This window comes from Roseovarius atlanticus (assembly GCF_001441615.1).
GTDB classification, from domain to species: domain Bacteria; phylum Pseudomonadota; class Alphaproteobacteria; order Rhodobacterales; family Rhodobacteraceae; genus Roseovarius; species Roseovarius atlanticus.
On the sequence record NZ_LAXJ01000020.1, the window covers coordinates 1 to 113,701 of the forward strand.

Consider the following 113,701-nt stretch of genomic DNA (forward strand, 5'->3'; position numbering starts at 1 on the left):
TCACGTTGATCGCGGGGAAGGGCAGCTGCCCGTCACGCACCAGCTGGTACAGGCGGTTGACGCCGGTGGTGGTTTCTTCACTGACGCCCTTGATCTGGTCGCGGACCTTGGTGAACCAGCCGGGGCTCGCCTCCATCCGCTTCTTGATCTGCGCCTTGATGACTTCTTCCTCTTCCGAGGTCGGGGTCGGGATGACGTCTTCGCCGGCTTCGGCCCGCGCGCCCAGCAGCACGTACAGCGTCGCGTCACCGCCATCGTCGAGGATCATGTTCGGCCCATCCTCGAACATGAAGGACTTGTCGAGGTAATCCCAATGCTCTTCCAGCGTCTGGCCCTTGATCGCGAAGACCGGCGTGCCGCCTTCGGCAATCGCCGCCGCGGCGTGGTCCTGCGTGGAAAAGATGTTGCACGACGCCCAGCGCACATCGGCGCCCAGATCCACCAGCGTCTCGATCAGAACGGCGGTCTGGATGGTCATGTGCAGGCTGCCGACGATGCGCGCGCCCTTCAGCGGTTTGTCTGCTCCGTACTCCTCGCGCAGGGCCATGAGCCCCGGCATCTCGGTTTCGGCGATATCCAGTTCCTTGCGCCCGAAAGCGGCAAGGCTGATATCCTTGACCACGTAGTCCTTTGCCATCTGCTGTATTCCTTGCAATCCAATGTTGCAGGCCAGATAGCACCCGCCGCGCAGACGGGCAATGCAGACTTGCCGCGGCGTTGCGTCCGGTAAGTAATATTCAAATCACTGCCGGTTTAACTGGCGGACCCGAGGATAGGCGCATCCGGTGCGGCCTGATGCCAGTCGGTGCCGGTGGCCACGATACAGGTCATGCCGTCGGGCCGCGTCATCATCACCGTAAAGGTTCCGGTTTCGCGCGACGACCACACCTCGACTAGCGCCGGTTCGTCATCCGTGCTTTGCAGACCGCCGGCAGTGGGCTGTTCGTCGTAATGGCTGGCCAGCCGGGCCACGACCGTCTCGCGATCTGCACAATTTGCGGCGATGGCGGGCGTGCTCATGACACATGCGCCCAATACTGCCCCGACCGCTGTCAGTTGCCTGATCATCTCAAGCTCCTTTCACAGGTTTATCAGGGGCACGCCGCAGCAGAACCGGCCGCCCCGTTTATGGTCGCGGTCACGTCGATGCGGGGCGGTGCTCGATTGTTTTTTGCCTCTTGAGCCCGGCATCGTTGGCAGCAGTGATGCGATGCAGCCAGTGTGCGGCGGAAATGTGGCAGGAATGTGGCGCACCGGCCCGTGCCAGCGAAGCTTTGCAATTCGGCCATCCCGGGCATAAACCAAAGGCGAACGCCCTTTTGACGGAGCCCGCCATGCCCCCTCCCCGTGCCTGGCAAAAGATGCTGTCCGGTCGCCGTCTCGACCTGCTCGATCCGACGCCCGTCGATATCGAAATCGAGGATATCGCGCATGGGCTTAGCTTCGTCGCGCGCTGGAACGGGCAGACCGACGGCGATTTCGCCTATTCGGTGGCCGAACATTCCTTGCTGGTGGAAAGGCTCTATTCCCGCCTGATTCCGCGTCCCGAGCCGAAATGGCAGCTGGCCGCGCTGCTGCACGACGCGCCGGAATACGTGATCGGCGACATGATCTCGCCGGTGAAGAACGCGGTGGGGCCGGCCTATGACGAGCTCGACAAGCGTCTGGCGGCGGCGGTGCACCTGCGCTTTGGCCTGCCCGCTACGATCCCGGCGCAGGTCAAGAAGTCGATCAAGAAGGCCGACAAGATCAGCGCCTGGATGGAGGCCACGACCATCGCCGGCTTTTCCGAGGCCGAGGCGACGCGTTTCTTCGGCACGCCCCCAACTGATATCATCGACGGCCTGCGCATCGTGCTGCGCCCGCCGATGGAGGCGCGCGCCGATTACACCGCCCGCCATGCCGAGCTGATGCGCCTGACCGGATGATCCACGTCCGGCAGGCCAATCCGCTCGATGCCCGCCAGATGGCAGAGCTTCTGAACGAGATCATTGCCAAGGGCGGTACCACGGCGCGGACCGCACCCATCACGCCCGAAGAGATGCAGGTCGAAATGCGGCTCTATCCCGGCCAAAACACGTGGATCCTGGCCGAGAACGACGCCGCGCAGGTTCTCGGCTTTCAGCATATCGGCCCGCATCCCGACCTGCCGCCCGAGGCCGCGGATATCGCCACCTTCGTGCGGCTGGGGCAGACTGGTCTGGGTATCGGCTCGAAACTCTTCGAAGCCACCAAAGCCCGCGCCAAGCGGATCGGGTATAAATGGATCAACGCCACGATCCGCGCCGACAACGACAGCGGCCTGATCTATTACCAAAGCAAGGGGTTCGAGGATTACAGGCGCATCCCCGACACGGTGCTGGCTGACGGCACCACTGTCGACCGCATCTGCAAACGGTACGACTTATCGCGGTGACCGTTTCGCCAGGATGCGCTGCAACGTCCGCCGGTGCATGTTCAGCCGCCGCGCCGTCTCGCTGACATTGCGGTCGCACAGCTCATAGACCCGCTGGATGTGTTCCCACCGCACGCGGTCGGCGCTCATCGGGTTGTCGGGGGGCGGCGGCATCTCGTCATCCTTGGCCAGCAGGGCGTTGGTGATGTCGGTCGCATCGGCGGGCTTCGACAGGTAATCAGTCGCGCCGATCTTCACCGCCGCCACGGCGGTGGCAATCGCGCCATAGCCCGTCAGCACCACGACCCGGCTGTCGGGCCGCTTTTCGCGGATGGTTTCCACCACATCCAGGCCATTGCCATCCTCCAGCCGCAAATCGCACACGGCATAGGCCGGCGGCCGCGCCGTGGCGATGGCTTGCCCCGCGGCCACCGAGCCGGCCATTTCCACCTCGAACCCCCGCTTTTCCATCGCCTTGGCAAGGCGCCGCAGAAAGGGCTCGTCGTCATCGACAAGCAGCAATGTCCTGTCGGTTCCGATTTCGGTGTGCTCGGCTGTCATGCAAGTCTCCTCCCGCTCGCAACTTCAGATGTAGCGCCGCCCCCATGATGCGTCAAACTATCGCAGGGTCAACTGGCATCTAAGTAGCACTGGACGCGGTCGGCCATTTGCTCAGCGGTGTCATCCCGCCGGAAAAACTCGACAAATCCGTGTTCGGGCAAGGTGAGATAGGTGAAAGTCGAGTGATCGACGAGGTAGTAATCGGGATCGTCGCTGTCCTGCTTTGACGAAAACGCGCGATAGGCCGTGGTCGCCGCCTTCACCTGTTCTTCGCTGCCCGTCAGGCCCAGAAGGTCGGGGTGAAAGGCATCGGTGAACTCGCGCATCACTTCGACCGTGTCACGCTCGGGGTCGACGGTGATGAAAACCGGCTTCACATCCTCGCCACGCTCTTCCAGCATCTCCACCGCGGCCACGTTGCGGGCGTTGTCGATGGGGCAGACATCGGGGCAGAAGGTATAACCGAAATAGATCAGCGACGGCTTGTCGATGACATCCTCCTCGGTGACCGTCTCGCCCGTCTCGCTGACCAGCGTGAATGGCCCGCCGATGGCACCTTCCCCGCCGGCCACCGCACCGCCGCGACATTGGGCGAACTGGTCGCCATCCGCACCGCCGCGCTGAGCCAGGAAATACGTCACGCCCAAAAGCGCGATCACCGCCACACCCGCAAGAATTGCATAAACTCGTGTCATGGCGCCTGTCACCTCGCTAGGATTATCCGCGTGCCTGTGGCACATCTAAGGCGATGCTTCGGCGATTGAAAGAGAGACAAGATCACGCATGACACAGGCGCCGCCCGCCCCACAGGAATTCGGCACCGGCCGGCAATCGGTGCCGCTGCGCACGCTGGTCGTTCTGCGCTGGTGGGCCGTGGCCGGCCAGATGGCCGCGCTGCTGGTGGCGCAATACGTGCTGGGCCTGACGCTGGCCTACGGGCTGTGTTACTTCGTGGTTGGCTTGTCGATCATCTCGAACGTCACGGCCTATTTCGTATTCCCCGAGACCAAGCGCCTCAGCCAGCGCGAAACGCTGCTGGTAGTTCTGTTCGACATGCTTCAGCTTGGCGTGCTGCTGTACCTGACGGGGGGTCTGAACAACCCGTTCTCGATCCTGATCGTGGGCCCGGTCACTGTGTCGGCCTCGGCGCTGACCGCGGGCTCGACGATCTTTCTTGGTGGGATGGCGATCCTGATCACGTCGGCGCTGACGCGGTTCTACATGCCGCTGACAACGCAGACTGGCGAACTTCTGTTCATCCCCGACCTGTTCCTCTTTGGCAACTGGATCGCGATCCTGATTGCGGTGGTGTTCCTTGGTGTCTATTCCCGCCGGATCGTCTCGGAAATGTATGCCATGTCCGAGGCGCTGCAGGCCACGCAGATGGCGCTGGCCCGCGAGCAAAAGCTGACCGATCTGGGCGGCGTGGTGGCCGCAGCCGCGCACGAGCTGGGCACGCCGCTCGCCACCATCAAGCTGACCAGCGCCGAACTGGCCGAAGAGCTGGACGATCATCCCGAATTGCGCGCCGACGCGCTCTTGATCCGCGAACAGGCCGACCGCTGCCGCGATATCCTGCGATCCATGGGACGGGCGGGCAAGGACGACCTGCACCTGCGTCGCGCGCCCCTGTCGGCCCTGCTCGAAGAAGCCGCCGAGCCGCATCTCAACCGCGGCAAGGATATCCGGTTCGAGATCGTCGCCGACATCGCCCGTGCCGGACCGCAACCCACCGTTCTACGCCGGCCCGAGGTCATCCACGGACTGCGCAACCTTATCCAGAATGCAGTCGATTTCAGCCGGAACAGTGTCTGGATCGACAGCGAATGGACAGATACGGACATCACCGTGCGGATCATGGATGACGGAAATGGCTATCCGCAGCAATTTCTGGGCCGCATCGGCGAGCCCTTCATCGGGCGCCGCTCTGCACGCGCCGAGCCGCAGCGCCCGGGCTATGAGGGCATGGGGCTGGGCCTGTTTATCGCCAAGACGCTGCTGGAACGCTCCGGCGCGGACCTGACCTTTGCCAATGGCAGCGACTCGTTTCGCAAACGCGAAGGCTATTCCGAGCGCACCGGCGCCTTTGTCGAGGTGTCCTGGCCCCGGTCCCGGCTGGAGGGCGACGCCCAGCAGGGGCGGCAGTCACTGGGCGAAAACCAATTGATCCAGACCTGAGGGCAATCTCCGTCGCGCCCGTTTTCGTTAACGGCGCATTAACCTTGTCGCGCCATGTTGGGCCCCGTCACGGGATCAGGACGCTTTGCATGACTGGCCTCTCGCCAATTTCACTCGCACTGGCGCTCGCGGTATCGGCGGTGATCTCCGTGCTGGTGCTGTGGGCGCTGGGGCGATCCTGGCGCGCGCCTGCACCGGGCTCTGCCGACCCTGTGACACCCGATGCACAATCAGCCGGCTTCCTGTTTCACGACGACGCCCTGACCCACCAGGACACGCGGCCGGGTACTCTGTCCGGTCTGACCTCGGACGATATCAACGACTGGTCCGACCTGCGCCGCTGGCTGGGCACGCGTTTTGGGCCACTGCCCCGTTCCCTGAACGAACTGGACGATGGGGAAATCCGCGATCTGCCCGCAACCGACAGCGACGATCACGCCCTGCTGACCCTGTCGCGCCGGCATGATACCGAACGGGTCGAGGTGACAGAGCCCTTGGCCCCCGGCCCTTTGGACCGGCACGGCGCCCGGCGGCTTGAAAACGCGGTCGCCCGCTATCAGGCGGTGTTCAATCATGCCCCCTGCGCCGTGCGCATCCTGGACGCGTCCGGTCACACGATCTGGCAGAACGCCGCTTTTCACGACTATCCCGATGCGCTGGCACGACAGCTTGTCGATACCGCCGCCGCGACCGACGGCGAAAGCCGCGTGCGCATCCCGTCTCAGGATACCGCGCAGGATCGCATATTCGAGGTCGAGCACGTTCAGGCCGCCGATGTCCGCGCTGTCTTCGCCACGGATGTCACCCGGGTGGCCAACGCCGAAACGGTCCGGCAAGAGTTCATCCAGACCCTGACCAAGATCTTCGCCAACCTGACCACCGGCCTTGCGATTTTCGATCGCAACCGCCGACTGGCCCTGTTCAACCCCGCGCTGCTGGATCTGACTGGGCTGCCCGCGCCGCTCTTGTCGGCGCAGCCGCCGCTGATGCAGTTCTTCGACAGCCTGCGCGACAACCGCGTCCTGCCAGAGCCCAAGAATTATGGCACCTGGCGCAAACAGATCGAGGACATGATCAGCACCGCCGCCGGGGGACTCTACCTTGAGGACTGGCATCTGCCCAACGGCATGACCTATCGCGTCACCGGGCGGCCGCACCCTGATGGGGCCATCGCCTTTCTTTTCGAGGACATCACCGACAACATTTCGCTGGCGCGCCACTATCACAGCCAGGTCAGCCTGCGCGAGGCGGTGCTGGACGCCAGTGACCACGCAATTGTCGTGTTCGGCCCGGACAATATCGTGACCCTCTGCAACCTGACGTGCCGTCAAATGCTCGGGATCGATCCCGACGCCTCGTTCGCCGATATGACGTTGCACGATTTCCTGTTGGTCGGCCGCAAGGCGCTGCCGGGCATGGGCTGGACCCGCGTTGAACAGGCGATCCTCGCACGCGACACGCTCGACGTCACGATGACCGGGCCAGACGGCACGGCTCTGTCCTGCCAGGTCCGGCACCTGCCGGGCAACTCGTCGATGGTGACGCTGGGGGCCTTGCACGATGTGCCCCATCCGACTGCGAAAGTCCCCGTCTGACCCGCGCTTTGACTTGCAGGCCACTGCCGGCGGTGTAGTGTCGGGCCATGCCCACCCGCCGCCTGCACCTTACCCTGTCCGGTCCCGACGCCACCGCCGGACTGGCCCGGCGTATCGGTGCCGTTTTGCGCCCCGGCGACGTGCTCTTGCTCGACGGGCCGGTGGGCGCCGGAAAGACCCATTTCGCCCGCAGCCTGATCCAATCCCTGCTGCCTGCGCCCGAAGACGTGCCCTCGCCGACCTTCACGCTGGTCCAGACCTACGAGGCGCCGGCGTTCGATATCTGGCACACCGATCTTTATCGCTTGTCTGCGCCCGAAGAGGTGATCGAGCTTGGCCTGCTGGAGGCCTTCGAGCACAGCGTCACGCTGGTCGAATGGCCCGACCGCCTCGGCGCGATTGCCCCCGCTGGCGCGCTGTCGCTGACATTTACGCCGCAGGACGACCCCGATCAGCGCGGTCTTGACATCACCTGGCACGATCCGCGATGGGACGGTCGGGCAGGGGAGTTTTCCGAATGAGTGCGCTTGAACAGAAGAGTCGCGAGGACGAAATCCGTGACTTCATCGAGCGTTCAGGATGGGCGGACGCAGTCGTCTCGCACCTTGCCGGCGACGCATCCAACCGCCGTTACCTGCGCCTGATCCGCCCCTCCACCGCCCAGCGCGCGGTGTTGATGGACGCGCCGCCCCACAAGGGCGAGGATGTGCGTCCATTCATCCACATCGCGGAACACCTGATCGGCATCGGCCTCAGCGCCCCGCGCGTGCTGGCCCGTGACGAAGACACCGGCCTGCTGCTGCTGGAAGATCTTGGCGATGCGCTGTTCGCCAGCATCGTGCCGCGCAATCCAGATCTTGAAGAGCGGCTCTATTCCACCGCAACCGACGTCCTGATCCACCTGCACGGCCAGACCCCGCCCGCAGGGCTGGCCAGCTATGATCCGCCCACGGCGACCGCGCTGTCTGCTCTGGTATTCGACTGGTACATCCCCGGCGCCACCGACACGCACGGCACCGCCGCACGGCCGGATTTTGAGACCTGCCTGCACGATCTTCTGGCCGAACATGCCGCGGACTGCGATGTGCTGATCCAGCGCGATTACCACGCGCAGAACCTGCTGTGGCTGCCCGACCGCAAGGGGATTGCCCGCGTCGGCCTGCTCGATTTTCAGGATGCGATGCTGGGCCACCGCGCCTATGACCTTGTCTCGCTGCTTCAGGATGCCCGCCGCGACGTGCCGCCCGCGCTCGAGGCGCGGATGCGCGACCGCTACGCGCTTCAGACCGGCCAGCACCCCGAGGCGTTCGCCGCCGCCTATGCCGTGCTCGGCGCCCAGCGCAACCTGCGCATCCTTGGCGTTTTCGCCCGGCTCTGCATCCGCGATGGCAAGGCGCATTACGTCGACCTGATCCCCCGCGTCTGGGATCTGTTGCAGCGTGACCTGGCGCATCCGGCCCTCGCCCCGTTGCGGTCGATCCTTGCTGAAACGCTGCCCGCGCCCGACGCGGCCCTTCTGGAAAAGCTGAAATCGAAATGCGCGACGCCCCCGACGCAGTGATGCTCTTTGCCGCCGGTTTCGGCACGCGGATGGGGGCGCTGACCGCATCCCGGCCCAAGCCGCTGATCAAGGTGGCGGGCAAGCCGCTGCTCGACCACGCGCTGGATCTGGTGGCCGCCTATGGGCCCTCGCGCACGGTGGTCAACGCGCATTACCTGTCGGACCAGATCGCGACGCATGTTGCCGGGCGCGCCATCCACATCTCGGACGAACAGCCCGATATCCTGGAAACCGGCGGCGGGCTGCGCAACGCGTTGCCGCTGCTGGGCGATGGTCCGGTGTTTACCATGAACACCGACGCCGTCTGGGCCGGCCCCAACCCGCTGGCACAGCTTGCCGCGGCGTGGGACCCTGCTCAGATGGACGCGCTGCTGCTCTGCATCCCGACGGACAACGCCATCGGCCACGCGGGCCCCGGCGATTTCGTCACCGATACCGCAGGCCGCGCCAGCCGTGGGCCGGGCGCCATCTATTCCGGTCTCCAGATCCTCAAGACTGACGGGCTTGCGTCCATCCCCCAGCCTGCGTTTTCGCTCAACATCCTGTGGAACCGGATGCTGACAGCGGGCCGTCTGCACGCCGTCACCTATCCCGGACGCTGGTGCGACGTCGGCACGCCCGAGGGCATTGCGCTGGCCGAATCCATGCTGCGAGATGCCGATGTTTGAGCCGCTCGACACCCCGCGCATCTTCGGGATGCCGCTGGGCGCCGACTTCCCCCGCGAACTGGTGCGCGGCCTGCTGGACGCCTACGCGGATCAGCCGCCCGAGGCACTCGCCCGCGTGCATCTCGTCGTCAACACCCGCCGCATGGCCCGCCGCATCCGCTCGCTCTTCGATGCAGGCCCGGCGCTGCTTCTTCCCCGGATCAGCCTTGTCACCGACTTCGGCGAGGTCTTCGGCCTGGCCGATATCCCCGACCCCGTGCCGCTGCTGCGCCGGCGGCTGGAGCTGATCACCGTCGTCTCCGCCCTGCTGGACCAGGAACCGGATCTTGCGCCGCGCGCCGCGCTTTACGACCTATCCGACAGTCTGGCGCAGTTGATGGACGAAATGCACGGCGAGGGTGTCACACCCGACAAAATCGCCCAGATCGACACCAACGACCAGTCCGGTCACTGGGCGCGCATAAAGACGTTTCTGGGCATACTCAGTCCCTATTTCGACGCCAGCAGCGACGCGCCGGATGCCGAAACCCGCCAGCGCCTGGTGATCGAGACCTATGCGCAACTCTGGAAGGACCAGCCACCCGATCATCCGATCATCCTGGCCGGGTCCACCGGCTCGCGCGGGGCGACGCGGCTGTTGATGAAAACCGTGGCGCAACTGCCTTTGGGGGCCGTTGTGCTGCCGGGCTTCGACGCCGATCAGCCCGACCATGTCTGGGCCAAGCTCGACGATCCGCGCACCAGCGAGGAACACCCGCAATACCGTTTCGCACAGCTTCTGTCCGATCTGGGCGCCGGCCCCTCCATCATCCGCCCCTGGCCCGGAACAGAGCCTGTTTCGCCCGAACGCAACCGGCTTGTCTCACTCGCCCTGCGCCCCGCGCCCGTGACGGACGAATGGTTGTCGCACGGCCCCGCCCTGGCCCCCGATATCGCGCCTGCGACCGCGGGCATAACCCTGCTCGAGGCACCCTCCGCCCGGATTGAGGCGCTCTGCATCGCCATGCGCCTGCGCGAGGCCGTCGAGCACGGGCAGACCGCCGCGCTGATCACGCCCGACCGGACCCTGACCCGACGGGTCGCCTCGGCGCTGGACCGGTGGGGGATTAACCCCGATGACAGCGCCGGCGTGCCGCTGCACCATTCCGCGCCCGGCCGGTTTCTGCGCCACGTGGCCGAAATGCTGAACGCGCCGCTGGATGCCGCGCAATTGCTGACCCTGCTGAAACATCCCCTGACGAACATGGCCGGCGAACGCGGCCCGCATCTGAGACTGACGCGCGAACTGGAACTCTACCTTCGCCGAAACGGCCCCCCCGAGCCCGATCTGTCAACGCTCGAAACCTGGGCCGCAACGGTCGAAGATGCCTATCTGGACCCATGGCTTGACTGGCTGCGGTCGTGCTTTTTCAACCAGTCAAGGCTCGAGGCGCGACCCTTGAGCCAGATCGTCGACGCGCATATCGCGTTGGCCGAGGCCATCTCGCGTGGTCCCGATGCCAATGCCCCGCTTCGGCTGTGGGACGAAGGCGCGGGGCGCGAGGCGCAAAAATGCGTCTCTAACCTTGCCGAGAATGCCGAGTACGGTCAGGCCATGCGGGCGCTGGATTACATCAACCTCTTCCACGCCATCCTGTCGCGCGAAACCGTGCGCAGCCAGACCGACACGGACCCCCGCGTCCTGATCTGGGGCACGCTCGAAGCGCGGGTGCAGGGCGCCGACCTGCTCATCCTGTCTGGCCTGAACGAGGGCACATGGCCCGAAACACCGCCGCGCGACCCCTGGCTTAACCGCGAGATGCGGCACCAGGCCGGGCTTTTGCTGCCCGAACGCAAGATCGGCCTTTCCGCGCATGACTTCCAACAGGCGGTCACGGCCACGCAAACCGTCTGGATCACCCGTGCTATCCGATCGGACGACGCACAAACGGTGCCGTCGCGCTGGCTGAACCGGCTGACAAACCTGCTTCAGGGTTTGACGGAAGAGGGTGGCGCTGCGGCGCTCGACGCCATGCGGCAACGCGGCCGTGACGCGCTCGCGCTGGCCGAGGCGTTCGAGGCGGTCGCACCGACACCCAGCGCCCGGCGCCCGGCGCCGATCCCGCCTGTCGCGGCGCGGCCCAAGGAGCTCTCCGTGACACGGATCGAAAAGCTGATCCGCGATCCCTACGCGATCTATGCCGACAAGATCCTGCGCCTGCGCCCGCTGGACCCATTGATGAAACTGCCCGATGCCCGGCTGCGCGGCGAGGTGCTGCACGATGTTCTGGAACACGCGATCAAGGACACGCTGGAGGATCCCGACGCTCTAACACCGGACTTTCTAACCCAGAAAACAGTCTCTGTTCTGGCCGAAACCGTGTCGTGGGGCGAGGCGCGGGCGCTGTGGTTCGCGCGGATGGCCCGTATCGCCGCGTGGTTCGTCGAGACCGAAGCAATACGCCGCGCGCTGGCCCGGCCCAGCGCGTTCGAGGAGATGGCCAGCGCCCGCGTCGAGCCGCATGATTTCACCCTCACCGCCAAGGCCGACCGCATCGACATCGATGCGGGCGGAGCCTTGCATATCTACGATTACAAGACCGGCGCACCGCCCTCGGCCAAGTCGCAGAAAGCGTTCGAAAAGCAGCTTTTGCTGGAGGCCGCGCTGGCCGAACGCGCCGGGTTCGGCGATCTTGCGCCCGGCCCGGTCGCGCGCGCCACCTTCATCGGGCTGACCGGCGACCCCCGCGAGGTGCCGGCACCGCTGGACGAGGTGCCGACCGGCCAGACCTGGGCGGAACTGAGCGATCTTATCGCACGCTACCTGGACCCGAACCAAGGCTACCTGTCGCGCCGCGCGATGAAGACCAAGGACATGGCGGGCGATTACGATCAACTGGCCCGTTTCGGCGAATGGGACATCACCGACGAGGCCGATCCGGAACGGGTGGGCACATGGTAGACGACGCCACCCAACGCCAGATCGACGCCGCGCGGCCCAACCGCTCGACATGGCTGTCGGCGAATGCCGGATCGGGCAAGACAAAGGTCTTGACCGACCGGGTTGCACGGCTGCTTTTGGCTGGAACAGACCCGCAAAACATCCTGTGCCTGACCTATACCAAGGCCGCCGCATCCGAGATGCAGAACCGCCTGTTCGACCGTCTGGGCGCGTGGGCGATGCTGTCGGATACGAAGCTCGAACAGCAATTGACCGACCTAGGCATCGACGGGTCCATTACTCCAGACCGTCTGCGCGAGGCGCGACGTCTCTTCGCGCTGGCCATCGAGACGCCCGGCGGGCTGAAGATCCAGACGATCCATTCCTTCTGTTCCGCCCTTCTGCGCCGCTTCCCGCTCGAAGCCGGTGTCAGCCCTCAATTCACCGAGATGGAAGACCGCGCCGCCGCTCTGCTGCGGTCCGAGGTCGTCGAGAAGATCGCCAGCGGTCCAGACGCGCAGGGCCTCTACGATCTGGCCGAGCAGTATACCGGCGAGGATCTGGACAGCCTGACACAGGAAATTGTCGGCAAGCGCGACCTACTGTCCCGCCCGGTCAGCGATGCGGACCTGTCAAAGGTCTTTGGCCTGAAACCGGACGACACCGAACAGGCGCTTGTCGCCTCGGTGTTTCTGGGCGGCGAGGCTGATCTGATCGCCGGTCTGCTGCCGCTGCTGACAGCCAGCAGCACCAATGACGCCAAGGCCGCGGTCAAGCTGACAATGGCCGACATTCCGTCGCTTCAGGCTTTGCCGATCCTCGAAGATGTCTTTCTGACCGGCAGCGGGGCAAAATCGCCGTTTTCGGCCAAGATAGGCTCTTTCCCGACCAAGGCCGTGCGCGAGGACAATCCCGATCTGACCGAAAAGCTCAACGCGCTCATGGCCCGCGTCGAGGTGGCTCGCGACACCCGCCTTGCGCTCAACGCCCGGGCCATGGCGCGGATTCTGCATCGCTTCGCGTCTGTCTTCCTGCCCGCCTATGCCGCCGCCAAGGAGGCACGTGGGATGCTGGATTTCGACGACCTCATCCTGCGCAGCCGGAACCTGTTGAACGATCCCAAGGTCGCCGACTGGGTCCTGTTCAAGCTGGACGGCGGTATCGACCATATCCTGGTCGACGAGGCGCAGGACACCAGCCCGGTCCAGTGGAAGCTGATCGAACGCCTGTCGCAGGAATTCACCAGCGGCACCGGCGCCCGCGCCGACCGGCAGCGGACGATCTTCGTCGTGGGCGACAAGAAACAGTCGATCTATTCCTTCCAGGGCGCCGATCCCGAGGGATTCGACCGCATGAAGGAGGATTTTCGCGCCAAGCTGGAGGTCACCGACGCGCCATTGCAGGACATGGAGATGGAATTTTCCTTCCGTTCGGCGCAGACCATCCTGTCGCTGGTCGACGAGACATTCCACGGGCGGGAGTCGAGCGGTTTCACCCAGCGCGAAAGGCACAAGGCGTTCCACGCGGCCATGCCGGGCCGGGTGGATCTCTGGCCGCCCGTGGAAAAGGAAGAGGCCGAGGAGCCGCCCGAGTGGTATGACCCGGTCGATATCAAGACACCGGGCGACCCCGCGACCCGGCTGGCCGCCCAGATCGCGCGCACCATCAAGGCGATGCTCGGCACGCCCTTGCCATCCAAGGACGGCACAAAGGCGACAGCGATCACCGAGGGCGATATCCTGATCCTCGTTCAGCGCCGCTCGGCCCTCTTTCACGAACTCATCCGCGCCTGCAAATCCGAAGGGCTGAGCGTGGCCGGGGCCGACCGCCTGCGCGTGGGCGCGGAACTGGCCGTGCGGGATATCGCGGCGCTTCTGTCATTCCTTGCCACGCCCGAGGACAACCTGTCGCTGGCCTGCGCGCTGCGCTCGCCGCTTTTCGGCTGGTCCGAGTCACAGTTGTTCGACCTCGCACACAACCGGCCCACCCGGTACCTCTGGCAAGCCCTGCGCGACCGTGCGGCGGAGTTTCCCGAAACGCTCGCCATCCTGAACGACCTGCGCGGCGCCGCCGATTTCCTGCGCCCCTATGACATGATCGAGCGCATTCTCACCCGTCACGACGGGCGCGCCCGCCTGCTGTCGCGGCTGGGGCCCGAGGCCGAAGACGGGATCGACGCGCTCTTGTCCCAGGCCATGGCGTACGAGCGCAACGCGATCGACAGCTTGACTGGCTTTCTGGTCTGGATGGAAACCGACGACCTGGAGATCAAGCGCCAGCTGGACACTGCCGGCAACCGCATCCGCGTAATGACCGCCCACGCCGCGAAGGGGCTGGAATCGCCCGTGGTCATCCTGCCCGATTGCGCCAAGCGCGATCTGCGGGTCGATTCCAAGCTGGTTACAGCGGGCGACACCGCCGTGTGGCGACCCCGCAAGGAGGATCTGCCCGCCGCGTTGCAATCCATCGACGAAGCCGGGCGCGAGGCGCAATGGGCCGAGCGCGACCGCCTGCTCTACGTCGCCATGACCCGGGCCGAGAAATGGTTGATCGTCGCCGCGGCAGGCGAGCTCGATAAAGAGGGGCGCGACTGGTACAGCAAGGTGCGCGCCGGGATGCTACGCTCGGACGCCGCCGAACACATGTTCGAGGGCGGGCAGGGGCTGCGGCTGGAAAGTGGCAGTTGGGCTGGTTTAGAGCGTGTTTCCGAAGACGCACCCAAGGCTGCCACACCAGTCGTACCGGCCTTGTACGCCGGTCCCGCCACGCCCGCGCCGCCCCGGCCCGAGACACTCGCGCCGTCGACCGACCTTGGCGGCGACAAGGCGCTGCCGGGCGAGGCCGGGCTGGACGAGGACGCCGCCAAGCGCCGGGGCCGGCAGATCCACCGGCTGTTGGAACATCTGCCGCAACGCGCCCCGACCGACCGTGCCAGTGCCGCCGCCGCGCTTCTTGCGCACGGTCCAGACGCCGCCACGGATCAAGAACTGGCGCAACTGCTGGCCGAGGCCGAGCAGGTGCTGTCGAGGGAAGACCTGCGCCCCCTCTTTGCGCCTGCCGCACTGGCCGAGGTACCGGTTTCCGCGCATATCGACGCGCTGAACAGCCGCCGGATTCACGGCACGATCGACCGCCTGATCGTCACCCCCGAAAAAATTCTGGCCGTCGATTTCAAGACCAATTCCGTAGTTCCCGATACGCCCGCTGACGTGCCCTCGGGCCTCTTGCGGCAGATGGGCGCCTATGCCCATGCTCTGCAACAGATTTATCCCGACCGCACCATCGAGACCGCTCTGCTCTGGACCCGCACCGCCACGCTCATGCCCCTGCCACACGATCTTGTGACGCAGGCGCTGGCCGACACCCATATAGCTTGACGCTCCCTATGGCTCTACATAGGTTCGCTATTGAACCCGAGCTCAAGGAGAGACCAAGATGGCCACCGTTGCCGTAACCGACGACACGTTCGATAGCGAAGTGAAGAACTCCGACATTCCCGTCGTGGTGGATTTCTGGGCCGAGTGGTGCGGCCCCTGCAAGCAGATCGGCCCGGCCCTGGAAGAGCTGTCGTCCGAGATGGACGGCAAAGTCAAGATCGCCAAGGTGAACGTGGACGAGAACCCCAATTCGCCCTCGCAACTGGGCGTTCGTGGTATTCCGGCGCTCTTCATCTTCAAGAACGGCGAGGTCGTGTCGACCAAGACCGGCGCCGCGCCCAAGGCCGCGCTGCAAGGCTGGATCGAGGAGTCGATCTGAAGCCAATCTAAGTAGAATAGCGAAGGGTCGTCTGCCGGGCGGCCCTTCTTCGTTCAAGCACCACGCGCGGAATCAAGGCGCAGCTAGCTGCGCCGCCGCGCATCGCCGGGCCGCCCCCACGGCACGGCGATTGGGCTGAACTTGGTGCTCCGCTCAAATGTTTCGCGGATTTGGCGACCATAAAGTGTTGAGGAACTCCCGTGGCTCGCCGCACCGCGGCCCGACGCTGCGCGGCTCCATTTGCCCACCCGGGTTGCCACCACGCCCCACGCCTTCCATATAGGTCCAAAGATCAAAGGAGCACCGACCATGAGCGATTTCCCCGGCTGGCACGGCACAACCATCATCGGCGTCCGCAAGGGCGGGCAGGTCGTCGTCGCGGGGGACGGGCAGGTCAGCCTGGGTGACACCGTCATCAAGGGCACCGCCCGCAAGGTCCGCCGCATTAGCCCCGGCGGCTATGACGTGGTTGCCGGGTTCGCCGGGTCCACCGCTGATGCCTTCACCCTGCTGGAACGGCTGGAATCCAAGCTGGAAGCGACCCCCGGCCAGCTGCAACGCGCCAGCGTCGAGCTGGCCAAGGACTGGCGCACCGACAAGTACCTGCAAAAGCTCGAGGCGATGCTGATCGTGACCGACGGGTCACAGCTTTACGTCATCACCGGCGCGGGCGACGTGCTGGAGCCCGAACATGACGTCGCCGCCATCGGCTCTGGCGGGAACTACGCGCTGGCCGCCGCACGCGGCATGATCGACAGCGACAGGTCCGCCGAACAGATCGCGCGGGATGCCATGGCCATCGCCTCGGATATCTGTGTCTACACCAATGGCAACCTCACGGTCGAAAGCATCAGCGCCTGAGACGCCGATCGGAACATAGACGGACCCCAGCACGTTTCCACGGGTGGTAACGTAAAGAGGTTTTCATGAGTCTGCATATCGAAGACACCGGCGGCAACGGCCAGCCGGTCATCCTAATTCACGGCTGGCCACTGTCGTCCGCCGCTTGGGAATACCAAACGCCCGCGCTCAATCAGGCAGGTCATCGCGTCATCGCCTATGACCGCCGCGGCTTTGGCCGTTCGACGGCGCCCGATGACACCTACGACTACGATACGCTGGCCGCCGACCTCGAACAGATCATCAAGGACAAGGACCTGAACGACGTCTCGCTTGTGGGTTTCTCCATGGGCGGCGGCGAGGTCGCGCGTTTCATCGGCAACCACGGCGAAGCGAGGTTGAAGAACGTGGTTTTCGCGTCGGCGGTCCCGCCTTACCTGATGCAATCCGACGACAACCCCGAGGGCCCTTTGACCCAAGAGGCCGCAGATGAGTTCGAGCAGAACCTGCGCGCTGACCGTGACGCGTTCTTCGAAAGCTTCACCAAGGATTTCTTCACCGCCGACGGCGACCTGAAAGTGACCGAGGAACAACGGCAACACGCGCTCGACCTCTGCAAACAATCGAGCCCCGAGGCCGCGCTTGGCTGCATGGAAGCCTGGGCGACAACCGATTTCCGCGAGGATCTGAAAAAGATCACCGTGCCCACGCTGGTCCTGCACGGCACCGCTGACGGCATCGTGCCCGTCGAGGGCTCGGGCCACCGGACGCACAAGATCGTCGCCCACAGTCACCTGTGCGAGATCGACGGCGCGCCGCATGGCTGCAACACCAGCCACGTGCAGGACTTCAACGCGGACTTGCTGGATTTTCTCGGCAAACACTGACAGGTCTGGGCGGGCCTGCGTTTGGCCCGCCCAGTCCACCGGTACAGCCGTTTCGTGTCAGAATGCGGCCTTTCTTTCGTCCAAACGGTTCTTTAGGGCTGTCGCAAAGACGACCAAAGGACCGCTTATGACCCTGACCCAGGACGACCTGCGCGCCGCCACCGCCGCCGGCATCATCGACGAGGCACAGGCCGCGCGCCTCAGCGCCCTGTCGCACGAACGCGCCGGTCGCATCGCCCGGCGTGCCAACGAGGATGAGCCGTTCGAGCTGTTCTCGGGTTTTGCCGAGATCTTCATTTCGCTCGGCCTGATCCTGCTGACCTCCGGCGCGGTGACCTTCGCCTTCGCCGCGGGCGGGGTGTTGTTCGTCATGGCGGCGCTCATGGCCGTCGGTTGGTTCGCCGCGCATTACTTTACGCTGAAACGCCGGATGAGCCTGCCCTCCATCGTACTGGTCTGTACCTATGCCACCGGCGCGGGCGGGCTGATCGGCTATGTCCTCGACATGATCGGCCTCACCTCCGGCGCGCTCGCGGCCATCCTGCTGGGCCTCGGCGGCATGGCGTCGATCCTGTTGCATTACCGCCGTTTCCGCGTGCCGTTCTCGATGCTGCTTGTCGGCCTTTACGGCTTCATGACCATCTATGCGATCACCACCGAAACCAGCCCCGTCGACACGCTGATCACCGGCAGTTTCTGGAGCCTCTTCGACCTCCGCCAGGGTGGGTCGCTGGCCCTCGGCACGCTGATCTTCGGCATCCTCGCCTTCATTGCCGGTCTCTGGTTCGACATGCAGGACCCGCACCGCATCGGCCGCCGCGCCCGCTCGGCCTTCTGGCTGCACCTGCTAGCCGCGCCCGCGCTGGTGAACACCGTGATGATGACCGTCTACAATCTCGACGGCGCGCTCGGCACGATCCTCACGATCATCGGCTTCCTGCTGGTAACCTGCCTCGCGCTTGTGATCGACCGCCGTTCCTTTCTGACCGCCGGAATGGGCTACCTCGCCGCCGTGATCTATTGGCTCTTCAGCATGGACGGCGGCGGCACGCAGCTTCCGCTCCTCATGCTCGTCATCGGCGCCTTCATCACCGGCTTGGGCACCTTCTGGACCCACCTGCGCGTCGCCCTCATGCGCGCCCTGCCGAACTTCCCCGGCAAATCCCGCCTGCCGCCCTGGGACGACGTCACGGCAACCTCCGAATAACCGCACCTTGCGTTTCGGCCCCCCATGCTTACGTTCCCCCGTAACGCAATCACAGGACGCCCCATGACCGACCTCACCCCGCGCGAAATCGTCTCGGAACTCGACCGCTACATCATCGGCCAGAAGGACGCCAAGCGCGCCACCGCCGTCGCCCTGCGCAACCGCTGGCGCCGCAAGCAGCTCTCCGACGACCTGCGCGAAGAGGTCTATCCAAAGAACATCCTGATGATCGGCCCCACCGGCGTGGGCAAAACCGAAATCTCCCGCCGCCTGGCAAAACTCGCCCGCGCCCCCTTCATCAAGGTCGAGGCGACCAAGTTCACCGAGGTCGGCTATGTCGGCCGCGATGTCGAACAGATCATCCGCGACCTCGTCGACAGCGCCATCGCCCAGACCCGCGACTTCATGCGCGAAGACGTCAAATCCCGCGCCCACCAACAGGCCGAGGATCGCGTCATCACCGCCATCGCCGGCGAGGATGCCCGCGAGTCCACGCGCGAGATGTTTCGCAAGAAGCTCAAGGATGGCCTGCTCGACGACACCGAGATCGAGCTTGACGTCGCCGACACCTCCAACCCCCTCGGCATGATGGACATCCCCGGCCAGCCCGGCGGCGGCCAGATGGGCATGATGAACCTGGGCGACATCTTCGGCAAGGCTTTCGGCGGCCGCACCACCCGCAAGAAGATGACCGTCCGCGAAAGCTACGACATCCTGATTTCCGAGGAAGCCGACAAACTGCTGGACGACGAAACCGTCAACCGCACCGCCCTGGAAGCGGTCGAGCAGAACGGCATCGTCTTCCTCGATGAGATTGACAAGGTCTGTGCCCGGCAAGAGGCCCGTGGCGGCGACGTCTCGCGCGAGGGGGTGCAGCGCGACCTCCTGCCCCTGATCGAGGGCACGACCGTCTCGACCAAGCATGGCTCGGTCAAGACCGACCACATCCTCTTCATAGCAAGCGGCGCCTTCCACATCGCCAAGCCGTCAGACCTGCTACCCGAACTTCAGGGCCGCCTGCCCATCCGGGTCGAACTGCGCGCCCTGACCGAAGAAGATTTCGTGCGCATCCTGACCGAGACGGACAACGCCCTGACCCGCCAGTACTCCGCCCTCATGGGGACCGAGGAGGTGACCGTCGAATTCACCGAGGACGGCATCAAGGCCCTCGCCCGCATCGCGGCGGAGGTCAACCAGACCATCGAGAATATCGGCGCGCGCAGGCTCTATACCGTGATGGAACGCGTGTTCGAGGAACTCAGCTTCACCGCCCCCGACCGCGCGGGCGAGAAGGTGGTCGTGGACGAAGCCTTCGTGGACGCCAACCTGGGCGAGCTGATGAAGTCGACGGATTTGAGCAGGTATGTTTTGTAGGGGAAGTTTTATAGCGAACGGTCAAGTATCTGATCGCCCGTAACGTTAAAGCTGAGTGGTGTAATTTGACTCCGAAAGGTTAGTAATGGCGGAGTTGTCATGCAGCAATATCTTCCAACACCTTTTGCGCGATCTCTTGTGCTTTATCAAATTCGATGGACCATTCGTCACTATCAGTGATTGAAGCCCCTACGACTTCTTCTGGCCTAAACCGTTTTGATTGGCCATTTCGTGTCACGGCCTCTATGTGATCTTCATTGGCGTCATTTGCTTTCATTAACTCCAATATCTTGGCTTGCCATTCTTCATCATCATCGCGAACTGGCCATGAAGCCTCATCGAGCGGTTCGAAGCCAAGCGTTCGAAGCAAAGCTAGCACAAAGGTTGCACACGTTAGTCCCTTGCCGGCCGGAGCTTCCAGAAGTTCGCCGCTTGAGCGGTCAAACACCATCCCATTAGCATCGAAACCATATGGCACATTTGGTTCCGCATTTGCGACTGCATTGGCAAACGCAGCTACCACAAGCTGGTTTTCAAGCTCGAAACCAACAGGCGCGCAGCAGTAGTCCGGCCTCCATTCATCATCTCGTAAGTCGAAATGAAATGCCAAATGCAGCATACGAACTTCTCCATCATCGAGACGATAGAGTAGTCCGCAATGGTTCTGATCCCCACCTGCATTCTTGATCGCAACACCAAGATAGTGTGATTCCTCAAGCGATGAACCCGGGCCGTTGAGCACGGGCATTCTTCAAACGAGCCCCTTCAACAGTCGAGCGCTGTTTTTTTCACGCCTATCAAGTTCGGATTGCACCTCGGCAACAAATGTTTTCCAGTTGGCAATTTGCTCACGCACTGGAAAAGACGATCTTGCAAAAGCTAGCATAGTCTCATTGGACATTTGAGAAAGCTTCGCGCTGCCAAGGATTTTGGCTAGCAAGTCAAACTTACCTTTTTGGATAAGCTCGTTAATTCCTTGTACCGTATTGGTCAGGTTCTTTACGCTCGGCTTTTCAGATTCAACGGAGTTATATGCTGCAAACAACCAGCTCAGATCGGTAGCGTCCTCATTAGATTGAACATATCCTTCCGATGCGGAATTGGAAGTCACGACATGTCTAAGCATGCTCCTATCTGGCATGCCGGGAGTTCTATCAACTAAATGGAAACTGACGGCCTGCAACGCAGCTAAACAATGTTCAATTTGTTGCTTTAGGGCTTCATGGATCAGTTGGTTCGAGATGGTTGTGTAACCGGTCCGTGATGAACCATCGGAATACATTTCCCGCGGCACGGTTGTAGGATCCGAGTATTCTAATTGCATCTTCTGCTCCCTCCACTTGCTCTTCGAAAAAGAAATCTGAGTCCACTATGAACTGCGGCTTTTCTTCATTATTCACAAAGCTCAAGCCTGTACGAACAGCGACTTTTCCTTCATTTAGTTTAATAACTGTAGTTGTAGCTTGTTCAGTGACGTCGTTGATTGGGATGTCTTGGTCGGCCAGTAGACCTAGCGCTCGAGTACGCAATAGATTGGACCAAGTCTCATCCTTCAACCCCAACTCATCTCTGTCGATGATGTTAACGTATCTCAGCCCAATCCGTTTGAAGTGTACAACCTCGTAGTTAGAAAGTAGCGCTTTCATTGCTAAATTTAATACTGATTGGAATCGTTCCCACCGTACGTACTTGTAGGTCTTTATAGCCAAGAAGTCGCTGCAGAGTGAGACAGTGAATTCATCATCGGTTGTTGAAAAATCATAGATCAAACGGCGGGTTGTTGGCGTCGGATTCTGAGAGCCTTCAGAGAAAGACAACCTGAATTCTTCACGTGAATCCACGACCGGGAATTCCCTCCCAAGGGCAGACTGAAACTCCGCTGGAACTTGTCGGTCAAGCAAAAACAATCGCGGAAAGCGCAACTGGCATACGACTTCAGATAACGGATTCCGGTTGTATACAGCTCTAGGCTGTTCAGGGAATTCCATTGTTTTTCCTGCCTACCGACCAGTTTAAAATCAGGCGTTCGCCAATTTCATTACGATTCTCGCACATTGGTGAGTCCGCGTAAAGAAATCATCTACGTAAAGGTTTCAGGCAGCCAACCTTGAGACATTGTCTTACGCGTCCAGTCCCTTGATAGTCCGAATCTGCCAGCGGCATACAAGTCGGTTGTTTTGTTTGTTCCACCCAAACACTCTGCCCTCCCTCTTAATCCACCAGCCCAGAAAATCGCACCGTCGGCATACCACCCAAATACCGACGTGATACCGACGTCCTTTTGGGCCGATCCGGAAAATTAACGAATCAAATCGGCACCCCTTTGAATCCGCTTTTCTTCACCCGGGTTTCGGGCCACGAAGGGGGTCATGCGGCTCCTCGATTTTCTCCGTGACAACCTTCCCTTCCTGTCGGCGGGTATGCTGCTGACCTTCCTAAGTTCTTTTGGACAAACGTTTTTTATCTCGCTCTTCGCGGGCGAGATTCGGGCCGCATTCGATCTCAGCCACGGGCAATGGGGCGGGATCTATACGCTCGGCACCACCGCCTCCGCCCTCGTCATGGTCTGGGCCGGCGGCCTCACGGATTTTTTTCGCGTCCGCACCCTCGCCCCTATCATACTGATTTTACTGGCTTTTGCCTGCCTCTCCATGGCCTTCAATCCGGTCTGGTGGGGGTTGATCGCGGTTATTTTTGCCCTGCGTTTCACCGGCCAGGGCATGACCAGCCACCTCGCCGTCGTCGCCATGTCCCGCTGGTTCATCGCCACAAGGGGCAAAGCCCTGTCCATCGCCACCCTCGGCTTCGCCCTTGGCGAGGCGCTCTTACCCCTTGTTTTCGTTGCACTTCTGGCGGTCTACGACTGGCACATGCTCTGGGTCGCCGCTGCCCTCATCGCCCTTGTCGGCGTCCCCGTCATCCACCGCCTCCTCCGCCTCGAACGCACCCCCCAGATGCTGGCCGAAACCGACCAGTCCCTGGGCATGGAATCCCGCCACTGGACCCGCAATCAGGCCTTATTTCATTGGCTTTTCTGGTTCATGGTCCCGGCCCTTCTGGGCCCCGCAGCTTTCAACACAGCCTTCTTTTTCCACCAGGTCCACTTCGCCGAATTGAAGGGCATCCCCCACGTCCAACTGGTCGCCCTCTACCCGTTCTACACCTCCGTCGGCATCGTCGCGATGGTCCTGTCCGGCTGGGCCCTGGACCGCTTCGGCACCGCCAGGTTGATCCCGTTCTTCCAGCTTCCCATGGTCGCCGCCTTTGGGATTTTCGCCATATCCGACAATACCTTGACCCTGCTCGCAGGCCTGTTTTTCCTCGGCCTGACAACCGGCGCGAACACCACCTTGCCCAACGCCTTCTGGGCCGAATTCTACGGCACCGCCCGCCTTGGTTCGATCAAGGCGATGGCCGCCGCCGTCATGGTCTTCGGCTCCGCCATCGGCCCCGGCCTGACCGGAATGGGCATCGACTTGGGGCTGGGCCTTGAAAGCCAGTACCTGATCGTCGCGGGCTATTTCGTCGTCACCACGATCATGATGACCATCGGCATCACCCGCGCCAAACCCCTGCTACCGGTTGCGGCGTAGATACACGTAATACGCCCCGCCCCCCCCATGCCGCACATGCGCCTGGGTGATCTGCAAGACCAAACCCGACAGCGGCGCCATGCCCAGCCATTGCGGTACCGCGTGGCGAAGAACACCATTTCTGGTGGGTATCGGTCCGCCGGTATCGGTGTTCTTTCCCTTGCCGGTGATTACTAGAACCAGCCGCTTGCCCTGCGCCTGTGCTCGCAGGATGAACCCGGTCAGGGCGGGCTGTGCCTGTGCCAGTGTCATGCCGTGCAGGTCGATGCGGGCCTCGGGTTCGACCTTGCCGCGTTTCAGGCGCGTGTTGGTGCGCTTGTCCATTTGCAAGGGCTGCCGGGACAGGCGTTCGTGCAGGCCGGGCAAGGTATCATGCCTGTGGTCGGATGCCCGGGAGGTTTGGCCGATCTCAAACGGCGAAATCTCGGTTTTGGGCGTTTCGGGTTTTGATTTCGGCTTGGCTTGCAAGAGTTTGGGCGTGGTGGTGTCCCGCTTGGGATCGAGCCTTTCCGCCGTCTTTGCCACCTGCTGCCAGAGCTTCAGCTCTTCGGGCGTGATCCGCCTGCGGCTCAAAGGTTAGGCTCCGTCGCGGTGGCATAGGCGCGCTGGATCGGTAGAAGGACCACCATGCGACCCGGGTCGCGCAGGCGACCGGCCTTGCGACCCGCCTCATCTCCGGTGCCGATGAATATATCGGCCCGTTGCGCCCCCTTGATGGCAGAGCCTGTGTCCTGCGCGATCATCAGGCGGCGGATCGGACCCGCGCCCTCTTTCTCGATCCAGACCGGAGCGCCGAGCGGAACATACGCAGGATCTACAGCGATGGTGCGGCCCGCGGTAACGGAACGGTTCATCGCCCCGAGTGGACCCATGTGGGCGGGCACGGAGTCGATGCGCCGGAAGAAGACATAGGACGGGTTGTGCCAAAGCAGTTCTTGTCCGGCGGCGGGGTTGCGGCGCACCCAGTTCTTGATGACTTGCGCCGAAACCTGGTGCGCCTGGTAAATACCACGACGAACGAGTTCGGCTCCGACAGAGCGGTACTCGTGCCCGTTTGCGCCTCCATAGCCCACGCGGATCTTGCGGCCATCGGGCAGTGTCACGCGACCAGATCCCTGGATTTGAAGAAAGAACTTTTCAACCAGATCGTCGACCCAGACAATCTCGAGGCCGCGGCCCTGCATGGCGACACCCGCCTCGATCTCTCGGCGCGACAACCATGGGACGGCGCCTTGGGCCTCGGGCGGTTTTCGGTAGAGGGGGTAGCGATATCGGCCGCCCGGCGACAGGGAGCCGTTGAGCTCCGGCTCGAAATAGCCGGTAAAGAGAGCTTTTTTCCCGTCTTCGATCAGGACTGGACGAAAGAACAGCTGAAAGAAATCCTTGGCATCGGGTTTTTGCTGGGCCAGCGCGCAGAGGGCGCGCCAATCCGGATCATCAAGATCCGGACAGGTCAGGAGAAACGTGTCGAGCGCCTTCTCGTGATCATCTTCTTCCCAGCCTTTCAGGTCCTGAAAGTCGAGAACGGTATGTGTCACTTCCTCGGCGTGGACGGCGGTTGCGGCCGTCAGCACAAAGAGGAATGCCGCTGCCGCCCGTCCGATCATTCGTCCGTGGCAACAAGCCGCCAGTTGGGATCGTCGGACCCCATGACGCGTTCGAAGGTCCACACATCCTTCTGCTTCTTGGGTTTGCCGGGCTCGCCCTCGACAATCTCGCCGTTCTGGTCGCGCACGACCGAGATCAGTTCACCGATGAAGCGCACGGTGATCTCGGCTCTGTTGGTCGCGTTGTCGAACCGGGCGGCAGTCAAAGTCGTCTCGCGTACCCCGACGAATTCGGCCTCGATTGAAAGGCCTTGCTGGGCGCGAGACTCGACCACACCGGTGAACGCCTCAAATACATCGTCGCCAAGGAAGGGGCGCATCTCGTCCACCTGGCCACGCTCGAACGACATCAGGATCCATTCGTAGGCCTGTTTCGCACCTTGCAGAAATTCGCCCACGGCAAAGCTGCTTTCGGCACGTTTCATGTCGGCCAGCGCCTGAGCGTCGTCAGAGCCCTCGGGCACGTGGTCGGTGATGTCGTAATCCGGGCCACCGTCGATCACCTCGAAGTCCTGCCGACGCGACGGCGTCGGGGTCGACGGCGTAGGCTGCTTCGAAGGCTCGAACCCGTCGCGGGTGCCCAGGACGCTTTTCAGGCGTAGGATGAGAAAAATCGCTATGCCAGCGAGGACAAGCAATTGGAGTAGGGGCGAATTCATTCATACCTCTCAACGTGCCCAGGATGGAAACCTCCCGGTGTGGGTCTTATGTAGGGTGTTGATCCGGGCGAGTCCACCGTACCCGCCTTTAGAAACCAAGGAGGATCATGCTCATGTGGCTATTTCTAGCCTTTCTCGCAGTGCCGCTTATCGAGATCGCGCTGTTTATCCAGGTTGGCGGGCTTATCGGGCTGTGGCCGACACTGGGCATCGTGGTTCTGACGGCGATCCTCGGCACGTGGCTGGTGCGCACGCAAGGGGCCATGGCGATCGGCCGGCTGAGGTCGTCGTTCCAGAAGCTTGACGACCCGACCGAACCGCTGGCGCACGGGGCCATGATCCTGATTGCCGGTGCGCTGCTGCTGACACCGGGGTTCTTCACCGACGCGGTTGGCTTTTCGCTGCTCGCGCCGCCTATTCGAAAGTCTCTGTTCCAGTTCCTGCGCAAGCGGATCAAGGTACAGCGTTTCGAGATGGGCCCCGATGGGCCGCGCGACATGCGCAACGGCCCGGGGCCGCGTCAGCGCGACGACGTGATCGAAGGCCAGTACGAGGAAGTCGACCCGCCGAAGACGCCCACGCATGACAGCTCGGGCTGGACCCGGCACTGAGATGCGAGGCATTGAGGCGCGTTCGGCATCCTGCTAAGGCTTCGCGCGATGAATTTTTCCGCCAGGAGACTTTAGATGGCCGAACAGGATAACGGTGCCGCCAAGACGGACGCCCAAGCGACACAAACCGGACCGAAAATGAACGTGTTGACGCAGTTCATTCGGGACATGTCATTCGAGAACGCGCTGGCCCAACGAGGGTCTGGCGGCGAGGTTAACCCGGATGTGCAGGTCGCCGTAAACCTGGACGCCAAGAAACGTTCCGCCGAGCATCAGTTCGAGGTGATGGTCAAGCTGGTTATCACATCCAAGAACAAGGGCACCGAGGACACGCTTTTCCTGTTGGAGCTGGAATATGTCGGCGTCTTTCAGATCGAGAACGTGCCGGATGACCAGATGCATCCCTTCCTTCTGATTGAATGCCCGCGGATGATCTTTCCTTTCGTGCGCCGGATTGTCAGCGACGTCACGCGTGACGGAGGCTTCCCGCCGCTGAACCTTGAGACGATCGATTTCGTGCAGCTTTACCGCAACGAGATCATGCGCCGCCAAGCGGCTTCGGCAGACCAAAAGCCGACTCCGGACGCCTAAGTCAGCTGCTTCCAGAGCGCGCCGTCGCCCATGTGGTTCACGAATGCCTGATGCGCGGCGCGTTCTTCTTCGCTCAGACGAGGCGGCAAAGGTTCCGAGCGCGGGCCGGGATGCCAGTCGGTTTCGGCGCTGTCTTCCGTTGTTTCCGGGGAGTAGGCCCCGGCCAATCCGAAATCGGGCTGTCGGCCGCCGATCAGTTCCAGGTACACCTCGGCCAGGATCTCGGAGTCGAGCAGGGCCCCGTGCAGCGTACGGGAAGAATTGTCGATTCCGAAACGCCGGCACAACGCATCGAGCGAGGCGGGCGAACCCGGAAACTTGCGCCTTGCAATGTCGAGCGTGTCGATGGCTTGTTCCCACGGGATTTTCGCCATGTTGAGCCAACCAAGTTCGGCGTTCAGGAATTTCATGTCGAAGGCGGCATTGTGGATCACCAGCTTGGCGTCACCGATGAAATCGACGAAGCTTTGCGCGATCTTCTCGAAGACTGGCTTATCGCGCAGGAAGTCGTCGCCTAGGCCGTGCACCTCGAACGCTTCTTGCGGCATCGAGCGGCGTGGATTGATGTATTCGTGAAAGGTGCGGCCCGTCGGCATGTGGTTGTAAAGCTCAACGGCCCCGATCTCGACGATCCGGTCGCCCTGTTCGGGGTCAAAGCCGGTTGTTTCGGTGTCGAGCACGATTTCACGCATTGGTCCGCCTGCCTTGGATGTCTTTCAGCACATCCTGAACCTGTGCGCGGGCATGTTCAAGCGTATCGGTCACGATAACATAGTCGGCGCGGGCGCGTTTTTCTGCGTCCGGTAGCTGCTTGGAAAGGATTGCCTGAAATTGTTCTTCGGTCATGGTGCCGCGCTCCATCACGCGCGCCTTCTGTGTCTCGGGCGGAACGGTGACGCAAACGGTCGCGTCCATCAGCGCGTCCGCGCCGGTTTCGAACAGCAGAGGGATATCCAGAACCGTAATATCCGCTTCGGTTTCCGACAGATAAATCGCGCGATCTTCGGCAACGAGCGGATGCACGATGCTTTCGATCTTATTGAGCGCATCCGGATAATCGGCAATGAGCGATTTCAGGCGGTCGCGCGACACGGCATCGTCCACGATCGCCGACGGGAATGCATGGCCGATAGGTGCAACCGCGGCGCCACCTTGCGAATAAAGACGGTGCACCGCCGCGTCGGCGTCCCAAACTGCACAGCCGTTTTCAGCAAAGATCTTCGCGGTGGTGGACTTGCCCATCCCGATCGAGCCGGTCAGGCCCAGCTTGTACGTCATCGGAGCGCCGCTGCGCGCGTGGCACTGTCTACCTGAGGGCGTACCCCGAACCAGCGCTCAAACGCGGGCACCGCTTGGTGCAACAACATGCCTAGGCCATCGACTGTCTGACAGCCCATTTCCTCGGCTTCGGCCAGAAGGCGGGTCTTGAGCGGAGCATAGACAAGGTCGGTGACCAATGTGCCCTTGTGCAAACCGTCAAGTGGCACGCGCAGCGGCGGTTTGCCCATCATGCCCAGCGAGGTTGTGTTCACCACTGTCGCGGCGTCTTCCATCATGTTGCCGGCCTGAACCCAATCGACCACCACGATGCGCTTGCCGAATTCGGTTTTCAGCGCATCGGCGCGGACCCGGGTGCGGTTGGCAATCATTATTTCGGGCACCCCAACCTCGAGCAGGGCCGAGATGACCGCACGCGCCGCGCCGCCCGCACCCAACAGGGCGGCCGGACCAGCCTTGGGGTTCCAGTTGGGGGCGTTCTGCCGGAGATTCTGGATGAAACCCACCCCATCGGTATTGTCCGCATGGATCTTGCCATCCTTGCGGAAGATGAGAGTGTTGGCCGCACCGATCAGCGTGGCGCGATCGGTGATCAGGTCGGCGATCTCCAGCACTTTTTCCTTGTGCGGAACGGTGATGTTGACGCCGACGAAACCCATTTTCGGCAGTGTGCGTAGCACGTGTTCGAGATCGTCGGGTGCGACATCCATCGGAATGTAATAGCCGGGGATGCCGTGGGTCTTGAGCCAGTGGCTATGAATCTGCGGCGATTTCGAATGCGCGACCGGCGATCCGATCACGGCTGCCAGCGGTATCCTGTTCTCGCTCATGTCTCGATATCTCCGCGCAGGGCCAGGTATGACAGTAGTTCAAGAAGTGGCAGCCCCAGGACGTTAAAGTAATCTCCGTGTACCTGGCTGAACAGCCGAACGCCTTCTTCCTCCAGCTTGTATGCCCCGACCGCGTGCCGGATGCTATCCCAGTTGCGGGTGACGTAGCTTTGAAGGTAGGCGTCGGACACATCGCGCATCATCATGCGTACCACGCCCACGTGACGCCAGATAGCCTTGCCGTCTTCGCAGATCACCGCAGCAGACAGAAGTTCATGCCGTTTGCCGCGCATCTCGCGCAACTGCTCCAGCGCCTGTTGCGGTGTTTCGGGCTTCGACAGTATTCGGCGCTCGAAGCTGAGAACCTGATCGCAGCCTACGACCAGCGCGCCCAGGTTGCGGGCGCTTTGCTTGCTGGCCTTCAGCTCGGCCAGTGCATCAGCGATGTCGCGCGGCGAGGCGTCTTCGGCAATCATCGACTCGCGGACCGCATCTTCGTCGACACGTGCCGGAGAGACCTCGACGTCCAGCCCGGCATTTCGGAGCAGCGTGTTCCTTATGTCCGACCCCGAAGCCAGAATGATCCTGCGTGGCATGTGGATATCCCGTTGCATATCTCTAACGGGTTTTAGGGATAGATCGGCGAAGATTCCAACACTTCCGGATCTGGCGGGAAAAGCGCTCCATCCCATTCATTCTCACGCGTCTTTTGCACTTGGGGATATGGAAAACCCGCCATCGGGGAAAACGTCTTGCGGTCCAAATGAATGGTCGGTTCATCCACCGCTCGTTTTTCAGGAGGTCGCAAGGAATATGTCATAAATTCAAGTAATTATGCAAATCCGGAGTAAGCGATATCCAAACATTCAACATGGTTATCCACATTTGACCATTGCTTTGGATAAATCACGTATAATCCCGTAATCCCCAGCTTGGTCTTCCCCCTACAAAATCATCATCCTTTTTCTTTCTATATTTATTTATTAGGAGAAAGGCAGGGAGATACGGGGATAACATGACTGACCTTCTGGCCTCGCTTTATCCATGGACGAAATCGCTCCATATCATGGCTGTGATTGCCTGGATGGCGGGTCTTTTCTATCTCCCCCGTCTGTTCGTCTATCACGCCGAGCAATCCGAGCCTGGCGACAGTCGCGACGAAGTGTTTCAGATAATGGAGCGCAAGCTTTTGCGGGTGATCATGAACCCGTCCATGATCGTGACCTGGGGCGCCGGCCTGTTGCTGGTCGCCACGCCGGGGATTGTCGACTGGGGCGCCGTGTGGCCGTATTTCAAGCTCGCGGGCGTGCTGGGCATGACGTGGTTCCATCACTGGCTGGGACGGCAGCGCAAAGCGTTTGTGGACGGCACGGCGGCCTTGTCCGGCCGCCAGTACCGGATGATGAACGAGGTGCCGACGATCCTGATGGTGGTTATCGTCGTTTCCGTGGTCGTGAAGTTCTGAGATTGACTCGCGGCGTCACTGATCCTAGGTAGCGTAAAACGGCGCCCGTCCGGGTTTACCGTCTTCCACAAGAACATATCTGAACGACCGCGTCGCGCACGCGTCGATTTCGCAAGGACCTATCCATGTCTGACGAACGTCTGAACCTGTCCGATCTCAAGAAGCAATCCGCGAAGGATCTGCTTGCGATGGCTGAAGAGCTGGAGATCGAGAACGCCTCGACCATGCGAAAGGGGGAGATGATGTTCCAGATCCTCCGCGAACGCGCTGATGAAGGGTGGGTCGTCTATGGCGACGGCACGCTGGAGGTTCTGCAAGACGGATTCGGGTTTCTGCGGTCTTCGGAAGCGAACTATCTTCCGGGGCCGGACGATATCTATGTCTCGCCCGATACGATCCGAAAGCATTCGCTGCGGACCGGCGATACGATCGAAGGCGAGATCAAGGCGCCCGAGGAAAACGAGCGGTATTTCGTGCTGACGTCGGTGACGCAGATCAATTTTGCCGACCCGGAGAATGCCAAGCACAAAATCGCGTTCGACAACCTGACTCCGCTTTACCCCGATGAGCGGCTTCAGATGGAGATTGACGATCCGACCATCAAGGATAAATCCGCACGGGTGATCGACCTGGTGGCACCGATCGGCAAGGGGCAGCGGTCCCTGATCGTGGCGCCGCCGCGGACGGGCAAGACCGTGATCCTTCAGAACATCGCCAGCAGCATCGAGCGGAATCATCCCGAATGCTACCTGATCGTGCTGCTGATTGACGAGCGGCCCGAAGAGGTCACGGACATGCAGCGCTCGGTGAAGGGCGAGGTCATCAGCTCGACCTTTGACGAGCCGGCGGCACGGCACGTCGCCGTGGCGGAAATGGTGATCGAGAAAGCCAAGCGTTTGGTCGAACACAAACGAGATGTTGTTATCCTTCTCGACTCAATCACAAGACTTGGTAGGGCGTACAACACTGTCGTTCCGTCTTCAGGCAAGGTTCTGACCGGTGGTGTGGACGCCAACGCCCTGCAGCGCCCCAAACGGTTTTTCGGTGCGGCGCGAAACATCGAGGAAGGCGGTTCGCTGACGATCATCTCCACGGCGCTGATCGATACCGGCAGCCGGATGGACGAAGTGATCTTTGAAGAGTTCAAGGGCACAGGCAACTCTGAGCTGGTTCTGGATCGCAAGATTGCCGACAAGCGCGTGTTCCCGGCCATAGACATCCTCAAGTCCGGCACACGGAAAGAGGATCTGCTGATCGACAAGGTCGATTTGCAGAAGACCTATGTGCTGCGCAGGATCCTCAATCCGATGGGAACCACGGATGCTATCGAGTTCCTGCTTGGCAAGTTGAAACAAACCAAAACGAACTCGGATTTCTTCGATTCCATGAACACGTAATGTGATCGTCTGTCGGAAACACCATGGACACCATCTTTGCCCTGTCGACGGCGCCTGGGAAAGCAGGCGTCGCCATCATCCGCGTTTCCGGCGCCGATGCATTCGCAGGTGTGGAAGAGCTGGTGGGCGACCTTCCATCGCCCCGACGGGCCGCCTTGCGCACGGTTCGCGCAACAAGCGGGGAGGCGATCGACACAAGCTTGATGCTGGTTTTCGACGAAGGCCAAAGCTTCACGGGTGAGCCGACAGTCGAGTTTCAATGTCATGGATCGACTGCTGTCGTGTCTGCGATCCTCGAAGCGCTTGGGCGACAGCAAGGGTTTCGACCTGCCGAGCCAGGTGAGTTTACGCGGCGCGCGCTTGAGAATGAGAGGCTGGATCTTGCCCAGGTCGAAGGCCTTGCAGACCTGATCGACGCTGAAACCGAAGCGCAGCGGCGCCAAGCACAACGCGTCTTGTCTGGTGAACTGGGAGAGCGCGCGGAACGTTGGCGTAGCAAACTGATCCGGGCCGCCGCGCTGCTTGAGGCGACGATTGATTTCGCGGACGAAGAGGTTCCCGAGGATGTTTCGCCGGAAGTCTCGGACCTTTTGTCAGATGTTCGCAATGAACTGACAGTCGAGATTGCGGGGGTTCAGACAGCAGAGCGTCTTCGTCATGGGTTCGAAGTAGCAATTGTCGGTGCGCCGAATATCGGAAAGTCCACATTGTTGAACGCCTTGGCCGGGCGTGACGCCGCGATCACTTCCGAGGTTGCTGGCACCACGCGGGACGTAATCGAGGTGCGCATGGACTTGCATGGTCTTCCGGTCACGCTATTGGATACCGCGGGACTAAGAGAAACCAAGGATGTCGTGGAATCGATTGGCGTAGCGAGGGCCAGGGCCCGTGCGGAGGAGGCGGATCTTCGGGTGTTTCTTGTTGCACCGGGAGAGACGCCGGATCTCTTGCCGCAGGAAGACGATTTGGTCCTTGTGGGAAAAGCGGACCTTCATGGATTCCCGGACAAGGGCATATCCGGCGCGACCGGCCATGGCGTCGCTGATTTGATTCAGCGCATCACGAGCACATTTTCTGAAAGAACTGCTCATGCTGGCGTGGCTACACGGCTGCGCCATAAGCAATCCATGGAGGCTGGTGCCATCTACCTCGATAACGCCATGACCATACTCGCCGGGTCGGAAGGCGCGCCGGATCTGAGCGCGGAAGAGCTGCGAAGTGCTGTGCGTGCTCTTGATTCTCTGGTAGGCCGGGTAGATATCGAGAATATCTTGGATGAGATTTTCGCCAGCTTCTGTCTTGGTAAATAGCGGAGTGTTTCACGTGAAACATTTTGACGTCATCGTAATCGGCGGCGGACATGCCGGCACAGACGCAGCACATGCCGCAGCCCGGATGGGCGCACGGACGGCATTGGTTACCTTGACGAAGGCGTCGATAGGCGTCATGTCATGCAATCCAGCGATTGGTGGTCTTGGGAAAGGTCACCTTGTTCGCGAGATTGATGCGCTGGACGGGGTGATGGGACGTGTCGCGGATAAGGCAGGTATCCAGTTTCGTTTGCTGAACCGAAAAAAAGGTCCCGCTGTGCAGGGGCCCAGAACGCAAGCAGACCGAAAGATTTATCGCGAGGTGATGCAGGCCGAAATCGCGGCTCAGCCGAACCTGTCCGTTATTGAAGGCGAAGCTGCTGATTTTCTGCTTCAAGGCGATGCTGTGAGTGGGGTCTTGCTGGCGGACGGAAGCGAAATTCACGCGCGTGCAGTCGTACTGACGACGGGAACCTTCCTGCGCGGCGTTATCCATATTGGCGACATTTCGCGTCCTGGCGGGCGCATGGGCGATAAGCCGTCTGTACGGCTCGCCGAAAGGATTGACGGATTCGGATTGCCTTTGGGCCGTCTGAAAACCGGGACCCCGCCTAGGCTAGACGGTCGAACGATCGCGTGGGACTGTCTGGAGATGCAGCCGGCGGATGCCGATCCAGTACTGTTCTCGTTTCTGTCGGCGGGACCCTCTGCGCGTCAGGTGTCGTGTGGAATCACCCATACCAACGAAAAAACCCACAGTATTATCCGAGATAATCTCGAGCGTTCGGCCATGTACGGGGGTTATATAGACGGAATCGGACCCCGCTATTGCCCCTCGATTGAGGACAAGATCGTGCGGTTTGCCGATAAGACCTCGCACCAGATCTTTTTGGAGCCTGAAAGTCTTTCCGACAGCGTAATATACCCAAACGGCATTTCCACGTCCTTGCCCGAAGACATCCAGCGTGATTACGTGACTTCGATAAAGGGGCTTGAGAATGCCGCGATCATTCAGCCTGGTTACGCAATTGAATATGACTACGTGGATCCGCGCGCGCTGGACATGACGCTGGCCGTTCGCTCGGTCCCCGGATTGTTTCTTGCCGGTCAGATCAATGGAACAACGGGCTATGAAGAGGCGGCGGCGCAGGGTGTCGTCGCGGGTTTGAACGCAGCACTTGCGGCGCTTGGGCGTGACCCGATCTTTTTCGGCCGTGCCGACAGTTATATCGGTGTCATGATCGATGACCTGACGACGCGCGGCGTTACAGAGCCCTACAGGATGTTCACGTCGCGCGCCGAGTTCAGGCTGTCATTGCGGGCGGACAACGCAGATCAGCGTCTGACGCCGATAGGGCTGGACATTGGGTGCGTCGGAGCGCGCCGTCGGTCTGCCTTTGAGGACAAGATGGGCCGGTTGGAGACCGGTAAGGCAAGAGTGAAAGCTGTGACCTACACGCCAAAGCAACTAAACGATGCTGGCATCAAGGTGAATGAAGATGGCACCAAGCGGGATGGGCTTGCAATGCTTGCGTATCCTGACTTTGACTTTGACGATTTGCTTTCGCTAAACCCAGAATTTTCCGACATTGATACGGAAACGCGCCGCCAGCTTGAGCGAGATTCGCTTTATGCAAATTACATTGCTCGCCAGGAACGGGACGTTGCGTTGATGAAAAACGACGAGAAACACGCCATACCGAGTGATTTTGATTTTGATGCGATTGACGGGTTGTCCAACGAGTTGAAAAGTAAGTTGAGCGCTGCGCGACCAGGGAATTTGTCGCAGGCCTCTCGGATAGATGGAATGACGCCCGCGGCGTTGACAACAATCCTCGCAAGGTTGCGGCAAAAGGTGCGGTCGAAATCCGCATGACAAAGATCGGTGAATTGAGTGTTTCACGTGAAACAATTGACAAGCTTGAGCACTACGCCGATGCCCTCAGAAAGTGGAACCCAAAGATCAACTTGGTCTCAAAATCCACGATCGACGACTTGTGGGCTCGTCATTTTGTGGATTCAGCGCAAGTCTGGCAATTTGCCAACGAGCAGGGGGATGTCTGGGCGGATCTAGGCTCGGGAGGGGGGTTTCCCGGCCTCGTTGTCGCAATTATAGCCGCGGAACTGCGGGAAGACCTAAGTTTAACGCTGGTCGAATCCGATCAGCGCAAATCGGCATTCCTGCGCAGCGTGGCGCGCGAAACATCTACTGCGGTGACCATCATTTCGCGACGAATCGAAGAACTGCCGACGTTGCAGGCCGATGTCATTTCGGCCCGCGCCGTGGCGGACTTGGACACGTTGCTTTCATTGTCGCACCGTCATTTGGCGCCGCAGGGCTTGATGCTGTTTCCCAAGGGAGAAAATTGGCGGAAGGAGCTGACCGAGGCGCAATCGAAGTGGCGTTTCGATTACGAGGTTGCTAAAAGTAAAACGAACGAAAAATCCGTCATTCTACGCATCTCAGGAGTATGCCGTGCTTGATCTCGCGCGCTCTGCCGGACCCAAAATCATTGCAATCGCAAACCAGAAAGGCGGCGTCGGCAAAACGACCACGACGATCAACCTTGCTGCGGCGCTTGCGGAGGATGCATTCAAGGTGCTGATTGTCGACCTTGACCCGCAGGGGAATGCGTCTACCGGGTTGGGTATCGAGGCGAATGAGCGGGAATACACAACGTATGAGCTGCTGCTTGAGGAAATCGAGCTGGACAAGGTTATCCAGGAAACCGGACAAGCCAACCTCAGTATTGTTCCGGCTACCGTGGACCTTAGCTCGGCGGATATGGAGCTGATTTCGAATGAGAAGCGCAGCTTTTTGTTGCACGATGCCTTGCGGCAGCCTGCGATGGACGGGTTCGGATTCGATTTCATCCTGATCGACTGTCCTCCATCGCTCAACCTGCTGACCGTGAACGCAATGGTTGCTGCGCATTCCGTATTGGTGCCGCTTCAGTCGGAGTTCTTTGCGCTGGAAGGCTTGTCACAGCTCATGCTGACAGTTCGGGAAGTGCGGCAATCCGCAAACAAGGATCTTCGGATCGAGGGCGTCGTATTGACCATGTATGACGGCCGGAACAACCTGTCGTCCCAAGTGGAGCAGGATGCGCGGGACAATCTTGGGCCTTTGGTGTTCCAAACAAAGATTCCTCGGAATGTAAGGGTCAGCGAAGCGCCATCTTATGCCGTGCCGGTTCTGTCATATGATCCCGGCTCCAAGGGGGCCGAAGCCTATCGTGCCTTGGCACGAGAGCTGGTGACAAACAACAAACGGCAGGCGGCGTAAGGAGAGCGGGATGTCGGACAAAAAATCTAAGCGGGGACTTGGGCGCGGATTGTCGGCGTTGATGTCGGATGTCGCCGAGGCGCAGGACGCACCGGAGGATACCGGCAAACCGGCGGATAAATCGGTTCCGATCGAGAAGATCGAGCCGAACCCGGATCAGCCGCGGCGGGACTTTGATGAAAGTGCCTTGCAAGACCTGGCTTCGTCCATCTCCGCGAAAGGGATCATTCAACCTCTGATCGTTCGTCCGAATCCGCGAAAGAGCGGCGCATTCGAAATCGTCGCGGGCGAGCGCAGGTGGCGGGCGGCGCAGCTGGCCAAGCTGCACCAGGTGCCGGTGATTGTACGGGAGTTCGATGACACCGAGGTCTTGGAAGTTGCCATCATCGAGAATATCCAGCGTGCAGACCTGAACCCGGTTGAAGAGGCCGCCGGGTACAGTCAGCTGATGGAACGGTTCGGACATACCCAAGAAAAGCTCGCCCAGGCGCTCGGCAAGAGTCGCAGCTATATTGCCAACCTTGTTCGTCTGCTGGGACTGCCCGAGGATGTGCTGGCGTACTTGCGTGACGGCCGGTTGAGCGCAGGCCACGCGCGGGCGTTGATTACCTCAGACGACCCGTCCGCGCTTGCCAGCCAAGTTGTGAAAAAGGGTCTGTCTGTTCGAGAGACCGAGAAGCTCGTAAAGAAAGATGGTGGTAATATCTTCTCGGACGAAGGTGCGCCCAAAAAGAAATCAGGGGCGGAAAAGGATGCCGATACCAAAGCGCTGGAAGGCGACTTGGCGGCGAACCTTGGGATGAAAGTTGCCCTGAACCACAAGCCGGGCCAAGAAAACGGCAGCATGACGATCTCCTACGAAAGCCTGGATCAGCTCGACGACCTGTGTCGAAAGCTGACCGGAAGTTAATCTTCCAATAGCTCCGCAATCACGCGATTGAGGATAAGACGGCCGCCGGAGGTTGCTGACACGCGACCATTTCGGACCTGCAACAGGCCGAGTCGAGACAGATCCTCTAGTTTCGATTGGGAAAGCGGTTTGCGGGCGAGAGCCGCATGTCGGTTCAGATCAACGCCTTCAGTGAGCCGCAAGCCCATCAAGAGGTGCTCTGGTACTTGATCAGTATATTTCAATTTATCAAATATTTTCAGTGACTTATCGCTTTCAGCAAGTGACAGCCACTGTTCCGGATCCGACCACGCCTCGGTTTCATACCGGATCCCGTTCATCGTGATCCTGCCATGAGCGCCGGGTCCGAGCCCGATGTAGTCGCCATAGCGCCAGTAAACCAGGTTGTGGCGGGACTCGGCGCCGGGTCTGGCGTGATTTGAAACTTCGTAAGGATTGAAGCCAGCAGCGCCGCACAGCTCTTGCGTCAGTTCGTACATGTCCGCAGCCAGATCCTCGGATGGCAGGCCGCGCAAACCTCCCTTGGCACGCCTTTGGGAAAAGATGGTGCCCGGCTCGATCGTAAGCTGGTAGAGCGACAGGTGATCCACGGCCAGTGCCAGCGCCTCGGAAAGTTCCTGGCGCCAGTCGGCCAAGGTCTGGTCTTGGCGAGCATAGATCAAGTCGAAACTGACGCGGGTAAAGTGCGCACGTGCAATCTCGAAAGCTCTGATTGCCTCGGCCACGGTGTGGATGCGCCCGAGACGGCGCAGGTCGTCGTCCCGCAAGGATTGCACACCGAGAGACACTCTATTCACGCCGGCCTGGGCAAACCCGGCAAAACGCTCTGCTTCGACAGAGCCCGGATTGGCCTCAAGCGAGATTTCGATATCATTCGCGGGTGTCCAGATCTGGCAGGCGCGTTCGATGATCGCGCTCACAACCTCGGGTTTCATCAGGCTGGGTGTGCCGCCGCCGAAAAAGATCGAGTTTAAAACACGGCCCGGAAGACGTTCGGCGTAACGATCCAAATCGCGCAAATAGGCTCTGAGCCAGCGAGATTGATCGACTTCTGCACGGACGTGACTGTTGAAATCGCAGTACGGGCATTTCGCCTCGCAGAACGGCCAATGCACGTATAGGCCAAAGCCCCCGGCCTGCCAGTCCTCAGTCAAAGCAGCCGGTCACAAGCTTGCTGAACGCAACTGCGCGGTGGCTGATCCGGTTCTTTTCCGATCCATCCATTTCGCCAAAGGTTACGTCATATCCGTTCGGCAGAAACATGGGGTCGTAGCCGTGGCCCTGCATCCCCCGCATCGGCCATACGACCTGACCTTCGACGGTGCCTGCGAACAATTCGTCATGGCCGTCGGGCCAGGCGAGGACAAGCGTGCAGCAAAAGCGTGCTGTCCAAGGCGGTTTCACCCCGGAGTCCAAGACGCGATCGTGTGCCTTGGTCATGGCAATGATAAAATCGCGACCAGTCTCTGTTTCGGCCCAATCCGCCGTGTATACACCCGGAGCGCCATCCAGTGCATCGATCTCGATACCGCTGTCGTCGGACAAGGCGGGAAGGCCGGTTGCACGGGCGGCGGCATGAGCCTTGATCCGTGCGTTGCCGACAAAGGTCGTCTCGGTTTCCTTGGGTTCGTCCAGCTTCATTTCCGCCGCACCCACGACATTTATGTCGTAGGGCTTGAGCAATGTGGCGATCTCTTCGAGTTTGCCGGCGTTGTGGGTGGCCACCAGAAGCGTGTCGCCCGTGAATTTACGCATTCGTCGCGGCCTTTTGCAGTGCGACAAGCTCTCCCACGCCTTTTTCGGCCAGATCCATAAGGCTTTCCATCTGTGTCCGGCTGAACGTGGCGCCTTCTGCGCTCATCTGAACTTCGATCAGTTTGCTTGTGCCCGTCATGATGAAATTGCCATCGACACCGGCGTCGCTGTCCTCGGGGTAGTCGAGATCAAGCACCGGTTGGCCGGCGTAGATGCCACAGCTGACGGCGGCCACGGGATCGACGAGCGGGTCGCTGACCACGTCGCCGGTTTTCAGCAGCTTATTGACGGCAAGGCGCAGGGCAACCCAGCCGCCCGTGATGGACGCACAGCGCGTGCCGCCGTCGGCCTGGATCACGTCGCAGTCGACGGTGATCTGACGCTCGCCCAGAGCAACGCGGTCGACCCCGGCTCGCAGACTGCGACCGATGAGGCGTTGGATTTCGACCGTGCGCCCACCCTGTTTGCCGGCAGACGCCTCGCGCCGCATCCGGGAGGTGGTCGAGCGGGGCAGCATACCGTACTCCGCCGTAACCCAGCCAAGGCCAGAGCCCTTGATGAACGGTGGCACGCGATCTTCGATCGTTGCGGTACACAGGACGTGTGTGTCGCCGATGCGGATCATGCAGGATCCTTCGGCATGTTTGGTCACGCCCGTTTCGATTGAAACCGCGCGCATTTCACTTAAGTCTCTTCCCGAAGGACGCATACCAGATCTCCTTAACTGCCTGTTCGGGATACAGGCGACCGAAACCTGATAGCAACCCCGATTGACCTTTTCGGCAGGCCGTTTTTAATGGCACTCCACGAGGCGACAGAAATGCAAATGGAAAACGCGCGACAGATCCTCGAAGAGATGAACGACCGCTCGCGGGAAGTGTTTCGTCGGGTGGTCGAAGGATACCTCGCCACGGGTGATCCGGTTGGGTCGCGGACCTTGACGCGGGACATGAGTGAAAAGGTCTCGGCCGCGACGATCCGCAACGTAATGCAGGATCTGGAGTATCTCGGACTGCTTGACAGCCCCCACGTGTCTGCCGGACGTGTGCCGACGCAGCAAGGGCTGCGGATGTTCGTCGACGGGCTGCTGGAGGTCAGCGATCTTGAGCTCAACGACCGCGAGAAGATCGACGCGACGCTCGGTTCCAATTCCGACGATGTCAGCCTGGCGCTTGACCGCATCGGTTCGGCCTTGTCTGGTGTGACGCAAGGTGCATCGCTTGTGCTGGCGCCCAAGCGGGAAGCGCCGATAAAACATATCGAGTTTGTCGCGCTGGGCCACGATCGAGCGCTGGTGGTGCTGGTTTTCGGGGACGGGCATGTCGAGAACCGGATATTTCATCCGCCGCCGGGCCAGACCCCAAGCTCCATGCGGGAGGCGGCAAATTTTCTTAACTCCCTGATCGAGGGCAAGACACTGTCCGACGTGCAGACGGACATCGCCAAGGAGATCACTGCGCGCCGCCGGGAAATCGATGGGCTTGCGCATCAGCTGGTCGAGAGCGGTCTGGCCGTTTGGGAAGACGAGGCGGACAGTTATGAGCGGCTTATCGTGCGGGGCCGCGCGAATCTGATCAATTCGGAGGTCGATCAGGAGGACCTCGACAGGATCAAAACCCTGTTCGACGACCTTGAACGCAAGCGGGACATCGCTGAGTTCCTGGAATTGACCGATCAGGGCGAAGGTGTGCGCATTTTTATCGGGTCGGAGAACAAACTTTTCTCACTTTCGGGTTCCTCTTTGGTGGTGTCTCCATATATGAACGCTGATCGTAAGATCGTTGGCGCGGTCGGTGTGATTGGACCCACCCGCCTGAACTATGGACGCATTGTTCCAATCGTGGATTACACCGCGCAGCTTGTCGGAAAGCTGATCGCGGACCGAAAGTAGGGGATGAGCATGGCACAGTCGAAGGAAGACCCGTTTTTGGACGACGTGGAGCAGGCCGAAGAGGAAGAGCAGGCCGCAATGACGGAAGAGGACGCTCCGGAAAGCGTTGAGGACCAGATCGAATCGCTGCGCGCCGAGCGTGACGCTTTCCAAGACAAGTTCATGCGGGCCCTTGCCGATGCCGAGAATGCGCGCAAGCGAGCGCAGAGAGAGCGGACAGAGGCCGAGAATTACGGCGGCTCGAAGCTGGCGCGGGATGTCCTGCCGGTCTACGACAACCTGAAGCGCGCGGTCGAAACCGTGACCGACGAACAGCGAAAGGAAGCCGCAGCCTTAATCGAAGGTGTCGAGCTGACGATGCGCGAGCTGGTCAACGTGTTTTCCAAGCACGGGATTCAGGTGATCGACCCTCAGGTCGGCGACAAGTTCGATCCGAAACAGCACGAAGCGATGTTCGAGGCCCCCGTACCCGGCACCAAGGTGGGTGAGATCATCCAGGTTTCGGCACAGGGTTTCATGCTGTACGATCGCATTCTGCGCCCGGCGCAGGTGGGTGTTTCGTCGTTCACCGGCTGACGCCCTCAGGGATCACGCGACAGATCTTTCAACTCGTACAGCAGATCCAAAGCTTCTTTCGGGCTAAGGTGATCGGGGTGAATTTCCTTTAGGCGCGCTTCGACCGCCGAGTTTTTCGAGACCGGTTGGGGCGCGGGCTGTGGAGACGCGGAGAAAAGCGGAAGATCATCGATCAAGGCAGCGCGTTTGGTGCCGCCTTCGCGCTCGCCCTTTTCCAAGGCATCCAGAACCACGCGGGCGCGCTCGACCACTGCGGCAGGCAAACCGGCCAGTTTCGCCACCTGCACGCCATAGCTGCGATCCGCCGCGCCGCGCCGGACTTCGTGCATGAAGATCACGTCGCCGTCGTGTTCCTTTACCGCCACGGTCGCATTATCGACCCGGTCCAGCCTGTCGCTGAGCCGCGTCAATTCGTGGTAATGCGTGGCAAACAGGGCGCGGCAGCGATTGGTTTCATGAAGGTGCTCTAGCGTGGCCCACGCGATGCTGAGTCCGTCATAGGTGGCTGTGCCTCGCCCGATCTCATCCAGAATGACAAGAGCCTTGTCGTCGGCCTGGTTCAGGATCGCGGCGGTTTCCACCATTTCGACCATGAAAGTGGACCGGCCGCGGGCGAGATCGTCCGAGGCGCCAACGCGGCTGAACAATTGGCTGACAAGGCCGATATGCGCCCGTGTTGCCGGTACGTAACTGCCCATTTGGGCCAGAACCGCGACAAGCGCGTTCTGGCGCAAAAAGGTGGATTTACCGGCCATGTTCGGCCCGGTCAGAAGCCAGATGTCGCTGTTATCACCAAGCGAGCAGTCATTCGCGATGAAAGGTGCCCTGTTCTGGGACCGGAGGGCGGTTTCCACGACGGGGTGACGGCCTGCTTCGATGTCGAGCGCGCGGCTGTCGTCGACCTTGGGGCGGCACCAGTTTTCAGCCCGCGCAAGATCGGCAAGACCGGCGGCAAGATCGAATTCGGCCAGCGAGCGCGCGGCCTGGGACACTTCGGCTGATCTGTCCAGGATGGCGCGTTTCAGCGTGTCATAGAGCCGCTTTTCAATCTCCAGTGCGCGACCACCGGCGTTCAGGATACGGGTTTCCATCTCACTGAGGGGAACGGTGGTGAACCGAACCTGATTGGCGGTGGTCTGGCGGTGCTTGAAGGTCTCATTGAGCGGCTCGGACAGCATCTTTTCGGCATGGGTGGCAGTGACCTCGACAAAATAGCCCAGCACGTTGTTGTGCTTGACCTTGAGGCTTTGGATGCCGGTCAGTTTTGCATAATCCGCCTGCATCCCGGCGATGACGCTGCGGCCTTCGTCGCGCAATTTGCGCGCTTCGTCCAATTCGGCATCGTAGCCGTCGGCGATGAATCCTCCGTCGCGGGCAAGCAAGGGCGGCTCGGCGATCAGCGCTTCGTCGAGAAGGTCGAGCAATTCATCGTGGCCGGTCAGCGCCGACGAGACCTCTTGTAAGGGTGTCGGCAGATCCTGACCCGCAAGCATGCGCGCCACCTCGGCGCTCTGCGCGAGGCCGTTGCGGATGGCGGCGAGGTCGCGGGGCCCGCCCCGGTCAAGCCCGAGGCGCGACAGGGCCCGATCAAGGTCGGGGACCTTGCGCAGGGTTTCGCGCAAGTCCTGAGAGAAGCGTGCATTCTGAACCATGAAGTCCACGCAATCGAGACGGTCCTGCACCACGTTCAAAACGCGACTTGGGCTGGAAATGCGCCGTTCGAGCAAACGACCACCGCCAGCCGTCACGGTACGGTCGATGCAGGACAGAAGCGAGCCGGCCCGCCCGCCCGTCAGCGATTGGGTCATTTCCAGGTTCCGGCGGGTGGCGGCGTCGATCTGCATGACGCGCGCCTCGTTTTCGCGCACGGGTTTTTGCAGCAGCGGCAGTTTGCCTTTCTGGGTAATTTCCAGGTACTCGACAATCGCGCCCATCGCGGCGACCTCGGCGCGCTCGAACTGGCCGAACGACTCGAGCGTGTTGACGTCGAATAGCGAACAAAGCCGCTTTTCGGCGCCCGCGCTGTCGAATGCGGAGCGGCCAAGCGGGGTGATCGAGATACCATGTTCCTCGGCGATGTCGCGGATGGTAGCCTCGTCCCCATCGGCCACGATCAGTTCGCTGGGTGCCAGGCGTGCGAGTTCGGGCGAAAGGCGCGGGCCGGCCAGCGGCATGACGTGAAACGCGCCGGTCGAGATATCGACCCAGGCCAATGCTGAGCTTTCGCGTATCTTCGCAAATGCCGTCAGGAAATTGTGGCGGCGCGCCTCGAGCAGGCTTTCCTCGGTCAGTGTTCCGGGCGTCACCAGGCGCACCACGTCTCGTTTGACCACCGATTTCGAGCCGCGCTTCTTGGCTTCGGCGGGGTCTTCCATCTGCTCGCAGACGGCGACGCGAAACCCTTTGCGGATGAGGGTCAGAAGGTAGCCTTCGGCGGAATGCACGGGGACGCCGCACATCGCGATATCCTCGCCCAGATGCTTGCCGCGCTTGGTCAGCGCGATATCCAGCGCCTCGGCGGCGGCAACGGCGTCTTCGAAAAACAGCTCGTAGAAATCACCCATACGGTAGAACAGAAGCGCGTTCTGGTACTGCGCTTTCAGGTCCAGGTATTGCGCCATCATCGGCGTCACGGCTGTTGTCGTGGATGTCACACTGCCCCCCATAGGCTTTGGCCGAAAGCTTACAAATCGCGGGAAGGGGGTGAAAGGCAAAAGCGAAGCAAGGCTTGAAAACTGCGGCGATGCGCGGAAGCTGTGCCAAGCGATGGAGGGAAGCATGATCTTCAACCTGGGTTCCGTAAATATCGACTATGTCTACGCGGTGCCGCACCTGCCGCAGCCGGGTGAGACCCTGGCGGCGGCGTCGATGTCGGTTGGTCTGGGCGGCAAGGGTGCGAACATGTCGGTGGCGATTGCAAGGGCCGGGGGACCCGTGCGCCATATTGGTGCTGTGGGACCGGATGGCGTTTGGGCCAAAGCGCGGTTGGCCGGGTACGGGATAGACGTGGATCATGTTGCGACGGTCGATGTGGCGACGGGTCATGCGATCATCAACGTCGATGCGCAGGGGGAGAATGCCATCGTGATCTTTCCCGGTGCCAACCACGAGCAGTCGGACCGTGCGATTGCCGCAGGCTTGGCCGATGCTGGCGCGGGCGACTTTCTGATATTTCAGAATGAAACCAATGGCAGGGAGTTTGCCATGACTCAGGCCCTGGAAAGGGGATTGCAGGTGATCTACGTGCCCGCGCCCTATGATGAAGACCCGGTAAAGCCATTGCTTCCAAAGGCTGATATCCTGGTATTGAACGAAGTCGAGTTCGGCCAGATGATACAGGCCACGGGCCGCGATGTGGCGACGCTCGGGATTCCTACCATCGTCGTAACGCGCGGGGCGCAAGGGGCGGTTCTGCTGGAGGAATCCTCAGGCTGGTCTGAACGGGTTTTTTCGGCACCGAAGGTCGCCGCGATTGATACGACAGGTGCCGGCGATACGTTCGCGGGGTACTTGGCCGCTGGATTGGAAGTTGGCCTTTCGGCTGAACAGTCGGTGGAACGGGCCGTGACCGCCGCGGCGCTGAAGGTCACGCGCCGCGGGACGGCGGAGGCTATCCCGTCACTGGATGAAGTTCAGACCTTCTTGGGTCAAGAGCCGACGAAGGGCGCGTCGTCGCCCCAAAGCTGACGGATGCGTTCGTCGCGACCGCACGCCTCGCGGTATGCCTTGTAGGCCTTGGCCTGGGTTTTCGGACCGAAACGGGTGATTATCAGGCGGTCGCCCTTGTAGTAATCCTGGTGATACTCCTCGGCCTCGTAGAAATCTGACGCGGGCAGGATCGGGGTGACGATCTTTTGGCCGAGAGACGCGGCCGCCTTGGCCTTGGCCGTTTTCGCGGCCTCTTCCTCGGCCGCACCTTGGGCAAAGATTGCGGTGCGATAGCTGTCGCCGCGGTCGCAGAACTGGCCGCCGGCGTCGGTCGGATCGACCGAGCGGAAAAACAGCGACAGCAGCTGTTCACGGCTGACCTCTGCGGGGTCGTACTCGATCTGAACCGCCTCGTAGTGACCGGTTCCGCCGCGCACGACTTGTTTGTAGGTTGGGTTTTCGACGGTACCGCCGGTGTATCCTGAGATGACTTCGCTTACGCCGTCCACGGATTCGAAATCCGCCTCTACGCACCAGAAACAGCCGCCGGCCACCGTCAGCGTTTCGGTTTCGGCGGCCTTCGCAGCATTCGTCTGGACCCCGAAGCCGACGGCGATGGAAATGGCGAGCACGGTCGCCTTGATGTTTCGCAGGTGGTTCATGGCACAGCCTCCCTTTGCCTGAGGTCAAACTGCCGCGTTTGGGCAACTGTTCCAATTCACCTGCCTGTGAGGTCACGCGCGGGTGATGCGAATTTACCCCTTGGCACCGAAATGGCCTGTTCCTAGCGTGGGCTGAAACAAATCGCCGGGGCGGTTTGTAACAAATGAAAGGCGACGGGCATGACAGAGCATCAGACGACCCACCAGGCGGAAGAGGATGCGCGGAACGAGGAGATCCTGATCTGGCTGAACGGGCGGATCGTACCGAAGGCAGAAGCGCTGATCAGTGTCTATGACAGCGGTTTCATGCTGGGCGACGGGGTTTGGGAAGGTCTGCGGCTGTATGACGGGACATGGGCGTTCGTGGACGAGCATCTGGATCGGTTGTTCGAGGCGGCGAAGGCGATCGACCTGGATATCGGCCTGACGCGCGAGGAGGTGTTGCAGGCCATTCTGGACACGCAGAGCGCCAATGAGATGACAAGCGATGCCCATGCCCGCCTGATGGTGACGCGGGGCATCAAGACCCGGCCGTTTCAGCACCCCAGCCTGTCGCGGCAGGGGCCGACGATCACGATCATCATGGAGCATTCGCGCCCCAAGATCGCGCGGCCCATACGGTTGGCCACGGTGCCGCATCTCCGGGGCCTGCCGATGACGCAGGACCCGAAGCTGAATTCACACTCCAAGCTCAATTGCATCCTGGCCTGTATTGCCGCGGAAAAAGCCGGGGCGGACGAGGCGTTGATGCTGGATGTGCATGGCTTCGTGAACACGACTAATGCCTGCAATTTCTTTATCGTTCGTAAAGGGGCCGTTTGGACCTCGACCGGGGACTATTGCATGAACGGGATCACGAGGCAGAAGGTGATCGATTTGTGCCGGGAAAACGACATTCCGGTTTTCGAGCGGAACTATTCACTGGTAGATACCTACGGTGCCGACGAGGCATTTCTGACAGGCACGTTCGGCGCGCAGACGACGGTGAGCGAGATCGACGGGCGGCCCATCGGCGACGGTAAGGCCGGGCCGGTGACGCGTCGGATACAGGAGCTTTACAAGAACCTGATCGCCAAGGAATGCGCCTGATGCGGATCGCGATGTGGTCGGGGCCGCGCAACCTGTCGACGGCGATGATGTATTCGTTTGCAGCGCGGGGCGATTGCGCGGTGATCGACGAGCCGTTCTATGCGGCCTACCTGACGATGACGGGCCTGCAGCACCCGATGCGGGACGAGATCATCGCGTCGCAGCCGAGCGATCCGGAGGATGTTGTTGCCGGGCTGATCGGGCCTATCCCACGGGGAAAGCAGCACTTTTACCACAAGCACATGGCGCAGCACATTATCGACGGCGTGCCGCGCGACTGGATCCGGGACGTGGTGAACGTGTTCCTGATCCGGCATCCGGCGCGTGTGGTCGCGAGTTTTTCTGCCAAGTATGAAAAGCCGACACTGGACGATATCGGCTTTCGCCAGCAGGCGGAACTGTTCGAGCAGGTCAAGGCGCTGGGCGGCGATCCGGTGGTGATCGACAGTGCGGATATCCGGCGCGATCCGGAGGGCCAGTTGCGGGCCTTGTGCGCGCGGATCGGGCTGGACTGGACGCCGAAGATGCTGGGCTGGCCCAAGGGTGGACATGAGGATGACGGCGTGTGGGCCAGTCACTGGTACGGGGCGGTGCATGGCTCGACCGGGTTTGCGTCGGCCGAGGGAGAGGTGCCGGAATTGACCGGCTGGAAGGCCGATTTGTCCGAAGCCGCGATGCCCTATTACGAAGCGCTGCGGGCGCATTCGGTCAGGGCATCGTTGCGGGGTTAACGGCGAATCAGGGTCGAAAAGGCACGTCGGTATCGCGTCGGTATTCCGGCGGTTCACCGACGGTGCCAGTGTCGCGCGCCATGTGTGAAGGCACCGCGCGCTCGGCAGCCCTGATGGGCTGCCTCGCTTACCCTTTCAGACGACGGTTGCGGGCGGCAAGCAGTTTCAGGCGCAGGGCGTTCAGCTGGATGAAGCCGGCGGCGTCTTTCTGGTCGTAGGCGCCGGCGTCTTCCTCGAACGTGACATGCGCCTCGGAATAGAGCGAGTGATCGGACCAGCGGCCGACGCAGTTGACGGACCCCTTGTAGAGCTTCAGGCGGACGGTGCCGGTGACGTGCTCCTGCGACTTGTCGATGGCGGCTTGCAACATCTCGCGTTCGGGGCTGAACCAGAAGCCGTTGTAGATGAGTTCGGCGTAGCGTGGCATCAGGCTGTCCTTGAGGTGGCCCGCGCCGCTGTCGAGCGTGATCTGTTCGATGCCGCGATGCGCCTCGAGCAATACCGTGCCGCCCGGCGTTTCATAGATGCCGCGGGACTTCATGCCGACGAAGCGGTTTTCCACGAAATCGAGCCGGCCTATGCCGTGCTTGCCGCCCAGCTCGTTCAGCTTGGTCAGGATCGTGGCGGGCGACATCGCTTCGCCGTTGATCGAGACGGCGTCGCCCTTTTCGAACCCGACTTCGACCACTTCGGGGACGTTCGGCGCATCCTCGGGATTTGTCGTACGCTGGTAGACGTAGTCGGGTGCGGGCTCGGCGGGGTCTTCCAGCACCTTGCCCTCGGATGAGGTGTGCAGAAGGTTGGCATCGACGCTGAACGGCGCCTCGCCGCGTTTGTCCTTGGCGATGGGGATCTGGTTCTTCTCGGCGAATTCCAGAAGGCGGGTGCGCGAGGTAAGATCCCATTCGCGCCAGGGGGCGATGACCTTGATATCGGGGTTGAGCGCGTAGGCGGCCAGCTCGAACCGGACCTGGTCATTGCCCTTGCCGGTGGCGCCGTGGGCGACGGCATCGGCGCCGGTCTCGGCGGCGATCTCGACAAGGCGCTTGGAAATCAGCGGGCGCGCGATGGAGGTGCCGAGCAGGTACTGGCCCTCGTAGAGCGCGTTGGCGCGGAACATCGGGAAGACGAAATCGCGGACGAATTCCTCGCGGATATCCTCGATGTAGATATTCGCGGGGTCGATGCCCAGAAGCTCGGCCTTCTTGCGGGCCGGGTCCAGCTCTTCGCCCTGGCCGAGATCGGCGGTGAAGGTCACGACCTCGCAGCCATATTCGGTTTGCAGCCACTTGAGGATGATCGACGTATCAAGGCCGCCGGAATAGGCCAGCACGACTTTCTTGGGCGCGGACATCTTGGTACCCCTTTGCATGATGTTGCAGGGGCGATTACCGGGTTTTGTCATGCGGGGCAAGGCGGCGGAGGCTTGCCACGGGTGACGCGATGGGCGAAGGACGAGGGATGAGCGATTTCAGAACAAATGCCCGGGCCGCCGAGGCCGAAATGCGGGAAGTCTTCGAGCCGACGCCGTTGCAGCGCAATGCGCATCTGTCAGACAAATACGGCGCGGAGGTGTATCTGAAGCGCGAGGATTTGAGCCCGGTGCGGAGTTACAAACTGCGTGGGGCGTTCAACGCGATGCGCAAGGTGATGGATGGCGGCGATGCGCCGGTGTTCGTCTGTGCGAGCGCTGGCAACCATGCGCAGGGCGTGGCGTTCATGTGCCGGCATTTCGGGGTGAGGGGCGTGATCTTCATGCCGGTGACGACGCCGCAGCAGAAGATCGGGCAGACGCGCAAGTTTGGCGGCGATGCAGTGACGATCCGCATGGTTGGAGACTATTTCGACGACACGCTGGCCAAGGCGCAGGCCTATTGCGCCGAGGTGGGCGGGCATTTCCTGTCGCCGTTTGACGACGAGGACGTGATCGAGGGGCAGGCGTCGGTCGCGGTGGAAATCGAGGCGCAGTTGGGCGTGGTGCCGGACCGGATCGTGCTGCCGGTGGGCGGTGGGGGTCTGTCGTCGGGCGTGCGCAGTTATTTCGGGCCGGAAGCGAACATGGTCTTCGTGGAGCCGGTGGGCGGGGCCTGTCTTGCGGCGGCGTTGAAGGCCGGCGAGCCTGTGCGGCTAAAGTCCGTGAACACCTTTGCCGATGGGGCGGCGGTGGCGCAGATCGGGGCGCGGACGTTTAAGCGGCTGCGCGATGTCGACGCGGCCAATGTGATTGCGGTGGCCGAAGATCGGGTCTGCACCACGATGCTGGAGATGCTGAACATCGAGGGTATGGTGCTGGAACCGGCAGGCGCGTTGGCGGTGGATGCGTTGAAGGATCTTGATGTGCGTCCGGGCGAGACGATCGTGTGTGTCACCTCGGGCGGGAATTTCGACTTCGAGCGGTTGCCGGAGGTCAAGGAGCGGGCGCAGCGGTTCGCGGGTCTGAAGAAATATTTCGTTTTGCGGATGCCGCAGCGGCCCGGCGCGCTGAAGGATTTCCTGACGATCCTTGGCCCCGACGACGATATCGCGCGGTTCGAGTATCTGAAGAAATCGGCGCGCAACTTCGGCTCGGTCCTGATCGGGATCGAGACCAGTGACGCGGCCAATTTCGAGCGGATCGAAGCAGAGATGGCCGCGGGCGGGTTCGAACACCGCGACATCACCAATGACCAGATCCTGGCGGAATTCCTAATTTGACGTCAGTCGGGGCAGTTCGCCCAGGAATTCGGTCTTGGACGAGGCGTAGGTCTCGACGATATGGGCAAGGTCGATATCCGACGCGTTGCCCCGGGCGACGGTGACCTCGCCATCCTTGCAGAGTTTGGAAAAATCGTCGAAGCCCAGGTTGAGGGCGCTTCCTTTGAGGAAATGCAGCTTGGCCTCGAGCGTTTCGGGGGCGGGATTGGCGCGAAGCTCGGCGATCTCTTCCTCGACCTCTTCTAGGAAGATCTCGACGACCTCGTCGAAATCCTCGGGCCCGATTTCGTCGCGCAGTTGGGTCACTCGGTTCCAGTCGATCATGGCATCCTCCTTTGCCCCGGACGCTAGGCGGGGCGGGATTAAGGGCGCGTGAAGGCCGGGGGTGAATTAAACGGCATTTTAGGCTTCACATGGCGTTAAGGGGGACGTGGTTGCATATGGGTCAAAACATTTAGGCAAGACCCGTGTCGGTTCACCCCAGCAAGGCGCCAGACCCGCCGTCCGATCAGATGAGCATACGCCGTGTGCTGGTTGTCGATGACAGCCGGTTGCAGCGGCGTATCATCCACGCGGCCCTGTCGCGGCTGGGTCTGGAGGTTGTCGAGGCGGGCTCGGGGACCGAAGCGCTGGAGGTTTGCGAGGCGGCGGCGCCGGATCTGGTGATTAGCGACTGGATGATGCCGGGGATGAACGGGCTGGAACTGTGCCGTGCGTTCCGGGCGCTGCCAAGAGAGGAGTACGGGTATTTCATCCTGGTGACCTCGAAAAGCGAGAAGGAAGAGGTGGCGCTGGGCCTGGATGCCGGGGCGGACGATTTCCTGACCAAGCCGATCAACCCCGGCGAGTTGCGGGCGCGGATCGCGGCGGGCGACCGGATCGTGCGGATGCAGCGCGAGCTGAGCGCGACAAACAGGCTGGTCCGGGAAACGCTGGCGGAGTTGCAGGCGCTTTACGATTCGCTCGACAATGACCTGATCGAGGCGAAGAAGCTGCAACAGTCCCTGATTTCCGAACGCTACCGTGACCTTGGCCCAGCGCAGGTGTCGATGTTGTTGCGCTCGGCGGCGCATGTGGGGGGCGACCTTGTTGGGGTCTTTCCGGTAAGCGAGACGCGAATCGGGCTTTATGCGATCGACGTGTCGGGCCACGGCGTGAGCTCGGCGCTTATGACGGCGCGGCTGGCGGGATACCTGTCGGCCACCTCTCCCGAGCAAAACGTGGCGTTGGTGCTGGGGCCGGGCGGATTTCGGCCGCGCCCGCCCGACGAGGTGCTGGCGGACCTGAATCAGATGTTTTTGGGTGAAATAGAGACTGAACTATATTTCACCATGCTGTTGGCGGATGCCGATCTTGAAACAGGTCGGGTGACCATGGCGCAGGCGGGGCACCCCTGCCCGGCCATTCAGCGGGCCGATGGGCGGGTCGAGTTTTCGGGGCCCGGCGGCCTGCCCGTCGGGCTGATTGACGGCGCGACCTATGAGCGGTTCGAGGTGCAGCTTTATCCCGGGGACCGGTTGTTCCTGCATTCCGACGGGGTGGATGAGTGCGCGGATGCGGCGGGCACGCTTTTGGGAGAAGAGGGCGTGCGGCGCCTCATGCAGGAGTTGCGGCAGACCGAGGGCATGGCGTTTCTGGAATCGGTGATCTGGAAACTGGCAGAGTATGCCGGGCGCGACGATTTCGACGACGACGTGTCGGCGGTGCTGCTGGAGTTCAAGCCAGTCGGAACAGCGCCCTGACGAAGTGCCGGTCGCCGGGGTTGCCGACATGGCGGGCGGCGGTTTCGGGATCGGCGAAGAATGCGGTATGGCCCGGCTCGGACGGTGCCGAGAGGGGCCGCACCGGGCGGGCGTGGTAGATGATGCAGATCTTGTCGGCCCAGAGATCGTATTCCGGCATGTAGACGAAGCGGCGGAACGACCCCAAACGCCGGGGCGCGGCGATGCGCCAGCCGGTTTCCTCGAACACTTCGCGGTGCAGCGCCTGCAGGGGCGATTCGCCGGGGTCGATGCCGCCGCCGGGCAATTGCATCTCGGGCTTGGGCTCTTCCTGCCAGGTCAGGAGGAGTTTTCCGTTGCGCGGCAGGATGGCATAGGCGCCGGGGCGCGCGGTGTAACGGATATCTGGCCGTGGCGGCTTGCCGAAGCGTCGCATGGCGCGGCCCCCTTGGAGTATGCCTTGTTGCGCATATATAGTCGCGATATGCCAAGAACGGGCGCACAAGAAAACCCCCCAAAGGATACGCGATGACACTCGGCCAGAAGATCGCCTGGGACGATACCGTCCTGCCATTTCAATTGGACCAATCGGACGTGCGCGGCCGCGTGGTGCGGCTGGACGGTGTGCTGGATGGTGTGCTGAAGCAGCATGATTATCCCGCGCCGGTGGAGGCGCTGATTGCCGAGATGGCGCTGATGACGGCGCTGATCGGGCAGACGATCAAGCTGCGCTGGAAGCTGTCGTTGCAGGTGCAGGCGAACGGGCCGGTGCGGATGATCGCGACGGATTATTTCGCCCCGTCCGAGGATGGCGAGCCGGCGAAGATCCGCGCCTATGCCAGTTTCGACGCAGAGCAGATCACGGATGCGACGCCGTTCGACCAGATCGGCGAAGGGTATTTCGCGGTGATTCTGGACCAGGGCAAGGACACCGCGCCTTACCAGGGGATCACACCGATTGCAGGCGCACGGCTGAGCGATTGCGCCGAAGCCTATTTCGCGCAGTCCGAGCAATTGCCGACGCGGTTTGCGCTGAGCTATGGCCGTTCGACCGAGGGCGACGGGCGCGAACATTGGCGCGCGGGTGGCGTGATGATCCAGATGATGCCCAAGGCGTCGCCGTTTGCCAGCGGTGGCGGAAGCGGCGAAGACGGGTTGCTGTCGGCCTCGGACATCCTGGATGAGGACGGCGAGGAGAACTGGAACCGCGTGAACACCCTGCTGGACACGGTCGAGGACCTGGAGCTGATCGGGCCGTCGGTGTCGTCGACCGACCTGCTGGTGCGTCTGTTTCACGAAGAAACCCCGCGCGTCTTCGACGTGCAGCCGGTGCGCTTTGGCTGTACCTGTTCCGAGGAACGGTTGCGCAACAGCCTGTCGATCTATTCGGCCAAGGATATCGGGCACATGACCACCGACGAGGGCACGGTCACCGCCGATTGCCAGTTCTGCGGGGCGCATTACACGCTCGACCCGGCGACGCTGGGTTTCGAGGCCGAGGCGAAGGGCGATGACGAGTGACCTGATCGCGACCCTGCGCGATGCGTTGCAGGGCGACATGGCACCGTCGTCGGATTACGACCTGAACCCGGATGTGGTTTTGCCGGAGGGGCGCAAGCTTCGGCCTGCCGGAGTGCTGGTGCCGATCGAGGTGACGGAAGCGGGCGCGCGGCTGTGGCTGACCAAGCGGTCCTCGGCCTTGCAGCATCATCCGGGGCAGGTCGCCTTTCCGGGTGGCAAGCAGGAAGAGGGCGACGCGGATATCGTGGCCGCCGCGCTGCGCGAGGCGCATGAGGAAATCGGGCTGTCACCGGACAAGGTGGAGGTGTTGGGCACGTTGCCGCCGCACGAGACGGTGACGAGTTTTTACGTGACGCCGGTGATCGGGGTTATTTCGGGTCCTTTCGAGCCGGTGCCCGAGGCGGGCGAAGTGGAGGAAGTGTTCTCGGTTCCGCTGGAGCATGTGATGGAATTGGGCCGGTTCAGGGTCGAATCCCGGCGCTGGCGCGGGACGCGGCGGCATTACTTCGCGGTGCCGTACGGGCCTTATTATATCTGGGGCGCGACCGCGCGGATGTTGCGCGCGATGGCCGAGGCTGTACGCTTGGGCGCATGACCCTGACAGGCCCTTGGATCGACGCGGACGAGACGCAGGACGTGTGCCGGATGCTGGAGGCAGCCGGGCATCGCGCGTTGTTGGTCGGCGGGTGCGTGCGCAACGCGCTGATGGGCGTGGCGGTGAACGACATCGACATCAGCACGGATGCGCGGCCCGAGACCGTGATAGCGCTGGCCGAAGCGGCGGGAATGAAACCGGTGCCGACCGGCATCGAGCATGGCACGGTGACGGTGGTGTGTAGGGGCGTGCCGTTCGAGGTAACCACGTTTCGCAAGGATGTGGAGACGGACGGGCGGCGCGCCGTGGTCGCCTTTGCCGATGACATGGAAAGCGACGCGCGGCGGCGGGATTTCACGGTGAATGCGCTGTATGCGACGCGAAAGGGCGACGTGATCGACCCGCTGGGCGGGTTGCCGGATATCGCGGCGCGGCGCATCCGGTTCATTGACGATGCCGAGACGCGGATCCGGGAAGATTACCTGCGCATCCTGCGGTTCTTTCGATTTCACGCGGCCTATGGTGACCCGGATGGCGGTCTGGACCCGGACGGGCTGGCCGCCTGCGCGGCGCTGGCAGACGGGATCGACGGGCTGTCGAAAGAGCGGATCGGCGCGGAAATGGTCAAACTGCTGGCGGTGCGCGACCCCGCGCCTGCGGTGGCTGCGATGCGGCAGGCGGGGGTGCTGGCGCATGTGCTGCCCGGCGCCGGGGATTGGGCGCTGGCGCCGCTGGTGCATCTGGAAGAGACGCATGGAGTTGGCGTGGACGCATTGCGGCGGTTAGCGGTGCTGAGCGGAAAAAGTCCGGTCGAGGCGCTGCGCCTGAGCCGTAAGGATGCGCGGCGGCTGGAGGTTTTGCGGGACGAGGCCGCCGGCACACAGACGCCGGAGGCCTTGGGCTATTACCACGGGGCGGAGACCGCGCGCGATATCTTGCTGTTGCGCGCCGCCCTGTTGGAGATGCCGATTCCAGTTGAGGCCCTTGCCGGGATAGAGTTGGGTGCCACGGCCAGTTTCCCGGTGGGCGCCGAGGATCTGATGCCGGAATACGAGGGCGCCGCGCTGGGCAAGAGGCTGCAAAAGCTGGAGGCGGCTTGGATCGCGTCGGGCTTTACGCTCGACCGGCAGGCGCTGCTGGCACTGGCGACATGAAAGGGTCATTTGACTTCGCGGCCCTTTGGCGGCATCTTGCCCGCACCACATGGAGGTTGAGACATGTTTATCGGGGATTTTGAACGCTCATAAGCGCCGGATCGCAGAAGTGATCCCGTGCGCGGCGTCGCGCCCCTTTGCCATGTCTATTCCTTCGCGGAGTCCCCTCCATGTTCAAGTTTTTCGAAAACCTCGTTGATCCTTATGTGCCGTATGAAGAGTCGGACACGCCGCCGACGCGGCTGTGGCCGTTCATGCGGCTTTACATGGTGCCGTTTCGCCGGGTGTTCTGGATGGCCGGGATCATGTCGGTCGTGGTGGCCGCCATCGAGATCTGGCTGATCTACTATATGGGGCGGATCGTCGACATCCTGGCCGGCGACCCGATGGAGGTCTGGCGGGACTACGGCACCGAGATCATCGTGGTGGCGGTGTTCATTCTGTTGATCCGTCCCGCGATACAGGCGTTCGACGTGATGTTGCTGAACAACACGATCCTGCCGAATTTCGGCACGCTGATCCGCTGGCGGGCGCACAAGCATGTGCTGCGGCAATCTGTGGGCTGGTTCGAGAACGATTTTGCCGGCCGCATCGCGAACCGGATCATGCAGACCCCGCCGGCGGCGGGCGAAGCGGTGTTCCAGGCGTTCGACGCCATCGCGTTTTCCATCGCCTATATCATCGGGGCAGGTATATTGCTGAGTGATTCCGACCCGCGGCTGATGCTGCCGCTGATCGGGTGGCTGGCGCTGTACGGATGGCTGGTGCACTGGACGGTCAAACGGGTGCAGCCGGCCTCCAAGGCGGCGTCGGATGCGCGCAGCCTTGTGACGGGGCGCGTGGTGGATGCCTATACCAACATCCATTCGGTGAAGCTGTTCGCGCACAACACGCGCGAGGTGGAATATGCCAAGGACGCCATCGAACACGCGCGGCAGACCTTCCAGAACGAGATGCGGATCTATTCGGTGATGGACGTGGTCCTGACGCTGCTGAACGGTCTGCTGATCGTGGCGGTCGTGGGCTGGGCGTTCTGGCTGTGGATGCAGGGGCAGGCGAGTGTCGGCGTGGTGGCCGCGGCGACGGCGCTGACCCTGCGGCTGAACGCGATGACCGGGTGGATTATGTGGGCGCTGACCTCGTTCTTTCGGCAACTGGGTGTCGTGGCCGAGGGGATGGAGACGATTGCCCAGCCGATCACGCTGGTGGACGCGAAGGATGCCAAGCCGCTGGACATGCAGGAAGGCCGGATCGAGCTGCGGGAGCTATCGCATCACTTCGGGCGTGACAGTGGCGGGTTGGATCGGATTTCGCTGAATGTCCAACCGGGCGAGAAGATCGGGCTTGTGGGCCGGTCCGGGGCCGGGAAATCGACCCTGGTCAAGCTGCTTTTGCGGTTCTACGACGCGGAAAGAGGGCAGATCCTGATTGACGGGCAGGATATTTCCAAGGTGACCCAGGACACCCTACGCGACCGAATCGGAATGGTGCAGCAGGACAGCTCGTTGCTGCATCGCTCGGTGCGTGACAACATCCTTTATGGCAAACCCGAGGCGAGCGAGGCAGAGATGCTGGAGGCGGCGAAGAAGGCCGAGGCGCATGACTTTATCCTCGATCTGGAAGACCCACAGGGGCGCACCGGCTATGACGCGCATGTTGGTGAACGCGGTGTGAAGCTGTCGGGTGGGCAGCGGCAGCGGATCACGCTGGCGCGGGTGATCCTGAAGGATGCGCCGATTTTGCTGTTGGACGAGGCGACCAGTGCGCTGGACAGCGAGGTGGAGGCGGCGATTCAGGAAACGCTTTATGGCATGATGGAAGGCAAGACCGTGATCGCGATTGCCCACCGCCTGTCGACGATCGCGCATATGGACCGCATCGTTGTGCTGGATCAGGGTCGAATTGTCGAAGAAGGCGGCCACGCCGAGCTGTTGGCGCAAGGCGGCCTCTACGCCCGGTTCTGGAGCCGTCAGTCGGGCGGGTTCATCAATGCCGACGAGGACGAGGCCGCGGAGTAGAGCATGTCCGAAATCTTGGTAGAGCGGTTGGGTCATCTTGGCGACGGGATTGCCGAGGGGCCGGTTTATGCGCCCGGAGCCTTGCCCGGTGAACGTGTGAGCGGGACGCTTGAGGGCAACGTGCTGCGCGACGTGAGGATCGTCGAGCCGTCGAGCGTTCGGGTGAAGGCGCCGTGCCGGCATTACAAGTCTTGCGGCGGCTGCCAGTTGCAGCACGCGGACGATGCGTTTCTGGCGGAGTGGAAGACCGGGATCGTGCGCGAGGCGCTGGCGGCGCAGGGGATCGAGACCGAGATGCGCGAGATTGCCGTTTCCCGGGCCAACACGCGACGCAGGGCCGGATTTTCCGCAAGGCGGACCAAGAAGGGGGCGACCGCCGGCTTTCACGCCAAGGGATCGGACCTGATCGTGGAGCTGAGCGAGTGCCACGTGGTTGCGCCCGAACTGCTGGAAGGCGCGCGGGTGGCGCGGGAGCTGGCCCGGATCGGCACTAGCCGCAAAGGTGAGTTGAGCGTGGCGGTCGCTTTGTCCGAGGCGGGGCTGGACGTGCGCGTGGAGGGCGGCAAACCGCTGGATGGGCCCTTGCGGATCGCGCTGGCGCAATTGGCCGAGGCCGAGGACCTCGCGCGGCTGGCCTGGGACGATGAAACCGTGGCCACGCGGCGACCGCCGATACAGCGGTTTGACGGGATCGCCGTGACGCCGCCGCCGGGAGCGTTCTTGCAAGCAACGAAGGACTCCGAGCGTTTATTGCAGAATGAAGTTTCGGCAATTTTGGCTGGAACAGAGCCTGTTATCGACGTGTTTGCCGGGTGTGGGACATTCGCCCCGCCATTGGCGCGCGAGCGGGCGGTTCACGCAGTCGAAGGCAGCGCGGCGATGACGAAGGCTCTGGACGATGGGTGGCGCCACAGTGATCGGCTGAAGAAGATTACGGTCGAGACGCGGGACCTGTTTCGCCAACCGATCATGGCCGAGGATCTGACACGGTTTGGCGGCGCCGTGATCGACCCGCCGCGCGCCGGGGCGGAGGCGCAGTGCCGCGAGCTGGCCAAGGCGCAGGTGCCGGTGATCGCTTATGTGTCGTGCAACCCGGTGACGTTCGCCCGCGATGCGAAAATCCTGAGCGAGGCGGGCTATGCGGTGGAATGGGTGCGGCCGGTCGATCAGTTCCGCTGGTCGGTTCACGTTGAGCTTGTTGCAGCAATTCACCGCAAAATGGGGTGACCGACGCAATTTTGAAATGACGCGACTGGCCTGACATTGTAAAACGTTACCAGGGACAGGCAGCAGGGCAATCGAGCAATGAATCGTAGAAATTTCGTGCTTCTTTCGGCCGCCAGCGCGTTTTTGGCGGCCTGTGGATCCAAGTTCAAATCGTACAATGGTCCGGAGGTGACGCAGGTTCTGATCAGCAAGAGCCGGCGGCGGATGTACCTTTTTCACCACGACAAGGTGCTGAAGGCGTATGACGTGGACCTGGGCTTTACCGCCGCAGGACACAAGCAGTTCGAGGGTGACGGCAAAACGCCGGAGGGCGATTACTTTATCGACCGGCGCAATCCGAACAGCTCTTTCCACCTGTCGCTGGGGATTTCCTACCCGAACGAGGCGGACCGCGCCTTTGCCAAGGCACAGGGCAAGAAGCCGGGTGGCGATATCTTTATCCATGGAGAGCCCAACGATCTGGGCTGGATTCGCAAGCGGCGGCTGGGGCGGGACTGGACCGCCGGGTGCATTTCCGTTCGGAACAAGGAAATGGAAAAGATCTATGCGATGGTGCGGACCGGCACCCCGATCCGCATTACGCCATGACGGGTGGGCTACTTGCCCATCACCAGCGTCCACCAGATCTTGCCGTTGCGTTCCTGTTCCCAGGAAAAGCCCATTTGCCGGGCGTCGGGCGCCATGATGACCTGTTTGGTCGAAGGTTCGGCCATCCAGGCGGTCAGGGTCTCAAGCTCGGTCTCGTAGGTTTCCGAGATGTTTTCCCCCACAAGCTCGCCGGCATAGCCGACGCGGCGGACCCGGTCGATCGGCGAGGAGCCGTCGGAGCCGAAATGCCACGGGCGGTTCTGGACCGACATGTCGCGGGAATGCGTGGCGGCGGCGGCGTTCAATTGCGCGTTCAGCTGAACGGCCGGACGCCCGGCGGCCTGACGCAGGGCGTTGACGGCGTCGAGCATCCGGTACTGGATCTCGGCGGTGTCGCCCGAGCGGATGCGGTAGACCTGGGGCAGAGGCTCGCCGTTGGGGCCGACAGCGGTTTCAGGCGGCGGCGGCGCGCACGCCGACAGGAACACAAGTGCGGAAACCAGCAGGCCAAAAATACGCGTCATCAGTGTCTACCACCCAGAAGATTGTTCGACTCGCCTCTTAGCGTGGCTGACGTGGTGTTTCAAACCCACAACCGCGTCATGTGCGCGAATGTTGCCGGTTTGATTTGCGACTGAGGCATTCGAGCCATATGCTTTGGACAGTTTCAAAGCAGACAGTTGGAGCACGACATGTCTTTTGACCCCAAAGATTTGTTCAGCCGGCGTGCTTTCCTGGCGGGCACCGCGGCAGCTCTGGGTGCGCCGGCGCTGGCGCAGACCGGCACGACCGAGATGGAAAGCGCTATCAGCCGATCGGTGCAGCGCAATATTTCGAGCTTTCGCGCCGCGGACTGGCGGCCGCATTTCAGCAGCCTGAGGAACGGTGCGATCCTGGTCGATATCTCGTCCCGCGCGCTGCATTTCTGGGACGAGGACGGACAGACGAAGTTCCTGTTTCCGTCAAGCATCCCGATGTCGGAGGAATTGACGCGGCGGGGCCGAACCCGGGTGGTGCGCAAGGTGGAAGGGCCGGATTGGCGTCCCACGCCTTCGATGTTGAAGCGGAACCCCAACTGGCCGTCCTATGTGCCGCCGGGGCCGGACAACCCGCTGGGCACGCACGCGCTGTACCTCGGCTGGACCTATTACAGGATCCACGGCACGCATGACACGCGCAAGATCGGGCGGCGGTCGTCGAACGGGTGTATCGGGCTTTACAACGAGCATATCGCACAGTTGTTCGCCCGGGCCAAGGTGGGCACGCAGGTTCTGGTAATCTGACGCGGATTGCGCTGGAATAGAGACGAATGTGTGCAGCGTTCCGGCGCTGCCTTTTCTTTTTGTTTGGAGCGCCAAGCCGCTTCGCGCGGAGTCAAGGCCGAAGGCCGCCGCGCATCGACGGGCCGCCCCCTCGGCCCGGCGATTTGGCAAAGCCTGGTGCGCCGCTCGACGGTCTTTCGGATTTGGCAGGAATAAAGTGCTTCTGAATGACTGTCTGATCGCCGCGCCGCGGCCCGTCGACACGCGGCTTTAGTCAAGCCAGCCCTTGAGGTTGTCTTCGATCACCGTGCTCAGCGCCTTGATATGCGCGTCGCTGTCGTTGAGGCAGGGAATATAGAGGAACTCCTCGCCGCCGGCCTCCTCGAAGCTTTCCTTGATCTCTTCGTTGATCTCTTCCAGCGTCTCGATGCAGTCGGCGGAAAAGGCGGGGGCGATGACGGCGATGTTCTTCTTGCCGTCCTCGGCCAGCTTGGCGACATGTTCGACCGTGTAGGGGCGCAGCCATTCCTCGGGGCCGAAGACCGACTGGAACGTGGTGGTGATCTGGGTGTCATCCCAGCCCAACCGTTCCTTCAGCAGGCGCGTCGTTTTCTGGCACTGGCAGTGGTAGGGGTCGCCTTGGTTGAGGTAGCGCTGCGGCATCCCGTGGTAGGAGACGACGAGGATCTCGGGCTTCGTTTCAGTCTCTGCATAGGCCTTTTCGACCGATTGGGCCAACGCCTCAATATAAAGCGGATGTTCGAAATAGGGCTCGACCACGCGGGCGATGGGCTGCCAGGTTTCGTCCATCAGGGCGCGGAAGAACTGGTCATTCGCGGTGGCAGAGGTGGCGCCGGCGTAGTGCGGGTAAAGCGGGAAAAACAGGATCCGGGTGCAGCCGGCCTCGACCAGCTTGCGGACCTTGGACTTGGTCGAGGGGTTGCCGTAGCGCATACAGAAATCGACCATGACGTTGTCGCCATAGCGCGCCTTGAGCGCCTCGGACAGCTTGGTCGTCTGGTCGCGGGTGATGGTCATCAGGGGGCTTTCGCCCTTGTCCTCGTTCCAGATGGATTTGTAGGCCTCGCCGCTGGTGAACGGGCGTTTCGACAGGATCACCAGTTGCAGAAGCGGCTGCCAGAGCCAGGGCGAATAGTCGATGACGCGGCGGTCCGACAGGAACTCGTTCAGGTAGCGCCGCATGGACCAGTAGCCGTAATCGTCGGGCGTGCCGAGATTGGCGATGAGGACGCCCGTTTTCGGTTCCGGAATGGCCGGGTGGTCGGACGGGGCGTGGACAGGACAGGTCTTGTTCTTGGCGGCGTCAAACATGGGCGGGCGTCTTTTCTTGTCGGATGGGATCACGGACACATAAAGGATTGCGGTCGGTCGTCAATCTTTGAGCTTGGTCTCGGAGGTGCCGAGGGCATCGGCGAGACGTGTTGTCGCGCTTCCGGGGCGGAGGGGCTGGGGCTGGTCGGCGGAAGGGGCCCAGCCGGTGAGGGTGATCAGCTCGAAGGTGGCGGGGATGCGGCCGTCGGGGGTGCTGAAAGAGCTGGCGTAGAGGTCTGCGGCGCGCAGGAGCACGTCGCGGCGGGTGAAATTGCGGGGCCGTGCGTTAAGCGCGTTGGCCTCGCCCATGGCGCGCAGGTCGTGCATCAGGGCGATGAGGTTTTCGTAGCTGACATCGAGCGGCAGGGTGTCGGCGACGGGTAAGGCGAAGCCGGCGCGTTGCAGGAGCGCGCCGAGGTCGCGGATATCACCCATCGGAAGGACCCGGGGTGAAAGGCCGCCGCGCAGGTCGGATTCGGCCTGCGCGAGGACGGCGCGGAGCTGATGCAGGGTCTGGCCGCCGAAGAAGACGGCGATGAACAGGCCATCGGGGCGCAGGGCGCGGCGGCATTGGATCAGTTGGCCTACGGGGTCGTCGGCCCAGTGGAGCGACATGGCGTGCAGTATCAAGTCGCGCGATTCAGGCTCTAACGCGAGGGTTTCGGTGTCGGCTACGATCTGCGCCTCGGGGAACGCGGCCTTCCACGGGTCGGGCAGGCCAGTGACGATGCTCGCATCCGTAAAGGATTTGTTAACGAAACTTAGCCGATCCTGCACCTCGTCGATCGCGGTCTCGTGCAGGAACAGCGCGGGGTCGCGGCTGGCCCGTTGGCGGTTGCGCCGAAGCGCGCGGCGATCGGTGAGGGTTCTGGTCATGGTGGCTAAATAGAGTGGCTTTCGAGGCAATTCAAACGGCGCTTCGCGTGGTCTATCCGCCACGCTGCACCTTGTGCGGCGGATTGGTGGACAGCGAGTTCGGCCTGTGTGGGCCATGCTGGCGTGACACGCCTGTACTTGCCGGGCTGGTCTGTGACCTGTGCGGCAGTCCGTTGCCCGGCGAGGAGACGGATGGGTATGCGCGGTGCGACGACTGCCTGCGGGTGGCGCGGCCCTGGCAGAAAGGGCGCGCGGCGCTGATCTACAAGGACAATGCGCGCAAGCTGGTGCTGGCGTTGAAGCATGGCGACCGGCATGACGTGGTACCGTTGGCGGCGACTTGGATGAAACGGGCGGCCGCGCCGTTGCTGGTGCCGGAGTGCCTGTTCGTGCCGGTGCCGTTGCACTGGACCCGACTGTTGAAACGGCGGTTCAACCAGTCGGCCCTGCTGGCGCAGGCGGTGTCGAAGGAGGTGAATGCGGCGTGGTGCCCCGACGTGCTGGACCGGGTGAAGCGGACGCCATCTCTGGACGGGATGGGCATGGAGGCGCGGTTCGCGACGCTGGATGCAGCCATAGGCGTAAGGCAGGGGCGGCGCGTGAGGATCCAGGGACGCGTTGTGATACTGGTGGATGACGTGATGACATCGGGCGCGACACTGGCGGCCTGCGCCAAAGCCTTGCTGGCGGGGGGCGCGGCGGAGGTCAGGACACTGACACTGGCGCGCGTGGTCAAGGATGCTTAAGTAAGGTCCAACCACGGAAAGGATTGGACCCTGTCATGAGACCCGTCGAAATCTACACCTCGCAGCTTTGCGGATTTTGCCACGCGGCCAAGCGGCTGCTGTCGCAGAAGGGTGTGGACTATACCGAGATCGACGTGGGGCGGGAACCGGAGAAGCGGGCCGAGATGACCCAGCGCGCGAATGGCGGGCGGACGGTGCCGCAGATTTTCGTGGGCGACGTGCATGTGGGCGGCTGTGACGAGCTTTATGCGCTGGACCGGGCGGGCAAGCTGGATGCGCTGCTGAAGGCATGAAAACGGCTCTGATACAGCTGAACGCGTCGGATAGCCCGGACGCGAACCTGCCGGTCACGCAAGGTCTGATCGACGAGGCGGCGGCGGAGGGCGCGGGGTTCGTGCTGACGCCCGAAGTGACGAATTGCCTGTCGGCCAGCCGTACGCGGCAGAAGGAAGTACTGCGCCACCAGGAGGACGACCCGACGCTGGCCGGTCTGCGGCAGCAGGCGGACAGGCTGGGGATCTGGGTGCTGATCGGGTCGATTGCGGTCAAGACGGATGATGCGGATGGGCGGTTTGCCAACCGGTCTTTCCTGATCGACCCCAAGGGCGGGATCGCGGCGTGGTATGACAAAATTCATATGTTCGACGTGAAAGTGTCCGAGACGGAGCAATACCGGGAATCGGCCGGCTATCGCCCAGGTGATCGAGGTGTGACGGCGGAGACGCCGTTCGGCACGGTCGGGCTGACAGTGTGTTATGATCTGCGATTTCCCAAGCTTTACCGTCGCTTGGCGCAGGCCGGGGCGGAGATCCTGACGGTGCCGTCGGCCTTTGCGGTGCCGACGGGCGAGGCGCATTGGGAAACGTTGCTGCGGGCGCGGGCAATCGAGACGGGGTGCTATGTGCTGGCCCCGGCGCAGACCGGCCAACATTCGGCCACGCGGGGCAAGGAGCGCCGCACTTATGGGCATTCGCTGGCCGTGGGGCCGTGGGGTGACGTATTGGCAGATGCCGGAACCGAGCCGGGTGTGGTATTCGTGGACGTGAACCGGGACGAGGTGACCCAGGCACGGGCGCGGATACCGGCGGTAAACAATGAGGTCGACATCACTTGGTCGTGACAACGGATAACACGCTGCATTCGATTGCCGTTTCGCTGTTCAGCGAGGTTCTGGCGAACGAGCAGCTGATCCGGAGCCGGCTGAGCCGGGTGCTGCCGAAAGGCATGGAGATCTCGCATTTCTCGGTTCTGAACCACCTTGCGCGCGCCAATGGCGAGCGGAGTCCGGCGCAGCTGGCCAAGAGCTTTCACGTGACGCGCGGGGCGATGACCAATACATTGAGCAAGCTGGAATGGGCGGGGTATGTGCATATCCGGCCCGACTGGGACGATGCGCGGCGCAAGATGGTGTCGATCAGCCCGGCCGGCACACGCGCGCGGGATGCCGCGATTTCCGCGATCATGCCGCTGATCACCGAAGTGGTGACCGAGCTGGGCGAAGGCAACGTGCGCGCCACCCTGCCCGTTCTGCGCGAGATGCGGGCGAAGCTTTCGGACGAAAGTTAGGCTCTAACTCAGGGCTTCAGGCTGGTCGTGACGTAGTTCACGGCCAGGTCGCGGTCCGACAGGGACCACGTCCAGCTGATGGGGTTGAAGACGAACCCCTTGCGGTCGACCGGGTCGAGGCCGGCGTCGCGCAGAAGCTCGTACAGCTCTTCCGGGGTAATGAACTTGTTCCAGTCATGGGTGCCTTTGGGCAGCCAGCGCATGATGAACTCCGCGCCGACGATGGCGGCGGCAAAGCTTTTGGCGGTGCGGTTCAGGGTGGAGCAGATCTGCAGGCCGCCCGGTTTCAGCAGGCGCTGGCAGGCGGTGAGATAGGTGGCGGGGTCGGCCACATGCTCGACCACTTCCATGTTCAGGACGACGTCGAACTGTTCGCCCGCGGCGGCGAGCGCCTCGGCGGTGGTGTTGCGGTAGTCGATATTCAGGCCGGATTGCGCGGCGTGGACCTGTGCCACGGGGATGTTGCCCGCCGCGGCGTCGGCGCCGACCACCGTCGCGCCGAGGCGGGCCATCGGTTCGGCCAGCAGACCGCCGCCGCAGCCGATATCCAGAAGCCGCAGGCCGGTAAAGGGTTTCGCGGTTTTCAGGTCACGGTCGAATTCCGCGGCGATCTGCGAGGTGATATAGTCCAGACGGCAGGGATTGAGCATGTGCAGCGGCTTGAACTTGCCGTTCGGATCCCACCATTCGACGGCCATCGCCTCGAACTTGGCGACTTCTTCGGTGTCGATCGTGGTCGAGTTGGGTTGCATTCCGCGTTCCATGTGCTCAATGTCTCAGACGGTCTATATAGGACATTCATGGACAAGTTTTCGAGCCAAAAGAGCGCAGCGCAATTCCTGTATCCGTCGATCGAGCCGTTCGACCGGCGGATGATGGACGTGGGCGACGGGCATACGATTTATGTGGAGCAATCGGGCAACCCCGAGGGCACGCCGGTTGTGGTGCTGCACGGTGGCCCCGGTGGCGGGTGCAGCCCGGCGATGCGGCGGTATTTCGATCCGAACCATTACCGGATCGTGCTGTTCGATCAGCGCGGTTGTGGCCGGTCGAAGCCCCATGCGAGCGTCGAGGACAACACGACCTGGCATCTGGTGGCGGATATCGAACGGATCCGGGATGCGCTGGGCATCGACACCTGGATCGTTTTCGGCGGAAGCTGGGGCGCGACGCTGGCGCTGATCTATGCGCAGAACCACCCCGAAGCGGTGGCGCATCTGGTGTTGCGGGGTGTGTTCACCATGACGCAGCGGGAGCTGGACTGGTTCTATGGCGGCGGCGCCGGGAGATTCTGGCCCGAGACATGGGCAAAGTTCCGGTCGCTCATCCCCGAGGATGAACAGGGCGACATGATCGGGGCTTACAACAAGCGCCTGTTTTCCGGCGACCGGGCCGAGGAAGTGCGGTTCGCCAAGGCGTGGAGCGCATGGGAGAATGCGTTGGCTACGGTCAATTCCAACGGTCAGAGCGGGGACAGCCCGGCGGATTACGCTCGTGCCTTTGCGCGGCTGGAGAACCATTATTTCCGGCATAACGGGTTCTTGGGGCAGGACGGTTACATCTACGACAACATGGACAAGCTGGCGGAGACGCCCGGTGTGATCGTGCAGGGGCGGTACGACATGATCTGCCCGCCCGAGGCGGCGCACCGGCTGGCGGGGCTGTGGCCCAAGGGCGATTTGCGGATCATCCCGGTGGCGGGCCACGCCCTGTCGGAGCCGGGGATCAGTGCCGAACTGGTGAAGATCATGGACCGGATGGTGACGGGGCGGTAGGATGGGGTCTTGGAGCGCTGTCATCCTCTGGCTTGACCAGAGGATCTCTGGCCCCGAGAGATCCCCGATCAAGTCGGGGATGACGGGTGTGGGAAAGGCTGACATCTGCGCAACCTGCTTTCCCCCTTGCAGACTCAGCCATCGAGTCGTATATCCCCTTTCAACAGCGGCGCGCTGGGGTCCAAACCCGGCGCTCCACCGGGAAAGATCGACGGGCCGCGCGCCCGTTTTTTTGTGTTCGAAGGACCCATGAGCAACGACCTGATTGCAAAATCCTCGATGGATCGGCGGCTGGCCGAGATCGTGACCCCTGTCATAGAGGACATGGGGTTCGAGCTGGTGCGCGTGCGTCTGATGGGCGGCAAGACCGCCACGTTGCAGATCATGGCCGAGCGGCCCGAGGGCGGCATCGAGGTGGATGAATGCGCCGAGATTTCCACCGCCATCAGCGCGGTGCTGGATGTGGAAGACCCGATCGTCGACGAGTACACGCTGGAAGTGTCCAGCCCCGGCATCGACCGGCCTCTGACCCGGCTGAAGGATTTCGACGAGTTCGAGGGCTACGAGGCGAAGCTGGAGACCCACGAGCTGATCGACGGGCGCAAGCGGTTCAAGGGCGTTTTGGCCGGGACCGAGGGCGGCGAAGTGCTGATCAACGTCGAGGAAGGCACGATCGGGCTGCATTTCGACTGGCTGGCCGATGCCAAGCTGGTGCTGACCGATGAGCTGATAAAGGACATGCTGAAGGCACGCAAGGAAGCGGGCGTTCTGAACGAAGACAATTTTGACGACATAGAGACTGACTCGTCCGAGGAGACCTGAGACAATGGCTATTACCTCTGCCAACCAGCTTGAGCTTTTGCAGACCGCCGAGGCGGTGGCGCGGGAGAAGATGATCGACCCGGGCCTTGTGATCGAGGCGATGGAAGAGAGCCTCTCGCGCGCGGCCAAGAGCCGGTACGGCGCCGAGATGGATATCCGCGTGAGCATCGACCGCAAGACCGGCAAGGCGACCTTCACCCGTGTGCGCACCGTGGTCGAGGATGACGAGCTGGAGAATTACCAGGCGGAATTCACAGTCGAACAGGCCAAGCAATACCTGGACGATCCCAAGGTCGGTGACCAGTTGATCGAGGAAGTGCCCCCCGTGGATATGGGGCGGATCGCCGCGCAGAGCGCCAAGCAGGTGATCCTGCAGAAGGTGCGCGAGGCCGAGCGCGACCGCCAGTACGAGGAATTCAAGGACCGTGCCGGCACGATCATAAATGGCGTGGTGAAGCGCGAGGAATACGGCAACGTCATCGTGGATGTCGGTGCGGGCGAGGCGATCCTGCGCCGGAACGAGAAGATCGGTCGCGAAAGCTATCGCCCGAACGACCGGATCCGGTGCTACATCAAGGACGTGCGCCGCGAGGCTCGTGGGCCGCAGATCTTCCTGAGCCGCACCGCGCCGGAATTCATGGCAGAACTGTTCAAGATGGAAGTGCCGGAAATCTATGACGGCATCATCGAGATCAAGGCCGTGGCCCGTGACCCGGGCTCGCGCGCCAAGATCGCCGTCATTTCCTATGACAACTCGATCGATCCCGTGGGCGCCTGCGTGGGTATGCGCGGCAGCCGCGTGCAGGCCGTGGTGAACGAGTTGCAGGGCGAGAAGATCGACATCATCCCGTGGAACGAGGACCAGCCGACCTTCCTTGTGAACGCGCTGCAGCCCGCCGAGGTGAGCAAGGTGGTTCTGGACGAGGAAGCCGAGCGGATCGAGGTTGTCGTGCCTGAGGACCAGCTGAGCCTTGCGATCGGTCGTCGTGGTCAGAACGTGCGGCTGGCCAGCCAGCTGACCAATCTTGATATCGACATCATGACCGAGGCCGAGGACAGCGAGCGCCGTCAGAAGGAATTCGAGGAGCGTACGAAGCTGTTCATGGACACGCTGGACCTGGACGAGTTCTTTGCCCAGCTGCTGGTCTCCGAAGGCTTCACCAACCTTGACGAGGTCGCCTATGTCGAGATCGACGAACTGTTGGTGATCGACGGGGTGGACGAGGACACCGCGAACGAATTGCAGGCCCGGGCGCGTGACGTGCTGGAGGCGCAGGCCAAGGAAGCGCTGGAGAAAGCGCGCGGATTGGGTGCCGAGGACAGCCTTATTGAATTCGAGGGGCTGACACCCCAGATGGTTTTGGCATTGGCAGAAGATGGCGTGAAAACGCTGGAAGACTTCGCCACCTGCGCCGACTGGGAACTGGCGGGCGGCTGGACCACCGTGGACGGCGAGCGCGTCAAGGACGATGGCGTTCTGGAACCTTTCGAAGTGTCGCTGGAAGAGGCGCAGGATCTGGTGATGACCGCGCGGGTCATGCTGGGCTGGGTCGATCCGGCGGACCTGGAAGCCGAGGCCGACGAGGACGCCGAAGACGAAGGCGACACCGCAGAGGAGGCCGAGGCCTGATGCGTCAGGCCTCGTAGGCGTTGATATGGGGCGCGGTGGGCAGCCCAAGGACCGGACGAATGGTCCCGAGCGCAAGTGCATTGCCACGGGTGAGGTGCGCCCGAAGCATGGGTTGATCCGGTTTGCCATCGGCCCCGAGGGCCAGGTGGTGCCGGATATCCTGGAGAAGCTGCCGGGCCGGGGCATTTGGGTGAGCTCGACGCGACAGGCGCTGGAAACGGCGGTGAAGAAGGGCCTGTTCTCGCGCAGTGCCAAGCAGAGTGTCACGGTGCCGGACGGCTTGGTCGAGCAGGTCGAGGCGATGCTGGCGCGGCGGGTCGTGGAATTGCTGAGCCTGGCGCGCAAAGGCGGGCAGGCGGTGGCCGGATACGAGAAGGTGAAGGACTGGCTGGCCAAGGAAGAGGCCGAGGTTCTGATCCAGGCCAGCGACGGGTCCGCGCGCGGGAAGACGAAACTGAGCACGCCCTATGGCGGCAGCTGGATCGGCTGGATCACCGCCGACGAGCTTGGCCAGGCATTCGGGCGTGAAACAAGCATCCACGCCGCACTCGCGGCTGGCGGTTTGTGCGAACGTGTTGTAGAGGAGGCGGCAAGACTCAAGGGCTTGCGCGTCACGGACGGGGACCGACCCCGCCGGAAAGGAAGTTGAGATAGATGAGCGACAACGACGGAAAGAAAACTCTGGGTGTACGTGGTGGTGGCGGTCCTCGGTCGGGGAACGTCAAGCAGAGCTTTAGCCATGGCCGCACCAAGAACGTCGTGGTGGAAACCAAGCGCAAGCGGATCGTGAAACCGAAACCCGGGGCCGCGGCGCCTGCGCCGGGTGGGGCCAAGGCGGGTGCGCCCGGAGCAGGATCGAAACGCCCGGCGGGGATCTCTGACGAGGAGATGGAACGCCGGATGAGGGCGCTTGCCGCCGCGAGGGAACGCGAGTCGGAGGAAGCCGCGCAGCGCGAGGCCGAAGAGCGTGAGCGCGAGGAAGAGAAGATGCGCCGCCGCGAGGAGGCCGAGGCCAAGGAGCGCGAACAGCGCGAGGCCGAGGAACGCGCCCAGGCGAAGGCGGACGAGGAAGAGCGCAAGAAGCGCGAGGAAGCGGACGCCGCCAAGCAGGCTGCGGCCGCTGCCGCCGCGCCGCCGGCCGAAGACCAGCAGACCCGCCCGACCAAGCAGGCGCCCCGTAGCAAGGCGCCCGAGCGCGACCAGCGAGGCGACGATGGCCGTGGCAAGGGCAAGGGCCGTGGCGACGATGGTGGCCGTCGGGCCGGCAAGCTGACGCTGAACCAGGCGCTGTCGGGTGGCGAAGGCGGCCGGCAGAAATCCATGGCCGCGATGAAGCGCAAGCAGGAGCGCGCCCGGCAAAAGGCCATGGGCGGTGCGCAAGAGCGTGAAAAGGTCGTCCGCGACGTTCAGGTGCCCGAGGCGATCGTGGTCAGCGAGCTGGCCAACCGGATGGCCGAGCGCGTGGGCGACGTGGTCAAGGCGCTGATGAACAACGGTATGATGGTCACGCAGAACCAGTCGATCGACGCCGATACCGCCGAGCTGATCGTCGAGGAATTCGGCCATCGCATCGTCCGGGTCAGCGATTCGGACGTGGAAGACGTGATCGATTCGGTCGATGACAAGGAAAGCGATCTTCAGCCGCGTCCGCCGGTGATCACGATCATGGGTCACGTGGACCACGGCAAGACGTCGCTGCTTGACGCCATTCGCGACGCCAAGGTGGTGGCGGGCGAAGCCGGGGGGATCACCCAGCACATCGGCGCCTACCAGGTGACGACCGACAGCGGTGCCGTGCTCAGCTTCCTCGATACGCCAGGTCACGCCGCGTTCACCAGTATGCGGGCCCGTGGCGCGCAGGTGACCGATATCGTGGTTCTGGTGGTGGCTGCCGACGATTCGGTGATGCCGCAGACAATCGAGGCGATCAACCACGCCAAGGCCGCCAAAGTGCCGATGATCGTGGCGATCAACAAGTGCGACAAGCCCGAGGCGAACCCCGACAAGGTGCGCACCGAGCTGTTGCAGCACGAGGTGATCGTCGAGGCGATGTCGGGCGACGTGCAGGATGTCGAGGTGTCGGCCCAGACGGGTCAGGGCCTGGATGAACTGCTGGAAGCCATCGCCCTGCAATCCGAGATCCTGGAGCTGAAAGCGAACCCGGATCGCGCCGCCGAAGGTGCGGTGATCGAGGCGCAGCTGGATGTGGGCCGCGGCCCCGTGGCGACGGTTCTTGTGCAGCGCGGCACGCTGAAACAGGGCGATATCTTTGTCGTGGGCGAGCAGTACGGCAAGGTCCGTGCGCTGATCAACGACCGGGGCGAGCGCGTTCAGGAAGCCGGGCCGTCGGTGCCTGTCGAGGTTCTTGGCCTCAATGGCACGCCCGAGGCGGGCGACGTTCTGAACGTGGTCAAATCCGAAGGTCAGGCGCGCGAGATTGCCGAGTACCGCGAGAAGGCGGCGAAGGAGAAGCGCGCGGCGGCAGGGGCCGGCACCACGCTCGAACAGCTTCTGGCGCAGGCCAAGGAGAACGAGAACGTCAAGGAGTTGCCGATTCTTGTGAAGGCCGACGTGCAGGGCTCTGCCGAGGCGATCGTGCAGGCGATGGAGAAGATCGGCAACGACGAGGTGCGCGTGCGCGTGCTGCACTCGGGCGTGGGCGCAATCACCGAGTCCGATATCGGCCTGGCCGAAGCGTCGGGTGCGCCCGTGATCGGCTTCAACGTGCGGGCCAACGCGCCGGCGCGGAACAGTGCGAACCAGAAGGGTGTCGAGATCCGCTATTACAGCGTTATCTATGACCTGGTGGATGACGTGAAGGCGGCCGCGAGCGGTCTGCTGGGTGCGGAAATCCGCGAGAACTTCATCGGGTATGCCGAGATCCGCGAAGTCTTCAAGGTCACCGGCGTCGGCAAGGTTGCGGGCTGTCTGGTGACCGAGGGTATCGCCCGCCGGTCGGCCGGTGTGCGCCTGCTGCGCGATGACGTGGTGATCCACGAAGGTACGCTGAAGACGCTGAAGCGCTTCAAGGACGAAGTGTCGGAGGTTCAGTCGGGCCAGGAATGCGGCATGGCGTTCGAGAAATACGAGGACATCCGCGAAGGCGACGTGATCGAGATTTTCGAGCGCGAGGAAGTCGAGCGGAACCTCGATTAAGCCGGAATAGAGACTGTTTTCGGGAAAGGGCGGCCTATTGGGTCGCCCTTTTTTGTTTGCTGGGCCCAAGTCTTTTCTGAAAAGACTTGGCAAAAGCTTTCTGAAAGCTTTTGCGGCGATTAGAGCCAGTCGCGGAGGATCGGGATGAGCGGCACGTCCGCGGGGGGCATGGGGTAGTCGCGCAGCGCGTTGGGGCGGACCCATTTCAGGGTCTGGTTCTCACGCGACTGCGGAGTGCCCTCCCACTTGCGGCAGGCAAAAAGCGGCATCAGCAGATGGAAGTCGTCATAGCTGTGACTGGCGAAGGTCAGCGGCGCGAGGCAGCTTTGCCAGGTGTTGATGCCAAGCTCTTCTTCCAACTCGCGGATCAGGGCGACCTCGGGCGTTTCACCGGGTTCGACCTTGCCGCCGGGAAATTCCCACAGACCCGCCATCGATTTCCCCTCGGGGCGTTGGGCCAGAAGGATGCGACCGTCGACGTCAATCAGGGCGACGGCGGATACGAGGATTGTTTTCATAGGTGAGTCGGTGTCATGACCGATAGTCGGCGTTGATCGAGATATAGCCGTGCGTCAGGTCGCAGGTCCAGACATGGGCAGTTCCGCCCCCCAGACCGAGATCGACATGGATCGTGATCTCCTGGTTCTTCATGTGGGCGGCGCCGTCTTCTTCGCGGTATGTGGGACTAACCCAGCCTTTTTCGGCCACCAGTGTGTCGCCGAACCAGATCGAAAGCGTGTCGCGGTCGGCCGGCGCGCCGGATTTTCCGATGGCCATCACGATGCGGCCCCAGTTGGGGTCTTCGCCGGCGATGGCGGTTTTGACCAGCGGCGAGTTGGCGATGGCGAGGCCGTGGGTCTTGGCGTCATTGTCACTGGAGGCGCCGGTGACGGAGATGGTGACGAATTTGGTCGCGCCTTCGCCGTCGCGCACGACCTGGTGCGCGAGGTCGAGCATGACGCCGCGCAACGCCTCCATGAAGCCGACGCTTTGGTCGGTAACGCGCACGCCCGAGGCGCCGGTGGCGGCGACCAGCAGCGTGTCGGAGGTGGAGGTGTCGCTGTCGACGGTGATGCAGTTGAAGGTCTTTTCGTTCAGCGCCGAGACCATCTGTTGCAAGTGTTCACGGTCGATGGCGGCATCGGTGAAAATGTAGACCAGCATCGTTGCCATGTCGGGCGCAATCATGCCCGACCCCTTGGCGATGCCGGCGATGCGTACCTCTTGGCCGTCGATTGAGATGGTGGCTGTGGCGCCCTTGGGGAAGGTATCGGTGGTCATGATCGCGCGGGCGGCGTCCTCGATCCCGTCGGACGACAGCTTGCCCGCCAGTTCGGACAGTTTCGCGGTGATGCGCTCGTGTTTCAGCGGCTCTCCTATAACGCCGGTGGAGGAGCTGAAAATACGCGATTCCGGCAAGGATAGGGTCTGGGCTACGGCGTTCGTGACGGCCTTGACCGACTCCACGCCGTTGCGGCCCGTGAAGGCGTTGGAATTGCCCGAATTGACGATGATCGCCGCGCCCTCGGCAGACTGGAAGCCGATCTTCTCCTGGCAATCGAGCACCGCGGCAGAGCGCGTCGCGGACCGGGTGAAGACCCCGGCCATGGCCGTGCCGGGGGCCAGACTCGCCAGCATCACGTCCTTGCGGCCGGCATAGCGCACGCCGGCCTCGACGCTGGCGAATTCCACACCGGCGATGGCGGGAAGCTCCGGGAACGCGGTGGGCGCCAGTGGCGAAACGGCGAGGGTCTTGGCCATTGGTCAGTTCTCCAGCAGGTCGAGATTGGTGATGACGTTCGGGTCGATTTCGCCAAGGTCGACCTGGTCGATCTCGGCATCGGATTTCAGGCTCTCGATGAAGGATTCCAGATTGGCTTCCTTGAGCTGGGCCTCCAGTTCCGCGCGCACGGTGTCGAGCGCGGGGCGCTCCTTGTTGCGGGTCTCGACCAGGGTGATGACGTGCCAGCCGAACTCGGTTTTCACCGGCTCGGAAATCTCACCCGGTTCGAGCGCCGCGACGGCGTCGAAAAAGGTCGCGACCATGTCACCGGCGCCGAACCAGCCGAGGTCACCGCCCGACGCGCCTGAGGGTCCGGTGGATTTCTCGCGGGCGAGTGCCGCGAAATCGGCGTCGCCTTCGAGGGCGGTCACCAGTTCCTGCGCCTCTTCCTCGGTTTCCACGAGGATGTGCGAGGCGCGATACTCGGTTTCCTGAACATCGGCCGGGTATTGCTCTTCGTAGGCGGCTTGCACGTCCTCGTCCGACGGGGCCTGCTGAACGACGCCGGCCATGACCTCGCCGGCGATGATGGCGCGTTCCTCGTTCTCGATCGAGACGCGACTGCGCAGCGACGGCTCGCCGTCCAGAGACTGTTTCAGCAGGGTATGCTGGATCAGCTGGTCGACGATGCCCTGCAACAGCAGGTTGGGCGGAAACTGGTCGTATTGTTGCGGCAAGGTGGCGCGAAGTGCGATGACATGCGCCAGCGTGATCTCGGTGCCGTTTACGGTGGCGACGACCTGTGAGGGATCGGCGGCGGGGGCGGATTCAGACTCTGTTTCAGCCGTTTCCTGCGCCCACGCGCCCTGCGCCAGCAGTGCGGCGGTACAGGTTGCGGCGAGGATCGACTTGATCGGATGTGACATGGAGAACCCTTTGCTTTCTCGCGCCAAGACGCGGCGCGTTGTGACGTTGACAGTCCATGAGCGGCCCCTTACATCGCCTTATGATCAAAGGCAGGGCCGTCCCCTTGGGCCCGTTCTAGGGCGGTGCGACGGACGGGGCAAGCGATTGCCAATCACGAGATAGCGAAAGACCGGATCGGATAGGATATGCTGGGTATTGGAACGGTCGCCAAAAAGATCTTTGGCACCCCGAACGACCGCAAGGTCAAGACGACCCGCCCGCTGGTGGAGAAGATCAACGCGCTGGAGCCCGAGTACGAGGCCCTCGATGATGCCGGACTGATCGCCAAGACCCAGGAGTTCAAGAAACGTATCGCGGAGGGTGAGAGCCTTGATGCGATCCTGCCGGAAGCCTTTGCCAATTGCCGCGAGGCGGCGCGCCGGGCGCTGGGCCTGCGGGCCTTCGACGTGCAGCTTATGGGCGGGATTTTCCTGCACCAGGGCAATATCTCGGAGATGAAGACGGGCGAGGGCAAGACCCTAGTGGCGACCTTTCCGGCCTATCTGAACGCGCTGACCGGAAAGGGTGTGCATATCGTCACGGTGAACGATTACCTTGCCAAGCGGGACGCCGAGTGGATGGGCAATGTCTTTTCCGCGCTGGGGATGACCACGGGCGTGGTCTATCCGCAGCAGCCGGATGACGAGAAGAAAGGCGCCTATGCCGCCGACATCACCTATGCCACCAACAACGAGCTTGGCTTCGATTACCTGCGCGACAACATGAAATCGAGCCTCGAGGAAATGTCGCAGCGCGGGCATCATTTTGCCATCGTCGACGAGGTGGACAGCATCCTGATCGACGAGGCGCGGACGCCGTTGATCATCTCGGGGCCGGCGCAGGACCGCAGCGAGCTTTACGTGACCGTCGACGGGTTGATCCCCAGCCTGGAAGAAGATCACTACAAGATCGACGAGAAGACCAAGAACGTCACCTTCACCGACGAAGGCAACGAGTATATCGAAGAGCTTCTGCACCAGAAGGGACTGCTGGAAGAAGGGCAGTCGCTGTACGATCCCGAAAGCACGACCATCGTGCACCACATGAACCAGGGTCTGCGGGCGCATAAGCTGTTCCTGAAGGACAGGGACTATATCGTGCGCGACAACGAAGTCGTGCTGATCGACGAGTTCACCGGACGGATGATGAGCGGGCGGCGGCTGTCGGACGGTCTGCACCAGGCCATCGAGGCCAAGGAAGGCTGTGAAATCAAGCCAGAGAACGTGACGCTGGCGCAGGTGACATTCCAGAACTATTTCCGCCTGTACGCCAAGCTGTCGGGGATGACCGGGACAGCGTCGACCGAGGCCGAGGAATTTGCACAGATTTACGGGCTGGGCGTGGTCGAAGTGCCGACGAACAAGCCGATTGCCCGGGTCGACGAGGACGATGCGGTTTATCGCACGGCGCAGGAGAAATTCGATGCCATCGTGACGACGATCAAGGAAGCGCACGCGAAGGGTCAGCCGATCCTTGTCGGCACCACCTCGATCGAGAAATCCGAGATGCTGAGCGAGTTGCTGAAAAAGGCGGGGGTGACGCACAACGTGCTGAACGCGCGCCAGCACGAGCAGGAAGCGCAGATCGTCGCGGATGCCGGCAAGCTGGGTGCGGTGACGATTGCCACCAACATGGCCGGGCGCGGCACCGACATCAAGCTGGGCGGGAACCTGGATTTCCAGATCATGGAAGCGATTGCCGCCGATCCGCAGGCCGATCCAGAAGAGGTGCGGAAGCGGTTGGAGGCGGGGCACAAGGACGACGAGCAGGCGGTGATCGATGCCGGTGGCCTGTTCGTTCTGGCCACGGAACGGCACGAAAGCCGCCGGATCGACAACCAGCTGCGCGGCCGCTCGGGCCGCCAGGGGGACCCGGGGCGGTCGGCGTTTTTCCTGAGCCTTGATGATGACCTGATGCGCATTTTCGGGTCTGAACGGCTGGAAAAGGTTCTGTCGACACTGGGCATGAAGGAAGGCGAGGCGATCATTCACCCGTGGGTGAACAAGAGCCTGGAGCGCGCGCAGGCGAAGGTCGAGGGCCGCAACTTTGACATCCGCAAGCAGTTGCTGAAATTCGATGACGTGATGAACGAGCAGCGGAAGGTGATCTTTCGCCAGCGGCTGGACATCATGGAAGCCACGGACCTGTCGGAGATCATCAAGGACATGCGCGGCGAGGTCATCGACGACCTGATCGACCAGTACATGCCACCCAAGACCTATGCCGACCAATGGGACATGGAAGGGCTTTATGCCGCCGTGATCGAGCGGTTGAACCTGGACGTGCCGGTGATGGCCTGGGGCGACGAGGAAGGTGTGGATGACGACGTGGTCGCCGACCGGCTGGAAGAGGCCGCCGAGGAAATGATGGCCGAGAAGACCGAGGCGTTCGGGCCGGACCAGATGCGGATGATCGAGAAGCAGGTCCTGCTTCAGACCATCGACAGCAAATGGCGCGAGCATCTTTTGACGCTGGAACATCTGCGCAGCGTCGTGGGCTTTCGCGGGTACGCGCAGCGCGATCCGCTGAACGAATACAAGAACGAGGCGTTCCAGCTGTTCGAGACGATGCTGGACAGCCTGCGGCAGGATGTGACGCAGCAGCTGGCCCGGATCCGCCCGATGACGGACGAGGAACAGCAGCAGATGCTGCGCGACCTACGGGCCAAGCAGGCCGCGATGGCGCCGAAACCGTCCGAGACGGAAGAGCGTGAACCCGGCGCCGAAAGCCTGAAGGATCCTACCGGCGCCGCCCTGCCCGGCTTTGACGAGAACGACCAATCGACTTGGGGCAATCCGGGCCGGAACGAGGCGTGCCCGTGCGGTTCGGGCAAGAAGTTCAAGCATTGCCACGGACGATTGGGCTGACAACGCGCGCCATAACACGGCCCCAATGACACCCTTGGGTTGCCTTCAAGCGGACACTTTCGCCAACTAGCGTTCTCTCGACCTATGACAGGTGTGGGAGATCGTGATGATCAAGTTAGGCAATCCGAAACGTATCGCAATGGCCGGTATGACCATGGGGTGTGCCCTTGGTATCGGCTATTTCATGCAGATGTCGCAGAACGACCGCACCGTGACGTCGGCGCAGACAAGCACGATTGATCCTGCGGCCGCCGATGCGTTCGCGCAGGCTTTCGTAGAGCCTGAGCCGCAAACGGAAGCGGAAAGCAGCGCGCAAGAGCCTGTCACCGTTCCTGTCGAAAACAAGATCGAAGCCATCGCGGAGACTGAGGAGCACCAAACGCCAGTTATGACCGCCGACCTTGGGAAAGCGCAGCTTTTCCAGGAGGCTGCGATGGTGACCGGGCAAAGCTTCGAGGCTGAAGGGCTTGAGATTGAAAGCGTGACGCTGACATCGGCCGAGCCGGTGCCGCCGATCCCGCCGATCCCGCCGATCCCGCCGGCCGCGGCGCCGCAGCCGCAGGCGCTGCCTGATGCGCCGCTGCAACTGGCGGCGTTGCAGGACGTGCCGATCCAATCGTTTCCACGGGAAGAAAAGGCCCCGGCCCTGCCGGCCTGCGACGCAGAGATCGAGATGTCGGCAAGCGCCGCCGCGGCGGCGATGGTTCAGCTGGAACTGACCGCGCCGTGTCAGGCGGATGCGCAGTTCACCCTGCACCACAACGGCATGATGTTCAGCGCGATCACCGACACCGACGGCACATGGTCGATGCAAGTGCCGGCGCTGACGCAGAACGCAGTGTTCATCGCGGCGTTTGACAATGGCGAGGGTGCGGTGGCGACTGCCGATGTGGATACGCTGGACTATTATGACCGTTACGTCGTGCAGTGGCAGGGCCGCAGCGGGATGCAGATTCACGCGATGGAATATGGCGCGGACTATGGTGAACAGGGTCACGTCTGGTTCGATGCCGCGCGGGATGTGTCGAGCGCGGCGACGGGTGAGGGCGGTTTCCTGCTGCGCCTTGGCGACGGGGTGATCGAGGAAACGACCCTGATGGTGGAGGTTTATACCTTTCCCACTCGGAACGCGCTGCGCGAGGGCGAGGTACAGGTGAGCCTGGAGACCGAGATCAATGCCGCCAATTGCGGCCGGGATATCGAGGCGCAGGCGCTGATCAAGCCCGGGGCCGGGGAAATCTCGGCGCGCGATCTGACGATGGCGATTCCGGACTGCGATGCCGTGGGTGATTTTCTGGTGTTGAAAAACCTGTACGAAGACTTGAAGATCGCGCGCAACTGACGCTGAGATCCGAGGGCATCCATGAAAATGCTATGTGCGGCGGCTTACGCCGCACTTTTCCTTTTTGCGGGCGCGTTTCCGGGGATCGCCCAGGATGTGACCCTGACGTCGCGCGACGGGAATGTCGAGATCACCGGCAACCTTTTGGGATTTGATGGCGAATTCTATCGGGTGGATACGGTGTATGGCGAACTGACCGTGGATGGCTCGGGCGTGGATTGCGCGGGGCCGGGGTGTCCCAACTTGGATACCTACGTGGCGCAGGTGGTGTTTTCCGGCGCACCGACGATCGGTCGGCTGCTGATGCCGGCGCTGGTCGAGGCGTTTGCCATTCGCGAAGGCTATGACATGGCACGCGAGACGCTTGAGGACGGCAGCGTGCTGTTGTCGATCCACGACCCGGGTGAGGCGCGCGTTGTGGGCGAGTTCCAGTTTCGGCTGACCAATTCCGACGAAGGCTTTGCCGACCTGATCGCGGATGTGGCGGACATCGCCATGTCGATGCGCGAGATCCGCGCCGACGAAGTGCGACTGGGCAAGGATGCGGCGCTGGGCGACATGTCGGCCAAGGGACGCGGGCGGGTGATGGCGCTGGAGGCGCTGGTGCCCGTGGTGGCGCCGTCGAACCCGGTGCAGCAGGTGACGCTGACACAGCTGGCCGAGGTGCTGTCGGGGAAGATCGACAATTGGAACATGCTAGGTGGGCCGGATGCGCCGGTCGCGGTGCATATGTTTGACGCGCGATCCGGGCTGGGACAGGCGAGCGAGGATCTGGTGCTGCGCCCGGCGGGCGTGAGCTTTGCCGAGACCGTCACGCGCCATGCCGATGGCGTGTCGCTGGCCGAGGCGGTGGCAGGGGACCCGTTCGCGCTGGGCCTGACGGCGCGGGCGGAGACGGGGAACACGCTGGCGCTGGCGCTGAGCGGAGAGTGCGGTTTTGCGCTGCGCGCCACGCGGCGCGCGGTCAAGACCGAGGACTACCCGCTGACCGCGCCGATGTTCCTGTACCTGCCGGCGCGGCGGTTGCCGAAGCTGGGTCGCGATTTCCTGGCGTATCTCAAGGACCCGTCAGCGCAGCTGGTGATCCGGCGGGCCGGGTTCGTCGACCAGGCGCCCGAAGAGATCGGGATCGACGAGCAGGGAGATCGGTTTGCCAATGCCATTGCGCAGGCTGGAGACGAGCTGGGGCTGGAGGAACTGCAGCGCATGGTCGCCGCGCTGACGCCTTTGAAACGCCTGACCACGACCTTTCGGTTCGAGGCCGGGTCGGCGCGGCTCGATGCGCAGTCGCGCTCGAACGTGGCGCAGCTGGCGCGGGCGATGGAGGTCGGCAAGTTCGACGCGCGGCGGCTGGTGTTCGTTGGGTTCAGCGACGGGGCGGGCCCGGCCGAGAACAACCGGCGGATCGCGCTGCGCCGGGCCGAGGCGGTGCGCAGTGCGGTGGTGGCGGCGGCGGAAACGGCGAACATGGACCGGATCGGCATGGACCTTGAAGCCTTTGGCGAAGCGATGCCGATGGCCTGCGACGGCACCGGATGGGGGCGGCGGATCAACCGTCGGGTCGAGGTTTGGGTGAGATAGGGTCTAAATCAGGCCTTGCGCGCGAAAGCTGGTCTCGCACGACTTTCCTATGATGATGTGATCGTGCAGCGTGATGCCGAGCGCGTTTGCCGCCGTTTCGATCTGGATGGTCATGTCGATATCGGATTGGGACGGCGTGGGATCGCCCGAGGGGTGATTGTGCACGAGGATCAGCGCGCTGGCGTTGAGATGCAGCGCGCGTTTGACCACCTCGCGCGGGTAGACCGGCACGTGATCGACGGTGCCGCGCGCCTGTTCCTCGTCGGCGATGAGCGTATTGCGTCGATCGAGGTAAAAGACGCGAAACTGCTCGATATCCCGGTGCGCCATGGCGGTATGGCAGTACTCCAGCAGGGCGTCCCAGCTGGAGACGATGGGGCGTTGCGCGACACGGGACCGCGCAAGTCGGTGGGCGGCGGCCTCGACCACCTTGAGTTCGCAGACCACCGCCTCGCCGATACCCGGAACACTGCAAAGCTGGTCGAAAGGTGCGGAGATGACGGCGTTGAAGCTGCCGAACTGTTCAAGCAGGGCATGGGCCAGAGGCTTGACGTCGCGCCGGGGGATGGCGCGGAAAAGCACCAGTTCGAGCATCTCGTAATCCGGCAGGGCGTCGGCGCCGCCGGACATGAAGCGGTCGCGCAGGCGCTTGCGGTGGTCGCGGATGTAGGAGGGTTGTTTGCCGGGCGCGTTCGCGGAAACGGGAACCTCGTCGCTGTCGAAGAGCGGCAGGGGAATTTCCTTGAAGGCGCGCGAGTCGGGCATACGCGTGAGAGTGGTGCGAGAAGGTTAGCGAACGGTTAATGGCTGGAAGGAGGCCCCGGGTCAGGCCCGGGGTGGGGCTTTGCGTTGGCGCGACGCCATCCCGGACCTGATCCGGGATCTGCAAGGTCAGGAGAACCTCGGGTCGAGCCCGAGGATCACCTCTGTACGTCAGCTTTTCATCGAGTCCCAGAAGCCCTTCACCGACTTGAAGAAGCTCTTGGTTTCGGGGTTGTTGTCCTCTGACAGCGTGTCGAATTCCTTGAGGATTTCCTTTTGCCGCGCCGTCAGGTTGACGGGTGTTTCGACCGCCAGTTCGATGAACATGTCGCCGTGACCTCCGCCGCGCAGGGCGGGCATACCCTTGCCGCGCAGGCGCATCTGGCGGCCCGATTGCGAGCCTTCGGGGATCTTGACGCGGCTGCGGCCGCCGTCGATCGTGGGCACCTCGATATCGCCGCCGAGCGCGGCCTTGGCCACGGACACTGGCACGCGGCAAAAGAGGTTGGTGTCCTCACGCTCGAAGATCTTGTGGGGCGCGACCTCGATGAAGATGTAGAGGTCGCCCGCAGGACCCCCGCGCATACCAGCCTCGCCCTCACCCGCCAAGCGGATGCGGGTGCCGATTTCGACGCCGGCGGGGATGTTCACCGAAAGCGAGCGGTCTTTCTGCACACGGCCCTGGCCGCCACACACGTTGCACGGATTCTTGATGATCTGGCCCAGGCCCGAGCAGGTGGGGCAGGTGCGTTCGACCGTGAAGAACCCTTGTTGTGCGCGCACCTTGCCCATGCCCGAACAGGTCGGACAGGTGGTCGGCTCGGCGCCGCCTTCGGCCCCGGAGCCGTCGCAGGCGTCACAGGCCACCGAGGTGGGTACGTTGATGGTTTTCTGAAGGCCGCGATAGGCTTCGTCGAGGTTGACGCGCAGGTTGTAGCGCAGGTCGGCGCCACGCGCGGCGCGCTGACGTCCGCCGGCACCGCCACGGGCGCCGCCGCCCATGAAATCGCCGAACAGGTCGTCGAACACGTCGGAGAACGCGCTGGCGAAATCACCCTGACCCGGACCGGCGCCGCCGAACCCGCCACCGGGACGTGCGCCCGCACCTGTGCCGCCCTCGAAGGCCGCGTGGCCGAAGCGGTCATAGGCCGCTTTCTTTTCGGCGTCCTTCAGGATGTCATAGGCCTCGCCCGCCTCCTTGAATTGCTTCTCGGCGTTGGGGTTGTCCTTGTTGCGGTCGGGGTGAAGCTCTTTGGCCTTAGTGCGGTAAGCTTTTTTGATCTCGTCGGCGTTGGCGCCTTTCGAGACGCCAAGAACCTCGTAATAATCGCGTTTGGCCATCGGATATCTCCTTTGTATCGGAGAGCAGGGAGCGCCGGTGCGCCCCCTGCCTGTCCGTTTGACGCTTAGGCGCGTTTATCGTTGTCGAGGTCCTCGAAATCGGCGTCGACGATGTCTTCATCGTCCTTGCCCATTTCGTCGGCCGCGGCAGGCTCGTCGTCGCCGTCTTCCTGGCTGGCCTTGTAGATCGCCTCGCCCAGTTTCATGGCGGCCTCGGTCACGTTCTGGATGCCGGCCTTGATCTTGTCGGCAGTGGCATCCTCTTTCTCGAGGTCGTCCTTGAGGGCCGAGATGGCCAGTTCGATCGCCTCAATGGTGGACGGGTCGACCTTGTCCGAATGCTCTTCCATCGACTTCTCGGTCGAGTGGATGAGGCTTTCGGCCTGGTTGCGAGCCTCGACCAGGGCGCGACGTTCCTTGTCGGCGTCGGCGTTGGCCTCGGCGTCCTTGACCATCTTCTCGATGTCTTCCTCGGACAGACCGCCCGACGCCTGGATCGTGATCTTCTGCTCTTTGTTCGTGCCTTTGTCCTTGGCCGAAACAGAGACGATGCCGTTGGCGTCGATGTCGAAGGTCACCTCGATCTGGGGCATACCGCGCGGGGCCGGCGGAATGTCCTCGAGGTTGAACTGACCCAGAAGCTTGTTGTCCGCGGCCATCTCACGCTCGCCCTGGAAGACGCGGATCGTCACGGCCGACTGGTTGTCTTCGGCGGTGGAGAAGATCTGCGACTTGTTGGTCGGGATCGTGGTGTTGCGGTCGATCAGGCGGGTGAAGACGCCACCGAGGGTTTCGATACCGAGCGAGAGCGGCGTGACGTCCAGAAGGACGACATCCTTGACGTCGCCTTGCAGAACGCCGGCCTGAATGGCGGCACCCATGGCGACAACCTCGTCGGGGTTCACGCCCTTGTGGGGCTCTTTCCCGAAGAACTTGGTCACTTCCTCGACGACCTTTGGCATACGGGTCATGCCGCCGACCAGAACGACCTCGTCGATATCGCTGGCCGAGAGGCCCGCGTCCTTGAGCGCGGCCTTGCAGGGCTTGAGCGAGTTGGTGATGAGGTCACCCACCAGGCTTTCCAACTTGGCGCGGGTCAGTTTCATGACCATGTGCAGCGGCTGGCCGTTGGAGCCCATCGAGATGAACGGCTGGTTGATCTCGGTCTGGGACGAGCTGGAAAGCTCGATCTTGGCTTTCTCGGCGGCCTCTTTCAGGCGTTGCAGCGCCATCTTGTCCTTGGTCAAGTCGACGCTGTGTTCCTTTTTGAACTCGTCGGCAAGGTAGTTGACGATACGCATGTCAAAGTCTTCACCGCCGAGGAACGTGTCGCCGTTGGTGGACTTGACCTCGAACAGGCCCTCGTCGATTTCGAGGATGGTCACGTCGAAGGTACCGCCGCCAAGGTCATAGACCGCGATGGTTTGCGTGTCTTCCTTGTCGAGGCCGTAGGCGAGCGCGGCCGCGGTCGGCTCGTTGATGATGCGCAGCACTTCGAGACCGGCAATCTTGCCGGCGTCCTTGGTGGCCTGACGCTGGGCGTCGTTGAAGTAGGCGGGCACGGTGATGACGGCTTGCGTCACTTCCTCGCCGAGATAGCTTTCGGCGGTTTCTTTCATCTTGCCGAGGATGAAGGCCGAGATCTGGCTGGGCGAATACTTGTCGCCCTTGGCGCGCACCCAGGCGTCGCCATTGCCACCGTCGATCACTTCGAACGGCATGTTCTTCTTGTCCTTGGCCAGATCGCTGTCATCCTCGCGGCGACCGATCAGGCGCTTGACGCCAAAGATGGTGTTCTCGGGGTTGGTGACCGCCTGGCGTTTGGCTGGCTGGCCGACAAGGCGCTCGTCGTCGGTAAAGGCGACGATCGAGGGGGTGGTGCGGGCGCCTTCGGAGTTTTCGATGACGCGGGCTTGGCTGCCATCCATGATGGCGACGCAGCTGTTGGTGGTTCCGAGGTCAATACCAATGACTTTGGACATGTTTTTCGATCCCTTCTGTTCTTAAGGCGATTGAGGGGCGACCGGACCCGTCAAAGGCATCTGGCCACCGTGTGAGTTGCAGATCCCGAAAGCGGTCTCTGCGCTTCGGACGGTATATAGGCAGGGGAATATGACCCTGCAAGCGGTTGAAAAGCGGTGAATCGCAGGAATCGGGTTTTAATTTGGCGGATTCGATGGAATCCAGTTCGTCATGACCGAAGAGACGCTGGAGATACGTGGCTTTCGCATTTTCAAGGGATATCTTGATACGGCGGAGCAGGCCGCGCTGGTGGAGGCGATCCGGGGCGTGGTGCGTGCCGCGCCGCTGTTTTCGCCGATGACGCCCTATGGCAAACCGATGCGGGTCAGGATGACCTCGGCGGGGCGCTATGGCTGGGTGTCGGACCGGCGGGGGTACAGGTACGAAGAGCGACACCCCGAAGGCATGGCATGGCCGCCGATTCCGGGCGAGGTTCTGGCGGTGTGGGGCGACCTGGTGAGCCACGCGCGAATGCCGGATTGCTGTCTGGTCAATTTCTATGACGCAGACGCGCGGATGGGGATGCATCAGGACCGCGACGAAGCCGATTTCAGCTGGCCCGTGCTGTCGGTGTCGCTGGGCGACGAGGGGCTTTTCCGCATCGGGAACGCGACGCGGGGCGGCAAGACGGAATCGCACTGGCTGCAATCCGGGGACGTAGTGGTGATGGGGGGTGACGCGCGGCTGACCTATCACGGGATCGACCGGATCAAGCCTGGCACCTCGATGCTGCTGGATGCGCCGGGGCGGATCAACTTGACATGCCGGGTGGTGGATTGACGCCGACGGGCGGTCAGCGCGCAAGGTTGCAGCAGCCGGTGAGGTAAGTGACGCCGGAGTCTTCGGTGACGAAAAGGTCCACGCTCATGCCGTAAAAGCGGTCGGACATGCCGTCGGTGCAGGCGTCCCGCTGGAACATGAAGGTGAAGACCTGGGTTTGGGACTGTCCGAAGATCGCGTAGCGGTCGGTACGGTTTTCCGAGGTGACGGGGTCGAGCGTTGCGACAGAGATGGCGTCGTCGTCCATGCGATCGAGCGTGGCACTGGCGCTGCTGGCGACATCGAGCGACCAGAACGGCTCGGTTCCCGTGCAAGTCAGGGGGCGGGGCAGCTGATCGTCAGGCTGATCCGGGCGCCGGTCGAGGAATCGCAAGGCGACCCAGCCCGTTGTCTCGTCCACGTTGACGCGCGCCCATTCGCGGCTTTCGTCGAAGGCCACGACCTCGACAAAGCGGGCGTCGGCGGTCAGCTTGGCAATGATGGAGTTGCCGACACCCGGCCCGGCGCGCACGTTCAGCACGTCATCGGGAGCCACGCCGGAGACGTCGTAGAACGCAGGCAGCGCCTGGGCTTGGACGAATGTCGCAGACAGCAAGAGCAGAAAGGCCGAAAGAAGCGTTTTCATCGGCGGGCGTACCAGCTGCTGGAGGCGAACTGGCGCGTGTAGAATTCGGCCAGAAGACCCAGGATCAGCAGGACGCAGCCCACGATGACGGCATACTCGACACTGGTGTTGCGCGGGAAGTAGTTGGCGAAGACAAAGCCGCGGCATTGGTCGATGGAGTGAAATAGCGGGTTCCAGTCGAACATCGCAAGCATGTAGCCGGGCAGCGTGTTGGCGACGAAGAGCTTGCCCGAGGCGATCATGTTGGCGCGGGTATAGACGATCTGGATCAGGTTGACGGCCGTGGGGAACCACGGTTTCGCCGCCATGATCAGCAGGCCGACGCCGCAGCCGGTGAACCAGGCGAGCAATAGCATTCCGAAGGCGCCGATGGGATCGGCGATTTCGATGCGTTGAAAGGCGGTGTGATAGATGAACAGGATCACCAGCGCCGACAGGACCTGGATATAAAGCGCGCCCAGCGCGGCGGACGTGATGGAAATGATCGTGTTCATCGGGGCGTGCTGCATCATCGGCGAGGACGGACCCGCAGCCCCCGCGACCGCACCCAGCGCCTTGATATGCGTCAGGTAGAGAAACACCCCGGACATCATGTAGAGCAGGAAGTCGCCGCGCAGCTTGGCCCCGCGCAGGCCGAGAACCGTGAACATCAGGTAGAAGGCAAGAACGAAGATGATCGCGGTGCTGATGCTGACGAACAGCGCCATGAACGCGTTGCCATGCGTGCTGCGCACGTCGCGGACCGTGGTGTGATAGATCAGCTCGCAAATCGTCACGATGGACGAGAGAACCGATTTCTTGCGCGTGTTCTGGAACATGACCTGTCTGGATCAACCGCCTTGTTGGGAAATTCTCGCACGGAATTCTTGCCGTCCCGTTAGTGACGTACCATAAGGGGCGCGCAGCGGTCCCGCAACAAACGCCTTTGTGCGTTGGATAAAAGATATGGAGCAGGCATTGGATTACGACAAACTTGTCACGGTCATGCGGCGCCTGGCGCTGGAAGCCGGCGATCGGATCATGGAGATCTACGACGCGGACGATTTCGACGTGAAGGTGAAATCGGATGACAGCCCGGTGACCGCGGCGGACGAGGCGGCGGACAGGATCATATCGGAGGGGCTGCGCGCCGCATTTCCGGACGTCGCGCTGATCACCGAGGAACAGGCCGAAACCCACGGTGAGCAGGCCGACACGTTCCTGATCGTCGATCCTCTGGACGGGACCAAGGAATTCATCAATCGGCGCGGCGATTTCACGGTGAACATCGCCTATGTCGAGGCCGGCGTGCCGACGCGCGGCGTGGTCTATGCGCCAGCCAAGGGCCGGATGTTCTTTACCCGTCCCGATGGCGCATCGGTCGAGGAAACCGGACCTTTTGCGCGGCACAGGTCGGGGGCGCTGACCGAGATCGGCGTGTCCGACCCGGACAACGGCGCGCTGATGGTGGTGGCCAGCAAATCGCACCGCGACCAGGCGACGGATGATTACATCGGCAAGTATGCCGTCAAGGACATGAAAAGCGCGGGATCTTCGCTGAAGTTCTGCCTGATCGCGACGGGAGAGGCGGATATCTATCCGCGCCTTGGCCGGACGATGGAATGGGATACCGCCGCCGGACATGCGGTTCTGCTGGGCGCCGGGGGTCACGTGGTGCGGTTCGATGACCAGACGCCGTTGAAATACGGCAAGGACGCGTATGCCAACCCGTTCTTTATTGCCCATGCCCCCAAGGTCGAGTTGAAGCCCGCCTGATGAGTGTACTGGTGGTCATCCCGGCGCGCTATGCCTCGAGCCGCTATCCGGGCAAGCCCTTGGCCGTGCTGCGCGGCGCGGACGGCACGGAAAAGAGCCTGATCGAGCGCAGCTGGCTGGCGGCCACGAGCGTTTCGGGCGTCGACCGTGTGGTCGTGGCCACGGATGACGCGCGAATCGAAGAGGCGGCCGGTGCGTTCGGCGCCGAGGTGGTGATGACGTCGCCCGACTGCGCCAACGGGACCGAACGCTGTGCCGAGGCGCTGGGAAAGCTGGGCGGCGATTACGAGATCGTGGTGAACTTGCAGGGCGACGCGCCGCTGACGCCGCATTGGTTCGTCGAGGACCTGATCGCCGGGATGCGCCGGGACCCCGAGACCGACGTGGCCACGCCGGTACTGCGCTGCGACGGGCGGGCATTGAACGGTTTCCTGCAAGACCGCGCCAATGGCCGGGTCGGTGGTACGACGGCGGTTTTCGGCCAATCGCGCCATGCCCTCTATTTCTCGAAAGAGGTGGTGCCCTACACTTCGCGGGTGTATGGCGACGCGGAAGAGACGCCGGTGTTTCACCATGTGGGGGTCTATGCCTACAGACCCGAGGCGCTAAGTGCTTACGGCACCTGGTCGACGGGTCCGCTGGAGACGCTGGAAGGGCTTGAGCAGCTGCGTTTCCTCGAAAATCGGCGTTCGATCCTGTGTGTCGAGGTCGAGGCGCGTGGTCGGCAGTTCTGGGAACTAAACAACCCGGAAGATATTGAAAGGATAGAAGGCATGATGCGGGATATGCACATGTCGTAGGCATGGCGAAGAAACCGGACCTGATTTCACAGGTTCGCCACATTGAGCCGGTTGTATTCCGGCGTGTGACATGGGTCTTCTTTGTACGAGTTGCCGCAAGCGGCTGAGGAGCTTTAGATGCGCAAAAAACTTACAAAAGCGATTTTCCCCGTGGCCGGGCTTGGCACGCGGTTTCTGCCGGCGACCAAATCGGTTCCGAAAGAGATCATGACGCTGGTCGACCGCCCGCTGGTGCAATACGCCATCGACGAGGCGCGTGAAGCCGGGATCAAGGAATTCATCTTTGTCACCTCGCGTGGCAAGGGCGCGCTGGAGGATTACTTCGACAACGCGCCCCAGCTCGAGCAGGAGCTGCGCAAGAAGGGCAAGGACGAGCTGCTGGAGATCCTGAAGTCCACCAACATGGACAGCGGCGAGATCGCCTATACCCGCCAGAACAAGGCGCTGGGCCTGGGCCACGCGGTGTGGTGCGCGCGGCGGCTGATCGGCAACGAGCCCTTCGCGGTGATCCTGCCCGACGACGTGATCGCGGCGGAAAAGTCGTGCCTGGCGCAGATGGCCGAAGCGTTCAAGGAAACCGATGGCGAGAACAACATGGTCGCCGCCATGGAGGTGCCTGCGGACAAGGCCTCGGCCTATGGCGTGCTGGACGTGAAGGAAGACATGGGCCGGATCGTTTCGACCAAGGGCATGGTGGAGAAACCCGCCCCCGGCGAGCAGCCATCGAACCTGGCCGTGATCGGGCGCTATATCCTGACGCCGACGGTTTTGCAGAAACTGAACAAGAAACAGACCGGCGCCGGTGGAGAGATTCAGCTGACCGATGCCATTGACGCGGCCCGGGAAGAAGGCGAAGAGGTTCTTGGTTATCGGTTCGAGGGTGAACGGTTCGACTGTGGCTCGAAGTCGGGTTTCTTGCAGGCGACGGTGGCCTTTGCGCTGAACCGGCCCGAGCTGCGCGACGATCTGCTCAGCTATATCACCGATGTGGTGCAGCCCGCCAAGGCCGCGCAGTAGCGAAGGAGCGCGGCGCCAATTGCCGAATGTACTTGTCACCGGCGGCGCGGGCTATATCGGCTCACATGCCTGCAAGGCGCTGACAGATGCCGGCTATACACCCGTTACCTATGACAACCTGAGCACCGGATGGGCGGATGCCGTGAAGTTCGGTCCATTCGAGCAGGGCGACCTGCGCGATCGGGCGCGGCTGGACGCGGTGTTTGCGGCCTATCAGCCCATCGCGGTCTTGCACTTCGGCGCGCTGAGCCAAGTGGGCGAGAGTATGCGCGAGCCGGGGCTTTACTGGGACAACAACGTCACCGGCTCGCTGGTTCTGATGGAGGCGGCGGTGGCGGCGGGCTGCGAACAGTTCGTGTTTTCCTCGACCTGTGCCACCTATGGCGATCAGGACAACGTGGTGCTGAATGAGGACAGCCCGCAAGCGCCGATCAACGCCTATGGCGCGTCGAAGCGGGCGATCGAGGACATGCTGTCCGGTTTCGAGGCGGCGCACGGTCTGCGGCACGTGATCTTTCGGTATTTCAACGTGGCGGGCGCCGATCCCGAGGCAAAGGTGGGCGAGTTCCACCAGCCCGAAACCCACCTTGTGCCGCTGATCCTGGATGCGATCGACGGCAAGCGCGATGCGCTGACGATATTCGGCACGGATTACGACACGCCCGACGGCACGTGCATTCGAGATTACGTGCATGTCTGCGATCTGGTGGATGCGCATGTTCTGGGCCTGAAATGGCTGGAGAGCGGCAAGGACAGCCGGGTGTTCAACCTTGGCACCGGCAGCGGATTTTCCGTGCGCGAGGTGATCGACCACGCGCGCCGTATCACCAACAAGGACGTGCCAGTTGTCGAAGGGCTGCGCCGGCCCGGGGACTGCACCAAGCTGGTGTCCGGCTCGGCGCGGGCGGTATCGGAGCTGGGCTGGAGCCCGGGCCGGTCGACCCTGGACGAGATGATCCGCGATGCCTGGCGGTGGCATCAAACTGGACATTACGACAAATAACGCCGACCCTGCGGTCGCAAGAAGGGTCAGGCAGGACGGATGAACGTGCTTTCGCAGGCATGGGAGGCGTACAGGCTTCGGTGGAAGCGCCGGCGCCTGCTGTACCGCGCGCTGCGCAAGCGGCGGCAGCTGCGCCCGGTGGTGGACCGCACCGGCCGGATCGCGCCGGGGGACATCCTGTGCTTTTCCACCGTGCGGAACGAGGCGGTGCGCCTGCCGTTCTTTCTGGCGCATCACCGGGCGCTGGGCGTGCGGCATTTTCTGATCGTGGACAATGACAGCGACGACGGCACGCGCGATTACCTTGAGGCGCAAGAGGACGTGTCGCTGTGGCGGACGCAGGCCAGTTACAAGCTGTCGCGGTTCGGCGTCGACTGGCTGACATGGTTGCAGATCAAGCACGGGCATGGGCATTGGTGCCTGACGCTGGATGCCGACGAGATCCTGATCTATCCGCATCACGAAACGCGCCCCCTGCCCGCGCTGGTCGACAGGCTGGAGCAATCGGGGCGCGATTCATTCGGGGTGCTGATGCTGGACATGTATCCCAAGGGCCCGCTGGCGGTGCATCCTTACGAGGCGGGTGATGATCCGTTCGAGCGGCTGTGCTGGTTCGATGGGGGCAATTACATGATCCAGAAGAAGCCGGAGCTGCACAACCTGTGGATCCAAGGCGGCGTGCGGGCGCGCAAGTTCTTTGCCGACCGGCCCGAACGGGCGCCGACGATGGGCAAGATGCCCCTGGTGAAGTGGAACCGTCGATATGCCTATGTCAGCAGCGCGCATTCGCTGTTGCCCCGTCGGCTGAACCGGGTCTACGACGAGGCGGGGGGTGAGCGGTTGTCGGGCGTGTTGCTGCACACGAAGTTCCTGAACACGGTGGTGGACCGGTCCGCCGAGGAGAAGCAGCGGCAGGAGCATTTTGCCAACAGCGATCTATACGATAGCTATTACGACGCGCTGACCGAAAACCCGGATCTTTGGTGCGAAACCTCGACCCGGCTGATCGGATGGCGGCAGCTGGAGGCGATGGGCCTGATGTCCAAAGGCAACTGGATCTGAGGAGCGGATTTGTTTGCGTTTTGGAAACAATCTCTTATACGGATTGGAGGGGAACGGAACCGGCCATTTCGGCGGTGTGTCATTTTGGAAAAGAATGTTTTAACACGGGGCGTGTATTATGGCGGCCGGTCAGTCCGGCGGCCCAGAGGATGTGAGTAGTGAGTTTGTTGCAGTCATATGCCATGCGGCTGCGCCGGAAGCGGCACAGGGTGCGCGCGTTTCGCAAGCATTTCGCGCTCAAGCCCGTGGTGGACCGCACGCGCAAGATCCGCCCCGGTGACATTCTGCTTTTCAGCACCATGCGCGACGAGTTCGTGCGCCTGCCGTTCTTTTTGCAGTATTACCGTAACCTTGGCGTGTCGCATTTCCTGATCGTCGACAATGACAGCACCGATGGCGGGCGCGAGTTCATGGCCGACCAGGAGGACGTGTCGGTCTGGACCACCAAGGCCAGCTACAAGGGGTCGAAGTTCGGTGTCGACTGGCTGAACTGGTTGCAGCGCAAATATGGCCACGGTCACTGGACGCTGGTGGTCGATCCCGATGAGCTGTTCATTTACCCGTTCTGTGACACGCGGCCAATCCGGGCACTGACCGACTGGCTGGACACCAGCCAGGTCAAATCATTCGGCGCGATGCTGCTGGACATGTATCCCAAGGGGCGGATCGATGACGTGCGATACCTGCCCGGGCAGGACCCGCTGGAGATTGCGGGATGGTTCGACCCCGGCAATTACGTGATCGAGAAGAACCGGCAATACGGCAACCTGTGGATACAAGGCGGGCCGCGCAGCCGTGTGTTCTTTGCCGACCGGCCCAAGAAGGCGCCGGCGCTGAACAAGACGCCGCTGGTGCGGTGGGACAAGCGATATACCTATATCAGTTCGACCCACACGCTTTTGCCGCGGGGCTTGAACCTGACCTATGACGAGTGGGGCGGGGAAAAGGCCAGCGGCATCCTGCTGCACGCGAAGTTTCTGAACACCTTCACCGCCAAGGCTGAGGAAGAGCTGCGACGCGGTCAACACTATGCCGGGAGTGTCGAATACAAATCATATGCCGAGAAATTTCAGGACAGTCCCGACCTTTGGTGCAAATGGTCGGAAAAATATATAAACTGGCGGCAGTTAGAAATTCTTGGGCTGATGTCCAAGGGAAACTGGGCATGAGGATGGGCAGAGGGTGAGCGTCGGCATCATAATGCTGGTCCACACGGCCTTTGACCGGGCCGAGCAGGTGGCACGGCATTGGGCCGCGTCTGGCTGTCCGTTGGTCATTCACGCCGACCGGAACGTGCCCAACGCAACCTACCGCAAGTTCATCGACGCGCTGTCGGATCTGGACAGGGTCAAGTTCGCCCGGCGCCATCGCTGCGAATGGGGCACCTGGGGGCTGGTTGCGGCGACGCAGGAAGCGTCGGAAATCATGTTGAACAGCTTTCCGGATGTGCGGCATGTCTATCTTGCCTCCGGCTCTTGCCTGCCGCTGCGCCCTGTGCAGGAGCTGATCGACTATCTGGCAGAGCGGCCGCAGACCGATTTCATTGAAAGCGCGACGACGGCGGATGTGCCGTGGACCATCGGTGGGCTCGATCACGAGCGGTTCACTCTGCGCTTTCCCTTTTCTTGGCGGCGCAATCGCAAGCTGTTTGACCGCTATGTCGCCCTACAACGCAAGATTGGCTACAAGCGGCGCATCCCCAACGGGATCGTCCCGCATATGGGCAGCCAATGGTGGTGCCTGACGCGGCAAACCTTGTCGGCAATCCTGACAGACCCCGAGCGGGCAACCTATGACAGCTATTTCAAACGCGTGTGGATCCCGGACGAAAGCTATTTCCAGACCCTTGCAAGGCTCTATTCCAGGCAGATCGAAAGCCGTTCGTTGACCCTGTCGAAGTTCGACTACCAGGGCAAGCCGCATATTTTCTATGACGATCACCTACAACTCTTGCGGCGGTCGGACTGTTTCGTGGCGCGTAAGATCTGGCCCTTTGCCAATCGGCTCTACAATGCGTTCCTGACCGACGCGGCAGGCGCGATGAAGCGGACCGAGCCCAACCCCGGCAAGATCGACCGGATCTTTGCCAAGGCGGTGGAGCGGCGCACGCGCGGGCGGCCCGGCCTGCTGATGCAAAGCCGGTTTCCGGTGGAGGGGCGCGAGAACGGGCTGACCTGTGCGCAGTACTCTGTGTTCGAGGGGTTCAGCGACCTGTTCGAGAATTTCGAACCTTGGCTGGCCAAGGTCACGGGCACGCGGGTGCATGGGCATTTGTTTGCGCCGGAGCGGGCCGAGTTTTCCGACGGGCAGACGGTTATGAACGGCGCGCTGAGCGACAGCGCCAAGCTGCGCGATTACAACCCGCAGGCGTTTCTGGCGAGCCTGATCTGGAACACGCGCGGCGAGCGGCAGTGTTTCCAGCTGGGACCGCGCGACCACATCAAGAAGATCGAGTGGTCCCTGGCCAAGGACCAGAACGCGCAGATCTCGGTCATTTCGGGCGCGTGGGCGGTGCCGCTGTTCAAGTCGAACATGAACTTCGCCGACATCCGGCAGGAGGCGGCGCTGTTGCAACAAGTCGAGAGCAAGCACTTGGACGTGCTGCGCTCGCAATGGGGCAAGGCGCGGGTGCGCATCTGGACCATGGCGGAGTTCATCGAGGCGCCGATGGAGCCGTTGCAGACGATCATCGACGAGATCGGCAAGCAAAGCGTGCACGGTTTGGCCGAAGTGCCCAAGATGGCCGACCTGACCGGGTTTGGGCAGTTCCTGCAGAACCTCAAGAACCAGGGGATGCATCCCTACCTGATGGGGGATTTCCCGGTGGAGCATCGCCTGCACGAGCCGCAGGGGCAGACACGCAAACCCTACCTGGTGCGATGAATGGCATTCAATTTCGACTATTTCGTGGTGTTCGCCGAGATGCGCACCGGCTCGAACTTTCTTGAAGCGAACCTGAACGCTTTTGAGAGCTTCGAGTGCTTCGGCGAGGCGTTCAATCCGCATTTCATCGGCTACCCCAACCGCGACGAGATCGCGGGCGTCGCGCAGCACACGCGGGATGCCGATCCGATGCAGTTGATCAAGGCGGTGCGGGACGTTCCGGACAAGCTGGGCGGGTTTCGGTATTTCCACGACCACGATCCGAGGATCCTGGACGTGATGTTGGACGATCCGCGCTGCGCCAAGATAATCCTGACGCGCAATCCACTGGATAGTTATGTTAGCTGGAAAATCGCGCAGGCGACGGGGCAGTGGAAGCTGACCAACGTCAAGCGGCGCAAGGACAGCCAGGTGCGGTTCGACAAGGCCGAGTTCGATACACATGTGACCAAACTGCAAGAGTTCCAGGTGCAGTTGCTGAACCGGCTTCAGTCCGCGGGTCAGACGGCGTTCTACATCGCCTACGAAGACCTTCAGGATCTTGACGTGCTGAATGGGCTGGCGAAGTTTCTTGGCAGTGACGAGCGGCTGGAGGCACTGGACGGGTCGCTGAAAAAGCAGAACCCCAGTGCGCTGGAAGACAAGGTATCGAACTTCAAGGACATGGAGCAGGCGTTTGCCGGGCTGGACCCGTTCAACCTGACCCGGACCCCGAATTTCGAGCCGCGCCGGGGGCCGGCGGTTCCGGGTTTCGTGACAGGGGCACATGCGGGGTTGCTTTACATGCCAATCCGGTCCGGACCCGAGGCGGAGGTGTGCGCCTGGCTGGCAGGCCTTGATGGCGTGGCGGTCGAGGATTTGCCGACGAAGCTGAACCAGAAGGAATTGCGGCAGTGGAAGCGGCGCAAGCCGGGGCACCGCAGTTTCACCGTGTTGCGGCACCCTGTGGCGCGGGCCCATGCCGCGTTCTGCGACAAGATCCTTCAGACTGGGCCGGGATGTTTCGCGGATATCCGCAAGACGCTTCGGAATTTTCACAAGCTGCCGCTGCCGGGAAAGATGCCGGACGAGGATTATGGGGTTGAGGTGCACAAGTTGGCCTTTGGCGCCTTCCTGGAATTCCTGAAAGCGAACCTGGCGGGCCAGACAAATATCCGGGTAGACGCACATTGGGCGACGCAGGCGTCGGTGATGCAGGGTATGGCGCAGTTCAGCCTGCCGGACATGGTGCTGCGCGAGGATGACCTGGTCGAGGCATTGCCGCGCCTTGCGGCGTCGGTGGGATATGACGCGGCGGAGGTCCCCGCGACACCGGCGTCGGATCAGCCATTCTCGATCAACGAGATCTATGACGACGAGATCGAGACGCTGGTCAGCGACATCTACCAGCGGGACTACATGATGTTCGGCTTTACGTCCTACGCGGCCTGAACCGACTGTGCCTCTGTGATGATGGTGTGCAGGGTCGCCGGATCGTCGTTCGCACGCAGCTTGGCGCAGATTGCCGGATCGCGGAGCGTGCGCGACACAAGGGCCAGCGCCTTGAGGTGTTCCACACCTGCATCTTCGGGCGCGAACAGGGCGAAGGCCATATCCACGGGCTGACGGTCAACCGAGTTGAAGTCGATCGGCGTTTCCAGAAGGACAAGAGCACCGACCACCGAGTCGATGCCGGACAGACGGGCATGGGGCAGGGCGACCCCGTGCCCGACACCCGTCGGACCAAGGTTTTCACGTTCGATCAGGGCATCGACGACGGCCTGGTGATTGAGGCCATAGACCGACTCGGCGATGCTGCCCAGCTCATGCAACAGGCGTTTCTTGCTGGACACGGACGAGTAGACCCGCACCGCGTCAGGCCGCAAAATCTGAGAGAACTGCATTCAGCTATGCTCCATCGACGGCCGGCGCCGCCTTGCTTGCTCGATCATTTACGGGTCGATCCATCCTATATTGCCGTCATCACGGCGATACACGACGTTCAGCCCATTCTTTCCTTCATTTCGGAACACGAGCACCGGTGCGCCGGCAAGCTCCATCTGCATGACGGCTTCTCCGACCGACAGAGAGGGAATCCGATGTTCCATCTCTGCAACGATAACCGGCTGGAGGCTTTCTGGTTCCGATTCTTCCCCATCGCTTTCGGAGGCGAGGATATAGGCGGATGCCTGAGAAAGTTCAATAGGTTCCGCCCGGTCGCGATGATGGTCCTTCAGGCGGCGCTTGTAGCGGCGCAACTGCTTTTCCAATTTTTCGCTGCAATCGTCGAAAGCAGCATAGATTTCATGCGCGTGGGCCTTGGCCTGTGCGGTCAGACCGGTGGAGAGGTGGACCGTCGCCTCGCAGACAAACTCGCTCGCGCTCTTGGAAAAGATCACGTGCGCGTCCGTGGGCCGTTCGGCATATTTTTCCACAATGGAGTTCAATTCGTTCTCGACGTGAGTCTGCAAAGCCTGGCCGACATCGATTTGTTTTCCACTGATTTGATAGCGCATTCAGAACCTCCAACATGCGGACAGAAGTAACCTGGGGGCGATGATTTGCCCTGATTCAGGTCAATTCTGTGAGGGATATAATGACGTTTTCTGTGTGCTCGGTCCCGGCCCAGAGGATGGGTCGCACGGCTCGAACAGTGCAAAAACCGAAAGCGTCATACCCTCATTTGATCCGCGATCTAGGCATCTTGTCAATGGAGATTGCGTTAACGGACGGCGCAACCTCGCTCAGGATATACGAAAGTTTTCGCCGAGATAGACGCGGCGCACGTTCTCGTTTGACACAACCTCATCGGGAGTGCCGGACATCAGGACCTGCCCGTCGTGCAGGATATAGGCGCGATCCACGATCTCGAGCGTCTCGCGGACGTTGTGATCGGTGATCAGCACGCCGATGCCGCGTTTCTTGAGGTCGGCGACAAGGTGGCGGATGTCTCCGACCGAAATGGGATCGACCCCGGCAAAGGGTTCGTCCAGCAAAAGATACTTGGGCTGGGCGGCAAGGCAGCGGGCGATCTCCACCCGGCGGCGTTCCCCGCCAGACAGCGCCAGCGCGGGGGCGCGGCGCAGGTGTTCGATGGAAAATTCGGACAACAGCTCTTCGAGTCGTTTGCGGCGCTTGTGGCGGCTATCGGTGGAGATATCGAGGATCGCCATGATGTTGTCCTCGACCGACATGCCGCGAAAGATCGACATTTCCTGCGGCAGGTAGCCCACGCCAAGCTTGGCCCGGCGATACATCGGCAGGCCGGTGACGTCGCGACCGTCGATGCGCACATGGCCGCCTTCGGGATAGATCAGGCCGGCGATGGCATAAAAGGTCGTTGTCTTTCCCGAGCCGTTGGGGCCAAGCAGCGCCACGACCTCGCCCTGGCGCAATGACAGGCTGACGTCGCGGATGACGACGCGTTTCTTGTAGCTTTTGCGCAGGTTCTCGACGGCGAGACCTGTGCTTTCGTGGGCGATATGCAGATCGGGGCGTGCCATTTACTGGGCGCCGCCCTCGGGCTGAAGGATCGTCTTGACGCGGCCGGTGACGCGGGCGGTGCCGGCGCGGGTGTCGACGAACATCTTGTCGCCGGTCAGCGCGTTGGGCCCCTGGACCAGCAGCACGTCGCCTTCCATTTCGATCAGGCCGGTGTCGACGTTGTAATCGGCCTGCGACGCCTCGGCGGCATCCTCGCCGCTGACAAGCGTGACGCCGCCCGTGGCCTGAAGCTGTTCGATCCCGCTTTGATCTGACTTGTAGACAACCAGAACGCGCGGGGCCGACAGGCGCATTTCGCCCTGGCCGATCAGCACGTTGCCGGTGAAGACCGCCGTGCCGTCCTGCTGGTTCACGTCGAGATTGTCGGCCGTGACCTCGACGGGAAGCGTGCTGTCCTGTGCAGTGTTGCCAAAGGCGATCTGCGCGCCCTGGGCCAGCACGGGCAGCGGAAGAGAAAAAAGGATGAGCGCTATGAATGTGCGAAACGAATGAGTCACTGGTCGATGTCCTCGGAAGGCTGCGGGGTGTATACCAGCTTCACGCCGTCCGTGAAAACCAAATGTGCTTGCCCGGTTTCCTCGTCCCCGGTCAGAACCATGCGGCCGGCCGTGAGATCGCCGGGGGGACCGACACCCGAAACCGGGCCGGGGGTTTCGGCGTGCAGCACGTCCAGCCTGGCATCCAGGCGTTCGGTCGTCACCTTGTAGCCCGTTGTGGTGTCGATTTTCACGTTGCCGATCAGCGAGGCGTCGAGATCGGACTGGTCCATGTTGCCGCGATCGGAGGTGACGGTCACGACCGTGCCCGAGACGAGCTGCATCGTGGCGGTGATATCCTCTGCGTTGATCAGGCGCGGATTTTCCGGGGACGGACGCGCGGTTTCGGCCGTGATCATGACCTCGTCGCCACCGCCGGTGACACCGGCGAAGGCCGCGTTGGTCGCGCCTTGATCCTGGGCGCGCTGTTCAAGGTCGATCTCGGCAATGGGAATGGATTTGGTCGGGTCGATATGGCGCGAGATCAGGAACAGTGTCGACAACAGGCCAAGCGCGGTCAACGGCAGGATGATCTTCATCCACGCCACGAGCCGAGAATAAAAATTGTCCGTCGTTGCCATGATCAATGCGCGAAGATATCCGTTTCGGGCCAGCCGGCAAGGTCCAGCCTGGCGCGGGCCGGCAGGAAATCGAAGCAGCTTTGCGCAAGCTCGGTGCGGCCTTCGCGGGCCAGGCGGGCGTCCAGTTCGGTGCGCAGCTGATGCAGATAGAGAACGTCGGACGCGGCATATTCCAGTTGCGCCTCGGTCAGGTTGGGCGCGCCCCAATCCGAGGATTGCTGTTGTTTCGAAATGTCGATGCCAAGCAGTTCCTGAAGCAGGTATTTCAGCCCGTGCCGGTCGGTATAGGTGCGGATCAGCTTGCTGGCGATCTTGGTGCAGTAGACGGGTGCGGCCAGGGCGCCGAAGGCGTTGAACATCGCGGCGATGTCGAAGCGGCCGAAGTGGAAGAGTTTCAGCACGTTTTCATCGGTCAGAAGGCGTTCGAGATTGGGCGCGCTGGTCTGGCCCTGCATGATCTGGATGATATGCGCGTCGCCGTCGCCGCCCGAAAGCTGCACCACGCACAGCCTGTCGCGATGCGGGTTCAGCCCCATGGTTTCACAGTCGATCGCGACGCTAGGGCCGAGGTCGAGGCCGTCAGGAAGATCGGAGTCGTAAAGGTGGTTGGCCATGGTCCGCCCCGTTTGCTTGGAGTGTATATAGGGCGCTGCTGCGCATTGTGAGCCTGCTTAAGCGAAAAGATGCGGACGCTCAACGAAAAGCGGGGCAGGCGGTTACCGGGCCGGTCAAAGTTGCTCGACCTCGAAGGTCCAGGCGCCGGGGGGCATTTCGTTGCGCACGAGCTTTGCGATCCGGGGGGCGATCTGATCCGGCTGAAGAAGGCCGCATTGCGCCATGGCCCGGCGCGGGTCGACATTCTGCCCGAGATAGTCGAGCACCACGCGGGACGCGGCGGGCTTGCGCCCCAGCCGCAGCGGGCCGCCGGTTTGTACGCCGAGCAGATAGTCGATGCCGGCGCTGTAGGAGGGGTAGAGGATCATCTGGGTGATCGAGGAGGACAGGGTCGACTCGTTTTCCACGACGTTGATGCGATCGCCGAGGAAGAATACCAGGCCTTCGTACTTGAACACCTCCTGGGCACCGCCGTGCAACGCCGCCTCGCGCTCGATGTTCTTCCACAGGTAATAGCCGTCCCGGCGGGTGATCCTGGCATAGGAGCGCATGATGCAGCCAGGATTGCTGAATGAATGGAAGTACCTGAAATAGCTGCCGCAATAGCGCTCCAACGGCCCAGAGAACTGGTTGAGGCGGCGCAGCGTGGGGCCGACGGGCGTGGCCTCGACCTCGCCGCCCGGCAGGCGGCGCAGGGCGATCAGGTCGGCAAAACGCGCAGGTTCCATCAGCAGCTCGCCTTCGGTCACACCGAAGAATTCGCAGATCTTTCGCATGTTGTGCCGCGAGGGGCGCACGCGGCCCGAAAGGTACTTGTTGAACTGCTGTCGGTTGATGCCGATCCGGCGGCAGATATGCGCGATGGAGGGCAGAAAGGTGCAGGCAAAGGTGAGGTTGGTGGACAGGGGGTCGGAGGTCATGAACTGACGCTACCTGACGCACTTTTTATGTCAACATGCGTCATGAAGCGAAATTGTGACGACTCCTTGCGCATGGCACGATACGCGTCGAAACCACGCAAGGATCCCCCGGATGAATTACGCTGGCACGACGCTCGATATCATCGAGGAACGCCATGTGGAAATCCCGTTGCCCGATGGCTGTATCCTGGCGGCGCGTATCTGGCGCCCGGCCGATGGCACGCCGGTTCCCGCCATTTTCGAATTTCTGCCGTACCGCAAGGGCGACGTCACCCTGCCGCGCGACTCTGTGCGCGCGCCTTATATCGCGGCGCGTGGTTATGCCTATGTGCGCGCCGACCTGCGTGGCACGGGCGAATCCGAAGGGCTGATGGAAGACGAATATACCGCGCAGGAATTGCAGGACGGCTGCGACGTGATCGCGTGGATCGCCGCGCAGGACTGGTGCGACGGTGCGGTCGGGATGGTGGGCATTTCTTGGGGTGGGTTCAACGGCTTGCAAGTGGCCGCGCTGCAACCGCCCGCGCTGAAGGCGGTGGTGTCTATCGCGTCGACCGATGACCGCTATGCCGATGACGTGCATTACATGGGCGGCACGATGGTGGTCGACCAGATATCCTGGGCGTCGCACATGTTCGCCATCAACACGCTTCCGCCCGACCCCGACCTGGTGGGCGACAAGTGGCGTGAGATGTGGATGCAGCGGCTGACCGGCTCTGGCCTGTGGCTGAAGACCTGGGCCGAGCACCAGCGCCGCGACGATTTCTGGAAGCATGGATCGGTGTGCGAGGATATCAGCCGCATCCAGGTGCCGGTCTATGCCGTGTCGGGCTGGGCCGACGGGTATTGCCGGACGGTGTTCCGGCTGATGGAACACCTGCAATGCCCCAAGAAGGGCCTGGTCGGTCCGTGGTCGCATAAATATCCGCATATCGGCGTTCCGGGGCCGGCCATCGACTGGTTGGGAGAGGAGCTGCGCTGGTGGGACCAGTGGCTGAAGGGTGTCGAGACCGGCATCATGGACGAGCCGCAGTTGCGGCTTTTCATGCAGGACCACGCAGAGCCTGCCAGCTATTACGCGGAGCGCGAGGGCCGCTGGGTCGAGGAGCCGTCGTGGCCTTCGCCCAACGTCACGCGGACGCCGTTCGCGCTAGGCCGCGACGGGACGCTGGGGCAGGACGACGCGCCCAAGGGGACGCTGAATATCCGCTCGCCGCTCGGCACCGGGATTGCCGGGGGCAAGTGGTGTTCCTATGCCAATCCGGGCGATCAGCCGGTGGACCAGCGACGGGACGACGCCGGGAGCCTGGTGTTCGAGACCAAGCCTTTGGAGACGCCGCTGGAGATTGCCGGCGACGCGCAGCTTGAACTGACCTTTTCGGTCGATCAGCCGGTGGCGCAGGTGGCCGCGCGCCTTTTGGACGTGGCCCCCGATGGTGCGGCGACGCGCGTCAGTTACGGGTTGCTGAACCTGACCCATCGCGACAGCCACGAGACGCCCGAGGCGCTGGTGCCGGGTGAGACCTACACCGCGACGGTGCCGTTCAAGCATGTCGCGCAGACGTTCCGCGCCGGGCACCGGCTGCGCCTGTCGGTTTCGACCAGCTATTTCCCCGTGGCCTGGCCCGCGCCGGAGCCGGTGACGCTGCAGCTCGATACCGGCGCCAGCCGCCTTGTGCTGCCGGTGCGGGATATGGATGCGGTGACCCAGCCGCGCGACCTCGGCACGCCCAAGGGCGCGCCGCCGATGGAAAAGGAGGTGCTGGAGCCGGAGCACGCGGAATGGATCGTGCGCGAGGACCTGGGCACGGGCGAGACGCAGGTGCGGATCGTCGATTCCGACGGGCGGCTGCGGATCAAGGACAACGACCTGACCCGCGGGGCGACCTGCGTCGAGACCTACTCGTTCACCGGCACCGACTGGCGCTCGTTCAAGGGTCACGTGGTGTGGGACCTGGAGATGTCGCGCGGCGACTGGCGCATGTCGAGCCGCACGGAAACCGAGATGACCGCCACCGCCACGCATTTCGTCATCAACGCCAAGCTGGTCGCCAGGGAAGGCGATGCGGTTGCCCATGAACAGACCTGGTCCTGCGAGATTCCGCGCGACCTGGCCTGACCCGCGTTCCGCGCCCGGCGTGGCGCGGACCATCACTTTTCGTGCCGGGATCGTCCGGCGCCGAACACGAAAGGCCGAAACGGCCAAACAACTGGGAGTAACAAGAATGACCGATCACATGACCGCCAACAAACCCGGCATCGGGCGTCGCGCGTTCCTGCGCGGGGCCGCCGCGACGGGCCTCGCCGCCACCACCATGCCCCTGGGCTCGCGCATCTGGGCACAGTCGGGCAAGGTGCTGCGCGTGAGTTCCTATGCCGATATCGACGCGCTCGATCCCGGCTTTTACCAGAACGGCTATAACGTCGACGTCATGAACTGCATCTATTCCAAGCTGGTGCGCTATGTGCCCGGCCGCGAATGGGAGTGGGAATTGGAGGCCGCCGAGGCGATCGAGCAGGTCGACGACACGCACATCACCTTCAAGCTGAAAGAGGGGCTGATGTTCACCGGCGGCCATGGCGAGATGACCGCCGAGGACGTCAAGTTCTCGTTCGAGCGCGTGCTGGAGCATGACAGCCCGGTCAAGAGCGACTGGGGCCCGCTGGACCATGTCGAGGTGACCGGCAAGTACGAGGGCACCATCGTTCTGAAAGAGCCGTTCCAGCCGCTGTGGAGCATCACGCTGCCCTATGGCACGGGGCATATCGTGTCGAAGAAGGCGGTGATGGAAGCCACGGAAAACGGCGGCAATTTCGGGATGGAGCCGCCGGCCTTTTCCGGGCCCTACATTCTGGAAGAGTGGAAGCCGAACCAGTACGTCCACCTTGTGCGCAACCCCGACTGGAAGGGCGAGGCGCCCGGGTTCGACGAGATCCGCATCCTGCCGATGGACGACACCAAGACCGCCGAACGCGCTTATGAGGCCGGCGACCTGGACTATACCGAGATCACGCTGTCGTCGCTGGCGCAGTATCGCGGCAACGTGCCCGCCAACACGGTGATCGAGGAATATCCGTCGCTGTACTATGTCTGGCTGGGCATGAACCTGGACAACCCCGCGCTGGGCGACGAGAACCTGCGCAAGGCGATCCAGTACGCGATCAATGCCGAGCAGATCATCGACGCGGCCTATTTCGGCGAGGCGGCTCCGGCCACCGGCATGATCGCCCCGGGCCTGCCGGGCCATCGTGAGACCCCGTCGGTTCCGGTGGCGGGCGACCTGGACAAGGCGCGCGAGTACCTGGAGGCCGCGGGCGGTCCGCCGGCCGAGCCGCTGACCATCGACGCTTTGAATGCTACGGTGTGGAAGACGATGGCCGAGGTGATCCAGGCGCAGCTGGCGCAGATCGGTATCCAAACGCAGATCAACGTGCAGGATTCGGGGTCTTTTTGGACGCTGGGCATGGAAAGCGAAGGCGACCGCTGGAAGGACATGCAGCTGGTGCTGAACCGCTTCTCGATGCTGCCCGACCCCTATTACGCGACCAGCTGGTTCGTCACCGACCAGGTCGGCATCTGGAACTGGGAGCGGTTCTCGAACGCGGAATTCGACGAGCTGCACGCCAACGCGCTGAGCGAGGCGGATGGCGAGAAACGCGCCGAGATGTATCGCAAGATGCAGGACCTGATGGAGGCGACCGGGGCATACAAGTTCATCACCCACGAAGGCACCCCGGTGATGTACCGCGAAGGGCTGGAGCCGGCGCTGCGGCCCGACGGGCGGCCCTTGTTCATCGACTTCGACGGCGAAGTCTGACGCTAAAGGAGACCGCGACCCGTGCTGTTATACGCCTCCCAAAGGCTTGTCCTTTCGGTCGTGATCGTGATGGTCGCGGTCTCTATCCTGACGCTCATGCTGCACGTGGTACCGGGCGACCCGGCGGTGATGATCCTTGGGCCCCGTGCCACGCCGGAGCTGATCGAACAGACGCGCGAGGCGATGGGGCTGGACAAGCCGTTGCCGGTGCAGATCGTGACGTTCTTCGGCAACATCCTGCGCGGTGACCTGGGGCAGGACGTGTTCACGGGCCGCGAGGTGTCGCAGATCGTGTTCGAGCAGCTGCCCTATACGCTGATCCTGATCAGCATCTCGATCCTCTGGGCGGCGGTGCTGGGCATCGCGCTGGGCTGCTATTCGGCGCTGCGGCGCAACACGTGGCTCGACACGCTGACCGGGGTGCTGTCGGTCGGCACGATCTCGATTCCGGCCTTCGTCATGGCGCTCTACTCGGTGCTGGTTTTCGCGGTCTGGCTGCAATGGCTGCCGGCGATCGGTGCGGGCGAGGGGTTCTGGGACGGGGTCACGCACCTGATCCTGCCGTCCTTTGCCATCGGGGTGTCATGGGTGGGCTACGTGTCCCGGATCGTGCGGGCCTCGATGCTTGAGGTGATGGGCCAGCCCCATGTGCGGATGGCGCGCGCCTATGGCCTGCCGGACCGATGGATCACCCGCTCGCATATCCTGAAGATCGCGGTGCAGCCCGCCGTGACCCTGATCGGCACGGGTGTGGCGCATCTTTTCTCGGCGGCGGTGTTCGTCGAGGTGATCTTTGCCCGGCCCGGGATCGGCGCGCTGATCGTGCAGGCGGTGAACGAACGCAACTATCCCATCGTGCTGGGCGCGGTGCTGGTGACCACTGGCATCATCGTGCTGGCCACGCTGATCTCGGATCTGGTGATCGCCTGGCTGGATCCGCGCCAGCGGGAGGACATGTGACATGACCGAAGCCACGCAAGAGGCCATTTCCGAACCCGGCGTGCTGAGCCGGACCTGGCGGGTTCTGTTGGCCAGCCCGACCGGCCTGATCGGTTTCGTGCTGGTGGCGCTGATCGTCGGCTCGGCCATTTTCGCGCCGTGGATCGTGCCCTATGACCCCGCCGCGATCATGACCGGCCCGCGCATGGCGCCGCCCTCGGCCGAACACTGGCTGGGCACCGACAATATCGGGCGCGACATCTTCAGCCGGGTCATTGCCGGTGGGCGTATCGCGATGCTGGTCGCGGCAGCCTCGCTGGCCGCGGCGCTGAGCATCGGGCTGCTTCTGGGGCTCATCGCGGGGCTTGGGCCGCGCTGGCTGGACAATATCCTGCTGTTGATCTTTGACGCGCTGCGCTCGTTTCCGACGATCGTGTTCGGTCTGGCCGTGGTGACCATCATCGGCCCTAGCCTGTTCACGGTGATGCTGGTGGTGGCGATCACCTCGGTGCCGATCTATGCCCGCATCGTGCGGACGCAGACGATGGCGCTGAAGAACGCCGAGTTCATCCTGGCCGAACGTGCCATGGGCGTGGGAATGCCGCGTCTTTTGTTTGTGCATGTGTTGCCCAACGTGCTGGGCCCGCTGCTGATCCTGGCGTCGATGGACGTGCCGCTGGTGATCGCGACCGAGGCGGGCCTTAGTTTCCTTGGCATGGGGGTGCGGCCGCCGACGCCGTCCTGGGGCGTGATCCTGAACGACGGCTACAATTTCATCCGCAACTCGCCCTGGCCTGTCATTGGCGGGTCGATTCCGATCATCCTGGTGACGCTTGGGTTCACCTTCATGGGAGAGGCGCTGCGCGACATCTTCGATCCCAAGCTGAGAAAGGCCGGCTGATGGTATCCAGCGTTGCGACAGAGCCGGACCGGCAATCGGAAGGTCGCGCTGAGCCGCTGGTGCGGATCGACGGGCTGTCGGTGGATTTCGCCACGCCGCGCGGGGCTATCCATGCGCTGCGCGACATCACGCTGGACGTGCCCCGGGGCAAGGTGCTGGGCCTTGTCGGCGAAAGCGGGTGCGGCAAGTCCACGCTGGCCTATTCGCTGATCGGTCTTCTGGCCGAGAACGCGCGGATCGCGGGTGGACGTATCGACATGGATGGCCAGAACTTGGCGCAGCTAAGGCCGAGGGAGTGGCGCGCGCTGCGGGGCAGGCGGATCTCGATGATCTTTCAGGATCCGATGACGTCGCTCAACCCAGTGACGACCATCGGCCGGCAGATGATGGACATCCAGTATCGTGAAAAGGGCGGGCGGGCCGAAAAGCGGGCAAGGGCCATCGAATTCCTGGAACAGGTGCAATTGCCGGATGCGGCGTCGAAGCTCGATGCCTATCCGCACCAGTTGTCGGGCGGGATGCGGCAGCGAGTGTGCATCGCCATGGCGCTGCTGACGCGGCCCGACCTGTTGATCGCGGACGAGCCCACGACGGCGCTGGATGCCACGCTAGAGATGCAGATCGTCGCCCTGCTGCGCGAGTTGCAAGAGAAATTCGGCTGTTCTGTGCTGTTCGTCTCGCACCACCTGGGGACGGTGGCCGAGCTGTGCGACGAGGTGGCGGTGATGTATGCGGGCGAGGTGGTGGAGCGGGGCGACGTGGCGCAGGTTTTCCGCGACCCGTGCCATCCGTATACACAGGCGCTGTTCGAGTGCGACCCGGCGCGGATCCGAGAGGCGACGCGCCGGCTGCCGACCATCCCCGGCACCTTGCCGGACCTGCGCCGCCCGCCCAAGGGGTGTGCGTTTCGCGCCCGCTGTCCCAAGGCGTTCGAGCGGTGTGAGACCGAGCATCCGCCGCTTTACGATGCCGGCGGGGGGCAGGCCGCGCGGTGCCACCTGAACGATCCGGCGGAGGACAGGGCATGAGCCTTCTGGAAGTCGAGGACCTGCGCATCCGATATGCGCGGCAGGGGCGTCTGAAGGCCGCGCTGCGCCGCGAGCCATATGATTTCGAGGCGGTGTGCGGCGTGTCCTTCACGCTGGGCGCGGGCGAGACGCTGGGCCTTGTGGGCGAAAGTGGGTCAGGCAAGTCCACCATCGCCCGAACGCTGATTGGCCTGAAGAAGTCCTCTGCCGGGTCGATCCGATTTGAGGGCGCGGAGATCTCTGACGCGTCCAATCGCGAGTGGACCCGTCTGCGCACCGACATGTCGATGATGTGGCAAGACCCCGTGGGGTCGCTGTCACCCCGGCTGACGGTCAAGTCCCTGGTGACGGAACCGTTGCGCATTCACGGGCGCCCCGCCGGGCGCGACGAGGCCGAGCGCCTGCTGGGGCTGGTGGGCCTGCCGGCGGAATTCGCCACGCGCTATCCGCACCAGTTGTCGGGCGGGCAGGCGCGGCGCGTGGGTGTGGCGCGGGCGCTGGCGCTGGACCCCAAGCTGCTGATCGCGGACGAGCCCACTGCCGGCCTCGATATGTCAGTGCAGGGCGAGGTGCTGAATCTTCTGGCGGATGTGCAGGCCCGCAGTGGCGTGGCCATCGTGATCATCACGCATAACCTGAACCTCGTGCGGCACGTGACCGACAAGATGGCGATCATGTACCTGGGCCGTTTCGTGGAGCAGGGGCCGACAGACCAGGTCTTTGCCCATCCGCGGCATCCTTATACCAAGGCGCTTCTCGAGGCGAATCCCGAGCCAGATCCGGAGGCGCGGCACGACCGGGTGGCCCTGTCGGGCGAGGTGCCGAGCCCGATCAACCGCCCCTCGGGCTGTGACTTTCACCCACGGTGTCCCTGGGCGCGAGACACCTGCGCCACAACCGAGCCGGAATGGATCGAAGATTCCGGTCGCGGATATAGGTGCCTCTATCCGTTGTAAATTCGTGCGGATCGCAGCCTGGATTGGCGTTTGCAAATTTTTCCGGCTTTTGTGGGTTACCAGGGGTCCATACCGTCCCAGCTCAATTTTGCTTGCCGGGCGTTGAACACAATTGACGTGCGGCGGCCTTCAAGTGGGGCCGCTGAAGGGTAGAATACCCTGACCCGATTATTTCAAATTGGCGGCTGTTTCAATGGACCGCGTCGTACCGGGCCGCAGCACGCTTCTGAGCGTCATGGAATGCACTGTTGAGAACGGCAATGGCCAAAGCGTTTCTCGATAGACCTGACACGCAGCTTACCCGTGAAACGCGCGCAACACTTGATCGTTGCGCGCGTTTCGTCTTTAGCTGGTGCCTCAGGTCAATAGCGAAAGGCTATAGGACGCCGTCTCGTGCCGTTTCGCACCCGTCCGTCATCCTGTCTGCCCGAGCACGTGTCGTTGACCCCAGACCCTAAGGTTTCAGGCTGCCCTTTTCAGGACAGGCCATACATCTCGGCTGCGTCTTCCGCGGTCAGCAGACCGTGGGCAATCTCGCGCTCAAGCACATCGCGGTCGCGTTTCCTTGGGTCACCGAAGCCGCCTCCGCCGGCGGTCTCGATGATCAGCCGGTCGCCCTTGAGCAGTTCGGTGTTTCCCTTTGAAGGCAGGCTGATGAACTCTCCGTCGCGCTCGACCGTGAACTGGGAATGCTGGCCGTTCTTGCCGTCAAACAGACCCCACGGCGCGACCTTGAACCTGTCCGAGTAGGAGTTGAACGTCACGCCATCCGCCAGGATGCGATAGACCCGCCGGGCGCCAAGGCCACCGCGGCGCTCCCCTGCACCGGCCGATCCACGCCGCAGCGCGTATTCCTCGACCCGCATGAAGGGATAATCGGTTTCGAGAGACTCCACCGGCACGTTCGAGCAATTTCCGACATATCCGTCCACGACATCGGCACCTTCCGCACCCGCCGAGGCGCCCCAGCCGCCGCCGACCACTTCCATGTAGACGCGATACCCCTCGGGCGACATGTGGCCCATTCCGATTGCGTTGGTCGTGTCGTGCCCCGAGGCCAGAACCTGGGTCGGCACCACGTCGGACATGGCCAGCATGATGGAGTTATAGACGCGATGGCAGGCATTGTTACGGGCCCGCACGGCACGCGGTTCGCTGGGACTCAGGAAGCTGCCATAGGGCACGTTGATCGAGCGGATCGGACGGTAAAGCCCGTCATTCACCGGGATGCGTCCGCCGCCCAGCAGGATGCCGATCGCGCCGAACGCGGCCGAAACAGTCGCTGCCAGCGGCGAGGTGATGATACCTTTGGTCTGCGGCGCGCTGCCCTCAAAATCCAGTTCCAGCGAGTCGCCGTCGACCTTGATCTTGACGGCCACGCGCAGCGGATCAGGGGTAAAGCCGTTGTCATCCACGAAATTCTCGGCCTCGTAGGTGCCGTCGGGGATCGCGCTGATCGCTTCACGGGCCAGACGCTCGGAATAGTCCTGCAATTCGGCGGCACCGGCCAGAACCGTCTCTTCGCCGAAGCGCTCGAGCATCTCTATGAAGCGCGCCTCGCCCTTCCGGTTGGCAGAGAACTGGGCATAGATGTCGCTCATCACCTCGTTGGGCGGGATACGGGCACCGGTGCGGTCGACCGTGGCGGTCCAGCCCGGCGGCACCAGTGTCGTTGCCGTCAGTTCTTCGATGACGGCGGCGCCGGTGATCTCGGTGCCCGGCACCAGGTCTCCGCGCCAGTAATAGCTGCACGACACCGGCGCACCGCCAAAGGTGATCTCTCCGGTATCCGCGGGCTGCGGATCGGTTGTCGGGTCAATCGGCCGTGTGAGCGACGACATGACCTCACTTTCCGTGGCGGCCAAGGCCGTCAGCCGGAACGTCACGATCTCGACCTCACCCATCGCGGAAACCGCGCCATAGCGGGTCTCGTGCGTGGATTTGAACAGACCCAGGACATACTCCTTGCCCTCGCGTTCCAGCCGATCCAGATCGACATCCGACAGCAGTTCGTATCCTTGTCCTTTGAAACGCATCTCAAGCTCGTACTCGAAGGCGATGTCCTCGGGCGTGCCGTCGAACTCTGCGAACTCGGCCTCGGCTTGTTTGCGGATGCGGGCAAAGGCCGAGCGCACGTCGTCGGCCACGCTGTCGCCGACGGGCATCAGCTTCGTCTCGCGGTAGATCCGCTTGAGGTCCGCGACCAGAAGCCCGAGGGCCGAGAACAGGCCCGGATAGGGGGATGCATCCGAAAAGATGTAGCCGCTGCCCAAGAGTCATGGGAAAAACGGGTCGGATTTGTCACGACTCCGCTTTGGGCAAAGCGCCAGAAACGCCTTGGTGGCACAGGTTGTGCTTATCTTGCACTCAATTGGCATTACAGAGAAGTGGTGCCGCTGAAGGGACTCGAACCCCCGACCCCATCATTACGAATGACGTGCTCTACCAGCTGAGCTACAGCGGCCCCGTGGAGCGCGGCTATAGCACTCCAACTCGTCTCCGAAAAGGGCTATTTTTCGGTCTCTTCGAGGCGCGTATCCTCTACGATCTCGGCATCTGCGACCTCGGGATCGCGAGCCTCTGTCGTGTCGGTAACGTCCTCGGAAGCGGCCGGTGCGTTATCCGGAGCGGACCCGACGATCAGAGGCAGCATCTCGATGCCGGTGGCTGAAGACACCGAGGAGGCTGGAGGCGCCCGCCAGCTTAGCGTGTCGAAGGCGTGGCAGTTATCGCAGGACGGTGCCCATTCGGCGTGGATATGATGGCAGTTTTCGCAGACCCATTGCGGACCGCGGGGCGCTGACAGGGCGCGTGCAAGCCAGCCCTTGACCACGCTGTCCGACGCGCCCTCGCCACGTTCGATTGCGGCCATGATTGTCAGCGCGCGCGCGTCAGGGTCCACCTCAGCCAGATCGCCCAGTGCGCGGCGTGCGGCGGGGAAATCCTCGGCGGCGAGGTGCAGCTCGGCGTCGATCAGGCGTGTCTCGCGGTGATCGGGATGGATCTTGAGCAGCCTCGCGAAACGCTTGATCCGGGCCTGTGGCGTCTCTTCGGGTTCGATCTCGGCGAAGGCGGCGGCGAGGTCGGGGTGCGGCTGGGCATCCCATGCCTTCTTGATCACGCGGGTGGCGTTGCGCTTGTTGCCCTGTTCGATATAGCCGCGCGCGGTCAGAACGGCGGCTGGCACCAGGTCGGGCGACAGACGGTTCGCGGCGATGGCAGCCTCGCGGGCCTCGATGCTCTTGCCTTCGTCGAGGATGTCGCGCGCCTCGGACAGGGCCAGAACCGCATCTCGGCGGCGATGGACGTCACGCGGCAGGTTTCCGGATTTCAGCTTGGCGCTGAGCGTTTCGCGCGCGCCTTTCCAGTCCCCGGTCTGGGCCTGAAGTTTCAGCAGCGTATCTTGCACTTCCTCGTGCTTGGGCTTCAGCGTGAACGCGGTTTTCGCCAGCTTCAGCGCGGTCTCGGTTTCGCCATCGGCCAGCTTTTGCCGCAGGATGCCGCGCACGCCCACAAAGCGTGTCTTTTCGTTGGTCAGCAGACGCTTGTAGGTTTCCTCGGCCTTGCGGCGGTTGCCCGACATCTCGGCGGCCTGTGCGGTGATCAGGTTCGTCAGCGCGGGTTTGTTGAGATAGCGTTCGGCCTTGCCGGCCTTGGCCATGGCAACGTCACCCTCACCCGACGCCAAGGCCATGAGGCCTTCGGACAGGGCCTGATAGCCCTTCTCCTGGCGATTGCGCTGGAAATAGCGGGACAGCGCGGTGTCATCGCCGTTGATGAAGCGCAGCACGGCGACCAGCAGCGATACGATCTTGAGGATAAGCCAGACCGCAATGACCAGCAGGGCAAGCGCGATCACGGCCATGAGCGGGGTCAGGTTGAATTCCTGTCCGGCCATGACGATCCGCACGCCGCCGTCGAGTTCCAGCAGGTAGATGGCCCCCCAGCTGGCCGCGGCGACGATGCCTATGAAGAGGACAATCTTGATTATGGACCACAGCATTCTCTGACTTCCCCCGGCGTTAATTCAATGTCTCGCTCAGCGATTGGGCCGCGCCCAACGCTTCGCGCCGTTCAGTCGCCCGCCCGGTCCAGTCCGACAGCTCGGCCCGGCCTTCTTCGGGCAGGGCCTCTAGTTCGGCCAATGCATCCTGTAACCGGCCGTCTCGGATCGCGGCTTCGGCCCGGGACAGCACTGCGTCGGGATCATCGCCTTCACGTGGTTCAAGCGAACGGGCACCCAGCTGATTACGCAGAAAGCCCGAAAGGCCCGTGCCTTCGCCGGACACATCACGGGATGCGTCAAGTGCGGCGCGGGCCGCCTCGGGAAAGCTTTCCTGAAGGCTGGAGAGTGTCACGACACCGGATTCGGCTGTCGACACGAGGATTTCGGGAACCTCGACACCAGTGTCCTGCAACTCGGTCACGGCCCCTGCGAAACCCGCGCCATTGTCGAGTGCGGCGAGGATGCGGCTGATCGCGGCGCGTTGCATCGCGGCGACCGCGGCTTCGTCTGCGGCGGTCTCGGTGTTCATCGCCTGCTCGATCAGGGCTTGCAGATCCTCGCGCTGGGCCGCCAGCTCTTGGCGGGCGGCGTCAAGTTCAGCCTCGTAGGCGGCGATGGCCGCGGGATCGGCGCTTTCGGTGACCGGGCGCTGTTCGACGTCGCGAAGCCGCGCATCAATCGCGTCCAGCGTGTCCTCGGCCTGGGCGACGCGTTCGGACAGGGTGCCGAGCGCCTCGATCTGGGCCTCAAGCGCGGAGTCGTCGGTGTTGGTGATTCCGCCGACTTTCTCGGAAAGCGACTCGATGGTGCCGGCCTGGTCGTCGACACGCTGGCCAAGATCGCTGACTTCGCTGGCAAGCGCCTCGTCGCGCACA

The 113,701-nt window shown here is 62.5% G+C and carries 109 protein-coding genes and 1 tRNA gene (1 of these 110 cut by a window edge); 65 read left to right on the forward strand and 45 right to left on the reverse strand.

Going from position 1 to position 113,701, the window contains the following annotated elements; translation table 11 throughout:
- Window positions 1-637: adenosylhomocysteinase (locus XM53_RS16515; RefSeq protein WP_144435576.1), on the reverse strand; the 637-nt coding region annotated here is incomplete at its 3' end.
- A gap of 116 nt (window positions 638-753) precedes the next feature.
- Window positions 754-1,068: a hypothetical protein gene (locus XM53_RS16520; protein ID WP_057795314.1), complete on the reverse strand. Its 315-nt coding sequence runs from the start codon at window positions 1,066-1,068 to the stop codon at window positions 754-756.
- A gap of 266 nt (window positions 1,069-1,334) precedes the next feature.
- Here XM53_RS16520 and XM53_RS16525 point away from each other — a divergent pair, with 266 nt between their 5' ends.
- Window positions 1,335-1,928 carry an HD domain-containing protein gene (locus XM53_RS16525; RefSeq protein WP_057795315.1) on the forward strand — a complete coding sequence of 198 codons (594 nt, stop codon included), beginning with the start codon at window positions 1,335-1,337 and terminating at the stop codon, window positions 1,926-1,928.
- Window positions 1,925-2,416 (forward strand): GNAT family N-acetyltransferase, encoded by a 492-nt coding sequence (locus tag XM53_RS16530; RefSeq protein ID WP_057795316.1) that lies wholly within the window; start codon window positions 1,925-1,927, stop codon window positions 2,414-2,416. The genes XM53_RS16525 and XM53_RS16530 overlap by 4 nt, the downstream gene beginning before the upstream one ends.
- On the opposite strand, the gene XM53_RS16535 is transcribed toward XM53_RS16530, so the two are convergent.
- Window positions 2,405-2,956: an ActR/PrrA/RegA family redox response regulator transcription factor gene (locus tag XM53_RS16535; protein WP_057795317.1), complete on the reverse strand. Its 552-nt coding sequence runs from the start codon at window positions 2,954-2,956 to the stop codon at window positions 2,405-2,407. The genes XM53_RS16530 and XM53_RS16535 overlap by 12 nt on opposite strands.
- A 68-nt stretch (window positions 2,957-3,024) precedes the next feature.
- Entirely contained in the window at window positions 3,025-3,651 is a 627-nt protein-coding gene (locus tag XM53_RS16540) for an SCO family protein (protein WP_057795318.1), read from the reverse strand.
- An 88-nt stretch (window positions 3,652-3,739) separates the two neighbouring features.
- Between XM53_RS16540 and regB the strand changes: the two genes are divergently transcribed.
- The 12 genes from regB to hslU all read left to right on the forward strand — a co-directional run bounded on the left by regB (window position 3,740) and on the right by hslU (window position 19,942).
- Window positions 3,740-5,134 (forward strand): sensor histidine kinase RegB, encoded by a 1,395-nt coding sequence (gene regB, locus XM53_RS16545; RefSeq protein ID WP_057795321.1) that lies wholly within the window; start codon window positions 3,740-3,742, stop codon window positions 5,132-5,134.
- 89 nt (window positions 5,135-5,223) lie between these two features.
- Window positions 5,224-6,729 carry a PAS-domain containing protein gene (locus tag XM53_RS16550; protein WP_057795323.1) on the forward strand — a complete coding sequence of 502 codons (1,506 nt, stop codon included), beginning with the start codon at window positions 5,224-5,226 and terminating at the stop codon, window positions 6,727-6,729.
- A 47-nt stretch (window positions 6,730-6,776) separates the two neighbouring features.
- A complete protein-coding gene (tsaE, locus tag XM53_RS16555) occupies window positions 6,777-7,250 on the forward strand; it encodes a tRNA (adenosine(37)-N6)-threonylcarbamoyltransferase complex ATPase subunit type 1 TsaE (protein ID WP_057795325.1) in 474 nt (157 codons plus the stop codon).
- The gene (locus XM53_RS16560; RefSeq protein WP_057795328.1) at window positions 7,247-8,290 is read left to right on the forward strand and encodes an aminoglycoside phosphotransferase family protein; all 1,044 of its coding nucleotides are present in this window, start codon (window positions 7,247-7,249) and stop codon (window positions 8,288-8,290) included. The genes tsaE and XM53_RS16560 overlap by 4 nt, the downstream gene beginning before the upstream one ends.
- Entirely contained in the window at window positions 8,266-8,958 is a 693-nt protein-coding gene (locus XM53_RS16565; RefSeq protein WP_057795329.1) for a nucleotidyltransferase family protein, read from the forward strand. The genes XM53_RS16560 and XM53_RS16565 overlap by 25 nt, the downstream gene beginning before the upstream one ends.
- On the forward strand, window positions 8,951-11,899 hold the full coding sequence (addB, locus tag XM53_RS16570; protein ID WP_057795622.1) for a double-strand break repair protein AddB: 2,949 nt from the start codon (window positions 8,951-8,953) through the stop codon (window positions 11,897-11,899). Before XM53_RS16565 ends, addB begins: the two co-directional genes overlap by 8 nt.
- On the forward strand, window positions 11,893-15,255 hold the full coding sequence (gene addA / locus XM53_RS16575; RefSeq protein WP_057795331.1) for a double-strand break repair helicase AddA: 3,363 nt from the start codon (window positions 11,893-11,895) through the stop codon (window positions 15,253-15,255). The genes addB and addA overlap by 7 nt, the downstream gene beginning before the upstream one ends.
- A 58-nt stretch (window positions 15,256-15,313) precedes the next feature.
- Complete coding sequence (gene trxA / locus XM53_RS16580) at window positions 15,314-15,634, forward strand: thioredoxin (RefSeq protein WP_057795333.1); 321 nt, start codon at window positions 15,314-15,316, stop codon at window positions 15,632-15,634.
- Window positions 15,635-15,943: 309 nt separating this feature from the next.
- Entirely contained in the window at window positions 15,944-16,495 is a 552-nt protein-coding gene (hslV, locus tag XM53_RS16585) for an ATP-dependent protease subunit HslV (RefSeq protein ID WP_057795335.1), read from the forward strand.
- A 65-nt stretch (window positions 16,496-16,560) separates the two neighbouring features.
- The gene (locus XM53_RS16590) at window positions 16,561-17,361 is read left to right on the forward strand and encodes an alpha/beta fold hydrolase (RefSeq protein WP_057795339.1); all 801 of its coding nucleotides are present in this window, start codon (window positions 16,561-16,563) and stop codon (window positions 17,359-17,361) included.
- 127 nt (window positions 17,362-17,488) lie between these two features.
- Window positions 17,489-18,568, forward strand: a complete 1,080-nt coding sequence (locus tag XM53_RS16595; RefSeq protein WP_057795341.1) for a hypothetical protein — start codon at window positions 17,489-17,491, stop codon at window positions 18,566-18,568.
- A 63-nt stretch (window positions 18,569-18,631) separates the two neighbouring features.
- On the forward strand, window positions 18,632-19,942 hold the full coding sequence (gene hslU, locus XM53_RS16600) for an ATP-dependent protease ATPase subunit HslU (RefSeq protein WP_057795343.1): 1,311 nt from the start codon (window positions 18,632-18,634) through the stop codon (window positions 19,940-19,942).
- Between the two features lie 97 nt (window positions 19,943-20,039).
- On the opposite strand, the gene XM53_RS23120 is transcribed toward hslU, so the two are convergent.
- Genes XM53_RS23120 through XM53_RS22595 form a run of 3 tightly spaced genes read right to left on the reverse strand, consistent with a single transcriptional unit; the run spans window position 20,040 to window position 21,930 of the window.
- A complete protein-coding gene (locus XM53_RS23120; protein ID WP_144435578.1) occupies window positions 20,040-20,690 on the reverse strand; it encodes a hypothetical protein in 651 nt (216 codons plus the stop codon).
- 3 nt (window positions 20,691-20,693) lie between these two features.
- Window positions 20,694-21,266, reverse strand: a complete 573-nt coding sequence (locus XM53_RS23125) for a hypothetical protein (protein ID WP_144435579.1) — start codon at window positions 21,264-21,266, stop codon at window positions 20,694-20,696.
- Window positions 21,163-21,930 carry a TIGR04255 family protein gene (locus tag XM53_RS22595; protein ID WP_082631067.1) on the reverse strand — a complete coding sequence of 256 codons (768 nt, stop codon included), beginning with the start codon at window positions 21,928-21,930 and terminating at the stop codon, window positions 21,163-21,165. The genes XM53_RS23125 and XM53_RS22595 overlap by 104 nt, the downstream gene beginning before the upstream one ends.
- A 381-nt stretch (window positions 21,931-22,311) precedes the next feature.
- On the opposite strand from XM53_RS22595, the gene XM53_RS16605 reads away from it, so the two are divergent.
- On the forward strand, window positions 22,312-23,535 hold the full coding sequence (locus XM53_RS16605; protein ID WP_057795344.1) for an MFS transporter: 1,224 nt from the start codon (window positions 22,312-22,314) through the stop codon (window positions 23,533-23,535).
- Here XM53_RS16605 and XM53_RS16610 read toward each other — a convergent pair.
- The 3 genes from XM53_RS16610 to XM53_RS16620 are packed head-to-tail and all read right to left on the reverse strand — an operon-like array spanning window position 23,518 to window position 25,801.
- A complete protein-coding gene (locus XM53_RS16610; RefSeq protein ID WP_057795346.1) occupies window positions 23,518-24,108 on the reverse strand; it encodes a Smr/MutS family protein in 591 nt (196 codons plus the stop codon). The two genes, XM53_RS16605 and XM53_RS16610, sit on opposite strands and share 18 nt — an antisense overlap.
- Window positions 24,105-25,142 (reverse strand): murein transglycosylase A, encoded by a 1,038-nt coding sequence (gene mltA, locus XM53_RS16615; RefSeq protein ID WP_057795347.1) that lies wholly within the window; start codon window positions 25,140-25,142, stop codon window positions 24,105-24,107. Before mltA ends, XM53_RS16610 begins: the two co-directional genes overlap by 4 nt.
- Complete coding sequence (locus XM53_RS16620) at window positions 25,139-25,801, reverse strand: Tim44/TimA family putative adaptor protein (RefSeq protein ID WP_057795348.1); 663 nt, start codon at window positions 25,799-25,801, stop codon at window positions 25,139-25,141. The genes mltA and XM53_RS16620 overlap by 4 nt, the downstream gene beginning before the upstream one ends.
- A gap of 113 nt (window positions 25,802-25,914) precedes the next feature.
- Here XM53_RS16620 and XM53_RS16625 point away from each other — a divergent pair, with 113 nt between their 5' ends.
- Entirely contained in the window at window positions 25,915-26,412 is a 498-nt protein-coding gene (locus tag XM53_RS16625) for an FxsA family protein (protein ID WP_057795349.1), read from the forward strand.
- A 75-nt stretch (window positions 26,413-26,487) separates the two neighbouring features.
- Window positions 26,488-27,003 (forward strand): protein-export chaperone SecB, encoded by a 516-nt coding sequence (gene secB / locus XM53_RS16630; RefSeq protein WP_057795350.1) that lies wholly within the window; start codon window positions 26,488-26,490, stop codon window positions 27,001-27,003.
- On the opposite strand, the gene dnaQ is transcribed toward secB, so the two are convergent.
- The 4 genes from dnaQ to XM53_RS16650 are packed head-to-tail and all read right to left on the reverse strand — an operon-like array spanning window position 27,000 to window position 29,707.
- A complete protein-coding gene (gene dnaQ, locus XM53_RS16635; protein ID WP_057795351.1) occupies window positions 27,000-27,695 on the reverse strand; it encodes a DNA polymerase III subunit epsilon in 696 nt (231 codons plus the stop codon). The two genes, secB and dnaQ, sit on opposite strands and share 4 nt — an antisense overlap.
- Window positions 27,688-28,281 carry a dephospho-CoA kinase gene (coaE, locus tag XM53_RS16640; protein WP_057795353.1) on the reverse strand — a complete coding sequence of 198 codons (594 nt, stop codon included), beginning with the start codon at window positions 28,279-28,281 and terminating at the stop codon, window positions 27,688-27,690. Before coaE ends, dnaQ begins: the two co-directional genes overlap by 8 nt.
- Window positions 28,278-29,111, reverse strand: coding sequence for a shikimate dehydrogenase (locus tag XM53_RS16645; protein WP_057795354.1), 834 nt, complete (start codon window positions 29,109-29,111; stop codon window positions 28,278-28,280). Before XM53_RS16645 ends, coaE begins: the two co-directional genes overlap by 4 nt.
- Entirely contained in the window at window positions 29,108-29,707 is a 600-nt protein-coding gene (locus tag XM53_RS16650) for a Maf family protein (protein ID WP_057795356.1), read from the reverse strand. The genes XM53_RS16645 and XM53_RS16650 overlap by 4 nt, the downstream gene beginning before the upstream one ends.
- A gap of 419 nt (window positions 29,708-30,126) precedes the next feature.
- Here XM53_RS16650 and hemJ point away from each other — a divergent pair, with 419 nt between their 5' ends.
- From hemJ to XM53_RS16685, 7 genes are all read left to right on the forward strand, one after another.
- A complete protein-coding gene (hemJ, locus tag XM53_RS16655) occupies window positions 30,127-30,576 on the forward strand; it encodes a protoporphyrinogen oxidase HemJ (RefSeq protein ID WP_057795358.1) in 450 nt (149 codons plus the stop codon).
- A gap of 125 nt (window positions 30,577-30,701) precedes the next feature.
- Window positions 30,702-31,973 (forward strand): transcription termination factor Rho, encoded by a 1,272-nt coding sequence (gene rho / locus XM53_RS16660; RefSeq protein WP_057795360.1) that lies wholly within the window; start codon window positions 30,702-30,704, stop codon window positions 31,971-31,973.
- 23 nt (window positions 31,974-31,996) lie between these two features.
- On the forward strand, window positions 31,997-33,283 hold the full coding sequence (gene mnmE / locus XM53_RS16665; RefSeq protein ID WP_057795362.1) for a tRNA uridine-5-carboxymethylaminomethyl(34) synthesis GTPase MnmE: 1,287 nt from the start codon (window positions 31,997-31,999) through the stop codon (window positions 33,281-33,283).
- 13 nt (window positions 33,284-33,296) lie between these two features.
- Entirely contained in the window at window positions 33,297-35,159 is a 1,863-nt protein-coding gene (gene mnmG, locus XM53_RS16670) for a tRNA uridine-5-carboxymethylaminomethyl(34) synthesis enzyme MnmG (RefSeq protein WP_057795364.1), read from the forward strand.
- Window positions 35,156-35,767, forward strand: coding sequence for a 16S rRNA (guanine(527)-N(7))-methyltransferase RsmG (gene rsmG / locus XM53_RS16675; RefSeq protein WP_057795367.1), 612 nt, complete (start codon window positions 35,156-35,158; stop codon window positions 35,765-35,767). Before mnmG ends, rsmG begins: the two co-directional genes overlap by 4 nt.
- Window positions 35,760-36,569, forward strand: a complete 810-nt coding sequence (locus XM53_RS16680; protein ID WP_057795369.1) for a ParA family protein — start codon at window positions 35,760-35,762, stop codon at window positions 36,567-36,569. The genes rsmG and XM53_RS16680 overlap by 8 nt, the downstream gene beginning before the upstream one ends.
- A 10-nt stretch (window positions 36,570-36,579) precedes the next feature.
- A complete protein-coding gene (locus XM53_RS16685) occupies window positions 36,580-37,479 on the forward strand; it encodes a ParB/RepB/Spo0J family partition protein (protein WP_057795371.1) in 900 nt (299 codons plus the stop codon).
- Here the strand turns inward: XM53_RS16685 and hemW are convergent.
- From hemW to rph, 3 genes are read right to left on the reverse strand one after another with little or no spacing between them, the layout of a single operon-like run.
- Window positions 37,476-38,633, reverse strand: coding sequence for a radical SAM family heme chaperone HemW (hemW, locus tag XM53_RS16690; protein WP_057795373.1), 1,158 nt, complete (start codon window positions 38,631-38,633; stop codon window positions 37,476-37,478). The two genes, XM53_RS16685 and hemW, sit on opposite strands and share 4 nt — an antisense overlap.
- Complete coding sequence (gene rdgB, locus XM53_RS16695) at window positions 38,626-39,234, reverse strand: RdgB/HAM1 family non-canonical purine NTP pyrophosphatase (protein WP_057795375.1); 609 nt, start codon at window positions 39,232-39,234, stop codon at window positions 38,626-38,628. Before rdgB ends, hemW begins: the two co-directional genes overlap by 8 nt.
- Window positions 39,227-39,943 (reverse strand): ribonuclease PH, encoded by a 717-nt coding sequence (rph, locus tag XM53_RS16700; protein ID WP_057795377.1) that lies wholly within the window; start codon window positions 39,941-39,943, stop codon window positions 39,227-39,229. The genes rdgB and rph overlap by 8 nt, the downstream gene beginning before the upstream one ends.
- Before the next feature lie 117 nt (window positions 39,944-40,060).
- On the opposite strand from rph, the gene hrcA reads away from it, so the two are divergent.
- Window positions 40,061-41,125, forward strand: a complete 1,065-nt coding sequence (gene hrcA, locus XM53_RS16705; protein WP_057795379.1) for a heat-inducible transcriptional repressor HrcA — start codon at window positions 40,061-40,063, stop codon at window positions 41,123-41,125.
- A gap of 9 nt (window positions 41,126-41,134) precedes the next feature.
- Entirely contained in the window at window positions 41,135-41,701 is a 567-nt protein-coding gene (locus XM53_RS16710; protein WP_057795624.1) for a nucleotide exchange factor GrpE, read from the forward strand.
- Between the two features lie 5 nt (window positions 41,702-41,706).
- Here the strand turns inward: XM53_RS16710 and mutS are convergent, their stop codons facing one another.
- Window positions 41,707-44,325, reverse strand: a complete 2,619-nt coding sequence (gene mutS / locus XM53_RS16715) for a DNA mismatch repair protein MutS (RefSeq protein WP_057795381.1) — start codon at window positions 44,323-44,325, stop codon at window positions 41,707-41,709.
- A gap of 154 nt (window positions 44,326-44,479) precedes the next feature.
- Between mutS and XM53_RS16720 the strand changes: the two genes are divergently transcribed.
- Window positions 44,480-45,388 (forward strand): ribokinase, encoded by a 909-nt coding sequence (locus XM53_RS16720; RefSeq protein ID WP_057795625.1) that lies wholly within the window; start codon window positions 44,480-44,482, stop codon window positions 45,386-45,388.
- Here XM53_RS16720 and msrA read toward each other — a convergent pair.
- On the reverse strand, window positions 45,349-46,011 hold the full coding sequence (gene msrA, locus XM53_RS16725) for a peptide-methionine (S)-S-oxide reductase MsrA (RefSeq protein WP_057795383.1): 663 nt from the start codon (window positions 46,009-46,011) through the stop codon (window positions 45,349-45,351). The two genes, XM53_RS16720 and msrA, sit on opposite strands and share 40 nt — an antisense overlap.
- Before the next feature lie 180 nt (window positions 46,012-46,191).
- On the opposite strand from msrA, the gene XM53_RS16730 reads away from it, so the two are divergent.
- Both XM53_RS16730 and XM53_RS16735 read left to right on the forward strand, forming a co-directional pair.
- Window positions 46,192-47,100: a D-amino acid aminotransferase gene (locus XM53_RS16730; RefSeq protein WP_057795385.1), complete on the forward strand. Its 909-nt coding sequence runs from the start codon at window positions 46,192-46,194 to the stop codon at window positions 47,098-47,100.
- Window positions 47,100-47,831: a sulfotransferase-like domain-containing protein gene (locus XM53_RS16735; protein ID WP_057795627.1), complete on the forward strand. Its 732-nt coding sequence runs from the start codon at window positions 47,100-47,102 to the stop codon at window positions 47,829-47,831. Before XM53_RS16730 ends, XM53_RS16735 begins: the two co-directional genes overlap by 1 nt.
- Window positions 47,832-47,958: 127 nt before the next feature.
- On the opposite strand, the gene XM53_RS16740 is transcribed toward XM53_RS16735, so the two are convergent.
- The gene (locus tag XM53_RS16740) at window positions 47,959-49,185 is read right to left on the reverse strand and encodes an argininosuccinate synthase (RefSeq protein ID WP_057795387.1); all 1,227 of its coding nucleotides are present in this window, start codon (window positions 49,183-49,185) and stop codon (window positions 47,959-47,961) included.
- A 107-nt stretch (window positions 49,186-49,292) separates the two neighbouring features.
- Here XM53_RS16740 and ilvA point away from each other — a divergent pair, with 107 nt between their 5' ends.
- Window positions 49,293-50,525 carry a threonine ammonia-lyase IlvA gene (ilvA, locus tag XM53_RS16745; protein ID WP_057795389.1) on the forward strand — a complete coding sequence of 411 codons (1,233 nt, stop codon included), beginning with the start codon at window positions 49,293-49,295 and terminating at the stop codon, window positions 50,523-50,525.
- On the opposite strand, the gene XM53_RS16750 is transcribed toward ilvA, so the two are convergent.
- Window positions 50,517-50,849: an Hpt domain-containing protein gene (locus tag XM53_RS16750; protein WP_057795391.1), complete on the reverse strand. Its 333-nt coding sequence runs from the start codon at window positions 50,847-50,849 to the stop codon at window positions 50,517-50,519. The two genes, ilvA and XM53_RS16750, sit on opposite strands and share 9 nt — an antisense overlap.
- A gap of 188 nt (window positions 50,850-51,037) precedes the next feature.
- On the opposite strand from XM53_RS16750, the gene XM53_RS16755 reads away from it, so the two are divergent.
- On the forward strand, window positions 51,038-52,267 hold the full coding sequence (locus XM53_RS16755) for a PP2C family protein-serine/threonine phosphatase (protein ID WP_057795393.1): 1,230 nt from the start codon (window positions 51,038-51,040) through the stop codon (window positions 52,265-52,267).
- On the opposite strand, the gene XM53_RS16760 is transcribed toward XM53_RS16755, so the two are convergent.
- Entirely contained in the window at window positions 52,242-52,682 is a 441-nt protein-coding gene (locus tag XM53_RS16760; RefSeq protein WP_057795395.1) for an NUDIX hydrolase, read from the reverse strand. The genes XM53_RS16755 and XM53_RS16760 overlap by 26 nt on opposite strands.
- Before the next feature lie 92 nt (window positions 52,683-52,774).
- Between XM53_RS16760 and hslO the strand changes: the two genes are divergently transcribed.
- The 6 genes from hslO to XM53_RS16790 all read left to right on the forward strand — a co-directional run bounded on the left by hslO (window position 52,775) and on the right by XM53_RS16790 (window position 59,349).
- Window positions 52,775-53,767, forward strand: a complete 993-nt coding sequence (gene hslO, locus XM53_RS16765) for an Hsp33 family molecular chaperone HslO (protein ID WP_057795396.1) — start codon at window positions 52,775-52,777, stop codon at window positions 53,765-53,767.
- A complete protein-coding gene (locus XM53_RS16770) occupies window positions 53,757-54,362 on the forward strand; it encodes a CoA pyrophosphatase (RefSeq protein WP_057795397.1) in 606 nt (201 codons plus the stop codon). The genes hslO and XM53_RS16770 overlap by 11 nt, the downstream gene beginning before the upstream one ends.
- Window positions 54,359-55,516, forward strand: coding sequence for a CCA tRNA nucleotidyltransferase (locus tag XM53_RS16775; protein ID WP_057795398.1), 1,158 nt, complete (start codon window positions 54,359-54,361; stop codon window positions 55,514-55,516). The genes XM53_RS16770 and XM53_RS16775 overlap by 4 nt, the downstream gene beginning before the upstream one ends.
- A 170-nt stretch (window positions 55,517-55,686) precedes the next feature.
- Window positions 55,687-57,534, forward strand: coding sequence for an ABC transporter ATP-binding protein (locus XM53_RS16780; protein WP_057795399.1), 1,848 nt, complete (start codon window positions 55,687-55,689; stop codon window positions 57,532-57,534).
- A 3-nt stretch (window positions 57,535-57,537) separates the two neighbouring features.
- Complete coding sequence (locus tag XM53_RS16785; RefSeq protein WP_057795400.1) at window positions 57,538-58,761, forward strand: class I SAM-dependent RNA methyltransferase; 1,224 nt, start codon at window positions 57,538-57,540, stop codon at window positions 58,759-58,761.
- A gap of 78 nt (window positions 58,762-58,839) precedes the next feature.
- Window positions 58,840-59,349: a L,D-transpeptidase family protein gene (locus XM53_RS16790; RefSeq protein WP_057795401.1), complete on the forward strand. Its 510-nt coding sequence runs from the start codon at window positions 58,840-58,842 to the stop codon at window positions 59,347-59,349.
- An 8-nt stretch (window positions 59,350-59,357) separates the two neighbouring features.
- Here XM53_RS16790 and dalA read toward each other — a convergent pair whose 3' ends face one another.
- A complete protein-coding gene (gene dalA, locus XM53_RS16795) occupies window positions 59,358-59,873 on the reverse strand; it encodes a divisome-associated lipoprotein DalA (protein ID WP_057795403.1) in 516 nt (171 codons plus the stop codon).
- Window positions 59,874-60,041: 168 nt separating this feature from the next.
- Here dalA and XM53_RS16800 point away from each other — a divergent pair, with 168 nt between their 5' ends.
- Window positions 60,042-60,632 carry a L,D-transpeptidase gene (locus tag XM53_RS16800; protein WP_057795629.1) on the forward strand — a complete coding sequence of 197 codons (591 nt, stop codon included), beginning with the start codon at window positions 60,042-60,044 and terminating at the stop codon, window positions 60,630-60,632.
- Between the two features lie 249 nt (window positions 60,633-60,881).
- Here XM53_RS16800 and hemH read toward each other — a convergent pair whose 3' ends face one another.
- The gene (gene hemH, locus XM53_RS16805) at window positions 60,882-61,943 is read right to left on the reverse strand and encodes a ferrochelatase (protein ID WP_057795405.1); all 1,062 of its coding nucleotides are present in this window, start codon (window positions 61,941-61,943) and stop codon (window positions 60,882-60,884) included.
- A gap of 60 nt (window positions 61,944-62,003) precedes the next feature.
- Window positions 62,004-62,819 (reverse strand): methyltransferase domain-containing protein, encoded by an 816-nt coding sequence (locus tag XM53_RS16810; protein ID WP_057795407.1) that lies wholly within the window; start codon window positions 62,817-62,819, stop codon window positions 62,004-62,006.
- 47 nt (window positions 62,820-62,866) lie between these two features.
- Between XM53_RS16810 and XM53_RS16815 the strand changes: the two genes are divergently transcribed.
- The 4 genes from XM53_RS16815 to XM53_RS16830 are packed head-to-tail and all read left to right on the forward strand — an operon-like array spanning window position 62,867 to window position 65,131.
- Window positions 62,867-63,565, forward strand: a complete 699-nt coding sequence (locus XM53_RS16815; RefSeq protein ID WP_082631077.1) for a double zinc ribbon domain-containing protein — start codon at window positions 62,867-62,869, stop codon at window positions 63,563-63,565.
- A gap of 35 nt (window positions 63,566-63,600) precedes the next feature.
- Window positions 63,601-63,858, forward strand: a complete 258-nt coding sequence (gene grxC, locus XM53_RS16820; RefSeq protein ID WP_057795409.1) for a glutaredoxin 3 — start codon at window positions 63,601-63,603, stop codon at window positions 63,856-63,858.
- Window positions 63,855-64,685: a carbon-nitrogen hydrolase family protein gene (locus XM53_RS16825; protein ID WP_057795411.1), complete on the forward strand. Its 831-nt coding sequence runs from the start codon at window positions 63,855-63,857 to the stop codon at window positions 64,683-64,685. Before grxC ends, XM53_RS16825 begins: the two co-directional genes overlap by 4 nt.
- Window positions 64,682-65,131, forward strand: coding sequence for a MarR family winged helix-turn-helix transcriptional regulator (locus tag XM53_RS16830; RefSeq protein WP_057795633.1), 450 nt, complete (start codon window positions 64,682-64,684; stop codon window positions 65,129-65,131). Before XM53_RS16825 ends, XM53_RS16830 begins: the two co-directional genes overlap by 4 nt.
- 8 nt (window positions 65,132-65,139) lie before the next feature.
- On the opposite strand, the gene ubiG is transcribed toward XM53_RS16830, so the two are convergent.
- On the reverse strand, window positions 65,140-65,883 hold the full coding sequence (gene ubiG, locus XM53_RS16835; RefSeq protein ID WP_057795413.1) for a bifunctional 2-polyprenyl-6-hydroxyphenol methylase/3-demethylubiquinol 3-O-methyltransferase UbiG: 744 nt from the start codon (window positions 65,881-65,883) through the stop codon (window positions 65,140-65,142).
- A gap of 48 nt (window positions 65,884-65,931) precedes the next feature.
- Between ubiG and pip the strand changes: the two genes are divergently transcribed.
- The 5 genes from pip to infB all read left to right on the forward strand — a co-directional run bounded on the left by pip (window position 65,932) and on the right by infB (window position 72,514).
- Window positions 65,932-66,906 carry a prolyl aminopeptidase gene (gene pip / locus XM53_RS16840; RefSeq protein ID WP_057795415.1) on the forward strand — a complete coding sequence of 325 codons (975 nt, stop codon included), beginning with the start codon at window positions 65,932-65,934 and terminating at the stop codon, window positions 66,904-66,906.
- 249 nt (window positions 66,907-67,155) lie between these two features.
- Window positions 67,156-67,728: a ribosome maturation factor RimP gene (gene rimP / locus XM53_RS16845; RefSeq protein WP_057795417.1), complete on the forward strand. Its 573-nt coding sequence runs from the start codon at window positions 67,156-67,158 to the stop codon at window positions 67,726-67,728.
- Between the two features lie 4 nt (window positions 67,729-67,732).
- Window positions 67,733-69,358, forward strand: coding sequence for a transcription termination factor NusA (gene nusA / locus XM53_RS16850; protein ID WP_057795419.1), 1,626 nt, complete (start codon window positions 67,733-67,735; stop codon window positions 69,356-69,358).
- A 25-nt stretch (window positions 69,359-69,383) separates the two neighbouring features.
- The gene (locus XM53_RS16855; protein WP_057795421.1) at window positions 69,384-70,007 is read left to right on the forward strand and encodes an RNA-binding protein; all 624 of its coding nucleotides are present in this window, start codon (window positions 69,384-69,386) and stop codon (window positions 70,005-70,007) included.
- 5 nt (window positions 70,008-70,012) lie between these two features.
- A complete protein-coding gene (gene infB / locus XM53_RS16860; RefSeq protein WP_057795424.1) occupies window positions 70,013-72,514 on the forward strand; it encodes a translation initiation factor IF-2 in 2,502 nt (833 codons plus the stop codon).
- A 119-nt stretch (window positions 72,515-72,633) separates the two neighbouring features.
- Here infB and mutT read toward each other — a convergent pair whose 3' ends face one another.
- From mutT to XM53_RS16875, 3 genes are read right to left on the reverse strand one after another with little or no spacing between them, the layout of a single operon-like run.
- Window positions 72,634-73,032, reverse strand: a complete 399-nt coding sequence (gene mutT / locus XM53_RS16865) for an 8-oxo-dGTP diphosphatase MutT (protein WP_057795426.1) — start codon at window positions 73,030-73,032, stop codon at window positions 72,634-72,636.
- 13 nt (window positions 73,033-73,045) lie between these two features.
- Window positions 73,046-74,275: a bifunctional glutamate N-acetyltransferase/amino-acid acetyltransferase ArgJ gene (argJ, locus tag XM53_RS16870; protein WP_057795428.1), complete on the reverse strand. Its 1,230-nt coding sequence runs from the start codon at window positions 74,273-74,275 to the stop codon at window positions 73,046-73,048.
- A gap of 3 nt (window positions 74,276-74,278) precedes the next feature.
- The gene (locus tag XM53_RS16875) at window positions 74,279-75,163 is read right to left on the reverse strand and encodes a peptidylprolyl isomerase (protein ID WP_057795430.1); all 885 of its coding nucleotides are present in this window, start codon (window positions 75,161-75,163) and stop codon (window positions 74,279-74,281) included.
- Window positions 75,164-75,349: 186 nt separating this feature from the next.
- Between XM53_RS16875 and secA the strand changes: the two genes are divergently transcribed.
- The 3 genes from secA (at window position 75,350) to XM53_RS16890 (ending at window position 80,993) form a co-directional block, all read left to right on the forward strand.
- Complete coding sequence (gene secA, locus XM53_RS16880; protein ID WP_057795432.1) at window positions 75,350-78,070, forward strand: preprotein translocase subunit SecA; 2,721 nt, start codon at window positions 75,350-75,352, stop codon at window positions 78,068-78,070.
- A 106-nt stretch (window positions 78,071-78,176) separates the two neighbouring features.
- The gene (locus XM53_RS16885) at window positions 78,177-79,412 is read left to right on the forward strand and encodes a hypothetical protein (RefSeq protein WP_144435582.1); all 1,236 of its coding nucleotides are present in this window, start codon (window positions 78,177-78,179) and stop codon (window positions 79,410-79,412) included.
- A gap of 21 nt (window positions 79,413-79,433) precedes the next feature.
- Window positions 79,434-80,993, forward strand: a complete 1,560-nt coding sequence (locus XM53_RS16890) for a substrate-binding domain-containing protein (protein WP_057795436.1) — start codon at window positions 79,434-79,436, stop codon at window positions 80,991-80,993.
- Between the two features lie 3 nt (window positions 80,994-80,996).
- On the opposite strand, the gene radC is transcribed toward XM53_RS16890, so the two are convergent.
- The 3 genes from radC to dnaK form a co-directional block, all read right to left on the reverse strand.
- Window positions 80,997-81,758 (reverse strand): RadC family protein, encoded by a 762-nt coding sequence (gene radC, locus XM53_RS16895; protein ID WP_057795438.1) that lies wholly within the window; start codon window positions 81,756-81,758, stop codon window positions 80,997-80,999.
- Between the two features lie 168 nt (window positions 81,759-81,926).
- The gene (gene dnaJ, locus XM53_RS16900) at window positions 81,927-83,096 is read right to left on the reverse strand and encodes a molecular chaperone DnaJ (protein ID WP_057795440.1); all 1,170 of its coding nucleotides are present in this window, start codon (window positions 83,094-83,096) and stop codon (window positions 81,927-81,929) included.
- Between the two features lie 65 nt (window positions 83,097-83,161).
- Complete coding sequence (gene dnaK, locus XM53_RS16905; protein WP_057795442.1) at window positions 83,162-85,078, reverse strand: molecular chaperone DnaK; 1,917 nt, start codon at window positions 85,076-85,078, stop codon at window positions 83,162-83,164.
- A 211-nt stretch (window positions 85,079-85,289) separates the two neighbouring features.
- On the opposite strand from dnaK, the gene XM53_RS16910 reads away from it, so the two are divergent.
- Entirely contained in the window at window positions 85,290-85,898 is a 609-nt protein-coding gene (locus XM53_RS16910) for an alpha-ketoglutarate-dependent dioxygenase AlkB family protein (RefSeq protein ID WP_057795444.1), read from the forward strand.
- A 13-nt stretch (window positions 85,899-85,911) separates the two neighbouring features.
- Here XM53_RS16910 and XM53_RS16915 read toward each other — a convergent pair whose 3' ends face one another.
- Window positions 85,912-86,523, reverse strand: a complete 612-nt coding sequence (locus XM53_RS16915; protein WP_057795446.1) for an SH3 domain-containing protein — start codon at window positions 86,521-86,523, stop codon at window positions 85,912-85,914.
- Entirely contained in the window at window positions 86,520-87,341 is an 822-nt protein-coding gene (locus XM53_RS16920; protein WP_057795448.1) for an ABC transporter permease, read from the reverse strand. The genes XM53_RS16915 and XM53_RS16920 overlap by 4 nt, the downstream gene beginning before the upstream one ends.
- A gap of 139 nt (window positions 87,342-87,480) precedes the next feature.
- Here XM53_RS16920 and cysQ point away from each other — a divergent pair, with 139 nt between their 5' ends.
- From cysQ to XM53_RS16960, 8 genes are all read left to right on the forward strand, one after another.
- Window positions 87,481-88,278, forward strand: a complete 798-nt coding sequence (gene cysQ, locus XM53_RS16925) for a 3'(2'),5'-bisphosphate nucleotidase CysQ (RefSeq protein WP_057795635.1) — start codon at window positions 87,481-87,483, stop codon at window positions 88,276-88,278.
- Window positions 88,278-89,078: a 3-deoxy-manno-octulosonate cytidylyltransferase gene (locus XM53_RS16930; protein WP_057795450.1), complete on the forward strand. Its 801-nt coding sequence runs from the start codon at window positions 88,278-88,280 to the stop codon at window positions 89,076-89,078. Before cysQ ends, XM53_RS16930 begins: the two co-directional genes overlap by 1 nt.
- 117 nt (window positions 89,079-89,195) lie before the next feature.
- On the forward strand, window positions 89,196-90,095 hold the full coding sequence (locus XM53_RS16935; RefSeq protein ID WP_057795452.1) for a UTP--glucose-1-phosphate uridylyltransferase: 900 nt from the start codon (window positions 89,196-89,198) through the stop codon (window positions 90,093-90,095).
- A 19-nt stretch (window positions 90,096-90,114) separates the two neighbouring features.
- Window positions 90,115-91,098 (forward strand): UDP-glucose 4-epimerase GalE, encoded by a 984-nt coding sequence (gene galE / locus XM53_RS16940; RefSeq protein ID WP_057795454.1) that lies wholly within the window; start codon window positions 90,115-90,117, stop codon window positions 91,096-91,098.
- Between the two features lie 39 nt (window positions 91,099-91,137).
- Window positions 91,138-92,160 carry a glycosyltransferase family 2 protein gene (locus XM53_RS16945; protein WP_057795456.1) on the forward strand — a complete coding sequence of 341 codons (1,023 nt, stop codon included), beginning with the start codon at window positions 91,138-91,140 and terminating at the stop codon, window positions 92,158-92,160.
- A gap of 182 nt (window positions 92,161-92,342) precedes the next feature.
- Window positions 92,343-93,329 carry a glycosyltransferase family 2 protein gene (locus XM53_RS16950; RefSeq protein ID WP_057795458.1) on the forward strand — a complete coding sequence of 329 codons (987 nt, stop codon included), beginning with the start codon at window positions 92,343-92,345 and terminating at the stop codon, window positions 93,327-93,329.
- A gap of 13 nt (window positions 93,330-93,342) precedes the next feature.
- Complete coding sequence (locus XM53_RS16955) at window positions 93,343-95,043, forward strand: DUF5927 domain-containing protein (protein ID WP_057795460.1); 1,701 nt, start codon at window positions 93,343-93,345, stop codon at window positions 95,041-95,043.
- A complete protein-coding gene (locus XM53_RS16960) occupies window positions 95,044-96,474 on the forward strand; it encodes a sulfotransferase family 2 domain-containing protein (RefSeq protein ID WP_057795462.1) in 1,431 nt (476 codons plus the stop codon).
- On the opposite strand, the gene XM53_RS16965 is transcribed toward XM53_RS16960, so the two are convergent.
- From XM53_RS16965 to XM53_RS16995, 7 genes are all read right to left on the reverse strand, one after another.
- The gene (locus XM53_RS16965; protein ID WP_057795464.1) at window positions 96,462-96,926 is read right to left on the reverse strand and encodes a PTS sugar transporter subunit IIA; all 465 of its coding nucleotides are present in this window, start codon (window positions 96,924-96,926) and stop codon (window positions 96,462-96,464) included. The genes XM53_RS16960 and XM53_RS16965 overlap by 13 nt on opposite strands.
- A 48-nt stretch (window positions 96,927-96,974) precedes the next feature.
- Complete coding sequence (hpf, locus tag XM53_RS16970) at window positions 96,975-97,538, reverse strand: ribosome hibernation-promoting factor, HPF/YfiA family (protein WP_057795466.1); 564 nt, start codon at window positions 97,536-97,538, stop codon at window positions 96,975-96,977.
- Between the two features lie 228 nt (window positions 97,539-97,766).
- Complete coding sequence (lptB, locus tag XM53_RS16975) at window positions 97,767-98,525, reverse strand: LPS export ABC transporter ATP-binding protein (RefSeq protein ID WP_057795468.1); 759 nt, start codon at window positions 98,523-98,525, stop codon at window positions 97,767-97,769.
- A complete protein-coding gene (lptA, locus tag XM53_RS16980) occupies window positions 98,526-99,023 on the reverse strand; it encodes a lipopolysaccharide transport periplasmic protein LptA (RefSeq protein WP_057795470.1) in 498 nt (165 codons plus the stop codon).
- Window positions 99,020-99,643 (reverse strand): LPS export ABC transporter periplasmic protein LptC, encoded by a 624-nt coding sequence (lptC, locus tag XM53_RS16985; protein WP_057795472.1) that lies wholly within the window; start codon window positions 99,641-99,643, stop codon window positions 99,020-99,022. Before lptC ends, lptA begins: the two co-directional genes overlap by 4 nt.
- 2 nt (window positions 99,644-99,645) lie before the next feature.
- Window positions 99,646-100,257, reverse strand: coding sequence for a ribonuclease D (locus XM53_RS16990; RefSeq protein WP_057795474.1), 612 nt, complete (start codon window positions 100,255-100,257; stop codon window positions 99,646-99,648).
- Window positions 100,258-100,371: 114 nt separating this feature from the next.
- Window positions 100,372-101,178 carry a helix-turn-helix domain-containing protein gene (locus tag XM53_RS16995; RefSeq protein WP_057795476.1) on the reverse strand — a complete coding sequence of 269 codons (807 nt, stop codon included), beginning with the start codon at window positions 101,176-101,178 and terminating at the stop codon, window positions 100,372-100,374.
- Window positions 101,179-101,290: 112 nt separating this feature from the next.
- On the opposite strand from XM53_RS16995, the gene XM53_RS17000 reads away from it, so the two are divergent.
- The 6 genes from XM53_RS17000 (at window position 101,291) to XM53_RS17025 (ending at window position 108,820) form a co-directional block, all read left to right on the forward strand.
- Window positions 101,291-103,297: a CocE/NonD family hydrolase gene (locus XM53_RS17000; protein WP_057795479.1), complete on the forward strand. Its 2,007-nt coding sequence runs from the start codon at window positions 101,291-101,293 to the stop codon at window positions 103,295-103,297.
- Between the two features lie 106 nt (window positions 103,298-103,403).
- Window positions 103,404-104,996, forward strand: coding sequence for an ABC transporter substrate-binding protein (locus tag XM53_RS17005; protein ID WP_236544536.1), 1,593 nt, complete (start codon window positions 103,404-103,406; stop codon window positions 104,994-104,996).
- Window positions 104,997-105,017: 21 nt separating this feature from the next.
- Entirely contained in the window at window positions 105,018-105,956 is a 939-nt protein-coding gene (locus tag XM53_RS17010; RefSeq protein WP_057795483.1) for an ABC transporter permease, read from the forward strand.
- Between the two features lies 1 nt (window position 105,957).
- Complete coding sequence (locus tag XM53_RS17015) at window positions 105,958-106,836, forward strand: ABC transporter permease (protein WP_082631068.1); 879 nt, start codon at window positions 105,958-105,960, stop codon at window positions 106,834-106,836.
- Complete coding sequence (locus XM53_RS17020) at window positions 106,836-107,864, forward strand: ABC transporter ATP-binding protein (RefSeq protein ID WP_057795485.1); 1,029 nt, start codon at window positions 106,836-106,838, stop codon at window positions 107,862-107,864. Before XM53_RS17015 ends, XM53_RS17020 begins: the two co-directional genes overlap by 1 nt.
- A complete protein-coding gene (locus XM53_RS17025; protein ID WP_082631069.1) occupies window positions 107,861-108,820 on the forward strand; it encodes an ABC transporter ATP-binding protein in 960 nt (319 codons plus the stop codon). The genes XM53_RS17020 and XM53_RS17025 overlap by 4 nt, the downstream gene beginning before the upstream one ends.
- Before the next feature lie 476 nt (window positions 108,821-109,296).
- On the opposite strand, the gene XM53_RS17030 is transcribed toward XM53_RS17025, so the two are convergent.
- The 4 genes from XM53_RS17030 to XM53_RS17045 form a co-directional block, all read right to left on the reverse strand.
- Window positions 109,297-111,093: a hydantoinase B/oxoprolinase family protein gene (locus XM53_RS17030; protein ID WP_057795487.1), complete on the reverse strand. Its 1,797-nt coding sequence runs from the start codon at window positions 111,091-111,093 to the stop codon at window positions 109,297-109,299.
- Between the two features lie 115 nt (window positions 111,094-111,208).
- A tRNA-Thr gene (locus tag XM53_RS17035) sits at window positions 111,209-111,284 on the reverse strand.
- Window positions 111,285-111,329: 45 nt separating this feature from the next.
- On the reverse strand, window positions 111,330-112,823 hold the full coding sequence (locus tag XM53_RS17040) for a heme biosynthesis protein HemY (RefSeq protein WP_057795489.1): 1,494 nt from the start codon (window positions 112,821-112,823) through the stop codon (window positions 111,330-111,332).
- Between the two features lie 19 nt (window positions 112,824-112,842).
- On the reverse strand, window positions 112,843-113,701 hold the 3' portion of the coding sequence (locus tag XM53_RS17045) for a COG4223 family protein (protein WP_057795491.1). It continues 503 nt past the right edge of the window; the window shows 859 of its 1,362 coding nt (coding positions 504-1,362); the start codon falls outside the window, past its right edge; its stop codon occupies window positions 112,843-112,845.

Bases quoted from the DNA above. Each gene is read 5' to 3' on its own strand.
- XM53_RS16520 (WP_057795314.1), bottom strand. From the start codon at position 1,068: ATGATCAGGCAACTGACAGCGGTCGGGGCAGTATTGGGCGCATGTGTC.
- XM53_RS16525 (WP_057795315.1), top strand. From the start codon at position 1,335: ATGCCCCCTCCCCGTGCCTGGCAAAAGATGCTGTCCGGTCGCCGTCTC.
- XM53_RS16530 (WP_057795316.1), top strand. From the start codon at position 1,925: ATGATCCACGTCCGGCAGGCCAATCCGCTCGATGCCCGCCAGATGGCA.
- XM53_RS16535 (WP_057795317.1), bottom strand. From the start codon at position 2,956: ATGACAGCCGAGCACACCGAAATCGGAACCGACAGGACATTGCTGCTT.
- XM53_RS16540 (WP_057795318.1), bottom strand. From the start codon at position 3,651: ATGACACGAGTTTATGCAATTCTTGCGGGTGTGGCGGTGATCGCGCTT.
- regB (WP_057795321.1), top strand. From the start codon at position 3,740: ATGACACAGGCGCCGCCCGCCCCACAGGAATTCGGCACCGGCCGGCAA.
- XM53_RS16550 (WP_057795323.1), top strand. From the start codon at position 5,224: ATGACTGGCCTCTCGCCAATTTCACTCGCACTGGCGCTCGCGGTATCG.
- tsaE (WP_057795325.1), top strand. From the start codon at position 6,777: ATGCCCACCCGCCGCCTGCACCTTACCCTGTCCGGTCCCGACGCCACC.
- XM53_RS16560 (WP_057795328.1), top strand. From the start codon at position 7,247: ATGAGTGCGCTTGAACAGAAGAGTCGCGAGGACGAAATCCGTGACTTC.
- XM53_RS16565 (WP_057795329.1), top strand. From the start codon at position 8,266: ATGCGCGACGCCCCCGACGCAGTGATGCTCTTTGCCGCCGGTTTCGGC.
- addB (WP_057795622.1), top strand. From the start codon at position 8,951: ATGTTTGAGCCGCTCGACACCCCGCGCATCTTCGGGATGCCGCTGGGC.
- addA (WP_057795331.1), top strand. From the start codon at position 11,893: ATGGTAGACGACGCCACCCAACGCCAGATCGACGCCGCGCGGCCCAAC.
- trxA (WP_057795333.1), top strand. From the start codon at position 15,314: ATGGCCACCGTTGCCGTAACCGACGACACGTTCGATAGCGAAGTGAAG.
- hslV (WP_057795335.1), top strand. From the start codon at position 15,944: ATGAGCGATTTCCCCGGCTGGCACGGCACAACCATCATCGGCGTCCGC.
- XM53_RS16590 (WP_057795339.1), top strand. From the start codon at position 16,561: ATGAGTCTGCATATCGAAGACACCGGCGGCAACGGCCAGCCGGTCATC.
- XM53_RS16595 (WP_057795341.1), top strand. From the start codon at position 17,489: ATGACCCTGACCCAGGACGACCTGCGCGCCGCCACCGCCGCCGGCATC.
- hslU (WP_057795343.1), top strand. From the start codon at position 18,632: ATGACCGACCTCACCCCGCGCGAAATCGTCTCGGAACTCGACCGCTAC.
- XM53_RS23120 (WP_144435578.1), bottom strand. From the start codon at position 20,690: ATGCCCGTGCTCAACGGCCCGGGTTCATCGCTTGAGGAATCACACTAT.
- XM53_RS23125 (WP_144435579.1), bottom strand. From the start codon at position 21,266: ATGCAATTAGAATACTCGGATCCTACAACCGTGCCGCGGGAAATGTAT.
- XM53_RS22595 (WP_082631067.1), bottom strand. From the start codon at position 21,930: ATGGAATTCCCTGAACAGCCTAGAGCTGTATACAACCGGAATCCGTTA.
- XM53_RS16605 (WP_057795344.1), top strand. From the start codon at position 22,312: ATGCGGCTCCTCGATTTTCTCCGTGACAACCTTCCCTTCCTGTCGGCG.
- mltA (WP_057795347.1), bottom strand. From the start codon at position 25,142: ATGATCGGACGGGCGGCAGCGGCATTCCTCTTTGTGCTGACGGCCGCA.
- XM53_RS16620 (WP_057795348.1), bottom strand. From the start codon at position 25,801: ATGAATTCGCCCCTACTCCAATTGCTTGTCCTCGCTGGCATAGCGATT.
- XM53_RS16625 (WP_057795349.1), top strand. From the start codon at position 25,915: ATGTGGCTATTTCTAGCCTTTCTCGCAGTGCCGCTTATCGAGATCGCG.
- secB (WP_057795350.1), top strand. From the start codon at position 26,488: ATGGCCGAACAGGATAACGGTGCCGCCAAGACGGACGCCCAAGCGACA.
- dnaQ (WP_057795351.1), bottom strand. From the start codon at position 27,695: ATGCGTGAAATCGTGCTCGACACCGAAACAACCGGCTTTGACCCCGAA.
- coaE (WP_057795353.1), bottom strand. From the start codon at position 28,281: ATGACGTACAAGCTGGGCCTGACCGGCTCGATCGGGATGGGCAAGTCC.
- XM53_RS16645 (WP_057795354.1), bottom strand. From the start codon at position 29,111: ATGAGCGAGAACAGGATACCGCTGGCAGCCGTGATCGGATCGCCGGTC.
- XM53_RS16650 (WP_057795356.1), bottom strand. From the start codon at position 29,707: ATGCCACGCAGGATCATTCTGGCTTCGGGGTCGGACATAAGGAACACG.
- hemJ (WP_057795358.1), top strand. From the start codon at position 30,127: ATGACTGACCTTCTGGCCTCGCTTTATCCATGGACGAAATCGCTCCAT.
- rho (WP_057795360.1), top strand. From the start codon at position 30,702: ATGTCTGACGAACGTCTGAACCTGTCCGATCTCAAGAAGCAATCCGCG.
- mnmE (WP_057795362.1), top strand. From the start codon at position 31,997: ATGGACACCATCTTTGCCCTGTCGACGGCGCCTGGGAAAGCAGGCGTC.
- rsmG (WP_057795367.1), top strand. From the start codon at position 35,156: ATGACAAAGATCGGTGAATTGAGTGTTTCACGTGAAACAATTGACAAG.
- XM53_RS16685 (WP_057795371.1), top strand. From the start codon at position 36,580: ATGTCGGACAAAAAATCTAAGCGGGGACTTGGGCGCGGATTGTCGGCG.
- rdgB (WP_057795375.1), bottom strand. From the start codon at position 39,234: ATGCGTAAATTCACGGGCGACACGCTTCTGGTGGCCACCCACAACGCC.
- rph (WP_057795377.1), bottom strand. From the start codon at position 39,943: ATGCGTCCTTCGGGAAGAGACTTAAGTGAAATGCGCGCGGTTTCAATC.
- hrcA (WP_057795379.1), top strand. From the start codon at position 40,061: ATGGAAAACGCGCGACAGATCCTCGAAGAGATGAACGACCGCTCGCGG.
- XM53_RS16710 (WP_057795624.1), top strand. From the start codon at position 41,135: ATGGCACAGTCGAAGGAAGACCCGTTTTTGGACGACGTGGAGCAGGCC.
- mutS (WP_057795381.1), bottom strand. From the start codon at position 44,325: ATGATGGCGCAATACCTGGACCTGAAAGCGCAGTACCAGAACGCGCTT.
- XM53_RS16720 (WP_057795625.1), top strand. From the start codon at position 44,480: ATGATCTTCAACCTGGGTTCCGTAAATATCGACTATGTCTACGCGGTG.
- msrA (WP_057795383.1), bottom strand. From the start codon at position 46,011: ATGAACCACCTGCGAAACATCAAGGCGACCGTGCTCGCCATTTCCATC.
- XM53_RS16730 (WP_057795385.1), top strand. From the start codon at position 46,192: ATGACAGAGCATCAGACGACCCACCAGGCGGAAGAGGATGCGCGGAAC.
- XM53_RS16735 (WP_057795627.1), top strand. From the start codon at position 47,100: ATGCGGATCGCGATGTGGTCGGGGCCGCGCAACCTGTCGACGGCGATG.
- XM53_RS16740 (WP_057795387.1), bottom strand. From the start codon at position 49,185: ATGTCCGCGCCCAAGAAAGTCGTGCTGGCCTATTCCGGCGGCCTTGAT.
- ilvA (WP_057795389.1), top strand. From the start codon at position 49,293: ATGAGCGATTTCAGAACAAATGCCCGGGCCGCCGAGGCCGAAATGCGG.
- XM53_RS16750 (WP_057795391.1), bottom strand. From the start codon at position 50,849: ATGATCGACTGGAACCGAGTGACCCAACTGCGCGACGAAATCGGGCCC.
- XM53_RS16755 (WP_057795393.1), top strand. From the start codon at position 51,038: ATGAGCATACGCCGTGTGCTGGTTGTCGATGACAGCCGGTTGCAGCGG.
- XM53_RS16760 (WP_057795395.1), bottom strand. From the start codon at position 52,682: ATGCGACGCTTCGGCAAGCCGCCACGGCCAGATATCCGTTACACCGCG.
- hslO (WP_057795396.1), top strand. From the start codon at position 52,775: ATGACACTCGGCCAGAAGATCGCCTGGGACGATACCGTCCTGCCATTT.
- XM53_RS16770 (WP_057795397.1), top strand. From the start codon at position 53,757: ATGACGAGTGACCTGATCGCGACCCTGCGCGATGCGTTGCAGGGCGAC.
- XM53_RS16775 (WP_057795398.1), top strand. From the start codon at position 54,359: ATGACCCTGACAGGCCCTTGGATCGACGCGGACGAGACGCAGGACGTG.
- XM53_RS16780 (WP_057795399.1), top strand. From the start codon at position 55,687: ATGTTCAAGTTTTTCGAAAACCTCGTTGATCCTTATGTGCCGTATGAA.
- XM53_RS16785 (WP_057795400.1), top strand. From the start codon at position 57,538: ATGTCCGAAATCTTGGTAGAGCGGTTGGGTCATCTTGGCGACGGGATT.
- XM53_RS16790 (WP_057795401.1), top strand. From the start codon at position 58,840: ATGAATCGTAGAAATTTCGTGCTTCTTTCGGCCGCCAGCGCGTTTTTG.
- dalA (WP_057795403.1), bottom strand. From the start codon at position 59,873: ATGACGCGTATTTTTGGCCTGCTGGTTTCCGCACTTGTGTTCCTGTCG.
- XM53_RS16800 (WP_057795629.1), top strand. From the start codon at position 60,042: ATGTCTTTTGACCCCAAAGATTTGTTCAGCCGGCGTGCTTTCCTGGCG.
- hemH (WP_057795405.1), bottom strand. From the start codon at position 61,943: ATGTTTGACGCCGCCAAGAACAAGACCTGTCCTGTCCACGCCCCGTCC.
- XM53_RS16810 (WP_057795407.1), bottom strand. From the start codon at position 62,819: ATGACCAGAACCCTCACCGATCGCCGCGCGCTTCGGCGCAACCGCCAA.
- grxC (WP_057795409.1), top strand. From the start codon at position 63,601: ATGAGACCCGTCGAAATCTACACCTCGCAGCTTTGCGGATTTTGCCAC.
- XM53_RS16825 (WP_057795411.1), top strand. From the start codon at position 63,855: ATGAAAACGGCTCTGATACAGCTGAACGCGTCGGATAGCCCGGACGCG.
- ubiG (WP_057795413.1), bottom strand. From the start codon at position 65,883: ATGCAACCCAACTCGACCACGATCGACACCGAAGAAGTCGCCAAGTTC.
- pip (WP_057795415.1), top strand. From the start codon at position 65,932: ATGGACAAGTTTTCGAGCCAAAAGAGCGCAGCGCAATTCCTGTATCCG.
- rimP (WP_057795417.1), top strand. From the start codon at position 67,156: ATGAGCAACGACCTGATTGCAAAATCCTCGATGGATCGGCGGCTGGCC.
- nusA (WP_057795419.1), top strand. From the start codon at position 67,733: ATGGCTATTACCTCTGCCAACCAGCTTGAGCTTTTGCAGACCGCCGAG.
- XM53_RS16855 (WP_057795421.1), top strand. From the start codon at position 69,384: ATGGGGCGCGGTGGGCAGCCCAAGGACCGGACGAATGGTCCCGAGCGC.
- infB (WP_057795424.1), top strand. From the start codon at position 70,013: ATGAGCGACAACGACGGAAAGAAAACTCTGGGTGTACGTGGTGGTGGC.
- mutT (WP_057795426.1), bottom strand. From the start codon at position 73,032: ATGAAAACAATCCTCGTATCCGCCGTCGCCCTGATTGACGTCGACGGT.
- argJ (WP_057795428.1), bottom strand. From the start codon at position 74,275: ATGGCCAAGACCCTCGCCGTTTCGCCACTGGCGCCCACCGCGTTCCCG.
- XM53_RS16875 (WP_057795430.1), bottom strand. From the start codon at position 75,163: ATGTCACATCCGATCAAGTCGATCCTCGCCGCAACCTGTACCGCCGCA.
- secA (WP_057795432.1), top strand. From the start codon at position 75,350: ATGCTGGGTATTGGAACGGTCGCCAAAAAGATCTTTGGCACCCCGAAC.
- XM53_RS16885 (WP_144435582.1), top strand. From the start codon at position 78,177: ATGATCAAGTTAGGCAATCCGAAACGTATCGCAATGGCCGGTATGACC.
- XM53_RS16890 (WP_057795436.1), top strand. From the start codon at position 79,434: ATGAAAATGCTATGTGCGGCGGCTTACGCCGCACTTTTCCTTTTTGCG.
- radC (WP_057795438.1), bottom strand. From the start codon at position 81,758: ATGCCCGACTCGCGCGCCTTCAAGGAAATTCCCCTGCCGCTCTTCGAC.
- dnaJ (WP_057795440.1), bottom strand. From the start codon at position 83,096: ATGGCCAAACGCGATTATTACGAGGTTCTTGGCGTCTCGAAAGGCGCC.
- dnaK (WP_057795442.1), bottom strand. From the start codon at position 85,078: ATGTCCAAAGTCATTGGTATTGACCTCGGAACCACCAACAGCTGCGTC.
- XM53_RS16910 (WP_057795444.1), top strand. From the start codon at position 85,290: ATGACCGAAGAGACGCTGGAGATACGTGGCTTTCGCATTTTCAAGGGA.
- XM53_RS16915 (WP_057795446.1), bottom strand. From the start codon at position 86,523: ATGAAAACGCTTCTTTCGGCCTTTCTGCTCTTGCTGTCTGCGACATTC.
- XM53_RS16920 (WP_057795448.1), bottom strand. From the start codon at position 87,341: ATGTTCCAGAACACGCGCAAGAAATCGGTTCTCTCGTCCATCGTGACG.
- XM53_RS16930 (WP_057795450.1), top strand. From the start codon at position 88,278: ATGAGTGTACTGGTGGTCATCCCGGCGCGCTATGCCTCGAGCCGCTAT.
- XM53_RS16935 (WP_057795452.1), top strand. From the start codon at position 89,196: ATGCGCAAAAAACTTACAAAAGCGATTTTCCCCGTGGCCGGGCTTGGC.
- XM53_RS16945 (WP_057795456.1), top strand. From the start codon at position 91,138: ATGAACGTGCTTTCGCAGGCATGGGAGGCGTACAGGCTTCGGTGGAAG.
- XM53_RS16950 (WP_057795458.1), top strand. From the start codon at position 92,343: ATGCGGCTGCGCCGGAAGCGGCACAGGGTGCGCGCGTTTCGCAAGCAT.
- XM53_RS16960 (WP_057795462.1), top strand. From the start codon at position 95,044: ATGGCATTCAATTTCGACTATTTCGTGGTGTTCGCCGAGATGCGCACC.
- XM53_RS16965 (WP_057795464.1), bottom strand. From the start codon at position 96,926: ATGCAGTTCTCTCAGATTTTGCGGCCTGACGCGGTGCGGGTCTACTCG.
- hpf (WP_057795466.1), bottom strand. From the start codon at position 97,538: ATGCGCTATCAAATCAGTGGAAAACAAATCGATGTCGGCCAGGCTTTG.
- lptB (WP_057795468.1), bottom strand. From the start codon at position 98,525: ATGGCACGCCCCGATCTGCATATCGCCCACGAAAGCACAGGTCTCGCC.
- lptC (WP_057795472.1), bottom strand. From the start codon at position 99,643: ATGGCAACGACGGACAATTTTTATTCTCGGCTCGTGGCGTGGATGAAG.
- XM53_RS16990 (WP_057795474.1), bottom strand. From the start codon at position 100,257: ATGGCCAACCACCTTTACGACTCCGATCTTCCTGACGGCCTCGACCTC.
- XM53_RS16995 (WP_057795476.1), bottom strand. From the start codon at position 101,178: ATGACCTCCGACCCCCTGTCCACCAACCTCACCTTTGCCTGCACCTTT.
- XM53_RS17000 (WP_057795479.1), top strand. From the start codon at position 101,291: ATGAATTACGCTGGCACGACGCTCGATATCATCGAGGAACGCCATGTG.
- XM53_RS17005 (WP_236544536.1), top strand. From the start codon at position 103,404: ATGACCGATCACATGACCGCCAACAAACCCGGCATCGGGCGTCGCGCG.
- XM53_RS17015 (WP_082631068.1), top strand. From the start codon at position 105,958: ATGACCGAAGCCACGCAAGAGGCCATTTCCGAACCCGGCGTGCTGAGC.
- XM53_RS17020 (WP_057795485.1), top strand. From the start codon at position 106,836: ATGGTATCCAGCGTTGCGACAGAGCCGGACCGGCAATCGGAAGGTCGC.
- XM53_RS17025 (WP_082631069.1), top strand. From the start codon at position 107,861: ATGAGCCTTCTGGAAGTCGAGGACCTGCGCATCCGATATGCGCGGCAG.
- XM53_RS17040 (WP_057795489.1), bottom strand. From the start codon at position 112,823: ATGCTGTGGTCCATAATCAAGATTGTCCTCTTCATAGGCATCGTCGCC.